The organism is Methylobacterium sp. Leaf112, assembly GCF_001423295.1.
GTDB lineage: Bacteria > Pseudomonadota > Alphaproteobacteria > Rhizobiales > Beijerinckiaceae > Methylobacterium.
Map to the genome: position 1 here is coordinate 55,420 of NZ_LMNG01000012.1, position 114,311 is coordinate 169,730.

Annotated in this window: 102 protein-coding genes (1 of these 102 running past the window's edge); 59 read left to right on the forward strand and 43 right to left on the reverse strand. The window is 70.1% G+C overall.

Features of this window, described 5'->3' with window-relative positions; all coding sequences use genetic code 11:
- The 4 genes from ptsP to ASF52_RS07050 all read left to right on the forward strand — a co-directional run.
- Positions 1–2,120, forward strand: the 3' portion of a protein-coding gene (gene ptsP, locus ASF52_RS07035; protein ID WP_056169793.1) for a phosphoenolpyruvate--protein phosphotransferase. 142 nt of this gene lie to the left of the window's left edge; the window shows 2,120 of its 2,262 coding nt (coding positions 143–2,262); its start codon lies beyond the left edge, outside the window; its stop codon occupies positions 2,118–2,120.
- An 81-nt stretch (positions 2,121–2,201) separates the two neighbouring features.
- A complete protein-coding gene (gene prfA, locus ASF52_RS07040; RefSeq protein WP_056169796.1) occupies positions 2,202–3,287 on the forward strand; it encodes a peptide chain release factor 1 in 1,086 nt (361 codons plus the stop codon).
- A gap of 25 nt (positions 3,288–3,312) precedes the next feature.
- On the forward strand, positions 3,313–4,179 hold the full coding sequence (prmC, locus tag ASF52_RS07045; protein ID WP_156629997.1) for a peptide chain release factor N(5)-glutamine methyltransferase: 867 nt from the start codon (positions 3,313–3,315) through the stop codon (positions 4,177–4,179).
- Positions 4,180–4,667: 488 nt separating this feature from the next.
- Complete coding sequence (locus ASF52_RS07050) at positions 4,668–5,954, forward strand: DUF4167 domain-containing protein (RefSeq protein WP_056169801.1); 1,287 nt, start codon at positions 4,668–4,670, stop codon at positions 5,952–5,954.
- A 51-nt stretch (positions 5,955–6,005) separates the two neighbouring features.
- Here the strand turns inward: ASF52_RS07050 and ASF52_RS07055 are convergent, their stop codons facing one another.
- Together ASF52_RS07055 and ASF52_RS07060 are read right to left on the reverse strand one after the other, a co-directional pair.
- A complete protein-coding gene (locus ASF52_RS07055) occupies positions 6,006–6,752 on the reverse strand; it encodes a hypothetical protein (RefSeq protein ID WP_056169802.1) in 747 nt (248 codons plus the stop codon).
- Between the two features lie 43 nt (positions 6,753–6,795).
- Entirely contained in the window at positions 6,796–7,734 is a 939-nt protein-coding gene (locus ASF52_RS07060) for a DUF2336 domain-containing protein (protein WP_056169805.1), read from the reverse strand.
- 134 nt (positions 7,735–7,868) lie between these two features.
- On the opposite strand from ASF52_RS07060, the gene ASF52_RS23155 reads away from it, so the two are divergent.
- From ASF52_RS23155 to ASF52_RS07070, 3 genes are all read left to right on the forward strand, one after another.
- Positions 7,869–8,033: a YqaE/Pmp3 family membrane protein gene (locus tag ASF52_RS23155; protein WP_244472960.1), complete on the forward strand. Its 165-nt coding sequence runs from the start codon at positions 7,869–7,871 to the stop codon at positions 8,031–8,033.
- Positions 8,034–8,109: 76 nt separating this feature from the next.
- Positions 8,110–8,715, forward strand: coding sequence for a sulfite oxidase-like oxidoreductase (locus ASF52_RS07065; protein ID WP_056169809.1), 606 nt, complete (start codon positions 8,110–8,112; stop codon positions 8,713–8,715).
- Between the two features lies 1 nt (position 8,716).
- Entirely contained in the window at positions 8,717–9,424 is a 708-nt protein-coding gene (locus ASF52_RS07070) for an FAD-binding oxidoreductase (protein WP_056169812.1), read from the forward strand.
- A gap of 10 nt (positions 9,425–9,434) precedes the next feature.
- On the opposite strand, the gene ASF52_RS07075 is transcribed toward ASF52_RS07070, so the two are convergent.
- Complete coding sequence (locus ASF52_RS07075) at positions 9,435–10,523, reverse strand: NAD(P)/FAD-dependent oxidoreductase (protein WP_056169815.1); 1,089 nt, start codon at positions 10,521–10,523, stop codon at positions 9,435–9,437.
- 13 nt (positions 10,524–10,536) lie between these two features.
- Positions 10,537–11,658 carry a calcium:proton antiporter gene (locus ASF52_RS07080; RefSeq protein WP_056169819.1) on the reverse strand — a complete coding sequence of 374 codons (1,122 nt, stop codon included), beginning with the start codon at positions 11,656–11,658 and terminating at the stop codon, positions 10,537–10,539.
- 282 nt (positions 11,659–11,940) lie between these two features.
- Between ASF52_RS07080 and ASF52_RS07085 the strand changes: the two genes are divergently transcribed.
- Positions 11,941–13,656 carry a DEAD/DEAH box helicase gene (locus ASF52_RS07085; RefSeq protein ID WP_056169822.1) on the forward strand — a complete coding sequence of 572 codons (1,716 nt, stop codon included), beginning with the start codon at positions 11,941–11,943 and terminating at the stop codon, positions 13,654–13,656.
- Between the two features lie 272 nt (positions 13,657–13,928).
- On the opposite strand, the gene ASF52_RS07090 is transcribed toward ASF52_RS07085, so the two are convergent.
- A complete protein-coding gene (locus ASF52_RS07090) occupies positions 13,929–14,819 on the reverse strand; it encodes a hypothetical protein (RefSeq protein ID WP_056169825.1) in 891 nt (296 codons plus the stop codon).
- Between the two features lie 246 nt (positions 14,820–15,065).
- Positions 15,066–16,025, reverse strand: coding sequence for a DUF6925 family protein (locus ASF52_RS07095; protein WP_443136661.1), 960 nt, complete (start codon positions 16,023–16,025; stop codon positions 15,066–15,068).
- Between the two features lie 21 nt (positions 16,026–16,046).
- Here ASF52_RS07095 and ASF52_RS07100 point away from each other — a divergent pair, with 21 nt between their 5' ends.
- Positions 16,047–17,483: an ATP-binding protein gene (locus tag ASF52_RS07100; RefSeq protein WP_056169831.1), complete on the forward strand. Its 1,437-nt coding sequence runs from the start codon at positions 16,047–16,049 to the stop codon at positions 17,481–17,483.
- Positions 17,480–18,142 (forward strand): response regulator, encoded by a 663-nt coding sequence (locus tag ASF52_RS07105; protein WP_056169834.1) that lies wholly within the window; start codon positions 17,480–17,482, stop codon positions 18,140–18,142. The genes ASF52_RS07100 and ASF52_RS07105 overlap by 4 nt, the downstream gene beginning before the upstream one ends.
- Before the next feature lie 9 nt (positions 18,143–18,151).
- Here ASF52_RS07105 and ASF52_RS07110 read toward each other — a convergent pair whose 3' ends face one another.
- The 4 genes from ASF52_RS07110 to tsaD are packed head-to-tail and all read right to left on the reverse strand — an operon-like array spanning position 18,152 to position 21,128.
- Complete coding sequence (locus tag ASF52_RS07110) at positions 18,152–18,568, reverse strand: EVE domain-containing protein (RefSeq protein WP_056169837.1); 417 nt, start codon at positions 18,566–18,568, stop codon at positions 18,152–18,154.
- Between the two features lie 50 nt (positions 18,569–18,618).
- The gene (locus tag ASF52_RS07115) at positions 18,619–19,083 is read right to left on the reverse strand and encodes an opioid growth factor receptor-related protein (protein ID WP_056169839.1); all 465 of its coding nucleotides are present in this window, start codon (positions 19,081–19,083) and stop codon (positions 18,619–18,621) included.
- Positions 19,080–20,072: an NAD(P)H-dependent glycerol-3-phosphate dehydrogenase gene (locus tag ASF52_RS07120; RefSeq protein ID WP_056169844.1), complete on the reverse strand. Its 993-nt coding sequence runs from the start codon at positions 20,070–20,072 to the stop codon at positions 19,080–19,082. Before ASF52_RS07120 ends, ASF52_RS07115 begins: the two co-directional genes overlap by 4 nt.
- Before the next feature lie 12 nt (positions 20,073–20,084).
- A complete protein-coding gene (tsaD, locus tag ASF52_RS07125) occupies positions 20,085–21,128 on the reverse strand; it encodes a tRNA (adenosine(37)-N6)-threonylcarbamoyltransferase complex transferase subunit TsaD (RefSeq protein ID WP_056169847.1) in 1,044 nt (347 codons plus the stop codon).
- A 185-nt stretch (positions 21,129–21,313) separates the two neighbouring features.
- Here tsaD and ASF52_RS07130 point away from each other — a divergent pair, with 185 nt between their 5' ends.
- From ASF52_RS07130 to ASF52_RS07145, 4 genes are all read left to right on the forward strand, one after another.
- The gene (locus ASF52_RS07130; RefSeq protein WP_056169850.1) at positions 21,314–22,030 is read left to right on the forward strand and encodes a uroporphyrinogen-III synthase; all 717 of its coding nucleotides are present in this window, start codon (positions 21,314–21,316) and stop codon (positions 22,028–22,030) included.
- Between the two features lie 133 nt (positions 22,031–22,163).
- On the forward strand, positions 22,164–24,368 hold the full coding sequence (locus ASF52_RS07135) for a COG4223 family protein (protein ID WP_056169853.1): 2,205 nt from the start codon (positions 22,164–22,166) through the stop codon (positions 24,366–24,368).
- Positions 24,369–24,502: 134 nt separating this feature from the next.
- Positions 24,503–26,101: a heme biosynthesis protein HemY gene (locus ASF52_RS07140; RefSeq protein ID WP_056169856.1), complete on the forward strand. Its 1,599-nt coding sequence runs from the start codon at positions 24,503–24,505 to the stop codon at positions 26,099–26,101.
- A 156-nt stretch (positions 26,102–26,257) separates the two neighbouring features.
- Positions 26,258–27,385, forward strand: coding sequence for a DUF2336 domain-containing protein (locus ASF52_RS07145; RefSeq protein ID WP_056169859.1), 1,128 nt, complete (start codon positions 26,258–26,260; stop codon positions 27,383–27,385).
- Between the two features lie 25 nt (positions 27,386–27,410).
- On the opposite strand, the gene ASF52_RS07150 is transcribed toward ASF52_RS07145, so the two are convergent.
- From ASF52_RS07150 to ASF52_RS07160, 3 genes are all read right to left on the reverse strand, one after another.
- On the reverse strand, positions 27,411–27,752 hold the full coding sequence (locus tag ASF52_RS07150) for a DUF1491 family protein (RefSeq protein WP_056169862.1): 342 nt from the start codon (positions 27,750–27,752) through the stop codon (positions 27,411–27,413).
- Between the two features lie 34 nt (positions 27,753–27,786).
- Positions 27,787–28,557 (reverse strand): peptidoglycan-binding domain-containing protein, encoded by a 771-nt coding sequence (locus ASF52_RS07155; protein ID WP_056169865.1) that lies wholly within the window; start codon positions 28,555–28,557, stop codon positions 27,787–27,789.
- A 103-nt stretch (positions 28,558–28,660) separates the two neighbouring features.
- Positions 28,661–30,601: a PAS domain-containing sensor histidine kinase gene (locus ASF52_RS07160; RefSeq protein ID WP_056169869.1), complete on the reverse strand. Its 1,941-nt coding sequence runs from the start codon at positions 30,599–30,601 to the stop codon at positions 28,661–28,663.
- 398 nt (positions 30,602–30,999) lie between these two features.
- Here ASF52_RS07160 and ASF52_RS07165 point away from each other — a divergent pair, with 398 nt between their 5' ends.
- The 4 genes from ASF52_RS07165 to ASF52_RS07175 all read left to right on the forward strand — a co-directional run bounded on the left by ASF52_RS07165 (position 31,000) and on the right by ASF52_RS07175 (position 34,302).
- Positions 31,000–31,287, forward strand: coding sequence for a hypothetical protein (locus ASF52_RS07165; protein WP_056169872.1), 288 nt, complete (start codon positions 31,000–31,002; stop codon positions 31,285–31,287).
- A gap of 83 nt (positions 31,288–31,370) precedes the next feature.
- Positions 31,371–32,417 carry a cytochrome d ubiquinol oxidase subunit II gene (gene cydB, locus ASF52_RS07170; protein ID WP_056169875.1) on the forward strand — a complete coding sequence of 349 codons (1,047 nt, stop codon included), beginning with the start codon at positions 31,371–31,373 and terminating at the stop codon, positions 32,415–32,417.
- Positions 32,414–32,587: a hypothetical protein gene (locus ASF52_RS22485; RefSeq protein WP_156368925.1), complete on the forward strand. Its 174-nt coding sequence runs from the start codon at positions 32,414–32,416 to the stop codon at positions 32,585–32,587. Before cydB ends, ASF52_RS22485 begins: the two co-directional genes overlap by 4 nt.
- 179 nt (positions 32,588–32,766) lie before the next feature.
- Positions 32,767–34,302, forward strand: a complete 1,536-nt coding sequence (locus tag ASF52_RS07175; RefSeq protein WP_244473736.1) for a sensor domain-containing diguanylate cyclase — start codon at positions 32,767–32,769, stop codon at positions 34,300–34,302.
- Between the two features lie 31 nt (positions 34,303–34,333).
- Here the strand turns inward: ASF52_RS07175 and dgcA are convergent, their stop codons facing one another.
- The gene (dgcA, locus tag ASF52_RS07180; RefSeq protein ID WP_056169878.1) at positions 34,334–35,320 is read right to left on the reverse strand and encodes an N-acetyl-D-Glu racemase DgcA; all 987 of its coding nucleotides are present in this window, start codon (positions 35,318–35,320) and stop codon (positions 34,334–34,336) included.
- Positions 35,317–36,339, reverse strand: coding sequence for an N-acetyltransferase DgcN (gene dgcN / locus ASF52_RS07185; protein ID WP_056169881.1), 1,023 nt, complete (start codon positions 36,337–36,339; stop codon positions 35,317–35,319). Before dgcN ends, dgcA begins: the two co-directional genes overlap by 4 nt.
- Before the next feature lie 200 nt (positions 36,340–36,539).
- Here dgcN and maiA point away from each other — a divergent pair, with 200 nt between their 5' ends.
- The 3 genes from maiA to ASF52_RS07200 all read left to right on the forward strand — a co-directional run bounded on the left by maiA (position 36,540) and on the right by ASF52_RS07200 (position 39,159).
- Positions 36,540–37,184, forward strand: a complete 645-nt coding sequence (gene maiA / locus ASF52_RS07190; protein WP_056170658.1) for a maleylacetoacetate isomerase — start codon at positions 36,540–36,542, stop codon at positions 37,182–37,184.
- 139 nt (positions 37,185–37,323) lie between these two features.
- Positions 37,324–38,655, forward strand: coding sequence for an NAD(P)/FAD-dependent oxidoreductase (locus ASF52_RS07195; protein WP_056169883.1), 1,332 nt, complete (start codon positions 37,324–37,326; stop codon positions 38,653–38,655).
- 186 nt (positions 38,656–38,841) lie between these two features.
- Complete coding sequence (locus tag ASF52_RS07200) at positions 38,842–39,159, forward strand: hypothetical protein (protein WP_056170661.1); 318 nt, start codon at positions 38,842–38,844, stop codon at positions 39,157–39,159.
- Between the two features lie 9 nt (positions 39,160–39,168).
- Here the strand turns inward: ASF52_RS07200 and thiL are convergent, their stop codons facing one another.
- The 7 genes from thiL to glyA form a co-directional block, all read right to left on the reverse strand.
- Positions 39,169–40,164 (reverse strand): thiamine-phosphate kinase, encoded by a 996-nt coding sequence (gene thiL, locus ASF52_RS07205; RefSeq protein WP_056169886.1) that lies wholly within the window; start codon positions 40,162–40,164, stop codon positions 39,169–39,171.
- Positions 40,161–40,655: a transcription antitermination factor NusB gene (nusB, locus tag ASF52_RS07210; RefSeq protein ID WP_056169889.1), complete on the reverse strand. Its 495-nt coding sequence runs from the start codon at positions 40,653–40,655 to the stop codon at positions 40,161–40,163. Before nusB ends, thiL begins: the two co-directional genes overlap by 4 nt.
- A 5-nt stretch (positions 40,656–40,660) precedes the next feature.
- Positions 40,661–41,167 (reverse strand): 6,7-dimethyl-8-ribityllumazine synthase, encoded by a 507-nt coding sequence (gene ribH, locus ASF52_RS07215; protein ID WP_056169891.1) that lies wholly within the window; start codon positions 41,165–41,167, stop codon positions 40,661–40,663.
- Positions 41,168–41,349: 182 nt separating this feature from the next.
- Positions 41,350–41,994 (reverse strand): riboflavin synthase, encoded by a 645-nt coding sequence (locus ASF52_RS07220; protein WP_056169894.1) that lies wholly within the window; start codon positions 41,992–41,994, stop codon positions 41,350–41,352.
- Positions 41,995–43,095: a bifunctional diaminohydroxyphosphoribosylaminopyrimidine deaminase/5-amino-6-(5-phosphoribosylamino)uracil reductase RibD gene (ribD, locus tag ASF52_RS07225; protein ID WP_056169897.1), complete on the reverse strand. Its 1,101-nt coding sequence runs from the start codon at positions 43,093–43,095 to the stop codon at positions 41,995–41,997. It abuts the gene before it with no gap.
- Positions 43,092–43,613, reverse strand: coding sequence for a transcriptional regulator NrdR (nrdR, locus tag ASF52_RS07230; protein WP_056169900.1), 522 nt, complete (start codon positions 43,611–43,613; stop codon positions 43,092–43,094). Before nrdR ends, ribD begins: the two co-directional genes overlap by 4 nt.
- A gap of 119 nt (positions 43,614–43,732) precedes the next feature.
- On the reverse strand, positions 43,733–45,037 hold the full coding sequence (gene glyA, locus ASF52_RS07235) for a serine hydroxymethyltransferase (protein ID WP_056169904.1): 1,305 nt from the start codon (positions 45,035–45,037) through the stop codon (positions 43,733–43,735).
- Positions 45,038–45,338: 301 nt separating this feature from the next.
- Here glyA and ASF52_RS07240 point away from each other — a divergent pair, with 301 nt between their 5' ends.
- Complete coding sequence (locus ASF52_RS07240) at positions 45,339–45,992, forward strand: hypothetical protein (RefSeq protein WP_156630000.1); 654 nt, start codon at positions 45,339–45,341, stop codon at positions 45,990–45,992.
- A gap of 2 nt (positions 45,993–45,994) precedes the next feature.
- Positions 45,995–46,426, forward strand: coding sequence for a hypothetical protein (locus ASF52_RS07245; RefSeq protein WP_056169911.1), 432 nt, complete (start codon positions 45,995–45,997; stop codon positions 46,424–46,426).
- A gap of 179 nt (positions 46,427–46,605) precedes the next feature.
- On the opposite strand, the gene ASF52_RS07250 is transcribed toward ASF52_RS07245, so the two are convergent.
- On the reverse strand, positions 46,606–47,922 hold the full coding sequence (locus ASF52_RS07250) for a L,D-transpeptidase family protein (protein ID WP_056169914.1): 1,317 nt from the start codon (positions 47,920–47,922) through the stop codon (positions 46,606–46,608).
- Between the two features lie 517 nt (positions 47,923–48,439).
- Between ASF52_RS07250 and ASF52_RS07255 the strand changes: the two genes are divergently transcribed.
- Both ASF52_RS07255 and ASF52_RS07260 read left to right on the forward strand, forming a co-directional pair.
- Positions 48,440–48,958 (forward strand): copper chaperone PCu(A)C, encoded by a 519-nt coding sequence (locus tag ASF52_RS07255; protein ID WP_056169917.1) that lies wholly within the window; start codon positions 48,440–48,442, stop codon positions 48,956–48,958.
- 131 nt (positions 48,959–49,089) lie between these two features.
- Positions 49,090–50,061 carry an alginate O-acetyltransferase AlgX-related protein gene (locus ASF52_RS07260; protein ID WP_056169920.1) on the forward strand — a complete coding sequence of 324 codons (972 nt, stop codon included), beginning with the start codon at positions 49,090–49,092 and terminating at the stop codon, positions 50,059–50,061.
- A gap of 70 nt (positions 50,062–50,131) precedes the next feature.
- Here ASF52_RS07260 and ASF52_RS07265 read toward each other — a convergent pair whose 3' ends face one another.
- Together ASF52_RS07265 and ASF52_RS07270 are read right to left on the reverse strand one after the other, a co-directional pair.
- Positions 50,132–52,561, reverse strand: a complete 2,430-nt coding sequence (locus ASF52_RS07265; protein ID WP_056169923.1) for a penicillin-binding protein 1A — start codon at positions 52,559–52,561, stop codon at positions 50,132–50,134.
- A 176-nt stretch (positions 52,562–52,737) separates the two neighbouring features.
- Positions 52,738–54,009, reverse strand: coding sequence for an N-acetylmuramoyl-L-alanine amidase (locus ASF52_RS07270; protein ID WP_056169925.1), 1,272 nt, complete (start codon positions 54,007–54,009; stop codon positions 52,738–52,740).
- A 940-nt stretch (positions 54,010–54,949) separates the two neighbouring features.
- On the opposite strand from ASF52_RS07270, the gene ASF52_RS07280 reads away from it, so the two are divergent.
- Positions 54,950–58,006: an Rne/Rng family ribonuclease gene (locus ASF52_RS07280; RefSeq protein ID WP_056169931.1), complete on the forward strand. Its 3,057-nt coding sequence runs from the start codon at positions 54,950–54,952 to the stop codon at positions 58,004–58,006.
- A gap of 95 nt (positions 58,007–58,101) precedes the next feature.
- Here the strand turns inward: ASF52_RS07280 and ASF52_RS07285 are convergent, their stop codons facing one another.
- From ASF52_RS07285 to ASF52_RS07305, 5 genes are all read right to left on the reverse strand, one after another.
- On the reverse strand, positions 58,102–58,524 hold the full coding sequence (locus tag ASF52_RS07285; RefSeq protein ID WP_056169934.1) for an FKBP-type peptidyl-prolyl cis-trans isomerase: 423 nt from the start codon (positions 58,522–58,524) through the stop codon (positions 58,102–58,104).
- A gap of 58 nt (positions 58,525–58,582) precedes the next feature.
- A complete protein-coding gene (locus ASF52_RS07290) occupies positions 58,583–59,767 on the reverse strand; it encodes a GNAT family N-acetyltransferase (RefSeq protein ID WP_056169939.1) in 1,185 nt (394 codons plus the stop codon).
- Entirely contained in the window at positions 59,764–61,125 is a 1,362-nt protein-coding gene (locus ASF52_RS07295) for a lipopolysaccharide biosynthesis protein (RefSeq protein WP_056170664.1), read from the reverse strand. Before ASF52_RS07295 ends, ASF52_RS07290 begins: the two co-directional genes overlap by 4 nt.
- A gap of 199 nt (positions 61,126–61,324) precedes the next feature.
- Positions 61,325–62,302 (reverse strand): SGNH/GDSL hydrolase family protein, encoded by a 978-nt coding sequence (locus ASF52_RS07300; protein WP_056169941.1) that lies wholly within the window; start codon positions 62,300–62,302, stop codon positions 61,325–61,327.
- Entirely contained in the window at positions 62,260–63,360 is a 1,101-nt protein-coding gene (locus ASF52_RS07305) for an OpgC family protein (protein WP_056169944.1), read from the reverse strand. Before ASF52_RS07305 ends, ASF52_RS07300 begins: the two co-directional genes overlap by 43 nt.
- Before the next feature lie 347 nt (positions 63,361–63,707).
- Between ASF52_RS07305 and ASF52_RS07310 the strand changes: the two genes are divergently transcribed.
- Positions 63,708–65,261, forward strand: a complete 1,554-nt coding sequence (locus ASF52_RS07310; RefSeq protein WP_056169946.1) for an ATPase domain-containing protein — start codon at positions 63,708–63,710, stop codon at positions 65,259–65,261.
- On the forward strand, positions 65,248–66,288 hold the full coding sequence (locus ASF52_RS07315) for a sensor histidine kinase (protein ID WP_056169949.1): 1,041 nt from the start codon (positions 65,248–65,250) through the stop codon (positions 66,286–66,288). Before ASF52_RS07310 ends, ASF52_RS07315 begins: the two co-directional genes overlap by 14 nt.
- Before the next feature lie 9 nt (positions 66,289–66,297).
- Here the strand turns inward: ASF52_RS07315 and ASF52_RS07320 are convergent, their stop codons facing one another.
- The 6 genes from ASF52_RS07320 to tpiA form a co-directional block, all read right to left on the reverse strand.
- Positions 66,298–66,684 (reverse strand): hypothetical protein, encoded by a 387-nt coding sequence (locus tag ASF52_RS07320; protein ID WP_056170667.1) that lies wholly within the window; start codon positions 66,682–66,684, stop codon positions 66,298–66,300.
- Positions 66,684–68,255 carry a S10 family peptidase gene (locus ASF52_RS07325; RefSeq protein WP_200937385.1) on the reverse strand — a complete coding sequence of 524 codons (1,572 nt, stop codon included), beginning with the start codon at positions 68,253–68,255 and terminating at the stop codon, positions 66,684–66,686. The genes ASF52_RS07320 and ASF52_RS07325 overlap by 1 nt, the downstream gene beginning before the upstream one ends.
- Positions 68,256–68,278: 23 nt before the next feature.
- Positions 68,279–68,731, reverse strand: coding sequence for a DNA polymerase III subunit chi (locus tag ASF52_RS07330; RefSeq protein ID WP_056169957.1), 453 nt, complete (start codon positions 68,729–68,731; stop codon positions 68,279–68,281).
- A gap of 142 nt (positions 68,732–68,873) precedes the next feature.
- Positions 68,874–70,502: a CTP synthase gene (locus ASF52_RS07335; RefSeq protein WP_056169960.1), complete on the reverse strand. Its 1,629-nt coding sequence runs from the start codon at positions 70,500–70,502 to the stop codon at positions 68,874–68,876.
- A 196-nt stretch (positions 70,503–70,698) separates the two neighbouring features.
- Positions 70,699–71,139, reverse strand: a complete 441-nt coding sequence (gene secG, locus ASF52_RS07340) for a preprotein translocase subunit SecG (RefSeq protein ID WP_056169963.1) — start codon at positions 71,137–71,139, stop codon at positions 70,699–70,701.
- Between the two features lie 132 nt (positions 71,140–71,271).
- Positions 71,272–72,036, reverse strand: coding sequence for a triose-phosphate isomerase (gene tpiA, locus ASF52_RS07345; RefSeq protein WP_056169966.1), 765 nt, complete (start codon positions 72,034–72,036; stop codon positions 71,272–71,274).
- Positions 72,037–72,246: 210 nt separating this feature from the next.
- On the opposite strand from tpiA, the gene ASF52_RS07350 reads away from it, so the two are divergent.
- The 11 genes from ASF52_RS07350 (at position 72,247) to ASF52_RS07400 (ending at position 83,810) form a co-directional block, all read left to right on the forward strand.
- The gene (locus ASF52_RS07350; protein WP_056169968.1) at positions 72,247–74,151 is read left to right on the forward strand and encodes a SurA N-terminal domain-containing protein; all 1,905 of its coding nucleotides are present in this window, start codon (positions 72,247–72,249) and stop codon (positions 74,149–74,151) included.
- Positions 74,152–74,158: 7 nt separating this feature from the next.
- On the forward strand, positions 74,159–75,682 hold the full coding sequence (gene trpE / locus ASF52_RS07355; RefSeq protein WP_056169971.1) for an anthranilate synthase component I: 1,524 nt from the start codon (positions 74,159–74,161) through the stop codon (positions 75,680–75,682).
- Between the two features lie 63 nt (positions 75,683–75,745).
- The gene (locus ASF52_RS07360) at positions 75,746–76,360 is read left to right on the forward strand and encodes an anthranilate synthase component II (protein WP_056169973.1); all 615 of its coding nucleotides are present in this window, start codon (positions 75,746–75,748) and stop codon (positions 76,358–76,360) included.
- A 54-nt stretch (positions 76,361–76,414) separates the two neighbouring features.
- Positions 76,415–77,428 (forward strand): anthranilate phosphoribosyltransferase, encoded by a 1,014-nt coding sequence (gene trpD, locus ASF52_RS07365; RefSeq protein ID WP_056170670.1) that lies wholly within the window; start codon positions 76,415–76,417, stop codon positions 77,426–77,428.
- An 11-nt stretch (positions 77,429–77,439) separates the two neighbouring features.
- The gene (trpC, locus tag ASF52_RS07370; protein WP_056169976.1) at positions 77,440–78,291 is read left to right on the forward strand and encodes an indole-3-glycerol phosphate synthase TrpC; all 852 of its coding nucleotides are present in this window, start codon (positions 77,440–77,442) and stop codon (positions 78,289–78,291) included.
- Positions 78,292–78,301: 10 nt separating this feature from the next.
- Positions 78,302–78,787 carry a cyclic pyranopterin monophosphate synthase MoaC gene (moaC, locus tag ASF52_RS07375; protein ID WP_056169978.1) on the forward strand — a complete coding sequence of 162 codons (486 nt, stop codon included), beginning with the start codon at positions 78,302–78,304 and terminating at the stop codon, positions 78,785–78,787.
- Positions 78,784–80,013 (forward strand): molybdopterin molybdotransferase MoeA, encoded by a 1,230-nt coding sequence (locus ASF52_RS07380; RefSeq protein ID WP_056169981.1) that lies wholly within the window; start codon positions 78,784–78,786, stop codon positions 80,011–80,013. Before moaC ends, ASF52_RS07380 begins: the two co-directional genes overlap by 4 nt.
- An 87-nt stretch (positions 80,014–80,100) precedes the next feature.
- Positions 80,101–80,442 (forward strand): hypothetical protein, encoded by a 342-nt coding sequence (locus ASF52_RS07385; protein ID WP_056169984.1) that lies wholly within the window; start codon positions 80,101–80,103, stop codon positions 80,440–80,442.
- Between the two features lie 25 nt (positions 80,443–80,467).
- Positions 80,468–81,313 carry a DUF1206 domain-containing protein gene (locus ASF52_RS07390; RefSeq protein ID WP_056169987.1) on the forward strand — a complete coding sequence of 282 codons (846 nt, stop codon included), beginning with the start codon at positions 80,468–80,470 and terminating at the stop codon, positions 81,311–81,313.
- A 73-nt stretch (positions 81,314–81,386) separates the two neighbouring features.
- Positions 81,387–83,399 (forward strand): SDR family NAD(P)-dependent oxidoreductase, encoded by a 2,013-nt coding sequence (locus tag ASF52_RS07395; RefSeq protein WP_056169990.1) that lies wholly within the window; start codon positions 81,387–81,389, stop codon positions 83,397–83,399.
- A gap of 75 nt (positions 83,400–83,474) precedes the next feature.
- Complete coding sequence (locus ASF52_RS07400; RefSeq protein ID WP_156398843.1) at positions 83,475–83,810, forward strand: PepSY domain-containing protein; 336 nt, start codon at positions 83,475–83,477, stop codon at positions 83,808–83,810.
- Positions 83,811–83,862: 52 nt separating this feature from the next.
- Here ASF52_RS07400 and ASF52_RS07405 read toward each other — a convergent pair whose 3' ends face one another.
- The 3 genes from ASF52_RS07405 to ASF52_RS07415 form a co-directional block, all read right to left on the reverse strand.
- A complete protein-coding gene (locus ASF52_RS07405) occupies positions 83,863–84,789 on the reverse strand; it encodes an NAD-dependent epimerase/dehydratase family protein (RefSeq protein WP_056169995.1) in 927 nt (308 codons plus the stop codon).
- A 14-nt stretch (positions 84,790–84,803) separates the two neighbouring features.
- On the reverse strand, positions 84,804–85,808 hold the full coding sequence (locus ASF52_RS07410) for a glycosyl transferase (RefSeq protein WP_056169998.1): 1,005 nt from the start codon (positions 85,806–85,808) through the stop codon (positions 84,804–84,806).
- 303 nt (positions 85,809–86,111) lie between these two features.
- A complete protein-coding gene (locus tag ASF52_RS07415) occupies positions 86,112–88,157 on the reverse strand; it encodes a protein meaA (protein WP_056169999.1) in 2,046 nt (681 codons plus the stop codon).
- A gap of 395 nt (positions 88,158–88,552) precedes the next feature.
- On the opposite strand from ASF52_RS07415, the gene ccrA reads away from it, so the two are divergent.
- Positions 88,553–89,833, forward strand: coding sequence for a crotonyl-CoA carboxylase/reductase (ccrA, locus tag ASF52_RS07420; protein ID WP_056170002.1), 1,281 nt, complete (start codon positions 88,553–88,555; stop codon positions 89,831–89,833).
- Positions 89,834–89,896: 63 nt separating this feature from the next.
- On the opposite strand, the gene ASF52_RS22930 is transcribed toward ccrA, so the two are convergent.
- Entirely contained in the window at positions 89,897–90,064 is a 168-nt protein-coding gene (locus tag ASF52_RS22930; protein ID WP_187272997.1) for a hypothetical protein, read from the reverse strand.
- Between the two features lie 142 nt (positions 90,065–90,206).
- On the opposite strand from ASF52_RS22930, the gene leuD reads away from it, so the two are divergent.
- Together leuD and ASF52_RS07430 are read left to right on the forward strand one after the other, a co-directional pair.
- The gene (leuD, locus tag ASF52_RS07425; RefSeq protein ID WP_056170005.1) at positions 90,207–90,809 is read left to right on the forward strand and encodes a 3-isopropylmalate dehydratase small subunit; all 603 of its coding nucleotides are present in this window, start codon (positions 90,207–90,209) and stop codon (positions 90,807–90,809) included.
- Between the two features lie 82 nt (positions 90,810–90,891).
- Positions 90,892–92,082 carry a lytic murein transglycosylase gene (locus ASF52_RS07430; RefSeq protein ID WP_056170008.1) on the forward strand — a complete coding sequence of 397 codons (1,191 nt, stop codon included), beginning with the start codon at positions 90,892–90,894 and terminating at the stop codon, positions 92,080–92,082.
- Positions 92,083–92,311: 229 nt separating this feature from the next.
- Here the strand turns inward: ASF52_RS07430 and rplS are convergent, their stop codons facing one another.
- A complete protein-coding gene (gene rplS, locus ASF52_RS07435; protein ID WP_056170012.1) occupies positions 92,312–92,770 on the reverse strand; it encodes a 50S ribosomal protein L19 in 459 nt (152 codons plus the stop codon).
- 308 nt (positions 92,771–93,078) lie between these two features.
- Between rplS and ASF52_RS07440 the strand changes: the two genes are divergently transcribed.
- From ASF52_RS07440 to ASF52_RS07485, 10 genes are all read left to right on the forward strand, one after another.
- A complete protein-coding gene (locus tag ASF52_RS07440; protein ID WP_056170015.1) occupies positions 93,079–93,645 on the forward strand; it encodes a NifU family protein in 567 nt (188 codons plus the stop codon).
- Positions 93,646–93,807: 162 nt separating this feature from the next.
- Complete coding sequence (gene tsaB, locus ASF52_RS07445; RefSeq protein ID WP_056170673.1) at positions 93,808–94,485, forward strand: tRNA (adenosine(37)-N6)-threonylcarbamoyltransferase complex dimerization subunit type 1 TsaB; 678 nt, start codon at positions 93,808–93,810, stop codon at positions 94,483–94,485.
- Positions 94,482–95,003: a GNAT family N-acetyltransferase gene (locus tag ASF52_RS07450; RefSeq protein WP_056170018.1), complete on the forward strand. Its 522-nt coding sequence runs from the start codon at positions 94,482–94,484 to the stop codon at positions 95,001–95,003. The genes tsaB and ASF52_RS07450 overlap by 4 nt, the downstream gene beginning before the upstream one ends.
- A gap of 16 nt (positions 95,004–95,019) precedes the next feature.
- Complete coding sequence (locus ASF52_RS07455; protein ID WP_056170022.1) at positions 95,020–95,901, forward strand: lysophospholipid acyltransferase family protein; 882 nt, start codon at positions 95,020–95,022, stop codon at positions 95,899–95,901.
- 74 nt (positions 95,902–95,975) lie between these two features.
- Positions 95,976–97,316 (forward strand): tRNA (N6-isopentenyl adenosine(37)-C2)-methylthiotransferase MiaB, encoded by a 1,341-nt coding sequence (gene miaB, locus ASF52_RS07460; RefSeq protein ID WP_056170025.1) that lies wholly within the window; start codon positions 95,976–95,978, stop codon positions 97,314–97,316.
- An 81-nt stretch (positions 97,317–97,397) separates the two neighbouring features.
- Positions 97,398–98,468 carry a PhoH family protein gene (locus tag ASF52_RS07465; RefSeq protein WP_244473750.1) on the forward strand — a complete coding sequence of 357 codons (1,071 nt, stop codon included), beginning with the start codon at positions 97,398–97,400 and terminating at the stop codon, positions 98,466–98,468.
- Entirely contained in the window at positions 98,465–98,950 is a 486-nt protein-coding gene (gene ybeY / locus ASF52_RS07470; RefSeq protein WP_056170028.1) for an rRNA maturation RNase YbeY, read from the forward strand. Before ASF52_RS07465 ends, ybeY begins: the two co-directional genes overlap by 4 nt.
- A gap of 36 nt (positions 98,951–98,986) precedes the next feature.
- The gene (locus tag ASF52_RS07475; protein WP_056170031.1) at positions 98,987–100,111 is read left to right on the forward strand and encodes a CBS domain-containing protein; all 1,125 of its coding nucleotides are present in this window, start codon (positions 98,987–98,989) and stop codon (positions 100,109–100,111) included.
- Between the two features lie 16 nt (positions 100,112–100,127).
- Positions 100,128–101,792, forward strand: coding sequence for an apolipoprotein N-acyltransferase (gene lnt, locus ASF52_RS07480; protein WP_056170034.1), 1,665 nt, complete (start codon positions 100,128–100,130; stop codon positions 101,790–101,792).
- On the forward strand, positions 101,789–102,976 hold the full coding sequence (locus ASF52_RS07485; protein WP_056170037.1) for a CynX/NimT family MFS transporter: 1,188 nt from the start codon (positions 101,789–101,791) through the stop codon (positions 102,974–102,976). Before lnt ends, ASF52_RS07485 begins: the two co-directional genes overlap by 4 nt.
- A gap of 220 nt (positions 102,977–103,196) precedes the next feature.
- Here the strand turns inward: ASF52_RS07485 and ASF52_RS07490 are convergent, their stop codons facing one another.
- Positions 103,197–104,786 (reverse strand): catalase, encoded by a 1,590-nt coding sequence (locus ASF52_RS07490; protein WP_056170041.1) that lies wholly within the window; start codon positions 104,784–104,786, stop codon positions 103,197–103,199.
- A 161-nt stretch (positions 104,787–104,947) separates the two neighbouring features.
- Here ASF52_RS07490 and ASF52_RS07495 point away from each other — a divergent pair, with 161 nt between their 5' ends.
- The 5 genes from ASF52_RS07495 (at position 104,948) to ASF52_RS07515 (ending at position 111,488) form a co-directional block, all read left to right on the forward strand.
- Entirely contained in the window at positions 104,948–105,922 is a 975-nt protein-coding gene (locus ASF52_RS07495) for a LysR substrate-binding domain-containing protein (RefSeq protein ID WP_056170043.1), read from the forward strand.
- Between the two features lie 57 nt (positions 105,923–105,979).
- Positions 105,980–107,035: an AbrB family transcriptional regulator gene (locus tag ASF52_RS07500; protein WP_056170047.1), complete on the forward strand. Its 1,056-nt coding sequence runs from the start codon at positions 105,980–105,982 to the stop codon at positions 107,033–107,035.
- 2 nt (positions 107,036–107,037) lie between these two features.
- On the forward strand, positions 107,038–107,385 hold the full coding sequence (locus ASF52_RS07505; RefSeq protein ID WP_056170050.1) for a diacylglycerol kinase: 348 nt from the start codon (positions 107,038–107,040) through the stop codon (positions 107,383–107,385).
- Between the two features lie 26 nt (positions 107,386–107,411).
- The gene (gene ilvA / locus ASF52_RS07510; protein WP_274533784.1) at positions 107,412–109,034 is read left to right on the forward strand and encodes a threonine ammonia-lyase, biosynthetic; all 1,623 of its coding nucleotides are present in this window, start codon (positions 107,412–107,414) and stop codon (positions 109,032–109,034) included.
- A gap of 246 nt (positions 109,035–109,280) precedes the next feature.
- Positions 109,281–111,488, forward strand: coding sequence for a methyl-accepting chemotaxis protein (locus ASF52_RS07515; RefSeq protein ID WP_056170057.1), 2,208 nt, complete (start codon positions 109,281–109,283; stop codon positions 111,486–111,488).
- A gap of 61 nt (positions 111,489–111,549) precedes the next feature.
- On the opposite strand, the gene ASF52_RS07520 is transcribed toward ASF52_RS07515, so the two are convergent.
- Positions 111,550–113,118: a GMC oxidoreductase gene (locus ASF52_RS07520; RefSeq protein ID WP_056170060.1), complete on the reverse strand. Its 1,569-nt coding sequence runs from the start codon at positions 113,116–113,118 to the stop codon at positions 111,550–111,552.
- 242 nt (positions 113,119–113,360) lie between these two features.
- On the opposite strand from ASF52_RS07520, the gene ASF52_RS07525 reads away from it, so the two are divergent.
- Positions 113,361–113,843: a DoxX family protein gene (locus ASF52_RS07525; protein ID WP_056170065.1), complete on the forward strand. Its 483-nt coding sequence runs from the start codon at positions 113,361–113,363 to the stop codon at positions 113,841–113,843.
- Between the two features lie 15 nt (positions 113,844–113,858).
- Entirely contained in the window at positions 113,859–114,305 is a 447-nt protein-coding gene (locus ASF52_RS07530) for a cupin domain-containing protein (protein WP_056170068.1), read from the forward strand.
- Positions 114,306–114,311 lie beyond the last annotated feature (6 nt).

The following is a 114,311-nucleotide window of genomic DNA, read 5'->3' on the forward strand; positions in this document are numbered from 1 at the left end:
ACGTGCTGAGCGACGACAACACCCTCGAGTTGTTCGCCACCGAGGGCCTGAACCGCGAAGCGGTCCATCTCACCCGCATGCGCGCGGACGAGGGCCTCGTCGGCCTCATCGCGCAGACGGCCGAGCCGCTCTCCCTGTCCGACGCCCAGTCGCACCCGTCCTTCTCCTATCGCCCTGAGACGGGCGAGGAGGCGTATCACGCCTTCCTGGGTGTGCCGCTCCTGCGCGCGGGCAACACGCTCGGCGTGCTCGTGGTGCAGAACAAGACCTACCGGGTCTATTCGGAGGAGGAGATCGAGGCGCTCCAGACCACCGCCATGGTGCTGTCGGAGATGATCGCCTCGGGCGAACTCCAGGCGCTGGCCCCCGGGGCCGGCTCGGCGGCCCGACGGGCCGTGAGCCAGCGCGGCGTGGCGCTCGCCGACGGCATCGGCCTCGGGCACGTGGTGCTGCACGAGCCGCGCATCGTCGTGAAGCGGCTCATCGCCGAAAACCTCGACCGCGAGGTCGAGCGCCTCGAACAGGCCATCGGCGAAGTCCGCTCCGCCATCGACGACCTCGTGGAACGCGGCGACAGCATCGGCACCGGCGAATCGCGCGAGGTCCTCGAGACCGTGCGGATGTTCGCCCACGACAAGGGCTGGCTGCGCCGGATGCGCGAGGCCGTGCAGTCGGGCCTGACGGCAGAGGCCGCCGTCGAGCGGGTCCAGTCGGACAACCGCGCCCGGATGATGCGCCAGAGCGATCCGTATCTGCGCGACCGCCTGCACGACCTTGACGACCTCGCCAACCGGCTCCTGCGCACCCTCATCGGCCACGAGGGCAACGGCGACCGGGTGCTGCCCGAGAACGCGATCCTCGTCGCCCGCTCCATGGGGCCTGCGGCCCTGCTCGACTACGACCGCACGGCCCTGCGCGGCGTCGTCCTGGAGGAAGGCGGCCCGACGAGCCACATCGCCATCGTCGCGCGGGCGCTCGGCATCCCGGCGGTGGGCGAGATCGCCAACGCCACGGCGCTCTGCGACGCCGGAGACGCCATCATCGTCGACGGCGCAACGGGCGAGATCCAGGTCCGGCCCGGTCCCGAGATCGAGGCGGCCTACGGCGAGATGGTGCGGGTCCGCGCCAAGCGTCAGGAGCAGTACCGGGCCCTGCGCGACCTGCCGGCGGTGACCCGCGACGGGGTCGCCATCGGCCTGCAGCTCAATGCCGGTCTGCTCATCGACCTCACCCATCTGGCCGAGACGGGCGCGGACGGCATCGGCCTGTTCCGCACCGAACTCCAGTTCATGGTCGCCCAGCGCATGCCGTCGGCGGCCGAGCAGCAGACCCTGTACGAGGCGGTGTTCACCGCCACCGGCGACCTGCCGGTGACGATCCGCACCCTCGACATCGGCGGCGACAAGATCCTGCCGTACATGCCGGCCCTCGAGGAGGAGAACCCGGCGCTCGGCTGGCGGGCGATCCGCATCGGCCTCGACCGGCCGGCTTTGCTGCGGGTGCAGTTGCGGGCGCTGCTCCGCGCGGCCGGGGGCCGACCCCTCAAGATCATGTTCCCCATGGTGGCGACGGTGGACGAGTTCACCCGCGCCAAGGCCATCGTCGAGCGCGAGAAGGCGCACCTGCGCCGCCACGGCCACCCGCTGCCGAGCGATTGCAAGCTCGGCGTGATGGTCGAGGTGCCCTCGCTCCTGTTCCAGATCGACGAGATCGCGCGGGCCGCCGACTTCCTGTCGGTGGGGTCCAACGACCTCATGCAGTTCCTCTTCGCCGTCGACCGCGAGAACCGGCGGGTGGCGGGCCGGTTCGACACCCTGAGCGTGCCGGCCCTGCGCGCCTTCCGGCTCATCGCCGAGCGGGCGGCGGCGGCCGGCTGCCCGGCCACGGTCTGCGGCGAGATCGGCGGCAAGCCCCTCGAGGCCATGGCCCTCATCGGCCTCGGCTTCCGGCACCTCTCCATGTCACCGGCCGCCATCGGCCCGGTGAAGGCCATGGTGCTCGCCCTCGACGCCGCCGCCATCGCGGCCGTCATCGACGCCGAGATGGCCCGCGCCGGCGACGGCGCAACCCTCCGGCCGGCGCTCAGCGCCTTCGCCAAGGCGCACGGCGTTCCTATCTAGCGGGCCTTCAGAGTTTCCGACCCTGGCCCCTCCGGACCGACCGCGCCGACCCGAAACACTGGTGAGAGTACCCCACGGGCGATGACCCCCATTCCTTCCGACCGTCTCGACGCCATCCTGACGCGCCACGACATCGTCACCGCGACCCTCAGCGCGGGCTCGGCGGATTCCGACACCTTCGTCCAGCTGTCCCGCGAATTGTCGGAGCTGGAGGGCGTCGTCGCGGCGATCCACGCCTACCGGGCCGCCGCCTCCAACCTCGCCGACATCCAGGCGCTGATGGACGAGCCGGGCAGCGATTCCGAGATGCGGGCGCTGGCGGCCGACGAGAAGCCCGAGGCGGAAGCCGGGTTGGAGGCGGCGCACCGCGCCCTGCAGCTCATCCTGCTGCCGAAGGACTCCGCCGACGAGAAATCCGCCATCCTGGAAATCCGCGCCGGCACCGGCGGCGACGAGGCCGCGCTCTTCGCCGGCGACCTGTTCCGGATGTACGGCCGCTACGCCGACGCCAAGGGCTGGAAGGTCGAGGTGATCTCCGAGAGCGAGGGCACCGTCGGCGGCTACCGCGAGGTCATCGCCGAGGTGAAGGGCAAGGGCGTGTTCGCCCGCCTGAAGTTCGAGAGCGGCGCCCACCGGGTGCAGCGCGTGCCCGACACCGAGACGCAGGGGCGCATCCACACGTCCGCCGCCACCGTGGCGGTGCTGCCCGAGGCCGAGGAGGTCGATATCGTCATCAACGATGCCGACCTGAAGATCGACACCATGCGCTCGCAGGGCGCCGGCGGCCAGCACGTCAACAAGACGGAATCGGCCATCCGCATCACCCACCTGCCCTCCGGGATCGTGATCTTCGTCCAGGAGGAGCGCTCGCAGCACAAGAACCGGGCCCGGGCGATGCAGCTCCTGCGCTCGAAGCTCTACGATGCCGAGCGCACGGCCAAGGACGCGGTGCGCGCCGCCGACCGCAAGTCCCAGGTCGGCTCCGGCGACCGCTCGGAGCGCATCCGCACCTACAACTTTCCCCAGGCGCGGGTGACCGACCACCGCATCAACCTCACTCTCTACAAGCTGGAGGAGGTTCTGGCGGGCGTCGCCCTCGACGAACTCATCGACGCGCTGGTGACGGAGCATCAGGCCGAGCTGCTCGCCGCGGAGGGCATGGCCTGAGCCGGCCATGTCTCCGGTCACGACCATGTCTCTGATCGCGGGCACGACTCGTCAGGAAGCCCTGCGGCACGCGACCCGATGCCTCGCCGAGGGCGGCATCGCCGACAGCGACGCCCGCTTCCTCGTCCTCGACGTCCTCCGCCTCAGCGGGACGGAGCTCATCCTCGGTGGCTTCGAACCCATCGGGCCGGCGGGCGCGGCAGCCCTATCGGAAGCCCTCGCCCGGCGCCTCGCGGGCGAACCCGTGGCCCGGATCGTCGGCGCCTGGGAATTCTGGGGCCTCCCGTTCGGACTGGCGCCCGAGACCCTGGTGCCCCGCGCCGACACCGAGACCCTGGTGGAAGCGGCCCTCGGACGCCATCCCGACCGCACAAGCCCCTTGCGCATCCTCGACCTCGGAACCGGCTCGGGCTGCATCCTCGTGGCCCTGCTGTCCGAGCGCGCCAACGCCTTCGGCATCGGCCTCGACCGCTCGGAAGGCGCCCTGATCCAGGCCCGCACCAACGCCACGGCCAATGGGGTCGGCGACCGGGCCGCCTTCGTGCGTGCCGACTGGTGCGCGGGCCTGATGGCCGCGTTCGACCTCATCGTCTCGAATCCGCCCTACATCCCGCTCGGCGTCATCGCGACCCTGGCCGATGAAGTCCGCCTCCACGATCCGGCAGCGGCCCTCGATGGCGGCGTCGACGGGCTCGATGCCTACCGGCGCATCCTGGATGACGTGGCGCGGGGGCCGGTGCGGCTGGCGACGGGCGGAAGCCTGCTGTTCGAGGTCGGCCACGACCAGGCGGAGGCCGTGCTGACCCTCGGCCGCGAGCGTGGCTTCGTGGCGGCCGGCATCACCCACGACCTGGCTGGACATGCCCGCGTGGTCGCGTTCGCGTCGAAGTGATGGCGATGTCGGGGACGGGATGCGCCGCTCGGACGAGAATCGTCGTGAACAACCGGGGGTGGCGCGAAAAAATGCTTGTTGCCGTCGCGGCGACCGGCTAGGCTCTCAGTCAGATCGAAAAACGATCCGTCGAGACGGGTCGTGGCAGGAATGGTGCCGGCTCGTAGTCCGCGACGCTCCTCAGCGATCTCCCCACGATCAGGTTGGCGCGCTGTGAGACGACGCGCAGAAACTTGGTCACTTCGAGCCTGAAAACCGAAGAGCGCCTGAACGCTAGCGCGAGCCTCGGTGGACCGGGACACACGGCAAGCACGGCGCATTCCGATTCCGATCGCGGACCTGACAAACCGGATCACACGGTCCCCCTCCCGGGGTCACCATGGCCGGGCCGGATTTCGGCTCAAGGCCGCCGGGTCCCGGACCGCGTCACCAGCTCCCGTACGAACGAGGGTCAATCGAGACCGATGAGACCAAACCAGAACAGACGGGTGCGCGGTCGCAACCGCCCCAAGGGTCCCAACCCGCTGACCCGGTCCTACGAATCGAACGGTCCGGACGTCAAGATTCGCGGCACCGCCCAGCACATCGCCGATAAATACGCTCAGCTCGCGCGTGACGCGCAGGCGAGCGGCGATCCCGTGGCGGCGGAGAATTATTTCCAGCACGGCGAGCATTATTTTCGCATCATCTCGGGCGCGCAGGAGCAGAACCGTCAGCAGGCCGCCGGCGGCTACGCCCGCAACGGCTTCGACGACGATGGCGACGAGGATGGTGGCGACGACCAGAGCGCACCGCTCGGCTACGCCGCCCATTCCTACAACGACGACTACACCGATCCCGGCCAGCAGCCCCAGCCGGCGTATCAGCCGCCGGCCTACGAGGGACGGCAAGAGTCCCAGAGACAAGAGTCCCAGAGACAGGATTCGCCGCGTCAGGAGTATCCGCGTCAGGACGGTGGCCAGAACCGGAACGACCGCAACGACCGGCGCGACCGCTTCAACAACCGCAACGACCGTCCGCAGCGCTTCGACAACCAGCGCCCCGACGGGTCCCGGCAGGACGGCCAGCGGCAGGACTACAATCGGCCGGATTCTTCGCGACAGGACAACCAGCGACCGGATTACGGTCGGCAGGACCAGCCGCGCCAGGACCAGCAGCGCCAGGACCAGCAGCGCCAGGACCAGCAGCGCCAGGACCAGCAGCGCCAGGATCGGGATCGGCAGGATCAGCCCCGCAACGAGCAGCCGCGCCAGGAATATGGCCGTCGCAACAACGGCGCGCGGTTCGAATCCAATCGAAACGCCGAGGCCCCGCAGGATGGCGGGCGCGACGAGGCCCCGCGTCAGGACTTCGTCCGGCAGGAGACCGCCCGTCAGGAACCGGTGCGACCGGACTTCGTCCGCCCCGAACCCGTGCGGCAGGAGCCTGTCCGTCCGGAGTCCGCGCGGCCGGATTTCCAGCCGACCGAGCCGCGCCGGGTGGCGGATGCACCGCCCCGGCGGAGCCGCCGTCGCGACGAGGCCGAGCGTGCGCCGGCCGAGGACGTGTCCGGCCTGCCGGCCTTCCTGATGACGCCGCCGCGTCCCGTTCCCGCCGAACGGCCCGTCGAGTCCCGCACGGCGGAGGAATCCGCTCCGCAGGGAACCCCGTCCGCCCCCGACGAAACGCCGACGGCTCCGAAGCCACGCCGTCGCCGCCGGGCCCGCTTCGAGGGGACCGATGGGGCCGAGCCCGGCTCCGCCGGTACCGACGATGTGACGCCGATCACCGAATAAGTTTGCCGCGATCGCTCTGGAAAGCCGCCCCCGTTGGGCGGCTTTTCGCGTTCAGGGCCGGTCTGGGCCGCCGAGTGCGGCATGCCAGTCCGCGTAGCCGTGGACGCGGTGGACGAGGCGGCGGTCCCGCGCGGCCTCGCCGAATGGCGCCAGATCCCAGGTCCAGGCCGCGTCGGGTGTCGGAAGCGGAACGCCGTGGAGGAGGTCGAGGCGGTCGGTCACACGGCCGTCGCGGTCCTCTTCGGTCTGCAGGACGTCGGTGACGAGGCAGACCCGCGCCGCGAGGCGGGATAGGCCGTCGAGATGAGCTCGGACGATCCGCCCACCGAGCTGCGGATCCGCCCCTCCGGAGCCGTCGACGGGCAGGATCGGCAGTTGCGAAAGCAGGTTGGCGGAGATCACGAGATCGATCTCCGGCCCGCCCCCGTGATCGGGAACCGCCCCTGGCCGGGTGAGATCGGCCGTGACCAGGGTGACGTCGGGACGGTGGCGCACCGTCCATCGGGTCGGCCACGGATGCACGGCATCGACGAGGCGGATGCGGGTGAAGCGGCGGGCGAGGTGGTCCAGGGGTACGTCGTCGAGGAGGCCCGAGCCGAGAACGACGACGGTGCGATATCGAGGGAGACCTTCGCAGGCCCGCATGATCACGGCACGGGCCCGTGTGAGATGCGGCTCCCAGGCCGTCCGGCACCGGCGCGAGCGGGACAGGAGCAGGACACTCTCGCGCAGGTAGCCCCGCCGGCGATGCGACCAGGGGGCGGGGGTCGTCAGGTAGTGGAACAGGTCGACCAGCACGGCGCCTCCTGAGACCAGGGGTGGCAGCCCGTGCGCCGCGGCGTCAAGCGGCCTTGGTCCGGCCCTTGGACGCGGTGAAGCGGACCGAACGGCGGGCCGTGGCCACCGACAGGGCCTGGAACGCCTCGAAGGTCCCCCGCATGTCCTCCGGCGATAGGCGACGGCCGGACCGGGCCTGGATCAGGTGCTTGAGGGTCCCCCACCCGAGATCGGACGCCCGTAGGAGAAAGAGAAGCGGATCGAGATCCGGATTACGGTGGGCCTGAGACGCCATCTCGGTCGGCACCCCGGCGATGCGGGCGATGGCGGCCAGGGCATCGTCCACCCGTCCCTGTACCACGAGGGCGACGATCGCCTTCTCCTCGAGATCGACGCCCCCGGGGGAAGCCGGCGAGAGCGGCGGGGCTTCGATCCGGCGGAGTTCGGGGATGGATCGGCGCAGATCGAGCACCGCCCGCAGAACCGGATCCTTCCCCGCCAAGTCCACCAAGGTCCCGAATCCCGTCGACGACAGGTGCGCGGTCTCGTTCCCGGCGATCCGGCGCACGGCTTGGGTCGCCGCCCGCGTGACGAGGATGTCGGTGATCCGCTCGCTCAGGGTCCGTCGCCGCGAAACCGCATCGAGATGCAATGGGCCGGCTTCCCTGACGATCCGAAGCAGGTCGTCCTCGTCGAGCCGCACGGATCGGGCGAGGACCGGCCCCGCGACGGTGATCTGCGGATCGAAGGCGAGGTCGCGCACGACGCGGCGCGGGGCATTGGCGATATCGGCGATCTCCTCGGCGAGGGCTGAACGGGCCGCGGCCTCGACGTTGCGGGCGAGGTGAAGGATGATCGCATCGAAGGGTTCGATCCCGCTCTCGCCCAGGGCGACGGCGTGATCGGTAAACAGAGCCGTGATTCGGCGAAGCATCGCCGCACGCTGATCGGGTGTTCCGATAGTGACGGCGTGTTCCATTTCGTGGATGAGCGTCTTGATCATAGCCTATCGGGGTGTGCCGCGCCGTTCGTCAAAATCGCACGCAGATGTTTAAAAACAGCCACCGGGAACCATCGTCGGAACGGCAATGTTGCTATCGCGCCCTTGCGCGGGCACCATCACGTCCCGGAGACATCGTGTCGAATCTCGTTCGCATCCTGCTCGCCATCTTCCTGCCGCCCCTGGCCGTCCTGATGACGGCAGGCATCGGATTGCAGTTCCTTCTCAATATCCTGCTGACGGTCCTGGGCATCGTTCCGGGCATGGTGCACGCCCTGTGGATCGTCATGCGCGACCGCTGATCCGGCGCCGCGACGCGCCCTCCCCGCCGATGCACGGGGAAGGAAGCGCGGTTTCGAAAGCCCGAACGAGGGTGACATGAGCACACGCGGCTTCACCGGACGACGCCCGCCCGAGGCGACGCGCGAGCGCCTGCCGCCGGGCCAATATCTCACGGCGGATTTCCCGGTTCTACAGATCGGGCCGAATCCGCGGATCGATCTCGACGCGTGGCGCTTCACCCTCCGGGCTGGATCGCGACCGTTGAAGATTTGGACTTGGGACGAATTCAACGCCCTGCCGCGCACGCGCTGGGGCGGCGACATCCACTGCGTCACGAAGTGGTCGAAGTTCGACACGGCGTGGGAGGGCGTCGGAATCGACGATCTCCTGGCGGATGCGGGCGTCGCGGCGCCGACGGCGTTCGCCCTGGCGGAGGGATACGACGATTACACCACCAACGTGCCGTTCGCCGACCTGACCGGGGACCGGGCCATGGTGGCGACCCATTACGACGGCGCGCCGATCGAGCCGGATCACGGCGGCCCGGCGCGCCTCCTCGTGCCGCACCTTTACTTCTGGAAGAGCGCCAAGTGGCTCAAGGGTCTGCGCTTCACACAGAAGGATGAGGGTGGCTTCTGGGAGATGCGGGGCTATCATATGTACGGAGACCCGTGGCGCGAGCAGCGCTTCACCGGTGACTGAGATGAAGCCTCTGCCCTGGCTGGATGCCACCATCGTGGGCATCGGTCAGGTGATCCCGCGGGTGAAGTGCTTCCGGCTGGCCGTGACGCTCGACCGCCCGGCTCTCGCGGGGCAGCACGTCGATATCCGGCTGACCGCACCCGACGGCTACCAGGCTCAGCGCAGCTACTCCATCGCCTCCGCGCCGAGCCCGGACGGGATCGTCGAACTCATGGTCGAGGGCCTGCCGGAGGGCGAGGTCTCGGGGTTCTTCGACGGGGTGGCGGAAGTCGGCGACACCGTGGCGTTGCGCGGTCCCATCGGGGGCGCCTTCGTGTGGCGACCGGAGGATGGCGGCCCCCTGCTCCTCATTGGCGGCGGCTCGGGCGTGGTGCCGCTCCTGGCGATGCTGCGCCATCGGGCCATCGCGGCGCCCGACGTTCCGGTCCTTCTGGTCTATTCGGTCCGCGAAGCGGCAGAGGCGATCGCCCGGGACGAACTCGACCGGAGGCGCCGCGACGAGCCCGGCTTCGATTGGATCCTGAACCTGACGGGCGAGGGCGGCCGGCGCATCGATGCCGCCCTCATCGGACAGGCGCTCGAACGCCTCGGGCGCCCGCGCCACACCTTCATCTGCGGCGCGAATCCGTTCGTGAACACGGCCGCCGACCTCCTCGTCGATGCCGGTCTTGCGCCCGGCACCATTCGGACGGAACGCTTCGGCGGCTGACGTCGATCTCCTACGCCAACAACCGATCGGCGACCTCTTCGGCGAGGGACAGGCTCGCGGTGAGGCCCGGGCTCTCGATGCCGAACAGGTGGACGAGGCGGTCCAGCCCATGCTGCGCCGGCCCGTCGATGATGAAATCCGCCGCGGGCTCGCCCGGGCCGGTGATCTTTGGACGGATGCCGGCATAATCGGGGGTCAGCACCCCTTCGGGCAAACCGGGCCAATACCGGCGGATCGCACGGGCGAAGGCTTGCGCGCGATCGGGATCGACGGCGTAATCCTCGGTTTCCACCCACTCGACATCGGGACCGAAGCGCATGCGCCCGGCAAGATCGAGGGTGAGATGAATGCCCAGCCCGCCCTCGACGGGGGCCGGATAGATCAACCGCGCGAAAGCCGGGCGGCCAAGGCAGCCGAAATAGCTCCCCTTGGCGAGGATCTTTCTCGGGATGCGGTCGGGTGGGAACCCGTCGATTGCTTTCGCGATAGCCTGTGCTCCGAGACCGGCGGCATTGACGACGGCGTCGAACGGCAGCGCATCCCCGTTCACCGTCGCGACCCAGGCGCCGTCCGCCCATGACAGGCGCGCGACCGGGCTGTGGAACGCGATGGCGCCACCGCGATCCTCGATGTCGCCCTGCAGGGCGAGCATGAGGGCGTGGCTGTCGACGATGCCGGTTCTGGGGGCGTGGAGGGCGGAGACGCAGGCGAGATTGGGTTCCAGGGCGCGGGCCTCGGCCCCGTCGACGAGCGCCAGACCCTCGACGCCGTTGGCGATCCCGCGCGCATGGATCGCCGCGATGGCGGCGCCCTCGGCCGCATCGGTGGCGACGATGAGCTTGCCGCAGGCGCGGTGCGGTACGCCGTGGCTGGCGCAGAACCCGTAGAGCCTCCGGGCGCCGTCGACGCAGTGCCGTGCCCGGAGCGAGCCCTCGGGATAGTACATCCCGCCATGGATCACTTCGGAGTTGCGCGCGGACACGCCCGTGCCGATGCCGCCCTCGGCCTCCGCCACCACCACGGCATGGCCCCGCAGGGCGAGCGCCCGACCGACGGCGAGTCCGACCACGCCGGCGCCGATGACGAGGATGTCGCTCATGATGTCCGCCGAATCACGGGCTGAAGATCAGAACCAGATAGACGAAGAACACCACGAGGTGCACGGCCCCCTCCAGCACCGTGGTGCGCAGCCCCGAGAACGTCAGGGTGCTGAGGATCAGGGTTACGACGAGCAGCGTCATCTCCGTCGGCGCGAGGCCGAGGACCACGGTCTGGCCCGTCAGCAGGCCTACGGCCAGGACCGCCGGCACCGTGAGGCCGACGGTGGAGGTCGCGGCGCCGAGGCAGAGGTTGATCGCCCGCTGCAGCTCGTTGCGCGCCACCGCCTTCAGGGCGCTGATGCCCTCCGGGGTGAACACGATGGCTGCGATGAGGACGCCGCCGAGGGCCGAAGGCGCACCGAGCGCCGCGATGCCGTGGTCCAGGATCGCCGCGAGGCTCTTCGACAGCAGGACGATGGGCAGGATGTTGGCGACGAGGAGACCGACGTGCTTCAAGATCGCGGCCGTCTGCCGGTCCGCCTCGGGCGCCTCGGCTTCGGGCACAACGGTGCCGGGGTTCGATTTCGCGATCCGCCCGCCGTCGTGGATGAAGAAGCTGCTGTGCCGTCCGGTCTGGATCAGCAGGAAGATCCCGTAGAGCGACACGGTGAACAGCGAGAACGAGATCGCCTGCACGGGCGTCAGGGTGCCGCCGCTCGTCGAGGTGGTGAAGTTCGGGATGATCAGCGCGATGGTGGTGAGCGGGATGATCACCGACAGGAAGGCCGACGTGCCCTGCAGGTTGTAGGATTGCTGGTGATGGCGCAGGCCGCCGATGAGCAGGCCGAGGCCGACGATGCCGTTGAGGACGATCATCAGCACGGCGAACATCGTGTCGCGTCCGAGCGTCGGCACCGCCTTCGAGGACAGCATCACGGCGGACACCAGGACCACCTCGATCACCACGATGGAGAGGGTGAGGACGAGGGTGCCGTAGGGCTCGCCGAGGCGATGGGCGAGTTCCTCGGCCTCGTGGACCACGCCGAACGCCGCCCACAGGATCACGAGGAACAGCCACAGGAACAGGCCCGTGGCCCAGAGCGGCGATCCGAGGTCGGCGAGCCAGGCGGGCCCGAACACGAAGAACGCGGCGACGCTCGCCCACGCCACGACCAGACGCAACACCGCCCCCATCTTTCCCCCTGTGGACGTCCGAATTCATGCCGCCATCGGAACGGACGGCACCGCCCGCAGGGCGGCTGGCTCACGGGGGCCACGGCCAAGCCCGAAAGACAAGCTTTAACTGTGCGGGAAACCACCCATGCGCGCGCAGACATGGCGCATGGCCGCGGTTCCGGCTACAAGCCACCGTATCCGTAACCGATCGAGGCCGGAATCACGCATCCGGGGGATCGATCCGCGCTTAGCGCGGCCATCCCCGGCGGGTTCCAGCCTGTTTGCCCGCAAGGCTCCTCAGTGCCCTTTCCGACCCTGCCGGCCCCGCTCTCCCGAGCTCTGGCCGCGCGTGACTACGCAGACCCTACCCCCGTCCAGAATGCGGTGATCGAAGCCGCCGCGCAGGGGCGCGATCTCCTCGTTTCGGCCCAGACCGGCTCGGGCAAGACCGTGGCCTACGGCCTCGCCTTCGCCGACACGCTGCTCGACGGTGCCGAGCGCTTCGGTCCGGCCGGCGCGCCGCTGGCCCTGGTCATCGCCCCCACCCGCGAACTCGCCCTCCAGGTCGAGCGTGAATTGACTTGGCTCTACGCCGAGACCGGCGCGCGGGTGATCTCCTGCGTCGGCGGCATGGACCCGCGCCGCGAGCGCGCCCAGCTCAACGACGGCGCCCACATCGTCGTCGGTACGCCCGGCCGCCTGCGCGACCACTTGGAGCGCCGCAACCTCGCCACCCAGGATCTGCGCGTCGCCGTCCTCGACGAGGCCGACGAGATGCTCGACCTCGGCTTCCGGGACGACCTCGAATTCATCCTGTCGGTGACCCCGAAGGAGCGGCGCACGCTGCTGTTCTCGGCGACCCTGCCCAAAGCCATTGCGACGCTGGCCGAGCGCTACCAGAACGACGCGCTGCGCATCGCCGTGAAGGGCCAGGAGCGCGGCCACGAAGACATCACCTATCGGGCCGTTCGGGTGATGCCGCGTGAGCTGGAGCACGTGGTGGTCAACACCCTGCGCTTCACCGATGCTCCGACCGCCATCGTGTTCTGCAACACCCGCAACGCCGTGCGCCACCTCCAGGCGGTGCTGACCGAGCGCGGCTTCTCCGCCGTGGCCCTGTCGGGCGAACTCGGCCAGGGCGAGCGCAACGCCGCCCTTCAGGCCCTTCGCGACGGGCGCGCCAAGGTGTGCGTCGCCACCGATGTCGCCGCCCGCGGCATCGATCTGCCCACCGTCAGCCTGGTGATCCACGCCGACCTGCCCCACGACGCCGAGGTGCTCCAGCATCGCTCCGGCCGCACGGGCCGCGCCGGACGGAAGGGCACCTCCGTCCTGCTGATCCCGGCCTCCAAGCGTCGCCGCGCCGAGCAGATGCTGATGATCGCCAAGGTCAACGCCGAGTGGGCCGGCCCGCCCACCGCCGAGGAGATCCGCGCCCTCGACGGCGAGCGCATGTGGCAGGACCCACTGTTCACCGATGCCCCGGCCGAGGAGGATGTCGCCATGGGCGAGGCGCTGCTGGCCCGTCGCACGCCGCAGGAGCTCGCCGCGGCGCTGGCCCGAATCTACCGGGCGCGCCTGCCCGAGCCCGAGGATGTCACCGATCCGGGCGCCGGCCCCGAGCGCAAGGCCCGGCCGGTCTACGACCCCGCCGACACCGCCCGCATCGACGCGGAAGGTCCGTCTGTCTGGTTCCGCCTCAACCTCGGCCGGCGCGACAACGCCGACCCGCGCCGCCTGCTGCCGATGCTGACCCGACGCGGTAGCATCGGGCGCCAGGAGATCGGGGCCATCCGGATCTTCGATCGGGAGACCAAGTTCGAGGTGCGCGGCGGCGCAGCGTCCCGCTTCGCCCAGACCTTTGCCAAGAACGGCTCGCCCGAAATCCAGGTGGAAGCGCTCTTGGACGGTCCCGGCAGCGATCAGGAGGCCAGCGGCCCCAAGGGCTTCAAGAGCCCGCGCGGCGCCCGTCACGAGCGCGAGATCGGCAAGAAGCCGCGCGCCCGGACGAAGTAGCCCGAGGCCCTCCGGCTCCTCTTCGGTGAGCGACCGTCACCTCGCGAGCACGTCCCGACACCGGGTCGTGCTCGTTCGATCCCCTCTGGATCTGAACCGCAGGACCCGCGCGGAGGCCTCGAAGCCGGCCTTCGAACCGGCCGAAGCTCCACGGCGAACGCCTTCAACTTCGATGCGCGGGGGTTCGGGCCGACGCGGACGATATTGATTGCAGTGGCCCGGTGCCTGAACTCATCGTACCCGATGACAGCAGGCCTGTGCCGACGTCGTTCTCAGAACTGTTCGGGGAAGCGCTTGACCGCGTTTCCGAGGGCCTCGACGCCTTCGACGAGCTTGCGTCCGACGGGGGCCAGGGACGGCACTTTCATGCCGAACATCTCGGTCTCCTCGGCTTCCGGCTCTGCGGCCTGGGCCGGTTGCGCGGCTGCGACCTTTTCGGAGGCACCCGGTACCGTTTTGCCGGCGGGCTTGGTCCGTGCCACGACCGGGGCGGGCTTCGCTTTCGGCCCGGCTTCGGCCGACGCCGGGGGAAGGGCCGCGAAGGTGCCGCCGGTCGTGGCACGGGCGCGGGTGGTCTCGACGGGAGTCGGGGCGACGAGGGGGGCCGTGCGGGCTTTCTCCACGAGGGCGACGGCGGGCGCGGACGGCACCGTCGCGGCATTCTCGATGGGGGGCAGGCGCGCGGGCTTCGAAGGCGACGCGATGTTGGCGACCTGAACGGGCTTGGTGTCGACAGCCTTCACGTCCGCAGGCTTGGTTGGGAAAACCTTGACTTCGACCGCTTTCGTCTCGGGCGCCTTGGCTTCGAGGATTTTGGCTTCCTGGGCCTTGGCCTCGACCGGCGCGACGACGGCTCGAACCGGGAGCGGATCGGCCTCCGCCGGCACCGGACCCGAGGGCCGGTGGGACGACGCCAGGGCAGGAACGCCGTCGCGCAAATCCGGCCAATCTGCCGAGATTCGCCCGATCCGGACCTTGGACGGCGGCGGGCCGGCGAGACCCGAGAGCATCGAATACGCCCCGGCGGACAGGCCGACGAGGCCGACACCGCCTAGAACCGCGATCAGCGCGGCGCGCATGACGCGCGATGGCGCCTTGGGCTCGGCGGGCGCGCGCCCTTCGGCGGCGATGCGCCGCTCGGTCGGATCGATGGCAATCGACATCAGCGTGGACTCATCCCGAACACACCCGGCGGTCGCGTCCGGTCGATGACGCGGTGCCGTGTCCGTGAACTGATCCCGACAATGGGGCATGAAGATGTCCGGCACCGTATCGACAGTCGAAGCCCGAGATTACCCGGATTAGATCTGTGTTAGTCCGGAGGCTTTAAGGAGTGGTATCGCGGTTCGTCTTCGTCACGTCCCGGGACGACGCAGGCACCATCTTGCAGAGGTGCGTCGCGCCCCCGGCTAGGACGCTCGCTCGATGAAGTCGGCCTGCGCCGCCACCACCCGGGCAACGCCGCGGTCCGCGCGGTCGGAGCCCTTCGGCAAGGCCTCGCCCGCCAGGAGCCGGGCCTTGAGGGCGACCCGGCCCGGATCGCCCCAGCACGTCAGCAGCGCCTGGAACGCGTCATGGTGCGCGCGGTCGAACGCGATCGGTCGCCCGTTCGCGTCGCGGCACGGGTGTGGCGGATGGAGATGGGCGCACGGAACCAGACCGGAGGGGATCGGCGCGGTCGCCGCATGGGTCCGGCGCGCCCGTACGACCTCCGGGGCGACGTAGGCGCGCGGCGCGGCCGCGCCGGAGCCGACGGGACCGCCGAAGACCTCGATCCGCCCGAGACGGGTCGTCATCACCAAGTCGAGCCGGCGTTCCACGAGGAGCCCCGGCACCGGACTGCCGGGCGCGAAGGCCACCCCACCGCAAGCTCCCCACAGATTGTCGAGAATCCGTGGATCGCGGGTCCGCAGGCAGGCCGACCCCTGAGGCAGCCCGAGGCCGAGGTCGAACAGGAACGCCTCGCGATCCGTGGGCCGGGCAGCCGCGAGGTCGGGCCCGAGCGGCGTGACCACCTCCGGCCCGGGGACCAGAGCCGTCCCCACGGGCAGGCACAGGGCGACCGCATGGCTCCAGCCGCCACGGAACCCGGTTTCGTAGGCCACCGGCACGAGGTCGTCGGCGGGCGCGAGCATCAGGGCGCCGCGGCATGTCAGCCGGCCGAAACGCCCCATAGTCGCGGCGGCCTCGCCGGGCGCACGACCGAACTCGGCCCCGGCACCGAATCCGCCGAGACTCCACCGGGTGGCCGGATCGTCGAGGAATGCGGCGAGCCGGTCCCGGATCCCCGCGGATTCATCGGGACGGGACGGCGCAGGGCTACACGTTCCATCCCGCCCGGACTCGGCTACAAGTGGAACGTCCCTCATCCGCTTCCCGGCACCCCCACCATGACGACGGCCCCCGCATCGAGCCCGCCCGGTTGGGCGGCCCGCCCCACCCTGTGGGCACGCTGGCCGACCCGCACGCGGATGATCGTCCTCGTCATCGCCATCGATCTCCTGGCGGCCCTGCTCTCGTGCGGGGTCATCGTGCTGAACGCGCGCTCCGCCGTCGAGGTCGAGATGAAGGCGGCCCTGTCCAATGTCGAGCTTCTCGTCTCCGACACCATCGATCTGGCGCAGGCCGCCTCGCCCGACACCCTGCTGCAGACCCTGCGCCTGCGTGTGCAGGGCCTGCGCCACGTGCGCGTCACCGTCCTCGACGCGGCGGGCGCCGTCGTCCCGGCACCGTCGCATCGCCAGCGCCGGGACGCCTACGACGCACCGCACTGGTTCGTCGCCCTCATCGCCCCCGAGCCGCGCCAGCACGAATTGCCCATCGTGGTCCAGGGCCAGCGCCTCGGCACCGCTCGCATCACCACCCAGCCGCGGGACGAGATCGACGAGGTCTGGGGCTACGCCGTCTCCCTGTCGCTGGCGAGCCTCATCGTCAGCCTCGGCCTCCTCGCCGCCCTTTACGTCGCCTTCGGCCGGGTGCTGGCGCCCTTGACGCAGGTCGCCGATGGCCTGACCCAGCTCGAACGGCAGGATTACACCGCACGCCTCGCGCCGCCGGCCTCGCGCGAACTCGCGGTCATCGCCGCCCGCTTCAACAGCGTGGCCCAGGCCCTGTCGGAAACCCGTGCCGCCAACGGGCGCCTCAACCGCCAGCTCCTCTCCGCCCAGGACGACGAGCGGCGGGCGACGGCCCTCGAGCTCCACGACGAATTCGGCCCCTGCCTGTTCGCCCTCGAAGCCAACGCCGCCTCGGTGATCCGCATGGCCGCCGCCGAGGCGGCGCCGGACCGGGGGAAGCTGACCCAGCGCGCCGAGGAGATCAGCGCCATCGTGGGTCAGGTCCAGACCCTCAACCGCGACCTCCTCAACCGCCTGCGCCCGCATGCCCTGGGTCAGGTGCCCCTGCCCGATTGCCTCGTCCTGCTCCTGCGCGACTTCACCCGCCGGCACTCTGGGACAGCCTTCACGGGCACGTTCGATCGCCTCGGGGCCGGCTACGGCGACGTCACCGATCTCACGGTCTTCCGCTGCATCCAAGAGAGCATGACCAATGCCGTTCGGCATGGCGGGGCCGCGCGCGTCACCGTGGAGGCGGGCGAAGTTCAGGACGGTTCCGGATCGCACCTCGCCATCGAAGTGCATGACGATGGCCGCGGAATCACGCCCGACCACCGGGTCGGGCTGGGTTTGTCGGGGATGCGCGAGCGCGTCGAGGCCTTGGGCGGCACATTGGCGCTTGACAATGGCCGGCCCGGGACGGTTGTCCGGATCATGATTCCGTTCGAGTCCGAACGGTCCGAGGACTCGAGCGCGATCCCCGCCGCATGAACGCGATCCACACCACTTCCCTCCGGGCCCCGGTCCTGGTCGTCGACGATCACCCCATCGTGCTCCAGGGCTGCCGCCGCGTGCTGGAGGATGCCGGCATCGAGCGCATCGCCGAGGCCACCACGGTGGTGGCGGCCTATCGGGCCTTCCACCGCCTGAAGCCGTCCATGGTGATCTGCGACCTGACCTTCCAGGGCAGCGGGCTCGCCGGCCTGGCGCTGATCCGCCGGATGCGCGGCGTCGATCCGCAGGTTCGGATCCTGGTGTTCAGCATGCACAACGATCCGGTCATCGTCGCCCGCGCGCTGGAGGCGGGGGCGCTCGGCTACGTCCTGAAGGACCACGCCTCGGGCGAGCTGTTCGAGGCGTTCGACCGGGTCCGTGCCGGACAGGTCTACCTCGACCGGCGCCTCGCCACGGAGGTCGCCATGCTGCGCACGGACCCGCGCCGCACGCCCGAGGCCCAGCTGACGCCGCGAGAGCAGCAGATCCTGGCGCGTCTGGCTCAGGGCAAGTCCTACGGCGCCATCGCGAGCGACCTGTCGGTGAGCTACAAGACCGTCACCAATGCGTGCTCGCAGATGCGCCAGAAGCTCGGCGTCCGGACGCTCGCCGAACTCATCCACGTGGCGGTGACGCAGGCCCAGCGGCAAGGGTGAGGTCAGGCATCAGCCGAGCCCGCCCATCGCCCGCACGATCGCCCACTCTTCCTCCGTCACCGGCTGCACCGACAGGCGGGAGTTGTTGGCGAGCACCATGGCGGCGAGGCGCGGCTCGGCCTTGATCGCCTCCAGGGTGACCGGCCGGGGGAACGCTTCCACCGCGCGCAGATCCACCATCCCGAACCGGCCCGTGGCGTCGGAATCGTCGGGGTAGTACGGGCGGATCACCTCCACCACGCCGACCACCGCCTTGCCCTCGTTAGAATGGTAGAAGAACCCCAGCTCGCCGACTTCCATGGCCTGCAGGTTCTTCTTGGCCACATGGTTGCGCACGCCGTTCCAGTGGGTGCCGGCGGCCCCGGCCGCGACTTGGCTGTCCCAGGACCACGTGGCGGGTTCGGACTTGTAGAGCCAGTGGGCCATGCGGATCTCCGGGGAACGGCGGGTGCCATACCATCCGGGAAGCGTGGCCGTCAGTCCCCCGCGAGCGCGTTCGCCCAGTAGCGCAGGCTGTCCGGGTTGATCGGCGCGCCGGCCTCGGCATTGCGTGCGGTCACGAAGGCGTGAAACGCTTGCGCCTCCCGTGATCCCAACAGATTGCGAAGAGCCCGAAGGATGCGGGTGATGCGCAGGTGGTTGTGATCGTGGGCGCGCAGCCAGCCGTTGGTGTCCCCATAGAAGCGCATCATGCGATCACGCGCCGCCCGAAGACCCGAGAGCGCCGCCGGGTCGGCTCGGATCGCCTCGGCCTCGGCGCGGGTCAGCACGGGAGCGCCCGGCACGGCGAGACTCGCCTCGCGCAGTGGAAAGCACCACTGGATGAAATCGTGCACGCCCTCGATCCGGGCGTCGCCGAACGCGACCACGTCGGCGAGATGGCGTCCTTCGCCGTCCGATCCCTCGCCGGCGAGGAAGGCATGGATCGGCCCCATCCTCATTCGGCCTCCCCGCGGAGCGGGCGCGCCAGGAGCGCGGCGATGACGGTCTCGACGCTGGCCTCGCCCGCCACGACGGCGGCGACGGCCTCGGCCACGGGCATCTCGACGGCCCGCGCCCGCGCCAGGGCGATTAGGGCCGCAGCGGTGTAGGCACCCTCCGCGAGCTTGCCGCCGGCGGCGTCCTGGGGCGAGGCGCCGGCCCCGAGGCGCTGACCGAAGGCGAAGTTGCGCGATTGCGGCGAGGAGGCGGTGAGCACGAGATCGCCGAGGCCCGACAGCCCCATGAGGGTCTCGGGGCGCCCGCCGTAGGCGCGGGCGAAGCGCATGAGCTCGGCGAACGCCCGCGCGATGAGGGCGGCCCGGGCCGATTCGCCTAAGCCCCGCCCGGCGACGATGCCGGAGGCGATGGCGAGCACGTTCTTGCCGGCGCCGCCGACCTCGACGCCGCGCACGTCGTCCGTGTGATAGACGCGCAGGTTCGGCCCCGACAGGGCGGTGGCGAGACGCGCGGCGTGCCCCGCGTCGGCGGCCGCCAGGGTCACGGCAGTGGGCAGGCCACGGGCGACGTCCGCCGCGAAGCTCGGGCCCGACAGGACCGCCACGGGGGCGTCCGGTCCGAGGATCTCGGCGGCGACGGCGCTCATGAAGCGGTCGCTGCCGCGCTCGATCCCCTTGGCGCAGAGGACGATCGCCGTCCCGGGGGCCCAGGACGGGGCGAGGTCGGCGAGCACCGTCCGCAGGGTCTGGGCCGGCGTCACCATGAGTACCGTGCCGGCGTCGCGCAAGGCGCATGCGTCGGCCGTGGCCCGGATGGAGGCGTGGAGGGGCACGCCGGGCAGGTAGCGTGCGTTCTCGCGGGTTGCTTGGAGGCGTGCGGCGGCCTCGGCGTCGCGCAGCCATAGGGTCACGGAATGTCCGGCGCCGGCGGCGGCGTTGGCGAGCGCCGTGCCCCAAGCGCCGCCGCCGATCACCGCGATGGGTTTGCTCATGCGGCGCTCCTGTCAGGCCGCGGCGACGGGCTCGGCGAACGGCCAGCGGGCACGGGCCGGCGCGGTGAGATCGTCGACGAGGCCGAGGCGCAGGCGCTCGATGCCCGCCCAGGCGATCATGGCGCCGTTGTCGCCGCAGAGCGCGACGGGTGGCGCCACGAAGGCGAGGCCGGCCTCGCCGGCCTGGGTGGTGAGGGCACGCCGGATGGCGCCGTTGGCCGCGACGCCGCCGGCGGCGACCAACGCCGTCGGATGCCCGGCGACGGCGGCGAAGTCGCGCATGGCGACCCGCAGACGATCCACGATCACGTCGACCACCGCCGCCTGGAAGCCGGCGCACAGGTCGGCGACGTCGGCGCTGGACAGCGGAGCGAGCTTCTCGGCCTCGATCCGCAGGGCGGTCTTGAGGCCGGACAGGGAGAAGTTAGCTTCGCGCCGGCCCAGCATGGGCCGCGGCAAGGCGAAGCGCTCGGGGTCGCCGGTCTCGGCCAGGCGCTCGACTTCCGGCCCGCCGGGGTAGCCGAGGCCCAGGAGCTTGGCGACCTTGTCGAACGCCTCGCCGATGGCGTCGTCGATGGTGGTGCCGAGCCGCACGTAATCGCCGACGCCCTTGACCGCGACCAGCTGAGTGTGGCCGCCCGACGCCAGGAGAAGGAGATAGGGGAAGCCGATCCCGTCCGTGAGGCGCGCCGTGAGCGCGTGGGCCTCGAGGTGATTGACAGCGATGAGGGGCTTTCGCGCCACCAGCGACAGGGTCTTGGCGGTAACGAGGCCGATGAGCACGCCGCCGATGAGGCCGGGGCCGGCCGCCACCGCGATGCCGTCGACTTCAGCCAGACGCAGGCCGGCGCCGTCGAGGGCGCGCAGGATGAGCCGGTCCAGGACCTCGACATGCGCGCGCGCGGCGATCTCCGGTACCACGCCGCCATAGGCCGCGTGTTCGGCGATCTGACTCAGGACCTCGTTGGAGAGGATGCGTCCGCGTCCGCCCTCGCCGGGGCAGACCACGGCGGCGGCGGTCTCGTCGCAGGTCGTTTCGATGCCGAGGACGTTCATGGGATCAGGACGGTCATGGAGCGGGTACGTTCCTGCGGCACGGGTGAAACCTACGGATGCCGCGTGAAGGCAGGCGAAAGCATCACCGGCTGCGGCGGCGAGCTGCTGCGTTGGATGCATCCTAGCCGGCCCGGCGCTATCAGGGCAACGAGGGGCAGGGCAACGACTGGACGAGGTTTCGTGGAATGCGGATCTGGGTGGCGCGGCCGGAGCCGGGGGCGACGCGGACGGGGCAGAGACTCCGGGCGCTCGGCCACGTGCCCCTTGTGGCACCCGTGCTGGCGATCCGCCCCACGGGCACGGTCCTGCCGGACGGCGCCTTCGCCGGCCTGCTGCTCACGAGTACCAATGCCGTCGCGGCCCTGACGGCGGCGGACCGGGCACGGTTCGCCACGCTGCCGGTGTTCGCCGTCGGCGCGCGGACGGCGGCCCTGGCGCGCCGGGCCGGGCTCGGCGCGGTTCGGGAAGCCGGGGGCGACGCCGCCGCCCTCTCCGCCCTCGTCCGCGCCACCCTGCCGGCTGGCAGCGCCCTCCTCCATGTCGCCGGCGCCGAAGGCAAGTCCGAGCCGGCCGCCTCCCTCAGGGCGGCGGGATATGCGGTCACCGCCGCCATCGCCTACGCAGCCGTGGCGGAGGCGACGCTTCCGCCGGCCGTGGCGGCGGCACTGGCGGCTCATCCGGCCGCCCTCGATGCGGTGCTGCACTACTCGCGCCGCAGCGCCGAGACCGCACAACTTCTGGCACGCCGCGCGGACCGAAGCGGAGCCTTCGGCGCGCTCAAGCATTACTGCTTGTCGAGTGACGTGGCCGCCGCCCTGGCCGCGGCGGGTCTCGACGCGCATTTCGTGGCGGCACGGCCGGACGAGGAGAGCCTTCTGGCGGGTTTGGTGGCGGGAACCTGACGGAAGGGCCTCGCTCAGGCGCGGGCCGTGATGCTAGGACGAATCTGAATAAGCTGGGCTGCGATCGCCGAACCCGGGGGCACCGAACCGGTGTCGGGTGACGACGGCAGCGTCGGGAAGGGAGCAACGAACCGTGAAACCACCCAACAGCGACGCCAACCGCCCGGGCAATGCGTCCGGCACGCGCCCGCCCGAGCCGGCAAAGCCGAACGCACCGACGTCGAACGCCCTTGGTGCCAAGCCGGATGCGTCGCCGAGCAAGCCCGATGCCCCGAAGACCGCCCCCCCCACGAGTGACACCAAGCCCGCCGTTGCGGGTGTCGGCCAGCCGGGTGCGCCGAAGCCGCCCGAAGCGTCCAAGGACGCCCAGCCCGTGGGCAAGGATGCCAAGCCGCTGGACGGCGTCAAATCCCCCGACGCCCCGAAAGCCGCTGCGTCCGGCGTGCTGGGTGGCGACAAGCCCGCGGACGTGAAGCCGCCGGAGCCGGCAAGGTCCGCCGACTTGTCGAAGGACGCGAAGCCGGAGATCGGCAAGAGCGAGGTGGGCAAGAGCGAGCCGCCGAAGCCGGACGCTTCCAGGGAACCCCCCAAGGATTCGCCGAGGACCGCGACCTTCCCGAGCGGCGCGCAGGGCGCGGCAAAGCCGTCCGGTGGGGCGACGGACGGTCCGATCATCGATCTGAAGGCCAAGCGACTGCCCGATCCGGCACCGGCCCAGAAAGCGTCGGCGACGGGCGCCGGCATCATGCCGGGTGTCGCCACCAAGCCGGCGGACGCCAAGCCCGGAGATGGTGCCAAGCCTGGAGATGGTGTCAAACCCGACGCCGGCACCAAGCCTTCGGATACCGGCAAGTTTGGCGAGACTCCCAAGGCGGCCGATCCGAAAGCCGGGTCCGGCGGAACCACGCCGAAGATCGCGCCGACGCCTCCGCTAACACCGGCGGCGCGTGGGCCGGGCTTCGGCTCCGTCGCCACCGCCGGCCTTCTCGGCGGCGTCATCGGAGCCGGTCTGCTGTTCGCCGTCGAACGCGCGGGCGTGCTGCCTCAGGCCGACGACGGACGCCTCGCCGCCCTCGATCAGCGCATCGCGGCGCTGGCGCCGAAGGACGAGGTCGCGCGCCTGTCCCAGCGCGTTGCCTCCAACGAGACCGCCCTCAAGGCGGTGCCGGAGGCCGTCTCCACGGCCCGCGAAGCCCTGCAGAAGGCCAGCGCCGCGCCGGTTCCCAGCGGCGACGGCACCGCGCCGCAGGCGACCGCGACCCTGCCGCCCGACGTCGCCGCGCGCCTCGACAGCCTCGACCAGCGTGTCTCGGCCCTCCAGGAGGAGCCAGGCCAGCAGGGCGGCGAGGCCCGCATGGCGGTGGCGCCCGCGAACAACGACACCGCGCAGGTGACGGCCCTCGCCGAGCGCCTGAAGGCGGTGGAGGCCCAGATCGCCGCCGTGCCGAAGCCCACGGAGCAGCCCGACCTGACCCCGAAGCTCGCGGCGCTTCAGACCGCCCTCGATGACCGGGCCAAGGCCAATGCCGAGGCGATCAAGACCAACGCCGAGGCGACGCGCACCCTCGGCCAGAAGCTCACGGACGCGCAACAGGCCCTCGACGCCAAGGTCCAGGCCGCCACCCAGGCGAGCCAGCAGGCGGCGGAAGCCGGCAAGACTCAAGCCGCGGAAGCCGCCAAGGGCATCGAGCGTCAGGTTCAGACCCAGCTTCAGGCACAGGGCGACAGGATCGCCGGCCTCGACAAGGCCCTGTCCGAGCGCGCCGAGGTCGCCACCGTTCAAGCCGCCCTGCGGGTGGTCTCGGCCGACCGGATCGTGACCGCCCTGAACGCCGGAACGCCCTACGCCGACGCCCTTTCCGCACTGCGCAACTACGAGCCGGGTGATCCGGCCCGGCTCACCGCCGTGGCGGTCTTCGCCGATCGCGGGGCCCCGACGGCCCGCACCCTCGCGGCCGAATTCCGCACCGTGTCCGAGAAGATCGCGGCGGCCCGCCGCTCCGCACAGGTGCGTTCGGTGGCCGAGACCGGCGATTTCAGCCAGAAGCTGATGAGCATGGCCGAATCCATCGTGCAGGTGCGCAAGGTCGATGGCGCGGCGCCGTCGGCGCAGGGCGCAGCGCCCGCGGCCGACCCGCTGCCGAAGGTGCAGGACGCCCTCGACCGGGGCGCCGTCGCGGAAGCCGCCCAGGCCTTCGCGGCCTTGCCGGAGGATGTCCGCGCCCAGGCCGGCGAGTTCGGGACCAAGCTGAAGTCCCGCGCAGCGGCCGGCGAGGCGGCGCAGGCTCTGCTCGCGGAGGCCTTCAAGGGCCTGCCCGCGGCGGGCCGGTCGCGGTAAGGCACGGTCCCGTCGCGGCGGTATCCCCGCCCGATGCCGCCAACGAATGAATCGACGGGAGCATCCGAAGCTCCCGTTCCCGGATTACGGCGCCGCCGGCTCGACCGGCCCCACGCCCAGGAGTTTCTGATCCCATGTGGCGCGCTCTCGCCTTCCTGGCCCTCCTCGCCGTCGCCGCCTACGGCGCGACCTGGGTCGCCGACCATCCCGGCTCCGTCACCATCGTGTGGAACGGCTACGAAGTCGCCACCAGCCTCGCCATCGCGCTGATCGGCGTCCTCATCGCCGCCATCGTGGTCGGCTTCATCTGGGCCATCGTGCGCGGTCTCATCACCCTGCCGGAGGCCCTGGTGCGCGGCTCGCGCGACCGGCGCCGGGCCAAGGGCTACTCGGCCCTGTCGCGCGGCATGGTCGCGGTGGGCTCCGGCGATCCCATGGCGGCGCGGCGCCACGCCAACGATGCCGAACGACTGCTCGGTGCCGAGCCCCTCGCCCTGCTGCTGAAGGCCCAGGCCGCACAGATTTCCGGCGACCGCGAGGCCGCCGAATCGGCGTTCCAGCGCATGGTCGACGATCCCGAGACCCGGGTGCTCGGCCTACGCGGCCTCTTCGTCGAGGCCCGTCGCCGCGAGGACGACGTGTCCGCCCGTGCCTACGCGGCCGAGGCCGCGCGCCTCGCTCCGAGCGTCACCTGGGCCAACGAGGCCGTTCTGGAAGCCCAATGCGCCGACGGCGATTGGAGCGGCGCGTCGGAAACCGTCGAGCGCCGGGCCTCCCTAGGCCTCATCGAGAAGGGTCTCGCCCGCCGTCAGCGCGCCGTGCTCCTCACCGCGGCCGCGCAGGAGCGCGAAGCCGGCGAGCCGGAAGCCGCCACCGAGCGGGTACTTCGGGCGGTCAAGCTCGCCCCCGACCTCGTACCGGCGGCGGCTCTGGCCGGGCGCCTGCTCGCGCGCCGCGGCGACCTGCGGAAGGCCGCCAAGATCATCGAGGCCGCGTGGCGCGCCGGTCCGCATCCGGATCTCGCCAAGGCCTACCTGACCCTGCGCACCGGCGATTCCGTGCGCGACCGCCTCGCCCGCGCCGAGACCCTGGCCCGGCTGTCGTCGTGGCATCCCGAGGCTCGCCTCGCCATGGCCCAGGCGGCCTACGAGGCGCGCGAGTTCACCCAGGCCCGCGAAGCCCTCGCACCGCTGCTGGCCGACCGGCCCTCGGTGCGGGCCTGCCTCGCCATGGCGCGCCTGGAGGAGGCCGAACACGGCGCCGGCACGGGCCGCTCGCGCGAGTGGCTCTCCCGTGCGGCCCATGCCCCGCGCGACCCCCTGTGGATCGCCGACGGCATCGCATCGGAGCGCTGGGCCCCCGTCTCTCCCGTCACCGGCCGCCTCGACGCCTTCGTGTGGAAGACCCCGACGGAGGTTCTGGCCGGCCCGTCGGAGAGCGGGACGGACGAGGCCGAGCCGCCGGAGGGGGCGATCTTGCCCATCGAAGTCGCAAAGCCCCTGGACGCCGCGAAGCCCACGGAACCGGCCCGACCGCCGGAGTCCGCCAAGCCACCGGTGCCGGCCCAGCCGCCGGTGCCTGCTGGATTGAACGGTACGACGCCCTCCCCCGCGGCGTCCGGCATTCCCGCCGCCTCTAACCCGATGCCGGCCGGCACGTCGACACCCGTGGTCCTTCCAATGCCCAAGGCCGTGGACAAGGCGGCCGACGGGAAGGATCGCCGCATCGTGTGAGACGTCTCGACCGCACGGCGGATCACGGGTCGATGGACACCCTGTGATCTGCGGGGATGACGCAGGACGACACGCGCCCACCCCCGGGGGTTTAAAGGCTGATTCACGCAAACACGCTAAGTCTCGGGACAGCGAGTTCTGCGTAATCGAAGTGCCATGCACCCATCTGTCGACGATGCGCCGGACCTCTCCGGCCTGATCGAACTGTCGCGCCTCGACACCCTCGATCTGAAACCCGTGATCCTGCGCGTGCAGACGGATCTGTTCCTGTCCGCACCGTTCCGCGACCGGAAGACCCTCGAAGCGTTCGAGGCCTTGGCCGGCGGCCTTATCCCCATCGTCGACGAGGAGACCGCCGAGATCGTTGCGCGCAAGCTCGCGGCCTTCCCGGAAACGCCGCCCGGCATCCTTGCGATCCTGGCCGCGCGCGGCGGGGCCGTCCGCGACGCCGTGATCGCGCAGGCGCCCACCCTCACCCCGACGGTGATCGAGGCTGCGCTCTCCGACGGCACGGATCTGGGCGGCGCCATCGCGGCGCGTCCCGACATCGACCGGAGCACCGTCAACGCCCTGTCGGCCCGTGCGGTCGGCGAAGTCGACCTGGCGCTCGCGGGCAACACGCACATCGTCCTCGGGGCCGAGACCCTGGCCCGCCTCGTCGGGCGCGGACGGCGGTCGGCCGACCTCGGCCGGGCGCTCCTGGCGCGCACGGACCTCGTCCCGGCGGACCTGTCGCCCCTGTTCCTCTACGCCGACGAAGCCCGGCGCGACGCCATTGGCGAGGCGGTGGCCGCGACCGCGGCCCTGCGCCCATGCCCGCCGCCGCCGCGCGAGGCCGGCGCGATCCTGACAGGCTTCTCGGGACGCGGCGACATCGCCGGCTTCATCGGAGCGCTCGCCGAGATGCTCGGCCTGCGCCGGGATTTCCTGGCCGCGACGCCGGACCCGCACCTGCGCTACGACCTGCTCACCCTCGCCCTGCGTGCCGCGGGCCTTCACGAGGAGGAGGCCGTCTACGTCTTCCTGACCCTCAACGAGACCGTGGCCCGCTCCGTCGACCGGGTGTTCGACCTGGTGAAGCTGTTCCGCAAGGTTCAGCGCCCCGCCGCGCGCAGCCTGCTCGCCGCCATTCTCGACACCGCCCTGCCCGAGCGCGCGGGCGATGCACGGGCGCACCAGCCCTACAACGCCCCCGACGCCGCGCGCCCGCGCGTCTCGCCGGCCGCCGCCGAGCGCGCGCCCCTTCGCCCCGCCCTCCCCGGTCGCCTGCGCCAGAGTTCCTGAGCGTTCCTCGACGGGCGGAGCGCGCCTACTCGGCCAGATCGAGGAGGTGCCGGCCGGCGCGATCGTCGATCTCGACGATCCAAAGATCGTGATCGAACCGCACCTCCTTGCCGATGCGGAGCTCGACATCGGCGGGCTCGGCCTCGCGCATCAGTGCGACGAAGCGCCGATCCATGTCGCCGTCCGTATCGACGAGGGATTGGGGCGCCGGCCCGTAGAGGTCGGCGCGGCCGTCGAGGCGGTCGACCTTTACGAAGATCGCCCCCGCTTCCGCCGCGCCGCGCCGCCGCTGGACGGCGGCGATGCCCTCGATGCCGAGACGGCGCAGATGGGCCGAGACCCAGAAATCCGAACGCAGACGAGCCATCGCCCGGCTATAGCGGGATTTCCCGCGAAAGCGATCAGCCCGGCGATGCGGCGGCGCGAGCCGCGAGTTCGCGCAGGGTGCGGCCGGCGGGCTGGCCCTTCACCGGAAGCTTGCGGTCGCGCTCGAACCGCTCGATGGCCGCCCGAGTGCCGGTGCCGAGGACGCCGTCCGCCTTGAGGGGTCCGTAGCCGAGCTTGACCAGGGCACGCTGCGCCTTCGCCACCGCCGGATCGGCCTTCGGCGTAACGGACGCCGTGGTCTCGCCCTCGCGGATGATCTCCCCGATGGTGTCGCGGGAGACCGGACGCGGCGCGGGCTGGATGAGGGCGATCCGCGCAGGTTCGGACTTCGGTGCATCCGGCTTCGACGGCTCGGCGCTGGCGGGGTCCGCCTTGGCGGATGTCTGTGGAACCGCCGCCTTCGGAACGGCCGCCCTCGCCGCTTCGCCGGCATCGGCCCGGTTCGCCTCGATCCGGCGGGCGGGCGGCTTCTCGGCGATCGGGCGCGGCGCGGACGCGATCGGGCGCGGCGCGGGCTTGGGGAAGATCGGGGCCGGATGACGGCCCATCTGATAACCCAGCGCATTCAAGGAGATGAATCCCGCGGCACCGACGACGACGACGAAGCCGAGAACATCGCCGGGTCGCGTCACGCACAGGCGACCGGCCCAACGCACGACAGCGCCGAGATCGGACCGCCATCCGCCCGGCCGTGCGCTCGCGCCGGCGCGCTGACGCCGGGTGGCGGCATCGGCCCGGGGTCCGCGCGGCTGGGGCGGGACGATGATCTCGCGCTGATCGCGCATGGCGGCTCCCTCAAACTGGGCCGCCCCACCCGCGCACGGGACGCGGATGGGGGGTCGGGGCAAGCGGCCGGGTCCGGCCGCTCTGGGTGACGATGGGCCGGTCCTATCCGGCACGCCGCAGGGGCGAACCTCCGTCGGGCACGTAGCTCTCGCGGACGGGCTCGGACGAGGCCTCGAACAGGCCGATGGGCCGACGGATCGGCGCCGGCGACCGCGCCGTGTCTGTGGCGCCGGGAACGCGTGAAGCCGTGCGGATCGGGGCCGGACCGGCGAGGTTGGCCTGCGTCCGGCAGGTCACCGGCAGGGTGACGATGACGCTCGTGCCCTGGCCCGGAACACTCTCGATGGCGATGGCGCCGCTGTGCAGGCCGACGAGCCCCTGGACCACGGAGAGACCGAGGCCCGTGCCCTCGTGCGAGCGGCGGGTGTCGCTCTGAGCCTGGAAGAAGGGGTCGCCGACCCGGGGCAGATCGTCGGCCGCGATGCCGATTCCGGTGTCGGTGACGATGAGATCGAGGTGATGGCCAGCCTGCCGGATGGCGACCTCCACCCGCCCGCCGGACGGCGTGAACTTCACGGCGTTCGACAGGAGGTTGATCATCATCTGCCGGCAGGCGCGCAGGTCGGCCGTGATGTGGATCGGTGCGGTATCGTCGGAGCGGACGAGGACCACGCCGGCCTTCACGGCCCTGAGCTGCATCAGGTCGCAGCAGGTCCGCACGAGGGCGTTGAGGTCGAAGGTCTCCGGCGCGTAATCGAAGTGGCCGCTTTGGATGCGGGACATGTCGAGGAGCGTGTTGACCACGTCGAGGAGGTGCTTGCCCGAATCACCGATGATCACGGCGTATTCCCGGCTCTGCTCCGGTCCGATGGTCATCGCGCCCTCGCCCGCCAGGACTTCCGAGAACCCGATGATGGCGTTGAGCGGCGTGCGCAGCTCGTGGCTCACGGTGGCGAGGAAGCGGCTCTTCACCTCGTCGGCGCGCTCGGCCTCGGCGCGGGCGCGCTCCAATTCCTCGGCGTGGCGGCGGTGCTCAGTGACGTCGCGGGTCACGGCGACGACGCTCGAGCCGGAAGCCAGGGCATTGGGCAGGCCTGTGCGGGCGGCGTCGATGCGGTGGGCCCGCATCTCGGCGAAGATCACGCGGGGGGCCCCCTCGGCCCGCACAGCGGCGGCGTCGAGTTGGAGACGGAACTGCACCGTGGCGGGCACGCCGTGAGCGGCGACGTCGCTGAGGGTCTGAAGCAGGGCCGGCCGGTCGCCGACATGAACGCGCTCCAGGAGGCCGTGACCGCGCAGGCGGCTTGCCTCGGCGCCGATGAAGCGGGCCGACGACGCGCTGGCCTCGATGACGCGTCCGTTGCAATCGTGCCAGGTCACGAGGTCGTCGATGGCCGACAGGAGCATGCGATCGCGCAGTTCGTTGTCGCGCAGCTTGGCGAGCCACCGGCCTTCGTGGCGGAAGTGCTCGATGGCCTGGGCGGTGATGTGGCCGATGGCCGTGATGGCGAAGACCGGCATGGCGAGGGTCCGGGACCATTCCATCAGGACGCCGCTGACGCCGAGCGGCGGCAGGAACGCGACGGCGAGCGCCCCGAGGGCCGCCACGATGGCGGCCGCGAGGGTTGCCCGGCGCGAGCCCGAGACCACGGCCTCGAGGGGAATCGCCACGAGCCAGATGGCGGCGGCGGAGTTGGCGCCGCCCGTCATCATCGCGAGGCAGACCACGAGGCCGGTGAGGCCGGCCGACGAGATCGCGTGCGCCACCCAGAGGATGCCGGTGCGCGACAGGAGGACGGCGGCGAAGACCGGGAGCAGCAGGCTGGCGATGGCGAGGGCCTCGATGCCGCTCGGCACGCCCCGCAGAAGCAGGTAGGGCGGCAGACCCAGCATCATCACCAAACCGGTGGCCAGGCGCGAGACGAGGAAGCGCTCATGACGAAACCGCACGGCGGCGTCGTCGATCACCGACTCATGGACGAGACCCGCCAAACGGGTATCGATGAGGGACGCCAGGGCACCGTAGATACGCAATACCGACACGCACAGCGCGGATGGAGGCCTTACCGGCCCGTCCGACGCCCCTTGGTTCGACTTGAACTCGGGCTCGACCTGAACTCGACTGACCGAACCGTCGCAGAGCCGACTTAAGCGAGTCTTGCGAGGGGGGTGCCGCACGTCTCCACATGCTTTCCGGAAAGTAACCGCATCGTCCGAGACGGATGGCTCTCGCGGCGGCACGCCCGAAAAATCCGGTGACGCCCGGCTCCAGATCGTATCGGCCCCACAAAGCCGACGACGCTTTCGATCTCAGACCCAATAAAACGCCGTTCACCATCGCGACGAGTCGTGTCGACCGGCTCATGTCTGCTTTACCACTCGCGTGCGTTCCTGGAGTTCACGCTGTTCGTCGCCGCCCCGTACGGACCCTGGACCGAGCCATGCTGTTCCTCATCCGTGCCGCCGTGGTGATCGGCGGCCTGTCCTACCTCGCGCTCCTGAGGGACCGCCCGGACGCCGTGCCGACCCTCCCGGCGGTGTCGCCGCAGGCGCCGGCCCACGCTCTCGCGGCCGCCTTCGACGCGATGCCGGCGGAAACGCGCGAACAACTGGTGCGCGAAGGGGTGGACGGCCTCGTCCGGCGCCTCGGCACGACCCGTCCGGCCTCCGCCGATACCTTGGCCGAGGCCGACCGGCAGCCGCCGTGGCGGGGCGTCGCGTCGCGGTAGCGCCCCGGCGGGGTCCGGTTGGCATTGCGGGGATCGTGCGGCTAAACCTGCTGTCGGGAGTATGACGACGGGGGCGCGGTCGGATGTTCGGATTCGGCATGGACTACGAAGGGCCGGCCTTCTGGCTGCCGCTGATCTGGTCGGGACTGCTCGCGCTCGCGGTCGCCATGTACGTGGTCATCGACGGGTTCGACCTCGGCGTAGGCATCCTCTTCACCGCCGCTCGGAAGGGGAATTGGCGCGACCGGATGATGCTCTCCGTGGCGCCGATCTGGGACGGCAACGAGACGTGGCTGGTGCTCGGCGGCGGCGGCCTGTTCGCGGTGTTCAGCGTCGCCTACGCGATCCTGCTGCCGGCCCTCTACCTGCCGTTGATCCTCATGCTCATCGCGCTGATCTTCCGGGGCGTCGCCTTCGAGTTCCGGTTCAAGGCGGAGCGTTCGCAGGCGCTGTGGGACTACGCCTTCCATTACGGCTCCCTGGTGGCGACCTTCGCGCAGGGACTGGTACTCGGTGCCTTCGTGCAGGGCTTCCTGACGGAGGGGCGCGGCTTCACCGGCGGGACCCTCGACTGGCTGACCCCGTTCAGCGTGATGACGGGGATCGGCCTCGTTTGCGGCTACGGGCTGCTCGGGGCCACCTGGTGCGTGATGAAGACCTCGGGCGAGCTCGAGATCTGGGCGCGCCGCAAGAGCCGGCAGTTTCTTCTCGCCACCGTCGCCTGCATGGCCATCGTCAGCGCCTGGGTGCCGTTCCTCGGCCTCGACATCCAGTGGCGTTGGGTGTCCTGGCCCAACATCCTCTACGTCGCGCCCGTGCCGGTGGTGACGGCCTTGGTGGCCTGGGGCATCCACCGCGCCCTCGCGGGAGGACGACATCTCGCGCCGTTCCTCCTCGCCATCGCGCTGTTCCTGCTCGGGTTCCTCGGCCTCGCCATCAGCCTGTTCCCCTACATCGTGCCGCCACGCATGACGATCTGGCAGGCCGCCAACGCCGTCAGCGCCCTGCAATTCGCCCTCGTCGGCTATGCCGTGGTCATGCCCTTGACCCTCGCCTACACGGCCTACGCCTACTGGGTGTTTCGCGGCAAAGTCGCCGAGGACATTCAGGCGGGGGGTTACGGACATTGAGGGACGCCGGACGCGGCGCCGACCCCGGCGGGAGCGGCTCGGAGGGTAACGAATCCTCGGGTGCGTCGGGGCGAAACCGGCGCATGCTGTGGTTCGTGGTGTTCTACGCGGTGAGTCTCATCTCGTTTACCGCCCTCGTCTATGCCCTGCGCTTCATCGTGCGCGGGTAGGTCCGATGGATACCTGGCGACGATCGCTTCGCGAAATGGACTTCGCTCGACACGATCGTACGCACCACTGAAACCTTCGCTTCATTCCCTCGTGCTACCCTTGGGTTGTGTGGATGCGGACACGGAGGTAGCGTGTGGTGGCTCGTCGGCGGCGCATCCTTTCGGCGATCGGCCTGCTCGTGCTTCGCTTGCCTACGCTCCGCCTGGGGCGCCTCGGGATCGCCCTCGGAATTCTCGCGCCGATCGGGATGCTTCTCGTGTCCGGGATCATGCTGCTCGACCTGCGCCGCGATGCCTGGAGCAAGGCCGAGCAGAATTCGAAGAACCTTCTCCAGGTTCTCGAACGCGACATTGCCCGCAACATCGAAATCATCGACCTGTCCCTCCAGGGCGTCATCGACAACCTGCGGGAACCCGGCGTCGCGCAGGCGACCCCGGAGATGCGGCAGCTCATCCTGTTCGACCGGGCCATCTCGGCGCGAGACATGGGCGTGATGCTCGTCCTCGACGAGCATGGCGAGAGCATCGTCGATTCCGGGGCCGTGCCGGCGCGCAAGCTCAACAATTCGGCGCGCGCCTACTTCCAGGCACACCGGGCGCGCGCCGATCTCGGCCTCGTGATCAGCGGCCCCATCGTGTCGCAGCTTCTCGGAACCCAAGTCCTCGTCCTCAGCCGCCGCATCGACAAGCCGGACGGCTCGTTCGGCGGTGTCGTTCTGGGCTCGCTGAAGCTGACGTACTTCAGCGGGTTGTTCGAGGATATCGGTCTCGGGCGCCTCGGCACCATCGCGCTGTATCTGCGCGACGGCACACGCATCATGCGTTATCCGTTCGACGGAGACACCATCGGCAAGAGCTTCGCCGAGGTCCCGAACTTCGTTCGCTTCGTCCGCGAAGGACGCGGCAGCTTCGTCAGCCGCACGTTCAGCGACGGGTTCGAACGGCATTACAGCTTCACGGGCATCGGCGATCATCCGATGCTCCTCAACGTCGCCCTGTCCCGCGACGAGGTCGAGGCCGAGTGGCGCGAGCACGCCCTCGTCCTCGGCCTCATCGTCCTCGTGCTGTGCGGCCTCACCGCCAGCCTCTCGCTGCTGTTCGGACGCGAGTTGCGCCGCCGCTCGGAGGCGCAGGCGGAGCTGGCCCGGCTGTCGCAGACGGATGCCCTCACGGGCCTGTCGAACCGGCGGCGCTTCGAGACGATGTTCGATCGCGCGTGGCGGAGTGCCGGGCACACCGGCGAACCGCTGTCCCTGCTCGTGGTCGATGCCGACCATTTCAAGCGCTACAACGACCGCTACGGCCATGCGGTCGGCGACGAGGTGCTGATCGGGCTGGCGCGCTGCCTCGCAGCCAGCGTTCACCGTCCCGAGGATCTCGTCTTTCGTGTCGGCGGGGAGGAGTTCGTCCTGCTCCTGCCGGAAACGGACTCGGCGGGTGCCCTACGGATCGCCGATCGCATCCACGCGGAGATGGCGACGCTGACGGTGGAGGCGGCGTCCCTGGGCGCGGGTTCGGTCACCGTGAGCATCGGCGCCGCGACCGTCGTGCCGACCCCCGGCGTCGGCAGCGCGACGGCCGATCTCTACAAACGCGCCGATATCGCGCTCTACGAGGCCAAGGCCGCCGGCCGCAACCAGACCCGCTGTGCTGCGCCTGACACGACGAGCCGGGCGCGTCGTTCGAGCCCGCTCCGGGTGGTCGGCGCGCCCTGAGGAGACCGGCGTGCGGGCAACGGCACCGAACCTACCCCCACAACTCCGGCGTCGGCGGGTGGATCAGGCTGCCGTCGAACACCAGGGCGGGGTCTCGGTCCCGGGCCAGAAGCAGCGGACCGTCGAGATCGACGAAATCGGCGTGGTGCGCCAGCAGCATGGCGGGCGCCATGGCGAGCGATGTTCCGACCATGCAGCCGATCATCAGGGAGAAGCCGCGGGCACGGGCCTCGTGGGCCAGCATCACCGCCTCGGTGAGGCCGCCGGCCTTGTCGAGCTTGATGTTGATGGCGTCGTAGCGGGTCGCCAGGGCGTCGAGGCCGGCGCGGTCGTGCAGGCTCTCGTCGGCGCAGATCGGGATCGGCCGCGGGATGGTGGCCAGGATCTCGTCCTCGCCCGCCGGCAGGGGCTGCTCGATGAGTTCGACTTGCGCCGCGACGCAAGCGGCGAGGTTCGCTTCCAGGGTCTCGGGCCGCCATGCCTCGTTGGCATCGACCACGAGGCGCGATCGGGGCGCCCCGCGGCGCACGGCGGCGATCCGGTCCGGGTCGCCCTCCCCCCCGAGCTTCACCTTGAGGAGCGGACGGGCGGTGGCCGCGCGGGCGGCGGCCTCCATGCTCTTCGGATCGCCGAGGCTGAGGGTGTAGGCGGTGGTGGCGACCTCGGGGGCACTGAGACCGGCGATCTCCCAGGCCGGGCGGCCGAGCTGCTTCGCCTCCAGGTCGAACAGGGCGCAATCGAGGGCGTTGCGGGCCGCGCCCGGCTTCATTGCGGTGAGCAGATCCGTCCGCGACGCCCCGGCCGCGATGGCATCGGCCTGCGCCAGGATGAGGTCACGCACGCTCTCCACGGTCTCGCCGTAGCGGGCGTACGGCACGCACTCGCCGCGTCCGACACGCCCCTCCGTATCCGTGATGGTGGCAAGGACCACGACGGCCTCCGTGCGGCTGCCGCGCGCGATGGTGAACGCCCCCGCGATGGGGAAGCGCTCGACGGCTGCGGTCAAGACCCGGCTCATGCGCTGGCCCCGGCCGGGAACTCGGCGACGAGGCGATCGACAATCTCGTCGACGCCGAAGCGCACGGGGTCGGTGGCCGGCAGGCCGTGCTCGCGGGCCAGATCGGCGAGCAGCGTCCGGGCGGCGCCCTCTTCCAGGCTCTGGGTGTTCACCGCGATCCCCACGGGGCGGATGTCGGGATTGGTGAGGCGTCCGAGTTGCACCGTGAGGTCGATGACCTCCCGGATCGTCGGCAGAGGATGCTGCACCCCCCGCATGGCGGTGCGGCTCGGCTCGTGGCAGACGATGAACGCGTCGGCCTGCGCTCCATGCAGCAGCCCGAGGCTGACGCCGGCGAAGGACGGGTGGAACAGGGAGCCCTGCCCTTCCAGAAGGTCCCAATGGTCGGGCGCGGCCGCCGGGGCGATCCACTCGACGGCGCCGGAGATGAAGTCCGCCACCACGGCGTCGATGGCGACGCCACGTCCCGAGATGAACACGCCGGTCTGGCCCGTAGCGCGGAAATCCGCGTCGAGGCCGCGATCCCGCATGCCGCGCTCGAGCGCCAGCACCGTGTACTTCTTGCCCACCGAGCAGTCGGTGCCGACGCTGAGCAGGCGCTTGCCGGGACGCTTCGTGCCCTTGCCCGTGGCGAAAGTCTCGGAGGTGTGGCGCACGTCGTGGAGCTGGCGCCCGTTGGCCTCGGCCGCCGCCGCGATGGCCGGCACGGCGCCGAGGCGGGCGTGCAGCCCGCTGGCGATATCGAGGCCGGCCTCCAGCGCCGCGACGATCTCCGAGACCCAGTGGTCGGGCAGGACGCCCCCCGCGTTAGCGACACCGATCACCATCGTGCGGCAGCCCTTCTCCACGGCTTGCGCGAGGGTGAGGTCGGGAATGCCGAGATCGGCGGCGCAGCCGGGCAGACGCATCTGGCCGACGCACCATTCGGGACGCCAATCCTTGATGCCGTAGGCGGTCTTGGCCGCCAGGGTGTCGGGTACGTCGCCGAGGAACATGAGGTAGGGCGTCTCGATCTGCATGCTCGTCCATCCCTGGGGCCGCGCGCCCGCGTCTTCAGCGTCGGTCCGCTATGCGCGAGGAATCCCGCGCTGCCAAATTCGCCTGCGACAAAGCAGGATCACGGCCACCGCATCGGTTTCATGACGGTCCCCGGCGGAGGGGGTTGCGGTCCGGAGCGATGTCGGGTGTGGTCGCGCATCGCCACGGAGAGACGACGCGCGTGAAGATGTACGGCAACTGGCGCTCGGCCGCCGCCTTCCGGGTGCGGATCGCCCTCAACCTCAAGGGCATCCCCTGCGAAGAGACCTTCATCGATCTCGATGCGGGCGACCAATTCAAGCCAGAGTTCCTGGCGATCAACCCGCAGGGCGCGGTGCCGGCCTTCTTCGACGGCGACGGGCCGCCCCTGACCCAGTCGCTCGCCATCCTCGACTATCTCGAGGACATCCACCCCGCCGTGCCGCTGCTGCCGGCCGATCCGCGCGCCCGTGCCCGCGCCCGCTCGCTCGCCCAGGTGGTGGCCTGCGACACCCACCCGCTCTATGTGCCCCGGGTGCGCAACTACCTCATGCAGGCCTACGACATCCCGAAGGACCGGATGATGGGCTTCGTGCGCCACTGGTTCGAGAGCGGGTTGAAGACCCTCGAGACTCGCCTGACCCAGGAGCCTGGGACCGGACGCTACGCGCAAGGCGACGCGGTGAGCCACGCCGACCTCTGCCTTGTCAGCCTCTGGGTCGGCACCGGCATCTTCGGAGTGGAGACCGCGCCCTACCCGACGGTCCGGCGCATCGCGGAGGATTGCCTGTCGCAGGAGGCCTTCGCGCGGGCGCACCCCCTGCGCCAGCCCGGCGCGCCTGCCTGACGCATAATTTTCTTTGACCCGAACGGGCTCACCCCAAATATAAGCGTTCTAAGAATGGGCGGTGCCCCCGGCGCCACACGGCGTTCACGCTGGCTCGACATCCGCCCCCTTCCTTGACGAGACGCAGGACGACAAACGCATGGTACCGGGCGAATCCGTGGAAAACCTGCATCGCATCGTGGTCGTCGGCGGCGGCGCGGCGGGCCTTCAGCTGGCGACGAAGCTCGGCGACGCGCTGGGCAAGTCCGGCAAGGCCCACGTCACCCTCGTCGACCGCGCGCGCACCCATATCTGGAAGCCGCTGCTGCACGAGGTCGCCGCCGGCAGCCTCGATGTCGGCCACCACGCGGTGGATTACCTCCACCACGCCCACCGCCACCATTTCCGCTACCGCATCGGCCAGATGACCGGTCTCGACCGGGCGACGCACACGATCCAGCTCGCCGCGAGCCACGACGCGGAGGGGCGCGAGGTCACGCCCGTGCGGTCCATCGGCTACGACACCCTGGTGCTCGCGGTCGGCTCCACCACCAACGATTTCGGCACGCCGGGGGTGAAGGAGAACGCCATCGCCCTCGACACGCAGGACCAGGCGGTGCGCTTCCACCAGCGCCTCGTCAACGGCATGCTGCGCGCCCACACCCAGGTCGGCCCCGTGCGTCCGGGCCAGCTCCACGTTACGGTGATCGGCGCCGGCGCGACGGGCACCGAGCTCGCGGCCGAGCTGCATCGGACCACCCGCGACGTGGCCTCCACGGGCCTCGACCGGATCGACCCGGACAAAGACCTCAAGATCACCCTGGTGGAGGCGGCCTCCCGCATCCTGCCGGCGGTGCCCGAGCGCCTGTCGCAGGACGTGGTGCGCCTGCTCGACAAGATCGGCGTCGAAGTGCGGATCAACGCCCGCGTCACCGAGGTCCGGGCCGACGGCGTGCAACTCGCCGACGGGGGCTTCATTCCGTCCGAACTCGTGGTCTGGGCCGCCGGCGTGAAGGCGCCGCCGTTCCTGCACGACATCGGCGGCCTCGAGACCACGCGCAACAACCAGCTCGTGGTGACGCCATCCCTGCAGACCACGCGCGACCCAGACATCTTCGCCATCGGCGACTGCGCCTACCTCGTGGAGAAGGGCTCGGATACGCCGATCCCGCCCCGCGCCCAGGCGGCGCATCAGCAGGCGAGCCATCTCATCAAGCTCATCCCCGCCAAGATCGCCGGCAAGCCGTTGAAGCCGTTCAAGTACCGCGACTTCGGCTCGCTGGTGTCCCTCGGCGAATACTCGACGGTGGGCAGCCTGATGGGCTTCGTGCGGGGCAAGAACATGTTCATCGCCGGGCTGTTCGCCCGGATGATGTACCGCTCGCTGTACAAGATGCACGAGCAGGCCCTGCACGGCACCGTGAAGACCGCCCTCGACGCCGTCGCCCGGGCCCTGACCCGCCGTACGGAATCGCGGGTGAAACTGCACTGAGGGTTTTTGGCTGATACGGTTTCCGGGTGATGACTTCGGTCGGTATTCACGCGACGTGCCCCCTCTCCTGGAAGGAGAGGGGGACCCGCGCGCCGGCACCCGAACGATCGAGCCGGAAACAGGATCAGCGAAGATATTCAACCGTAGGCCGCCGCCGGCTCGGGTCCGGTGCGCGACGAGGACACCATGATCGACATCATCCAGGCTCTTCAGCAGCGTAACCCGACGCTCGGCCCCTACGTGCTGGTGTTGCGGTCGGACTCCCGCGCTCGCGACGCCTCCGATCCGACCCGGCTCGCGCCGGAGGCCGAGGCCTGGATCGCCGAACACGCGCCCGGCGCGAAGTTCTCCCAGGAGAAGGTGCTGCTCGCCCCCTATCCGGGCGCGATGCCGGCCGACCGGGTGGTCGCCGTGATGGCGTTCGCCGACGCGCGCCAGCTCGCGGCCTTCGCCACCCAGTGGACCGCCGATCCGGAGCCGCCCGAGGACGACGAGGCCGCCTGATGCGCCGCGTCAGAAGTGGCTGAAGGAGGCCGCCGCGTAGGTCTTTCGCGCGCCATCCGCGGCTTCGAAGACGGGGGCCCCGTCCCCGGCCAAGACCGTACCGATGGGGTGGAGGGGGATGCCGACGGCTTCCGCCCCGGCGCGGATCGCCGCGAGGCTTTCGGGTGGAACCGCGCAGAGAATCTCGTAATCGTCTCCCCCGGTGACGATCGTATCCATCAGGTCCGGCGCGTGCGCTGCGGCGCTTGCAGCAGCTTGGGAGAGCGGAACGTCGGCGAGACGGACAAGGGCGCAGCGCCCCTCCCCCTTCAGCATCTTCGCGAGATCCCCCGCGAGCCCGTCCGAGATGTCCATGGCGGCGCGGGCGTGCCGCCGCAGGACCGGTGCGAGGCCGAGGCGCGGGCGCGGATGCCGGTAGCGGGCGACCAGGGCGGCGCGATCCGCCGCGCCGATGGCATCGCCCCAATCCGGCAGGGGTGAACGGCACAGGGGCAGGCCGAGGGCGGCGTCGCCGATGGTACCGCTGACGCAGAGCACGTCGCCGATCGCCGCCGTCATCCGCCGCACCATGGTGCCGGCGGGCACTTCGCCCAGCGCAGTGACGCCCACCGACAGGGGCCCGGCGGCCCGGACCGTGTCGCCGCCCAGCAGCGCGCCGCCGAACGCCGACAGGGCGTCGCCGAGGCCTGTGGCGAAGGCGGCGAGCCACGCCTCCGTCCAATCGTCGGGCAAGGCCAGGGTCAGGAGAATGCCGCGCGGAGCCGCCCCCTTGGCGGCCAAATCCGAAAAGTTCACCCCGACGGCCTTGCGGGCGATGGAGGACGGCGGATCGTCGGGGAAGAAGTGCACACCGGCCACGATGGCGTCGGCGGTCAGCACGAGGTCGTGGCCGGGGGTCGGCGTCAGGGTGGCGGCGTCGTCGCGCATCCCGTCTGCGCCGGGGCCGGCCAGCGGCGCGAAGTAACGCGCGATCAGCCCGTCCTCGGTGGGACGGTCGCGGCTCACGCCCGGCCCGAACCGGGCAGGCTGGAACCCGGCAGACCAGCAAATTCCTGGCCCCGGACCTCGCGGGCCACCTTGTCGAGGACGGCGTTGACCATGCCGGGCTCGTCGCCGCCATAGAAGCTGTGGGCGACATCGACGTATTCGGAGATGGCGGCACGGGCCGGCACGTCGCGGCGGTGCATGAGCTCATAGGCCCCGGCGCGCAGGATCGCGCGCAGGACCATCTCGATGCGCTTCAGGGGCCAGCCCTGCGACAGGGCGTTGTCGAGCATCGGATCGATGGCGCGCTGCTCCTCGACCACGCCGCGCAGGAGATCGCGGAAGAAGGCGATCTCGGCCGGCGGGTGCTCGACACCGTCGACGGTCTGGCCGATCCAGAAGGTCTCGAACTCGGCCACTGCCTCGATGACGCCCTTGCCGGAAATCTCCATCTCGTAGAGCGCCTGCACCACGGAGAGGCGCGCGCCGCTGCGCTCGATGACTTTGGCCATGGGGCTCAATCCTCTCCGACGGGCGCGGCCGCGGCGGCCCGCTTCAGGGCCAGCACCGCCAGCGCCGCCTCGGCGGCACCGCCGCCCTTGTTCAGTTCGGACACGCGGGCGCGGGCGAAGGCCTGCGCCTCCGTCTCCACCGTCAGGATGCCGTTGCCCAGCGGCAGCAACCGGGCGACGGAGAGGTCCATGAGGGCGCGCGCGCTCTCGTTCGCGACGATGTCGTAATGTCCGGTCTCGCCCCGGATGACGCAGCCCAGCGCCACGGCGGCGTCGTAGGGCTGGCCGGCGCGGGCGGCGGCCTCGACCAGGATGGCGATGGCGGCAGGGATTTCGAGGGCGCCCGGCACGGTCACCACCGTCGTCTCCGCCTCGGCCGCGTCGAGGGTGGCACGCGCGCCCGCCAGCATCGCATCGGCGAGTTCGTCGTAGTAGCGGGCCTCGACCACGAGGACGCGGGCGCCCCGGACGATGGCGGGCGACGGGCGGGGGACGTGCTGGGTCGAAACCATCGTGGGGCCTTGTGGATGCGCGGCGCGGGAGCGGACTTTTCGTGCGTCTCGACGTTGCCGCCCTGGATCGGCCGGGTTGTCCCGGCTCGCGCGTCGAGCCCGTGCCGTAGCCTGCCCGATCGGAAGGGCCGAGCGATAGACCGAAGGCGCCCGGCCGACAAGCGGCTCCCCGGCGGAGGGCTTCAGCGGGTCAGGGCGCCTTGCGCCTCCGTGAGGCGCGCGGCGTAGCGAGCGATGAGATCGACCTCGAGGTTGAGGGCATCGCCCTGGCGCCGCTGGCCCCACGTCGTCACCGCCAGGGTGTGGGGGATGAGGAGGACGGAGAAGAGATCGTCGGCAACCGTGTTGACCGTCAGCGAGGTGCCGTCGAGGCAGACCGAACCCTTCTGGGCGATGAAGCGCGACAGGCCGGCCGGAGCCCGCAGGGTGAAGCGGTCGCTCGGCGCCCATTGCGGATCGCCGGTACCCCCGGTGACGGAGTCGCGGGCGACGATCTCGGCACGGCCATCGACATGCCCGGTGACGAGGTGGCCGCCGAGTTCGTCGCCGATCTTCAGGGAGCGTTCGAGGTTGACCCGCGTGCCCGCGACCCAGGTGCCGACGGTGGTCAGCGCCAGGGTCTCGGCGGCGGCGTCGACGCTGAATTCGCATCCCCCCGCCACCGGGTCCACGGCGACCGCCGTCAGGCACGGGCCGGAGCAGGCGATGGAGGCGCCCAGCGCGATGGTGGCCGGATCGTAGGCGGAGCGGATGCGGATGCGGCGCAGGCGGTCGTCCCCCGATACGCCGACGACCTCTCCCACATCGGTGACGAGACCGGTGAACATCTAGACGCTCCGCTCATACGTGATCGCGCGATCGGGACCGAACGTGCGCGCTTCGACGGGCTTCAGATGGCCCTCCTCCAGGCTGGATGCGAGGTGCGACCCGATGGCCGGCAGGCCGCCCGTCCCGAGGGCCGTGGGTCCGGTGATCAGGGTGCAGACATCGATGAGGTCGGCGCGCGCCAGGGCATCGGCGAGGCGGGGGCCGCCCTCGCAGCATAGGCGGGTGAAGCCCCGCTCGGCCAAGGCTTCCAGGGCAGCGGGCAGATCGACCCGCCCGGCCGCATCGGCGGCGACGCCGATCACCTCGACGCCGAACGAAATAAGCATCCGCTTCACATGGGCGGGCGCGTTGCGGGTGGTGACCACGAGGGTGGGAATGTCGCGCGCGCCTCGAACGAGGTGGCTCGACGGCTGGAGCCGCAGGCTCGAATCGAGGACGACGCGCAGGGGCGAGCGCCCGGACAGGCCGGGCAGGCGCACGGTGAGCGACGGGTCGTCGGCCCGGGCCGTGCCGATGCCGACGAGGATCGCGTCGGCATGGGCCCGCCACAGGTGGACGGCGCCGTCGGCGATTGCGCCGGTGATGCGCAGGCGCTGGTCAGGCGCCCCGGCGGCGAAGCCGTCCCGGGTCCGGGCGAGCTTGAGGTGCAGGCTCGGCCGTCCGAGGGTCACGCGGGTGACGTGGCCGCGATGGTCGCGGGCCGCCTCCTCCCGCAGGACGTCCGTCGCGACGGCGATCCCGGCCTGGCGCAGGAGGGCGTGTCCCCGTCCGGCGACGCGCGGATCGGGGTCTTCGAGGGCAGTCACCACGCGGGCGATCCCGGACGCCACGATGACGTCGGTGCAGGGCGGAGTGCGGCCGTGATGCGAGCACGGCTCCAGGGTGACGTAGAGGGTGGCGCCGCGCGCGGCCGCGCCCGCCATGGCGAGGGCCTGAGGTTCGGCATGGGGCCGCCCGCCGGCCTCGGTCACGCCCTGTCCGACGATGCGCCCGTCCGCGACCATGACGGCGCCGACGGAGGGGTTGGGCCAGGTCCGCCCAAGATTGCGGTGGCCGAGGGCCAGGGCCAGCCGCATGTAGGCGGTGTCGCGCGCGCTCATGGTCGCGGACGGGGCTTGGCGCGCAGGGGCGTCACCGTGCTGTCGGACTCCTCGCCCTGAGCGGCCCCGGGTGGCGCCTCGGCCAAGGTACCCAGGAGCGCCTTGAAGTCGCTGGCCTCGCGGAAGTTCTTATAGACAGAGGCGAAGCGCACATACGCGACGTCGTCGAGCCCCTTCAGCCCCTCCATCACCAGTTCGCCGATGGATTCCGTGGTGATCTCGCCCTCGCCGCCGCTCTCGAGCTGCCGGGTGATGCCGCTGACGAGGCGCTCGACGCGTTCCGGGTCGACGGCGCGCTTGCGCAGGGCCACGCCGATGGAGCGCTCGAGCTTGTCCCGGTCGAACGGCACCCGCTTACCCGAGCGCTTGAGCACCGTGAGTTCGCGCAGTTGCACCCGCTCGAAGGTGGTGAAGCGGCCACCGCAATCCGGGCAGACCCGGCGCCGCCGGATGGCGTCGTCGGTGGGGCGCGAATCCTTCACCTGGGTGTCGGGGCCGCTGCAATAGGGACAGCGCATTGGGCGGACACCTGTGCGGGGAGCGGGGAAGAACGAGAAACGGCCGCGCACCCTCCGGTCCGCGGCCGTTTCCCTTAGCGTGTTGCGGTGCACGCGTTAAGCGCGAACACCGCCTGGTCTCAAGCGTAGATCGGGAACCGGTCGGTGAGGGCGTGAACCTTCTGCTTCACGGCCGCCTCGATCTCGGCATCACCCGCTTCGCCCTTGGCGACCAAGCCGTCGAGGACTTCCACGATGAAGCCGCCGATCTGCTTGAACTCGGCGACGCCGAAGCCGCGCGAGGTGCCGGCCGGGGTGCCCAGCCGAATGCCCGACGTGATGGTGGGCTTGGCCGGATCGAACGGGACGCCGTTCTTGTTGCAGGTGATGTCGGCGCGGCTGAGCGCCGCTTCCGCAGCCTTGCCCGTGAGACCCTTCTTCTGAAGATCGACGAGCATCAGGTGGTTGTCGGTGCCGCCGGACGTGATGTCGTAGCCGCCCGACATCAGGGTGTCGGCCAGCGCCTTGGCGTTCTCGATGACCTGACGGGCGTAGATCTTGAACTCGGGCTTGAGGGCCTCGCCGAAGGCGACCGCCTTGCCGGCGATGACGTGCATGAGCGGGCCGCCCTGGAGGCCGGGGAAGATCGCCGAGTTGAACTTCTTGGCGAGCGCTTCGTCGTTCGTCAGGATCATGCCGCCGCGTGGGCCGCGCAGGGTCTTGTGGGTCGTGGTGGTGGCGACGTGCGCGTGCGGGAACGGCGACGGGTGCGCCCCGGCGGCGACGAGGCCGGCGAAGTGGGCCATGTCGACGAAGAAGTACGCACCGACGGCATCGGCGATCTCACGGAACTTGGCGAAGTCCCAATGACGGGGATAGCCGGAACCACCCGCGATGATCACCTTGGGCTTGTGCTCGTGAGCGAGGGCCTCGACCTGCTCCATGTCGATGCGCTGGTCGTCGCGGCGCACGGTGTAGGAGACCGGCTTGAACCACTTGCCCGAGACGTTCGGAGGCGCGCCATGGGTGAGATGGCCGCCGGCGGCGAGGTCGAGGCCGAGGAAGGTGTCGCCCGGCTGCATGAGAGCCATGAATACGCCCTGGTTCGCCTGGGAGCCGGAATTCGGCTGCACGTTGGCGAAGCCACAATCGAACAGGCGCTTGGCGCGCTCGATGGCGAGGTTCTCGGCGATGTCGACGAACTGACAGCCGCCGTAATAGCGGCGACCCGGATAGCCCTCGGCGTACTTGTTGGTGAGGACCGACCCCTGAGCCTCGAGCACCGCCTTGGAGACGATGTTCTCGGAGGCGATCAGCTCGATCTCGTGCTGCTGACGACCGAGTTCCTGACCGACGGCGGCGGCCACTTCCGGATCGGCGTCGGCGAGCGACGCGTTGAAGAACGAATTCGAGAAGTGCTTGTCGGCAACGGTACCGGCGCTCATGGATGGCCTCGATTGTTGAACGGGCGAAGGCGTCCGTTATCCGCTGGCGTTACGGCGGGCGGACGCTCGATGCGCATTTTATTACACGGGCGGCGGGATCGGGCCAAGCGCAGCTAATTTGCGGTGTCCTACAAAAAAACTTTCACGCGCTCTCTGAAACGAAGGCACGAAGTCCTGGAACAAACCGTGCCGCCACTCCGGCGATGCCAAACCGGAACGATCGTCACGCGATAAAACACTCATAAGTTGTATTTTCCGAGATGGTATGGGAATAAGGACCTACATCGATTCGGAGGTACGCATGATGTCGCGGCAGTTCCAGATTGCTCTCCACCGATGCGAGGTCGCTGCCATCCGCTTGCGACTGGCTCTACTTCGAAGCGCCTACGATGCCGTGAAGGCCGGGTTCAACGCCAGCCAGTCTCGCGACGAGAGAGGGCGGTGGAATGGTGGAGGAGGCGGACCTGGCATCGTCGTCGTTCGACGCGACCGGACCGGTCATCCGAAGATCGATCTGACGTCCGATCGCCTCGTGGAGGTCATGAAGGAAGTCGTCGCCAATGTCGGGACCGGAAGGGGGCCTCTCTACGGAACGGCCATCCACACCGAGGCAGCAAAACTCATCAGAGAGTCCGATTTTCCTGGGATAGGCCGGCGCGGAGTCGAACAGAGTTTCAGTCTCGGCGACACCGTGCGGTATGGCCTCGATGGCAGCATCAGGACGGATATTGTTCTCCGCGACGGTCGAACGAATGCCGCGCCCATCTTGGCGGTATGGGATGTCAAGACCGGTGGCGCGAAGCTCACCCCGGAACGCGCGGCACAGATCCGACAGCATCTCGGCGTCGGCGACGACGTCCCTATCGTCGAGCTGCACATCTCGAAGGGACTCGACGCGAAAAGCTACATCTACGCGATGGTTAGTTCATTCTCAATCATAGGGCCGAACCCATGAGCATGGATCTTTACGTTTTCTATGACGGCCAGTTTCCGAACCTTATCGAATGGCAAAAAACCATCGACGGATTTGGGTTCGACTTGAAATTCTCCCGAGATCAGATCCTCATAGGGGAAGGGGGCCTGCTCAAAGCAAAATGGAAAACCCGTGATGCTTCGTTCGAATTTCGACCGTGCGATTTTGACAAACTCACGGAAACCTACGACGATATCGACTTTGGTCGGAGGTGGAGCACCGCTTATGCCTTCTATTGGTCCGGTTTACCCGAATGCGTTGCCGCCTATATCGCTGCCGTGACACTCGCCCAGATGCGTGACGGCGTCGTATTCGATCCCCAGGACAGTCTTATCCTCCGGGACCAAGAGGCGATACGCATGGCACGCGAGAACGAACTTCTGCTACCGAAGATCGAGGCTTCCCTACGCCATTGAGAACTGTTTTCGCGAAGTGACTTTGTGCTCGTCCCGGCCTTACACGAGCCAAATGTCCCGAATCGGCCGGGATCGACAAGCAAACACAACAGACAGGATGCCGTCATCCGGGACGGGGCCCTATGGCACCCGCCCCGGAAAAGATCAGGGACTCGAGAAGCCGATCCCCTTTCGCTGCCTTAGTTCTCCTCGTCGCCCGGCTCGAAGCTCGGCACCGGCTCGGCGCTAGCGACGGGGGTCGGGGCCGAGAGGGTGGAGGGCACGTTCACGCCGTCGCGCTTGTAGATGTCGTCGCGGAACTGCACCGAGCCGTCCGGGGTCGCCCAGGCGGTGATGTAGGTCCAGTAGACCGGCACGGGAGTGCTCAGGGTGGCGTCGACGCGCTTGCCGCTCTCGATGGCCTGCTCGACCTGGTCGCGGCCCCAGCCGGGCGTGTCCTTGAGGAGCCAGGTGATGTACTCGCGCACGTTCTGCACGCGCACGCAGCCCGACGAGATGAAGCGGAAGTCGTCACCGTAGACGCCCTTCGAATTGGTGTCGTGCATGAAAACCCCGTGCGGGTTCGGAATGTTGATCCGCACGATGCCCATGGAGTTGAAGTCGGCACCCGAATCCTGGCGATAGCGGTAGCGCGTGCCCTCGTCCGAATTCCAGTTCACCGAGGCCGGGGAGATCTCGGTCTCACCGGTGAAGATGCGGATCTTGTTGTCGGTGAGGTAGTTCGGATCCTTCTGCATCTTGGGGATGAGGTCCTTCTTCACGATGGAAGCCGGGACCGTCCAGAAGGGGTTGAAATTGATCTGCGTTGCCTTGGTGTTCATGATAGGCGACTGGCGGTCGATCTTGCCGACGCCGGCGGCGTGCAGGGTCACGACCTGGCCGTTCTCCACGGTCTGGACCAGGGCGGCGGGGATGTTGGTGATGACGAAGCGGTTGCCGAGGTTGCCCGCGTAGGAGCGCAGGCGCACCACGTTGATTTCGAGCTGGTGCAGGCGAATATCGGCCGGCACGTTCATGGCCTGCTGGGTCGCCATGCTCATGGCACCGGTCTGGCTGAGGCCGTGGCGGGCCTGGAAACGCTTCACGCCGGCCGACACGTAGGAATCGTAGACGCCCGAGCCGCCGGACGCCGAATCGAGGTCGCCGGAGATGATCAGGCGCTGACGCACGGCGCTCACGGCCGGGCCCTTGGAGCCGATGCGCAGGCGGTCGGCCCCCGAGACCGGCTTCCAGCCACCCCGGTTCACGATATCCCGGTAGCGCTCGATAGTCTGCTCCGAAGCGGCGATCGTCTGCGGCGACAGGATCGGCGTCGAGGAGCGCTGCACCTGCATGGTGGTCGGCGCGGCGTAGTCCTGCGCCCACTCGGCCTGGGCGTAGCCGCTGGGCTCGCGGGCGGAAGCGGACTGAGCCATGAAGGCCACGGACGCGGCGAGGGCGAGGCCAAGGGACCTGTGGAGGCCGGAAGACCTGGGATGGAGAGCCTGTTTCAGCATCGGGCGAACTCTGATCTGACGTAGGGTACGGCGTGTGGTGCCCGGCCGCCGGCGCATGACGCCGTGTCCGAAGCACCCCTTGCCGCGAACGTGTCGGGGTGCGGTTAAGAACTCATGGCGTCCGGGCTACAATATGGCGCTGCGGGACTTTGCGATGACTTCCGCGCGGGCGTATCGCCCCCGCCACAGGACGGTGCAGGCACGAATCGGGTCTACGGACCGCTCGGGCATCGCCGAAGCGCCGCATCAGGCCGGGTAGGATCGGAGGCGGTCAAGCCGCGCCACTCTCCGCAAGCCTCCGAGGCAGCTCGCTTTTTTCGAAGCACGCGATGGTTCCGGGGCGCCTTCGCGACGCCGCCGTCGTGGACCGGTCGCCCGGGGAATCACCGCAGGGTGTGGGCACGCCGAAGAAGTGCCCTTGCGCACGATCGATTTGCGCGCATGGTCGTCCCGCGTCGGCCGTCCCCGACCGGACCCCGCCATCTCGTCCTACCGCCCGACCCAACGGACCCCTGCGATGAATCAAACCGCCCGCACCGCCCTGCGCTTCGCTCTCGTAGCCTCCGCCCTCGGTCTCGTGCCGCAGGCGCGCGCCGCCGAGCCCATCACGGCCGGGACTTTGCGGATCGAGACACCGTGGATGCGGGCGACGCCGGGGGGCGCCAAGGTCGCGGGCGGCTACGTTCGCGTCACCAACACCGGTACGCAGGCCGACAGGCTCACGGGGGCGGCCATCACCACCGCGGGCCGGGGGGCGATCCATTCCATGACCATGGCGGGCAACGTCATGAAGATGGCGGCCGTGCCGGACGGGTTGCCCATCGCACCCGGCCAGACCCTGGAACTGAAGCCCGGCGGTCTTCACTTGATGTTCGAGGATCTCAAGTCCGCCCCGAAGGTCGGTGAGCCCGTCTCCGGCACCCTAACCTTCGAACGCGCCGGGACCGTCCCGGTCACCTTCTCGGTCGCGCCCATCGGCGCGACGAGCCCGAACGCGATCGCCCCCGGCGCCCCGGCCGCGCATCACCACCACTGAAACCGGCGACGTCTGGATTCCGATGGGCCACACCGGGGGCAACCTGGATATCGGCTTGGAAACCCGCGTCCGATCAAGGCACTAACCCGGGCGCGTTGGCACGCCGCCGCGAACCCGATTAGACCCCCCGAATGAGCCTTTCCGCAGCCATAGAGCCGCACACACAGACCGCGATCCATCCCGACATCCATGTCGGGCGCGACGGCTGGCTGTTCCTCACGGGGGGCAGCAACGCCGTCCAGGCGCAGTACGGCGTGCCCGGATTTCCCCGGGGGAAGCTGTGGCGCTGGCGTCGCCTCCTCGAGGCTCGGACCCGGCGCCTGGAGAAGATGGGGATTCGCTACGCCCACGTCGTCGCCCCCGAAAAGCTCGCCATCCACGGCCACGCCTTCGACGGCCTCGCCCTCGACCCCGACCGCGCGCCGGCCGTGCGCCTGGAACGCTGGTTGCGCCTGTCGCCGGCCCGTCGAACCTATGTCGATCTCGTGCCGCCGTTCCGGGTGCGGGCCCGGGACACGGCGCTCTATCGCCACACGGACACCCACTGGACCTTCGCGGGGGGCTGGCTCGCCTATGCGGAGATCTGCCGGAGCCTCGGGGTGCGTCCGCGCTACGACATCGCCCAGCGCCGCATCGGCACGCCCCAGGTCTATGGCGGCGATCTCGGTTCGAAGTTCACGCCGGTCCGCTGCGAAGTCGCCGAGCCGTGCCTGTTCGAGAGCGCGGCCCGGAGGGTCCACGCCAACGCGCTGATCACGGCGTTCGAGCAGGAGGGCCGGGGGCGCGACGCGCATATCGGCACCCACGCGATCTTCCGCAACGCGTCACCCGGGGCCGATCCACGCCGCCTCGTCCTGTTCGGGGATTCGTACGCGCATCATACGCCCAACGGCGCCACCGGCACCCTGACGCCGCTCTTCGCCGACACGTTCCGGGAGGTGCATGTGCTGTGGTCGACGAGCATCGACTGGAACACCATCGCGCGGGTCCGCCCCGATTTCGTCGTTTCGGAAATCGCCGAACGCTTCATGGTCGACGTGCCCCAGGCCGGCTTCGACATCGACAAGCTCGCGGCCCTGGCCCTGGCGCGCAAGGGCTTCTGACCAACGGGAATAGGGTTCCGGTGAACGAAAACGGCCGGGATCGGGTCCCGGCCGCTTCGAAGGCTGCGTCTCAGTACAGGCCGCCGGCCTGAGCGGCACGGTCCGCGTCCGGCGGAGCGCCGCCGCTGGGCGGGGCGTTGCTGGGCGCCGCGACGTAGGCATCGGGCGGCGCGGTACCGGGCTTGAACGCCTCGAGGATCGTGCCGGGGCCTTCGCCGGAGCCGGCACGCATGCCGGACGAAGCCGAAACGCGGATGAGCTTGATCCCGGGCGGGACGCGGAACGGCGTGGGCGGCTTGTCCTTGAGGGCCTGCTTCAGGAAGTCGAGGGCGATGGGGGCCGAGAGGCCGCCGCCCGTGGCGCGGTCGCCGAGCGAGCGCGGCTTGTCGAAGCCGATATAGACGCCGACGGCGAGATCCGGGGAGAAGCCGACGAACCACGCATCCTTGGCGTCGTTGGTGGTTCCGGTCTTGCCGGCGAGCGGCTTGCCGACCTGCTTCAGGATGGTGGCGGTGCCGCGCTGGACCACACCCTCCATGATCGAGACCATCTGGTAGGCGGTGAGCGGATCGAGGACCTGCTCGGAATCGTCCACGAGCTTCGGCTCGTCCTGGCCGGACCACTTCTCCGCGTCGCAGCCGAGGCACTTGCGGGCGTCGTGCTTGTAGATGGTCTCGCCGACCCGGTCCTGGATGCGGTCGATGAGGGTCGGACGGATACGCCGGCCGCCATTGGCGAGCATCGAGTAGGCGGTCACCATGCGCATGACCGTGGTCTCGCCGGCGCCGAGCGACATCGGCAACACCGGCAGCATGTCGTCGTAGACGCCGAAGCGGCGGGCGTACTCGGCGATGAGCGGCATGCCGACGTCCTTCGCCAGCCGCACGGTCATCAGGTTCTTCGAGTGCTCGATGCCGTAGCGGAGAGTGTGCGGGCCGCCGGACTTGCCGTCGTAGTTCGACGGGGTCCAGGCCTCCTGGCCGGGGCCGGCCTCGATGGTGATGGGCGAATCCTGGACGATCGAGGACGGCGTGTAGCCGTTGTCGAGGGCCGCCGAGTAGACGATCGGCTTGAACGACGAGCCCGGCTGGCGCATCGCCTGCGTCGCCCGGTTGAACTGGCTCTCGTCGTAGGAGAACCCGCCCACCATGGCGTGGACGCGGCCCGTGTAGGGGTCCATGGCCACGATGGCGCCGGAGACTTCCGGACGCTGGCGCAGGCGGTAGGCCCCGCGGCCGCCGTCGATCGCCTCGACGTAGATCACGTCGCCCGCACTGAGGGCGGCGGCGGGCGAGCGGCCGGTCCAGCGCGTCCCCTCGGCCGCGATGGTGCCGGTCTCCCGATCCTTCGAGACCTGGCCCGAAGCCTCGCGCCGGGGCTGGAGGCCGATCTGCGCGGCGCCCCCGGTGGTGCTCAGTACCACGGCGAGGCGCCAGGGCTGCACGTCGCCGAGACCCGGAACCTCGGCTACGGCCAAGCCCCAGTCGCGGCCGACGAGGTCGACCTTGGCCTGGGCCCCGCGCCAGCCATGGGACTGGTCGTAGCGGATCAGGCCGTCGACGAGGGATTTGCGGGCCCAGGCCTGCATCTTCGGGTCGAGGGTCGCCCGGACGGAGAGACCGCCCTCGTAGAGCTTCTTCTCGCCGTAGCGCTCGGCGATCTCGCGGCGGACCTCTTCGGTGAAGTAGTTGGCGTTGGCGGCGTTGGCGAAGGCGACGCGGGGGTTGACGCCGAGCGGCATCTTGCGGGCGGCGTCGCCCTCCTCCTTGGTGATGTACCCGTTCTGGGCCATCAGGCCGATGATCTCGTTGCGGCGGTCCAGCGCCTTCTGGGTCTGGCGATAGGGGTGGTAGTTGTTCGGCCCCTTCGGCAGGGCGGCGAGGTAGGCCGCCTCGTTGATCGTCAGTTCGTGGACGGACTTGCCGAAGTAGTCCAGCGCCGCCGCCGCGACGCCGTGCAGGTTGCGCCCGGGCACGATGGTGCCGAGGAAGATCTCGTTGAGGTAGAGTTCGAGGATCTTGTCCTTCGAGTAGGCGGCCTCGATCCGGAAGGCGATGAGCGCCTCCTTGGCCTTGCGCTCGAAGGTCTGCTCGGGGCTGAGCAGGAAGTTCTTCGCCACCTGCTGGGTGATGGTCGAGGCGCCCTGCTTCTTGCCGCTCTTGAAGTTGGTCAGCGCGGCGCGGACCAGCCCTTCCGGATCGACGCCGCCGTGCTTGTAGAAGTTCTTGTCCTCGGCCGAGAGGAAGGCCGCGACGACGATCTTCGGCATGGCCTGGATCGGCAGATAGAGACGGCGCTCGGTGGCGTACTCGGCGAGCAGCGAGCCGTCGGCGGCATGCACCCGGCTCATCACCGGCGGCTCGTAATTGGCGAGCGCCGCGTGGTCCGGCAGATCCTGGCTGTACTTCCAGTAGAAGAACGCCCCGGCGGCCGAGGCGACCACGAACAGCATCGCACCGATGCTGAACAGGAAGCCGAAGAAACGAAGGATGATGCGCATCCGGGTCCCGTTCGTCGCTGGATCTGCCACCGGTCCGGCCTGGACGCGGCTCGCCGCTCGCGGCAGCGGGCATGAGGAAGGGCGGCGTTCGCTCGGGGCTACCCGCGCGGCCGTTCCCGTCGAAGTCGCGACGTCGGTTGGACCGGGGCGCCGTGAGCCCCGGTTTCACTCTCATTCTATGGTGAAACTGGGGCGATTGCCGCCGAACGCCGGGGCGGGTTCGGCCGGGTCAGGGAGGTCCGGTTGCCGAAGAATGCGTCGATGGCCTTGGCCATTCCGCCGGTGACGTCGGCGCGCCAGGCCTCCGACTGGAGGAGATCGAGGTCGCGCTTGCTCGACAGGTAGCCGAGCTCCACCAGCACGGACGGCACGTCGGGCGAGCGCAGCACCATGAAGCCGGCCTCGCGGTGGGGCTTGGGGCTCATCTCCATGACGGGGCCGAGCTCGGCCATCAGGCCTTTGGCGAAGCCCGACGAGAAGGTGCGGGTCTCGCGCAGGGTGAGTTCCTGGAGGATGTCGGCGACGTGCCCCGGCCCCTCGTTCGACTCCGTGCCGGCGGCGGCGTCGGCCTTGTTCTCGCGCTCGGCGAGGCGGGCCGATTCGGCGTCCGTGGCCTTCTCCGAGCCGGTGTAGATGGTCGCACCCCGTACCTGCGGGGCGGACTGGATCGAATCGGCGTGGATCGAGACGAACAGGTCGGCCTTCGCGTCGCGGGCGATGCGCACCCGCTCGGAGAGCGGCACGAACACGTCGCGGTCGCGGGTCATCCGCACCCGGTAGCGTCCGCCCGATTCGAGGCGGGCGACGAGGGCCTGCGCGAAGCCGAACACGATGTCCTTCTCGAACACGCCCGTGGCGGCGATGGCGCCGGGATCGGTGCCGCCGTGGCCCGCATCGACCATGATGAGCGGGCGGGCATCCGTCGCCTCGGGCGGAGCCACGGCCTTGCGCGCCTGGGGTGCCGGATCGCTCGCCACCGCAGCGCGCTTGAAGCCTTCGCGGTCGCTGCGCTGGAACTCGACGGTCAGGAGCACGGCCCCGTCGCGGGCGCGGGTCACCGTCTCGATCTTTCCGACGGTGGCGGGCTGGGCGAGGTCGACGACGATGCGCGAGCGTCCGGGTGCGAACAGGCCGTAGCGGAACGAGGCGACCACACCCTCGCGCTTGCGCCCGGTCTCCGTGCCGAGCTGAAAGTTGACCTCCGCCAGATCGATCACGGCGCGGTCGGGCCGCTCCATCACGAAGGCGCGGGCCTCGATGGCCTTCGAAAGGGTCAGGGTGAGTTTGGTGATGCCGGGACCGCCGCTCGACAGGTCCGCCGCGATGGCGACCGCCGCCGACGCGCGGACGGACTTGTCGCCGTCCTGGGCCCGCGCGGAGGGACTGGCGGTCAGCGCGAGGCTCGCCGCGAGGACGATCGACCGAAGCAGGCGGTGGGATGCGAACATGGGTCCGGCGTTCCGGTTCCTGATGGCGTCCGGTTAAGCGATACGGCCGCGATGGTTAACTGTTCCTTGTGCCACGCCGTCGGTTGGCATGGGGTTGTGGCCGGCGCGCGACACTCGCGCGGGCCATGATCGGCACGAGCTCGCGCCTCACCGACGCGAACAGCGCTTCGGCGGCGTGGCGAGCGCGGCCCTGATCGTTCGCAAGTCGGAACGTCGCGTCGCCATCCATCGCTGCGTTCCCTTCCCGGACGCCGCATCGGGCCGGGCGCTGGACCGGTGAAGACGGTCGATGGAAAAACCCTCGCCGGCCGGGGGCACGTGGCCTCGGGGCCGGACGGGCGTCAAGGTCGCCATTGCCCCGTCGTGGAAGGGACTTATCGCGGGACGTGCGGCGTTTCCATCTTGCCAAATCCCTGCGGCGATCTGTAATGAAACTGTACCCTTCCCGGTGCCGTGCGGTATGCTCCGCGGCCCGCGGACGTTTCGAGTGATCGCTCGGGCGTCTTCGCCGTCGGTTCCCGCGCCATGCTCGCCGGTGCTCCAAAGAGCCGGGCAGGTGACGGTTCAAGCTGCGGCCGCTCGGCTCGCGGCCATTCTTCGAAATCCGTGGCCGGCGGTATCCGGCCCAAGAGTCTTCGCGAGGTCAGGGAGAGGATGGGAGGACACACAGCATCGGTTGCCGTTGCTCGTGTTCGACGCATGCGCGTTTCGCGTGGCGCCGCAGTCCCGTCGGCCCTGACCAGGATCAACCCCACGCGCGCCGATCACCGGCGCCCAAAGGCGGTTGACGGCAATCCCTTCCCCACAGTTCCCGCGATCCGCGTTTTCGGATCGTCGCGCGCGTTGACCGTCCGGCCCGATGGGCCGGGACGGGGCGGCACGCCACGGGAGCCGCTCGGTTCGAGGAGAACGACGTCGGCCGCCCTGTCGAAAGTTCGTCATGGCCAACAACAACAAGATGCTCATCGATGCGATGCACCCGGAGGAGACCCGGGTCGTCACGGTCCACGGGTCTAGGGTCGAGGAATTCGACTTCGAAGCCGCCAACCGGCGCCAGCTTCGGGGCAACATCTACCTCGCCAAGGTGACGCGGGTGGAGCCTTCGCTCCAGGCGGCCTTCATCGAGTACGGCGGCAACCGCCACGGCTTCCTCGCCTTCAGCGAGATCCACCCCGACTACTACCAGATCCCGCTCGCCGACCGGCAGGCCCTGCTCGAGGACGAGGCGCGCGACGCCGAGGAGCATCGCGAGCGTGAGGAGCGCAAGCCCCGCCGCCGCTCGCGCGGCCGACGCGCCGAGGCCGCCTCGGCCAAGACCGCCGAGACCGTGAGCGTCGCGGATCCGTCGGCCGACGCCGCCGAGATGGACGTCTCGGCCGTGAGCGTCGGTGAGCAGACCGTGTCCGGGTTCGACGACACGGCGGCGCATTCGGCCGAGACGGGCAGCGATGCGTCCGCCGAGCTGGCTCAGGCCGAGCACGCTGTGGAATCCACGGAGGAAGCCGTTGCCCAGGCGAATGCCGACGAGGCACCCGCGACGGACGCTTCCGCAACCGAGACTCAGGCGACTGGAGCGGCTCCCGAGCCGCACATCACCGCCGAGGCGCACGTCGCTTCGGCGCCTCATGTCGAGCCGGCCGCCGAGATCGCCCTCGAAGCCGCGCCCATGGGCGGGTCCGCCGAACCCGTCGCGGCCCCAGCCGAGACCTCCGAGGACGAATCCGACGAGGACGAGTCCGATGAGGAGGACGAGGACGAAGACGACGATTCGGATGAGGATTCCGACGAAGACGACGATTCGGACGAGGACGACGACGAGGACCACGAGGGCGAGGACGGCGAGCGCGAGCCCAAGATCGCCCAGGTCGGCGGCAACGGCGACGCCCTGGCCGAGATCCCCGAGCGCCCGCGCACCTATCGCCGCCACTACAAGATCCAGGAGGTGATCAAGCGCCGCCAGATCATCCTGGTGCAGGTCGTCAAGGAAGAGCGCGGCACCAAGGGCGCGGCGCTCACCACCTACCTGTCGCTCGCCGGCCGCTACTCGGTGCTGATGCCCAACACCGGCCGCGGTGGCGGCATCTCGCGCAAGATCACCAGCGCCGCCGATCGAAAGCGCCTCAAGGAGGTCGCGCAGGATCTGGAGGTGCCCGAGGGCATGGGCGTCATCCTGCGCACGGCCGGCGCGTCCCGCACCAAGCCGGAGATCAAGCGCGACTTCGAATACCTCATGCGCCTGTGGGAGAGCGTGCGCGAGCTGACGCTGTCCTCCTCGGCCCCGGCCCTCGTCTACGAGGAAGGCTCGCTCATCAAGCGCGCCATCCGCGACCTCTACAACAAGGACATCGACGACATTCTGGTGGCGGGCGACGCGGCCTACCGCGAGGCGCGCGACTTCATGCGCATGCTGATGCCCGGCCAGTCCAAGGTTGTGCAGCCCTACCGCGACCCGACGCCGATCTTCGCGCGCCACGGGGTCGAGCAGCAGCTCGACGCGATGTTCTCGACCCACGTCACCCTGAAGTCCGGCGGCTACCTCGTCATCAACCCGACGGAGGCCCTCGTCTCCATCGACGTGAACTCGGGCCGCTCGACCCGCGAGCACGACATCGAGGACACGGCGCTCCGCACCAACCTGGAGGCGGCCGAGGAGGTCGCCCGCCAGCTGCGCCTGCGCGATCTCGCCGGCCTCGTCGTCATCGACTTCATCGACATGGAGGAGAAGCGCAACAACCGCGCGGTCGAGAAGAAGCTCAACGAGTGCCTGAAGAACGACCGCGCCCGCATCCAGGTCGGCCGCATCTCGCCCTTCGGCCTGCTCGAGATGAGCCGTCAGCGCATCCGCACCGGCATGCTCGAGAGCTCGTCGCTCCCCTGCGTTCATTGCGGCGGCTCCGGCTTCGTGCGCGCCACGGCGTCGGTGGCCCTGCAGATCCTGCGCGCCATCGAGGAATCGCTCCTCAAGAGTGCCACGCACAACCTCGTGCTGCGCACCCGCACGGAAGCCGCGCTCTACATCCTCAACCAGAAGCGCGGCCACCTGCACGAGCTGGAGGTGCGCTTCGGCGTGACCGTGACCATCGCGGCCGACGAGCGCCTCGCCACCACGGCGGCGTTCCAGCTCGACCGCGGCGAGCCGGCCGTACGCGCCGAGGGCGCCATCACGGGCGTCCGCGCCATCGCCATCAACCCGGCGATGGAGACGGAGGACGACGAGGAGTTCGAGGACGAAGTGGTCGAGACCGCCGAGGCCGAAGCGGAAACCGAATCTCAGGCGTCCGACACCGAGGAGGCCCGCGAGGGAACCAACGAAGGCGGCGAAGGCCGCGGCGGCCGTCGCCGGCGTCGGCGCCGTCGTGGTGGACGTCAGGATAGCGGCGCTCAGGTGGGCGGCGAGGACGAAGGCCGGTCGGAGTCCGAAGAAGACGAGTCCGATGAGGCCGGATCGACGCTCCAGGCCGAGGAGACGGGCTCCGAGGTCAACGGCTCGACCGAGATCGTCACCACGGGCGAGGATGACGGCTCCGGCCGTCGCCGTCGCCGGGGCCGTCGCGGTGGCCGGGGGCGCGATCGGGACAGCCGTTCGCGCGACACTGCAAGCGAGTCGACGGACACGGACGCCGAGGCCTCGGAGTCCGAGACCGTGGCCGATGCCCCCACGGCCTTCGCGGGCGGCGAGGAGCCGGTGAGCGCGGAAGCCGTCATCGCGGCGACGCAGGCGAGCGCCGACCCCGTCAGCCAGGATCTGCCGGTTGGACAGGATCTGCCTGTCGCCGAGGATCTGCCCGTCGCCTCGGCGCCCGAGCCGGCCGCAGCGCAGGTCGACGAGCAGGCTTCCCGGGCGCCAGCGTCCGCCGAGGTCGAGCCGAGCGCGGAGCCTGCGGTTGCGGCTCCCACGCCCGAGCCCGTCGCCGTGGTCCTGACGCCGTTCGATCCCGACCGGCCCAAGCGCGCCGGCTGGTGGTCCCGCACCAAGGCCGCCCTCTCGGGCGAGTGAGGCGCAGCCCGATCGGGTTTGAGAAACGAAGAAAGGCCGGATCGGGGCAACCCGATCCGGCCTTTCGCGTGTTGAGCCAGCTTGAAGTGTTCGGCCTACTTGGCGCCGAGAAGCTCAACATCGAAGATCAGGGTGGCGTTGGGCGGGATCAGGCCACCGGCACCGCGTGCGCCATAACCCTGGTCGGACGGGATGATGAGGGTGCGCTTGCCGCCGGTCTTCATGGTGGCCACGCCCGTATCCCAGCCGGCGATGACCTGACCGGCGCCGAGCGTGAAGGTGAAGGGCGTGCCGCGATCCCGCGAGGAATCGAATTTCTTGCCCGGCTTGCCGTTGTCGTCGAGCCAGCCCGTGTAGTGGACGCTGACCTTCTGGCCGGCCTTCGGCTCGGGTCCGGTGCCGACGACCTCGTCGCGGTACTGGAGCCCGGAGGGCAGGGTCACGGTCTCGGCGGCGGAAGACGCTGTGGTCATGGCGAGGAACAAGGCTCCGGTGAGGGCGAGGGTCGGGCGAAACATACGGCGCTTCCTGTCTGGCGAACCGATGTGGGCCAGTCGCGAGGCACGATGTGGGGCGTCAGCCCCTGCCCATCAACCTCTGAGCCAACGCGCTCTCGGCGAGACGTCGCTTCGCTTGCGCCCGGGCGGCGTGCTCGAACCGGGCGAGACGAACCCGCCGCTCGACGGACACGAGCCCGCGCACGCCCTCGGGGGCAGCGATGATCTCCGCGACGGTCTCGCGATCCGGGTAGAGGCTTTCCAGAGCCGAGCCAGCGAGGGTCGCGGAGTCCAGGCGCTCGGCGAAGCCGGTCTCGTGAAGCGCGCGCACGATCTCGGCTTCGAGCACGAGGCCCGGCGCCCCGGCCCGCTCGGCTTCGTCGTAGGTGGTCTTCAGCAGGCAGGCGGTCCCGCCGGCAACGAGCGCGAGGCTGATGGCGAGGGGGCGCCCGTCGCGCATGAGGAGATCCGCCCGCGCGCCGACAGGCCCGCCCGCATCGGAAAAGAGCGCCCGCGCGAAGGCGGCATGCGAGGTGCGGCATGCCAAGGCGCTTCCGGCGGCGCCCTTCCATCCGGCCTGTTCCAGGGCCAGGAAAGCCGCTACGGCCGCGCGCAGGGGTTCACCTGCGGTGGCGGTCTCGAGGGTCAGGGCACCCCCCTCCGACAGCCTGCGCCGGCGCCGGCGCAGATCCTTGAGACGCGCCCGGTTGGGATGGTCGGCCTCGAAGGCAGCGAGAGTGGCGCGCCGATCGAGCACCGGCCGCCGGAAGGCGTCGACCTCGCCGAGCGCCCAGCCCGCCGCGTTCAAGGCGGCGGAGAGTGCCCGTCCGAGGTGGGTTCCGGTGGCGAGCAGCGGCCAGCGCCAGGGCCGCCCGCCGGATGCGGCGCGCAGGCCCGCCACGAGGGAAGCGAGGGTCGCCGACAGCTCCGGTCCGTCGGCGACGAGGGGCAGGGTCGCGGTGACGAACGGCGACAGGAACGGACGGGCGACGGGACGGCCGAGGCCGCACAGGTCGTAGGTGAGCCGGAACGGCAGAACGGCGTCGAGGCGGTCGCCGGACCGCACCGTGACGATCCGCAGATCGTCCGACACGAGGCCGGCACCGCGGTGCGCCTCCAGAACGTGGCGGCTGTAATGCGGGTGCGGATCGATGGCCCGCGCGAAGAGGCCGTCCCAGGCGGCCCCGTGCCGGGAGAGGTCGGTGAGAGCGACGACGGCGAAGGTCGGATCGGGTCCGGATATCCGGCGGGTCGGAGCGATCATCGGTCTCGTATCCGAAAGGAGCCGAGCCGGACCGGCGTGGCGAGGCCGTGGATCGCGTGGGCGGCGATCGCCATGGCGAGGCCCCGCACGGTGGTGGCGACCGCCATGGCGATCGCGGCGCCGATGACGCCGTAGGGCGGCACCAGCACCCAGCACAAACCGGCGGCGAGACAGAGCATCGCCAGGGTGACGGCCGCGCAGACGCCCTCGCCGCCCAGCATGGTCAGAAGGTCCTCGCCCGGCCCGAAGACGCTCGCGGCGACGCTGCCCGCCACTAGAATCGCGAGGATCGGCAGGCTGTCGCGGAATTCGGGGCCGAACAGACCGAGGAGCAGGGGCGCGGCCGCCAGCACGCCGGCCCCGACGAGAAGCGTCGCCGCCAGGGTCAGGGCGCCCTGCATCCGCACCAGGGCGGCGAGGCCGCCCCGGTCCCCGGCCGCATGGGCGGCGGTGAAGCGCTGCGCCGTGGCGGCGGAGGCGGCGAAATGCACGAAGGCGACGAATTGCTGGATGCGGGTGGCTGCAAAGTACAGGCCCACGGTGGCGGGCGGCATCAGGGCGCTGAGGATCACCACGTCAACGACGTTGAACCCGGCGCTGGCGAGATCCGTCAGGGCGATGGGCAGGCAGGCACGCAGCCAGGGGCGCCAGCGATAGGCGCGCGGCCCGGGCGGATGGACGGCACGCAGGCGGCGGATGAGACAGATAGCCTGGAGGGACGCCGCGAGCGCCGTGGCCAGGAGGGTGCAGGCGACGGCGACCCAGGCCTCGGCCGGAGCGCCGGACCACACCGCCCCCACCATCGCCGCCATGATGAGCCCCTGGCGCAGGAGGTAGGGCGGCGCGATGGCGAGCACCGCCCAATTCTGACTGCGGGCGACGCCCTCGCAGAAATCCTGCAGGGCGAACAGGGGGAGGATGGCGGCGGCGAGCAGGATCGGCGCACCGTAGGGGCCGGCGAGCAGCGTTCCCTCCGCCCGGAGGACGAGGAGCCCGGCGCCCGCCAGCAGGCCGGCGGCCAGCAGCGTGACCACGGCGCCGCCGAAGAGGAAGCCCCGCACCGCGTCGTCGCGGCCCACGGCTTGGTCCGCCGGCAGAAAGCGGCAAGCCCCCTGCGACAGGCCGAGGGTCGCCGAATGGCCGAGGATGCCGATCCAGACCCAGACGGCCGCGAAGATGCCGTACTCGGTGCCGCCCATGAGGCGGGCCATGAGAACCTGCGCGACGTAGGCGAAGCCGGCCGAAGCGATACGGATGGCAAACACGTCGAGTGCGGCCCGGGCCGGCCCGGAGCGGGCTCCGCGCAGACGCGCCGCGAGGGTGCCCCAAATCGATGCGCCGATGCGATCCGTCGCCATGCCCATTCGTGCGTCCCCGGCCCGACGATCGGGTCTAGCGCACCGGCCTTGCGAGGGGGTTAAGTGCGACGACCCGGAATCGGCGCGTCGGCTAGAGTTGCGCCCGACCACGTTGGGTCGGGACGTATCGCGAAACCTTTATTTTGCCGCGCTCTTTCCCCAGAACCAGCATTCACTTCGGCGGAGAGCGCTCTCGGCATCAATCGCCGGGGGCGACGAGGACGGACGGCGGTGGGGACGCCGCCTTGATCGCCGCATCGCGCGGCGGGACGATCACGGCCGTGGGCGTCTTCGTGGTTCCGGTGACGACGGTATCGGCCTGGAGAAGCGACAGGGTGATGGCACGAGTGACGTGTTCGGCCATGCAGCGCAGGCCGAGGTCGTTGAGGCGGAACTGGGAACCGAGCAGGTGCCCCTCCCCCTTCTGGCCCTGGCCCGACAGGTAGCGCATCGCCTCGTAGCGCTGCACCAGGGGCACGCCCTCGCGGACGGCCACCTCCTGAACCTTGCGCACTAGGCTGTTGTAATACTCGTCCGCCGCGAGGCTCGCCGTATAGACCGGGGTGACCAGCACCACGTCGATCTCGTGGCCTTTGATCCACTGCACGGTCTCGTCGAGGGCGTTGGCGAAATCCTCCGCGTCCACCCGCGCGAGGGCGTCGTGGGTGCCGACCTGCCAGATCACGAGGTCGGGCTCGATCTCGGCCACCATGTTGCGCAAGCGCTCGGCGGCGCCGGACGCGATCTCGCCCTGCATGCCCCGGCTCTCCACCACCACGTCGACATCGGGCAGGGAGCGCTCCAGGGCGGTCTCCAGCTTCACCGGGTAAGTCGCCGACGCGCCGGGGCCGGCCGACGACGAGCCCACGGTGAGCACCCGCACCGGCCGCTTCTCCGTCAAGGCGAGCTTCACCGCGCCGAGACGCGCCAGGGTGTACAGCTTCGAGCCGGGCACCCGGCATTCCGGCGACAGGGTGACGTCGAGGGCCTCAGCGCCGTCCGGCCCCGGCGCGGTCATCACCATGGTCTTCGGCGGCGAGACCACGGTGGCCGGGCCCGCGGTGGGCGCGGGCGCCGACGGCTCGGCGCGGACGGGGCGGCAGGTTGCGGCAAGTGTCAGGCCGACGGCGAGCGTCAGGCTGGCGGCGAGGAGGGCCGCGGCTTGCGGGAGCGCCATTCGACGAACCATGCGGTGAAACCCAGTGCGATCAGGCCCGATCCTACGACGGAAACGTCAACGAAGACACCGCCACCCGTCCAGAAGCGGACGAGTTGCGCGGCCAGACTCAGGAGCGATCCGATGGAGAACACGGCGAGGGAGTTGCGGCCGAGGCCGGCGAGGTAGCCCGCCACCGGGCCGAGGCGTGGTGCCAGCACGGCGTAGAGGGTCTGGAACGCGAGCAGCATCCCGAGGAAGTGGATCAGCCGGGCGGGGGTCAGGTAGGTCTTGTCGAAGGTGAAGAGCAGGCGCGGCTCCGGCACCAGCAGGGGATCGGGCCGGATCTCGAGGACCGACAGGACGATGCCCGTCAGCACGATGGCGATGCCGAGGGGCACGAGACGGACGGACCAGGTCCGCAGCCACGGGGAGCGCCGGTTCCAGTCCTCGGCGACGAACCCGAGGACGAGGAGAAGCTGCCAGCACAGGGGATCGAAGAACCAGTCGCCCTCCCCCGGCCAGGACGGCAGATTCAAGTCGAACACCAGGCTCGCGAAGTAGAGCCCGAACGACAGGGCCAGCGCGGCGACGCGGCTGACACGGGCCAGCAGCACGAAGATCGGCGCGATGCCGAGGAGCACCACGTAGAGCGGCAGGATGTTGAAGAAGCCGAGCTGATGGGTCAGCAGCGCGAAGCCGACCATGGTTTGGATCGGATCGGCGAAGAACCCGCCGGCATTGTGCCATTCGAGGAGAAGCGGATTGTCGAGAACCAGGGCGGTGCCGGCGATCATCGCCAGGGCGAGGGCCATGGTGGTGATCTGCGCCCGATAGACCTCGATGGTCCGCGACAGGAGTCGCAGCACGGATTTCAGGCGCGGTTCGGGGCGTCCGTCCCGTCCCCGCGTGGCGATGCCGATGGACCAGCCGGCGAGGAACACGAACAGCTCGGCCGCGTCCGAGATGCCGTACTGCGAATAGGTATAGCGCTCGAAGGTGTTGCCGGGGATATGGTTGACGAAGATCGTGACGAGGGCGAGCCCGCGCCAGAAATCGATCGCGTTCGGTTCGCGCATCGGACAGTCCGGGTTCCGTCGGCTCGAAAGGGCTTCGCGGGCGTGACCGACCCGGACGGACCGCTCCATGCGGTCAAGGCCGGTGGTGATACGGTGCCGGGGGCCTTCTGCAAAGGCTTGACTGATCCGCAAGAATGCTGCGGTGAAGCGTCGGCGGTCCGGTCGGGACGCGGTGAAGCTCTATGCCACGCAGGCCCGGTTGGAACCCCGCCCGCTCCCACCCGTTCAACGGCGCTGGGAACGAGAGAATGGCGTATCTTTTGCCCGTCGGTCGAAGACGCTTCGCCGGCTCGGCCCTAGGGTGCCCAAGGCCTTGATGACAAGGCCCCGATGAACAGAGTCGCCGAATGACCACCCCCGCCACCGCCGACGCCATGCCGATCCCCACGGGGGTACCGGGGCTCGATCACATTCTCAACGGCGGCTATGCGGCCCAGCGGGCCCACCTCATCGAAGGGCGCCCGGGCAGCGGCAAGACCACCCTCGGCCTGCAGTTCCTCATGGACGGCGTGAAGCTCGGTGAGCGTGCGCTCTACATCACCCTCTCGGAGAGCCGGCGCGAACTCCTGTCGGTGGCCGAACGCCACGGCTGGAGCCTCGACGGCATCGACATCTACGAGCTCGTCCCACCCGAACTCAGCCTCGACGCGAAGCTGCAGCAGAGTCTCGTTCATTCCTCCGACCTCGAACTCGGCGAGACCGTGCGGATGGCCCTGGCGGAGATCGAGCGGGTCAATCCGTCCAGGGTGGTGTTCGACAGCCTGTCGGAAATCCGCCTGCTCTCCCAGGGGTCCCTGCGCTACCGGCGCCAGGTGCTGGCGCTCAAGAGCTACTTCCTTCTCAACAACGCCACCGTGCTGATGCTCGACGACCTCAGCGCGGAGGAGAACGACCTCAATCTCCACTCCATCAGCCATGCGGTGATCCGCCTGGAGCAGGTGACGCCGGATTACGGCGCCGGGCGCCGTCGCCTGCATGTCATCAAGATGCGCGGCACGAAGTATCACGGCGGTTATCACGACTTCACCATCCGGAAGGGTGGCCTGCGCGCCTACCCCCGCCTCGTGGCCGCCGGGCATCACACGACCTTTCCGGAGGAGACCGTCTCCAGCGACGTGCCCGAACTCGACCGGGCGCTCGGTGGCGGCCTCGACCGGGGCACCACGACCCTGGTGATCGGCCCCTCGGGCGCCGGCAAATCGACCCTCGCGCTCAGCTATCTCGCCGCCGCCCTCCGACGGAAGGAGCGTGCGCTCATCCTGTCCTTCGACGAGACCATCGGCATCCTCCTGCGGCGTGCCGCCGGTGTCGGCATGGATCTCAGCGGTTTCGTCGCGGAGGGGCTCCTGCGCATCGAGCAGATCGATCCGGCCGATGTTTCGCCGGGTGATTTCGCCGGACGTATCCGCGACGCCGTCGAGAACGATGGCAGCCGGATCGTCGTCATCGACAGTCTCACCGGCTACATGAGCGCGATGACGGGCCAGCCCGCCCTCGTTCTTCAGATGCACGAGCTCGTGACCTACCTGAACCAGCAGGGCGTGGTGACCATCCTGATCCTCGCCCAACACGGCATGGTCGGGCGGATGGATTCACCCGTCGACCTCACCTACGTCAGCGACGCGGTGGTGATGCTGCGGTTCTTCGAGGCGTCGGGCCGGGTACGCCGTGCGCTCTCGGTGCTGAAGAAGCGCACGGGCATGCACGAGGACACGATCCGGGAATTCCGGATCGACACCCAGGGCCTGCGCGTGGGCGAAGCACTGACGGGCTTCCGCGGCGTTCTCACCGGCGTGCCGACCTACGAGGGCGACCGCCGCGATCTCCTCGACGACCGGGAAACGGGCAAGCCGACTCGCACCTCCGAGACCCAGGCCGGCGCCAGCCATGCCAAGCCGTGACGCCAACGTCCTGATCCTGGCGCCCGTCGGTCGGGACGGAGCCGTAGCCGCCGCGATCCTACGCCAGGTCGGGATTCCATCGCGGATCGAGACCAGCCTCGAGGATCTCGTCGCCGGTCTCGACGGCGCGGCCTGCGCGGTGGTCACCGAGGAAGCGCTTCTCAAGTCCGATCGCCGGGACATCGCCGGTTGGGTCGAGCGCCAGCCGCCCTGGTCGGACTTCCCCTTCGTGCTCCTGAATCACCGCGGGGCGACGCCCGACGAACGGCTGACCAGCCTCCTCGGCAACGTCACCGTCCTCGAGCGCCCGTTCCACCCCGCCGTCTTGGCCAGCGCCGTGCGCTCGGCGCTGCGCGCGCGGCGTCGGCAATGGGAAGTCGAGGCGCATCTCTTAGAACGTCAGAAGACCCACGAGCGTCAGGCGCTCCTGATTCGCGAACTGCATCACCGCGTGAAGAACACCCTTGCGACGGTGCAGGGCCTGCTCGGGGCGACGGCGCGCAGCACGAAGACCATCGAGGCGTTCTACAGCTCGTTCTCGGACCGCATCGTCTCCCTCGGCAAGACCCACACCCTGCTGACGGAGGATTACTGGCAGACGGCGCCCCTGCACGAGCTGCTGCAGAACGAACTCGGCCATTACAACGCGGCGGATGGCGGACGCATCGCCCTCGACGGACCGGCCATCGAGCTCGCCGCCGACCTCGCGGTTCCGGCCGGGATGGCGTTCCACGAGTTGACCACCAACGCGGCGAAGCACGGCGCCCTGTCGCAGCCGGGCGGCCGGATCACCGTGACGTGGTCGGTGGCACAGACGGAGAGCGGCCGGACGCTCAACCTCGATTGGACGGAATCCGGCGGCCCGCCCGTTTCCGTGCCGGAGCGCAAGGGCTTCGGCTCGACCCTGCTACAGCGGGTGCTGGCCCAGCAATGCAATGCCCTCGTGGCCATCGACTACGACCCGGCGGGCCTGCGCTTCCATCTCGAAGCGCCGATGCCGGAGGAGCGGCTGGTGCCGAGCTACTGAGGCGATGCGCTACTTCACGATCCGGTCGAGGCGGTTGTTGACGAAGAAGTACAGCTCCTTGGCGCCGGGCTCCGTATAGAGCACCTGCACCTCGCGGCCCGAGCGGCCCTCTCCGACGAGGACGTCGGTGGGCGGTTTGCCCTTCAGGCGCACGAGATCGCATTCGCCGATGCCGGGTTCGATGGCGGCCGCTCCGGTGGGAACCGGACCGGAACAACTTCCGTCCCCATTCAGCACCGGCCCCGAGAAAGTCGGGGCTGGAGCGGGCCTCGGGGCGGGCGTCGCCACCGGCACCGGCTCGGGCGCCCGCGTCTCCGTGCTTGTACAGGCGGAAAGCCCCCAGCCGGCGAGGACGAGGAGCCCGAGGGGCGACAACCGATGGGCGGGGCGTGGGATCACAATTTGTCCTTCGACATGGGCTTTTGCGGCTCCACCACCGTGCCGCGTGCCTTGAGCGCCTCTTCGAACAGCGCGGCGGCGTCCTTGTGGAAGGCGGCGCGGGAATCCGGACGGGAATAGAACATGTGTCCGCCGGGGTACACGGAGAGGCTCAAGCGCCCGCCGCCGAAGGCCGGCATCTGGTCGATCAACAGCTTCGAGGCGAAGTAGGGCGTCACCAGATCGGTGAAGCCGTGGGCGACCAGCACCCGCAAGTTGCCGTCGAGGGCGAGGGCGCCGCGCAGGGCACCGAGGGCTTCGGGCGCCATGCGTCCACTTCCCCAGGTCCAACTCCGGTTGACCGCGCCGTTGAGGAGTTCGTAGCGCAGATCCGGCACCTTCCAGTTCAAGCGCTCCGCGTAGAGGGCGATCATCGCGCTGGTGAGCGGTGCCTGGATGGCGGTGAGCAGCGGGTCCTCGAAGCCCGAGGACAGGGCCGACGGGTCCGGGTCCCAGCCTGTGACGCCGGTGTCGTAGGCGCTGGCGACACGTCCGGTGTCGCGACCGATCTCGCGCTGGACACCGCTCGACGAGAGCCGCCCGGCCTGACGCCGCACGAAGGCCGGATCGAGCCCGGCCAGGGCCCCGACCCGGTCGCCGAGGCGTGCGACGGCGGCCGCATCCGACGGTCCTTTCAGAAGGTCGGCGAGGTAGGGGCCGGTGGCGTAGGCCTCGGCCTCGGCCAGGGTCGCGCGGGTCGGCGTCCCGCCCGCCCGCTCGATGGCGGCGGCGGCGAAGGACGGCAGCTTCAGCATATGCCCCCACGGCGTGGTGCGGGGGGTCTGGAGCCAGGCGAAATCGAGGACGGGTGAAAGCAGGACGAGGCCGGACAGGCCGACGCCGATCTCCTCCTGGAGCTTGGCCGCGATGAGCGGCCCCCGGAACCCGCCATAGCTCTCGCCGACGAAGAACTTCGGCGCGGCCATGCGTTCGTTGGTGCGCAGCCAGCGGGCGATGGCCGAGGACAGGATCGAGGCATCGGCGTCGACGCTCCAGTACTTCTTGCCGTCGCCGTCCGCCGCGCGGCTGTACCCGGTACCGACGGGATCGATGAAGACGAGGTCGGTGAAGTCGAGCCAAGTGCCGTCGTTGGGCACCAGGCCGATGTGCGCCGACGGGCTGATGCTCGCGCCCTCGACGGGCAGGCGCCAGGGCCCGATGGCCCCGATGTTGAGGTAGGCCGAGGCCGCCCCCGGGCCGCCGTTGAGGGCGAAGGTGACGGGGCGCTGAGCGCCCGCCCTGCCCGGCATCGAGTAGGCGATGAAGGCGATCTCGGCCTGGAGCTTACCGGCCTCGTCCACCAGGGGAAGACTGCCGGCCCGGGCCGTGAACGCCAGCGTGCGCCCGTCCGGCAGGGCGACGCTGTGCTCGGTGACCGCGTCGGCCGGGAGCTTGCGCCCCTCCGGCCCCCGCGCCTCGGGGGGCTTTCGGGTTTCCTGAGTCGGTCGGTCGCCGTGGGGCGAGGGCTGGGCAGCGAGGGGATTTGTCAGGAGCAGCACGGCCGCGAAGCCGAGGGCGAAGCGTTGCATGGTCTGTCCTCGGGAAGCGCGCATCAGGCTTTCTTCTGCCAGCGGCCGTCTTCGTCCTGCTGCCAGTAGGCGATGGCGTGGCCGGCGGCCTTGGCCTCCTTCCACTGCTCGCGGGCGCGCAGGAGCGCGTCCTGGTCGGTGCCGTCGAACAGCACGCAGATACGGGCGTAATCGTCGGCATCCTCCGGCAAGGCTGCCCCCTCGACGAGGAAGCGGATGGCAGCACCGTTGGGGTTGGCGCCCTTCAGGGTCAGCACGACGGGATGGCCCGCATGATCCGGGTCGCGGTCGGTGCCATGGGGCAGGAAGCTGTCGTCGGTGTAGGTCCAGAGGCCGTCGTCGAGGGCCTGGAGCCGCTCTTCCGTCGCGACCTGGATCGCCGCGCGCCATTGCCGCTCCAAGGAGCGCTCGACGAGGCTCGGCAGCACCCGCTCCAGGGGCTGGTGCTGCAGGTGGTAGAACAGGATCTCGGTCACGCCCCCTCCTGGCCCGGTCGCGACGACACGGGGCGCGAGCGACCCGAGTCCTGTCGGCACCAGAGTTAGGCATGCCGGGGAGGATAAGGAAGCGCTCATGCGCCGCGCGGAAACGTTTCCCGGCGCGGCGCGTCGTCCCGGCTCAGACCAGCCGGCTCTGCACGATGGCGGCGCCGACGAAGCTCTGGAACAGCGGATGCGGCTCGAACGGTCGGGATTTCAGCTCCGGGTGGAACTGCACGCCGATGAACCACGGGTGGCCGACATGCTCCACGGTCTCCGGCAGCAGCCCGTCGGGCGACAGGCCGGAGAAGCGCAGACCCCGGGCCTCCAGGCGCTCGCGATAGGCCATGTTGACCTCGTAGCGATGGCGGTGACGCTCGGAGATGGCCGTGGTGCCGTAGATCTCGGCGATCTTCGTGTCGGCGTGGAGCGTCGCGTCGTAGGCGCCGAGCCGCATGGTGCCGCCGAGGTCGCCAGCGGCCGCGCGCTGCTCCAGTTCGTTGCCGCGCAGCCATTCCGTGAGGAGGCCGACCACGGGCTCCGTGGTCTCGCCGAACTCCGTCGAGTTCGCATCCGGCACGTCGGCCAGCGACCGAGCCGCCTCGATCACCGCCATCTGCATGCCGAAGCAGATGCCGAAATACGGAATCTTCCGCTCCCGGGCGTAACGTGCCGCCCGGATCTTGCCCTCCGCGCCGCGCTGGCCGAAGCCGCCGGGTACGAGGATGCCGTTGATGCCTTCGAGGAACGGCGCGGGGTCCTCGCGCTCGAACACCTCGGCCTCGATCCATTCGAGGTTGACCTTCACCCGGTGGGCGATGCCGCCATGGGTCAGGGCCTCGGTGAGCGACTTGTAGGCGTCCTTGAGGCCCGTGTACTTGCCCACGATGGCGATGGAGACCTCGCCCTCGGGGTTGCGCACGCGCTCGGAGATGGTCTGCCACTTGGTCAGGTCCGGCTCGCCCTTCGGTGTGATCCCGAAATGCGCCAGCACCTCGCGGTCGAGTCCGGCTTCGCGGTAGGACAGCGGCACGTCGTAGATGGAGGCGACGTCGCGCGCCTCGATGACGGCGGTCTCGCGCACGTTGCAGAACAGGGCGAGCTTGCGGCGCTCGTCCACGGGAATCGGCCGGTCGCAGCGGCACAGCAGCAAGTCGGGCTGGATGCCGATGGAGCGCAGCTCCTTCACCGAGTGCTGGGTCGGCTTGGTCTTCAACTCGCCGGCGGACGGGATGTAGGGCAGCAGGGTGAGGTGGACGAAGGCCGTGGCGCCGCGCGGCAGTTCCTGGCCGAGCTGGCGGATCGCCTCGAAGAACGGCAGGCCCTCGATGTCGCCCACCGTGCCGCCGATCTCGACGAGGACGAAGTCGAACGCCTCGTTGCCCTCGAGCACGAACGCCTTGATGGCGTTGGTGACATGCGGAATCACCTGGATGGTGGCGCCGAGATAGTCGCCGCGCCGCTCCTTGGTGATGATGTCGAGGTAGATCCGGCCGGTGGTGATGTTGTCGGCCCGCGTCGCCGGCAGACCGGTGAAGCGCTCGTAATGGCCGAGATCGAGGTCGGTCTCGGCGCCGTCGTCGGTGACGAACACCTCGCCGTGCTGCGTCGGGCTCATGGTGCCCGGATCGACGTTGAGGTAGGGGTCGAGCTTGCGCAGGCGGACCGTATGGCCGCGCGCCTGGAGCAGAGCCGCGAGGGCGGCCGATGCGAGACCCTTGCCGAGCGAGGAGACCACGCCGCCGGTGATGAAAACGTACCGCGTCATGGGCCTCGGTTCATAAACAAGGGTGGACGATTCGCCAAACCACAATAACGCTTATCCCCCGCGCAAGCCGGGCATGCACGGAATGTCGTCCGTTCGGGGGGCGTCGGTTCGGGTTTCCAGCCCGGATGGGCCGGTGCCGACCCGGCAGCGAAACGTCGGGCGGGCGTGGAAAGCGGCGGGTATCCGTCGACTGCGATCAGCGCGACTGCGGCGCCTCGGGGGCGACAGGCGCTGTCGGCGCGACCGGCGCAGGGGCGGCGCTCGGAGCCGGCGCGGCGGCGCCCGGAGCCGCCGGCGGCGTGCCGCCCTGCTGCTGCCGCAGGGTATCGAGGAGATTTCCGGCATTCGGCTGGCCGGCGGGCGTCGTGGTGCCGGCGCCGTCGAGGATCGAGCGTGGGGCGGCGCTGCGATGCGACAGCACGCCGAGGGTCATGCTCGTGGCAAAGAACAGCGCCGCCAGGATCGCCGTGGCCCGGGTCAGGGCATTGGCCTGTCCGCGCCCGGTCATGAAGCCCGAGACGCCACCGCCGCTACTGCCGCCGCCGAGCCCGAGGCCGCCCTCCGAGCGCTGGAGCAGCACCACGGCGATGAGGCCGAGCACGACGATGAGGTGGATCGAGATGAGGACGGTCTGCATCGGTTATCCAGGGGCGGCACCGCCGGGGGCGCACGCGGGAGGGATCGGGCGCGACGCACGCACCCCGCGCCGGCCGGTGATTTGAGCCGGCTGTTACACCAACCCGCGCCGGAACGCCAATGGGCCGCCGGGTCAGCGGGCGTAAGCGCCGACGATCCCCAGGAAGTCGTTCGCCACCAGGCTCGCACCGCCGACGAGTGCGCCGTCGACGTTCTCGACCGCCATGAGTTCGCGGGCGTTTCCGGGTTTGACCGAGCCACCGTATAGGATGCGGACCTTCGCGGCCTCCGGGCCGATGAGCTGTCCGAGCATCTCGCGCAGGGACGCGTGCACCTCGGCGATGTCGGACGGCGTCGGGGTCAGGCCGGTGCCGATGGCCCAGACCGGCTCGTAGGCGATGACCGTGTCGGCGCCCGTAGCGCCCTTCGGCACGCCGATGGCGAGCTGCGCCCGCACGATGTCGAGGGTGCGGCCCTCCTCGCGCTCGTCCTGGGTCTCGCCGACGCAGATGATGCCGCACAGGCCGGCGCGGCGCGCGCCCAAAGCCTTGGCGTGGACGCCGTCGTCGGTCTCGTGGTGATAGGCCCGGCGCTCGGAATGGCCGACGATGACGTAGGAGGCGCCGAGATCGGCGAGCATTTCGGCCGAGATGCTGCCCGTGAAGGCGCCGCTCGCCTTGGCGTGGAGATTCTGGCCGCCGATGGCGATGGGCGAACCGTAGACCGCCGCGACGCAGGAGGAGATCAGGGTCGAGGGTGGACAGATCAGGACGTCGACCTCGCAGAGCAGATCCGGACTCAGACCGTTGCGAACGGCCTCGACCACGGCGACGGAGCCGCGCAGGCCGTTCATCTTCCAGTTGCCCGCGACCAGTGGCCTGCGCCCCGCCTTCGTCATGGAATCTCCGCTCCGCGTCTCGACCCGTCCAGCTTCGCGCCGGCCCTACCAGATCAGCCGGGCCAGGCGCAAACCGGCGGAGCGCCGGAGCGGCGGTCTTTGCGCGGCGGTCTTTGCGATGGGGCGCGGATGGTCTATCGCGGGCGACCTTACAGAACGGGGCCGGTCTCGCCGCGCCCCGTTCCCGAAGACAAGAACCCGGACGCTTCGATGCTGACGAACATGCGCAAGGCGAGCCAGCACTGGCTCGGTAAGATCATCCTCTCCGTGGTGTTCGTCTTCCTCATCGCCGGTGTGGCGATCTTCGGCGTCGAGGAGTTCTTCCGTGCCGGCTCCACCAGCACCGTCGCGACCGTGGGCAAGACGCCGATCTCGGCCGAGGCCGTGCGCACGGCCTACCAGAACCAGCTTCAGCGCTACCAGAGCCAGACCCGCCGCACCCTGACGCCGGATCAGGCCCGGGCGCTCGGCCTCGACCGTCAGGTGCTGGCCCAGCTGGTGAGCGAGGCCTCCCTCGATCAGCAGACGGCGTCCCTCGGCCTCAGCATCCCCGATGCCGCGGTCCTGCGCGCCATCCGCGAGGAGAAGAGTTTCCAGGGCGCAGACGGCAAGTTCGATCCGTCGCTGTTCTTCCAGACCCTGCAGCGTGCCGGCCTCAACGAGGCGACCTTCGTGCGCGAGCAGCGCTCCGTCGCCGCCCGTCTCCAGCTCGCCGAGGCCGTGGCCTCCGACCTTCACGTGCCGGCGGCCCTGCGCGAGGCCGTGCACCGCTACACCACGGAGCGGCGCGCTGTGGCGCTGATGCTGCTGCCGCCCTCCCTCGTCGGCGAGATCCCGGCGCCCACGGACGACGCGATCAAGACCTTCTACGAGGAGAACAAGTTCGCGTTCCGGGCGCCCGAGACCCGCGCGGTGAACCTGCTGGTCCTCGATCCCCAGGCCATGGCGAAGCCCGAGGCGCTGAGCCCCGAGGACATCGCCAAGCGCTACGAGGCCGACCGGGCGAAGTACGGTACGCCCGAGCGCCGCACGATCCAGCAGATCGTGTTCCCCGACGAGGCGGCGGCGGAGGTGGCGCGCCGGAAGATCGAGGCCAACGTGGCGCCGTTCGAGGCCGTGGCCGCCGAGAGGGGCGCCGACGCCAAGAATCTGACGCTGGGCACCCTCACCAAGGCCGAGCTGTTCGACAAGCCCGTGGCCGACGCCGCGTTCGCGTTGCCCAAGGACGCCGTGAGCCAGCCCGTGAAGGGCCGGTTCGGCACGGTGTTGCTCCGGGTCACCGCCATCGAGCCCGAGACCCTGAAGCCGCTCGCCGACGTCCAGGCCGAGATAGCCAAGGCCATCGCGCTGGAGCGGGCGACGAGCGGGATCGAGACCGCCCACGACGCCATCGAGGATGCCCGCGCCAACACCAAGTCGCTCCCCGAGATCGCCAAGGATCGCGGTCTTCCCCTCGTGGCCGTGCCGGCCCTGAACGCGCAGGGCCTCGACGCGGAGGGCAATCCGGTGGCCGGCATCCCCGACCGCGAGACCACCGTGGCGGCCTTGTTCCGGTCAGAGATCGGTGGCGACAACGAACCCCTGCGCACGAAGTCGGGCGGCTATGTCTGGTACGACGTGACCAATATCGATCGCGCCCACGACAAGCCCCTGGACAGCGTCCGCGACGAGGTCGTGGCCCGCTGGCGCGCCGCCGAGAGCGCGCGCCTCCTCGCGGCCAAAGCCAAGGAGCTGTCCGACCGCCTCGACAAGGGCGAGACCGTCGAGGCAGTGGCGCAGGCCGCCGGCCTCAACGTCGAGACCGTGTCCGACATCGCCCGCAACCAGCCCCAGGGCGACCTCACCGCCGACGTGGTGAACCGCATCTTCGCAACCGCCGTCGGCAAGGCGGCCTCTGCGGAGGCCGGCGAGCGCCGGGCCCTGTTCAAGGTCACGGCCGCCACCATGCCGGCCTACGTCCCCGGCGCCCCGGCCGACGAGGCCATCGCCAAGCGCTTCCAGTCGACGCTCGCCGACGACGTGCTCGGCGAGTACATCGCCGAGGTGCAGAAATCGGTGGGCATCACCGTCAACCAGACGGCCTTCCGCCGCGCCGTCGGCGGCGGTGAGTATTGACCGGGCGATGACACAGGCATTGGACGACGCGGCCTTCGTGCAGGCCTACGAGGCGGGACGTCCGACCCTCCTCAACCTCACCCTGTTGGCCGACCTCGAAACCCCCGTCGCCGCGTTCCTGAAGCTGCGCGCCAGCCATTCGGGAGCGGCTTTCCTGCTCGAATCCGTCGAAGGCGGGGTCGTTCGCGGCCGCTACTCGATGATCGGGCTCGATCCCGACCTGGCTTGGCGCTGCCGCGACGGCCGACCGGAGATTGCCCGCGACCCCGGCCTGACCGACTTCGTACCGGACGCGGCGAGCCCGCTCGCGAGCTTGCGCGCCCTCATCGCCGAGAGCGCCATCGACCCCGACCCGGACGCCGACGCCCTGCCCCCCATGGCGGCGGGGCTGTTCGGCTATCTCGGCTACGACATGGTCCGCGCCATGGAAAAGCTGGGCGAGCCGAACCCCGATCCGCTGGGCGTGCCCGACGCGATCCTGGTACGCCCCCGCGTCATGGTGGTGTTCGATTCCGTGCGCGATGTGATCACCGTGGTCGGCCCCGTGCGGCCGGAGCCCGGAATCCCCGCGCGCGCCGCCTACGAGGCCGCCCTCGCCCGCCTCGAGCGGGTGGCCGATGCCCTGGAAGGCCCGCTCCCCATCGAGGCGCGCAGCGACCCGCGCGCCATGGCGGCCCCCGAGCCCGTCTCGAACACCACGCCGGACCAGTATCTCGGCATGGTGGCGCGGGCGAAGGAGTACATCGTCGCCGGCGACGTGTTCCAGGTGGTGCTGTCGCAGCGCTTCGAGGCGCCCTTCACCCTGCCGGCCATCGCGCTCTACCGCTCCCTGCGGCGCACGAACCCGGCCCCGTTCCTGTGCTACCTCGACTTCGAGGCGTTCCAGGTGGTGTGCTCGTCGCCCGAGATCCTCGTGCGGGTGCGTGACGCGCGCGTCACCATCCGGCCCATCGCCGGCACCCGGCGGCGCGGCGCCACGCCGGCCGAGGACAAGGCCCTGGCGGCCGAGCTCCTCGCCGACCCGAAGGAGCGCTCCGAGCACCTCATGCTGCTCGATCTCGGCCGCAACGACGTCGGCCGCGTCGCCAAGATCGGCTCGGTGACCGTCACCGGCTCGTTCTTCCTCGAATACTATAGCCAGGTGATGCACATCGTCTCCAACGTTGAGGGCGACCTCGATCCACGCCACGACACCCTCGACGCCCTGGCGGCGGGGTTTCCGGCCGGCACGGTCTCGGGCGCGCCCAAGGTGCGGGCCATGGAGATCATCGACGAGCTGGAGCGCGAGAAGCGCGGTCCCTACGGCGGGTGCATCGGCTATTTCGGCGCCCGCGGCGAGATGGACACCTGCATCGTACTGCGCACGGCCATCGTGAAGGACGGCCGCATGCACGTGCAGGCCGGCGCCGGCATCGTCTACGATTCCGACCCGGCCTCCGAGCAGCAGGAATGCGTCAACAAGGCCAAGGCCCTGTTCCGCGCGGCGGAGGACGCGGTGATGTATGCGAGCCAGGCGCGGCGGGGGCAGTAGGCCCCACGATTGACCGGACCGCCCTGCGCGGTCAAACCTCCGTGCATGGCCAGTGAGCGAACGATGTCCAACGTCCTCGTCATCGACAATTACGACTCGTTCACGTGGAACCTCGTCCACCTGATCGGCCCCCTGTGCGGGTGCATCGAGGTCGTGCGCAACGATCAGGTCACCCTGGCGGAGATCCGCGAACGGGGCCCCGATGCCGTGGTGCTGTCGCCGGGCCCGTGCTCGCCCAACGAGGCCGGCATCTGCCTCGAGGTGGTCAAGGACCTCTCGGCCGAGATCCCGATCTTCGGCGTCTGCCTCGGGCTCCAGGCCATCGGGCAGGCCTTCGGCGGCGACGTGGTCCGGGCGCCGGCACCCATGCACGGCAAGGTCTCGTCCATCGAGCACCGGGCGTCCGGCATTTTCCGCGGGCTCAACGGCCCGTTCGACGCGACGCGCTACCATTCCCTCGTGGTCGAGAGGACGAACTGCCCGGAGGCCCTGGCGGTGACGGCGGAAGCCGACGGACTGATCATGGGGCTGCAGCACACGCGCCTGCCGGTGCACGGGGTGCAGTTCCACCCCGAGAGCATCCTGTCGCATCACGGGTCGCAGATTCTGCGGAATTTCCTCGACATCGCGGCGGCCTGGAACGCGGCACGTGACAAGGGCCGGCCCGGCGTGCATTGAGCGATCGGTCAGCACTGATTGATCTCATTCCAGACGGCCGGTGGATTCGTTCAGGTGGATTCGTTCAAGCCGCTCCTCGCGAAAGTCGCCGCCGGCACGAGCCTCGACCGCGCCGAGGCGAGGCGCGCCTTCGACGATCTCCTGTCCGGTGAGGTGACGCCGGTCCAGGCCAGCGCCTTCCTCATCGCCCTCAAGGTACGCGGCGAGACAGCGGACGAGATCGTCGGCGCCGTCGAGGCCATGCGCGCGCGGATGCTGCCCGTCGCCGCCGTTCCGGGCGCCGTCGACGTGGTCGGCACCGGTGGGGATCATTCGGGGAGTTACAACGTCTCCACCCTCGCGGCCATCGTCACGGCGGCCTGCGGCGTGCCGGTGGCCAAGCACGGCAATCGCGCCGCCACCTCGCGCTCGGGCGCCGCCGACGTGCTTGCGGCTTTGGGCGTCCGCATCGGCCTCGATCCGGACGGCCTCGCCCGCTGCCTCGCCGAGGCCGGCCTGTGCTTCATGTTCGCCCAGACCCACCACGGCGCCATGCGTCACGTGGCGCCCGTGCGGGCCGAACTCCCCACCCGCACGATCTTCAACCTCCTCGGGCCGCTCGCCAACCCGGCCGGGGTCAAGTTCCAGCTCTTCGGCGTCTCGTCCCCCGCCTGGGCCGAGCCCCTGACCCGGGTGCTCTCCGAGCTCGGTAGCGAGCGGGTCTGGACCGTGCACGGCTCCGACGGCCTCGACGAGATCACCGTCACGGGCCCCACGGCCGTGGTCGCCCTGGACGGGGGCCACATCACCCACGCGACCCTCGACCCGCGCGAAGTCGGCTTGAGCCTCCACACCCTCGACGCCCTGCGCGGCGGCGACCCGGAGCACAACGCCGCCGCCCTGCACGGGGTGCTGGAAGGCGCCAGCAACGCCTACCGCGACATCGGCGTGATCAATGCCGGCGCCGCCCTGGTGGTGGCGGGTACCGCCGCGACCCTCCGCGAGGGCGTCGTGCGGGCGCAAGACGCCCTCGATTCCGGAGCGGCCCGCGCGACGCTGGCCGCCCTCGTCCACGTCTCGAACGCCTGAAGGCGGCCCCCATGTCCGATCCCGCGACGCCCGATCCCGCGACCGACGAGACGGCCTCCCCCGGGCGCCGCGACGTGCTCGCCCGCATCGAGGCCTACAAGCGCCGCGAGATCGCCGAGGCGAAGCTGCGGGTGCCGCAGACCAAGCTCGAGAAGCGCGTCGCCGGCATGGAGCCGACGCGCGGTTTCGCCGCCGCCATCGCGGCGCACATCGCGCAAGGGCGGCCGGCCCTCATCGCCGAGGTGAAGAAAGCCTCGCCGTCGAAGGGCCTGATCCGAGCCGATTTCGACCCCGCCGCCATCGCGAACGCCTACGAGACGGGCGGCGCCACCTGCCTCTCGGTGCTCACCGACACGCCTTCGTTCCAGGGCAAGCCGGAGTACCTCACCCAGGCGCGCGACGCCTGCGCCCTGCCGGTCCTGCGCAAGGACTTCCTGTTCGAGCCCTATCAGGTGTTCGAGGCGCGGGCCTGGGGTGCCGACTGCATCCTCGCCATCATGGCGTGCCTCGACGACGACGAGGCGCAGGCCCTCGTTGAAACTGCGCACGATCTCGGCATGGACGTGCTGGTGGAGGTCCACGACGACGCCGAACTCGCCCGCGCCATTCCGCTGGGCACGCGGCTCATCGGCATCAACAACCGCAACCTCAAGACCTTCGAGGTCTCGTTCGAGACGGCGATCCGCCTCGGCCACGGCGTGCCGGAAGACCGCATCGCGGTGGCCGAGAGCGGCATCTCGAATCACGCCGACGTGGTGCGGCTCGGGGAGAACGGCCTGCGTACAATCCTCGTCGGCGAGAGCCTGATGCGGCAGGACAACGTGGCGGAAGCGACCCGGCACCTGCTGTTCGGGGACAAATGAGGACGGACCGTTGGCCGAACTGACCCATCTCGACGCGGCGGGCGCGGCCAACATGGTCGACGTTTCCGACAAGGCCTCCACCACCCGCACGGCGCGGGCCGTCGGCACCGTGGTGATGCTGCCCGAGACCCTGGCACTCATCCGCGAGGGCGACGCCAAGAAGGGCGACGTCATCGGCACGGCGCGGCTCGCCGGCATCATGGCGTCCAAGCGCACCCACGAGCTCATCCCCCTGTGCCACCCGCTCCTGATCTCGAAGGTGCGGGTCGACTGCACCATCGACGAATCCCTGCCGGGCCTGCGGGTCGCCGCCGAGGTGAAGGTGCTGGGTCCCACCGGGGTCGAGATGGAGGCCCTTACCGCCGTCTCGGTGGCGTGCCTGACCATCTACGACATGGTGAAGGCCGCCGACCGGGGCATGCGGATCGAGGGTATCCGGCTGCTCGCCAAGGATGGCGGCCGCTCCGGCGCCTATCTGGCGGAGGATGCCGTTTGAGCGGGCCGATCCCCGTCGCGGAAGCGCTCGCTCGCATCCTCGCCGGCATTCCCGGCCCCGTCCCGGCCGAGACCGTCGCCATCGCGGAAGCCGCCGGTCGGACCCTGGCGGAGGATGTGCGGGCCACCCGCACCCAGCCCCCTTTCCCCGCTTCCGCCATGGACGGCTACGCCGTGCGCGCCGACGACGTCGCCACCTGCCCGGCCACCCTGCGGGTGATCGGCACCAGCGCGGCCGGCCACGGCTTTGCAGGTTCGATCGGGCCGGGCGAGGCCGTTCGCATCTTCACCGGTGCCCCGGTGCCCGAGGGCGCCGACGCCATCCTGATCCAGGAGAACGCCGAAGCCGGGGACGGCCGGGTCGTCGCCCGCGAGCCCGTGGCGGCCAGGCGCTTCGTGCGCCCGAGCGGCCTCGACTTTCACGAAGGCGACGTGCTCTTGCGGGCCGGCGAGAGCCTGGATGCCCGCCGCACGGCCCTCGCGGCGGCAGCGGGCCATGGCCGGATCGGCGTTCGCCGGCGCCCCCGGGTCGCCATCCTGGCAACCGGCGACGAACTCGTGGCGCCGGGCGAGCCGGCGCGCTGGGACCAGATCGTCGCCTCCAACGCCCTCGCGGTGGCGGCGCTGGCCCGCGAGGCCGGGGCGGAGACCCTCGACCTCGGCATCGTCGGCGACACCCTCGAGGCCCTGGAAGCCGCACTCCTCCGGGCCGTCGCGGCAAAGGCCGACCTCCTCGTCACTCTCGGGGGCGCGTCGGTAGGCGACCACGACCTCGTGCAGTCGGCCCTCACCCGCCAGGGGCTGGAACTCGGGTTCTGGCGCGTGGCCCTGCGTCCCGGCAAGCCGCTGATGCACGGGCGCCTCGGTCCCACCACGGTGATCGGGCTACCCGGCAACCCGGTCTCGTCCATCGTCTGCGGCCTGCTGTTCGTGGTGCCGGCGATCCGGGCGTTGCTGGGTGACCCACAAGCCGGCGCCGACCGCAGCGAGCCGGCGATCCTCGGCCACGCCATGCCGGCCAACGACGGGCGGCAAGACTACCTGCGCGCGCGCCTCGATACGGCGCCCGACCGCCTGCCGGTGGTCCACCCGGAGAACCGGCAGGATTCCTCGATGCTGTCCGTCCTCGGCCAGGCCGAAGCCTTGCTGATCCGGGCGCCCCACGCCCCGGCCGCCGAGAGCGGCGCGCCGTGTCGCATCCTGCGCCTCGATCGCCGCATCCTGTAGCGCCGTTCGGCCTCATGGCGACGCCTGGACGAAGCGGTCCGTTCGGTTCAGGATCGGAGCCGTCGCGCCCATCCGAGGTTTCGCCCTTTGCCGCACTTCGAAGATTTCTACGCCGACAAGCTCCGTGGCGCCCTCGGCGTCACCGACGCCGAATCCGTGCTCGACCTGCGCGGCACCAACCGCCCGACGGCGGAAGCGTCCCTCGCCGACATGCTGGAGCGCAGCCGCTTCGGAAAGAGCAAGACGGTGGCCATCCGCCTCGATCCGCCGCCGGAGGGCGGAGGCGAGACCCTGTTCCAGCCCACCGGGCGCCTGCTCCTCGACGCCAAGCGCAAGGGGCTCGTCGAACGCCTCCAGACCCTGCCGGCCGGCGACGGTCTCGGCTTCTACGTGGCACTCTCGGGCAAGGCCGCGCGTTCGGTGGAGTGATCGCAGCCCCACCCCCGGGATTTCCGTGAACCTCCTCGGCCGAAACGTCATCGAACGCCTCGCCCGGTTCGGCTACGGCGCGCGCGGCGTCGTCTACTGCATCGTCGGCGGTCTCGCGCTGCTGGCAGCCCTCGGACGTGGTGGCCGGGCCGACGACAGCGAGAGCGCGATCCGCTGGGTCCTCGCCGGTCCGTTCGGAAGCGTCCTCGTCGGGTTCATCGCCATCGGCCTCCTCGGCTTCGCCCTGTGGCGCTTCGTCGAGGGCCTGACCGACGCCGACCGTCGCGGCACCTCGCCGAAGGGTCTCGTCGTCCGCGCCGCCCATGTCGGCAGCGCGGTGATCTACACCGGTCTCGCCATCACCGCCGGCAGTCTCGCCCTCGGCCTCGGCCGCGCGCGGGGCGGCGACGGCATGCAGGACTGGACCGCCTGGCTCCTGTCGAAACCCTTCGGCCTCTGGCTCGTCGGGCTCATCGGCCTCGGGGTGATGGCGGGGGGCGTCGCCTTCCTCGTCAAGGCTGCCACCGGCAAGGTCACGGACCGCCTGAAGCTCGACGCCGGGCAGTGCCGCTGGGCCAAACCCGTGGGCCAGTTCGGCTACGCGGCCCGCGGCGTCGCCTTCCTCATCATCGGCGGGTTCTTCCTCGCGGCGGCGTGGTACCAAGCCTCCTCCGAGGTGAAGGGGCTGGCCGGGGCCTTCGCGGCCCTGCGGGCCCAGCCCTACGGCTGGGTGCTTCTCGCCATCGTGGCGGCCGGGCATTTCGCCTTCGGCGCCTTCGGCCTGATCCAGGCCCGTTTCCGCCACATCGACGCCCCCGATCTCGACGAGACCGACGACGCCGTGCTGAAGGCACTCCGCCCCGGCGGGTAAGCCCGCCGCGTTGACAGGAACGGGCGCGGCGCCGATACCGCGCCTCGGCCGGAGCCCGTATGGGCCGGAGTTCATGCAGCAGCGCACCTACAAGAACGCGGTGATGGTGGTCCACGATTGCGTGGCGACCGCTCTGGCCGTGATCCTCACCTTCGTGTTCCGCTTCAACGGCGATCTCCTCGCCGAGCGCCTGCACGCGCTTCCCCTGCTGCTGCCGCCCTTCGTGATGTTCGCGGGGCTCGTCTACGCGCGGTTCAAGCTCTACCGGACGAAGTGGCGCTTCGCCTCCCTGCCGGATCTCGCCGGGATCGTGCGGGCGGCGAGCGTACTCGCCCTGACCCTCCTCGTGCTCGACTACGTCCTCGTCTCCTCGACGATGTACGGGTTCTACTTCTTCGGCAAGATCGCCATAGGCCTGTACTGGGTCCTGCAGATCTTCCTCCTCGGCGGCCCGCGTCTCGCCTTCCGCTACCTGAAATATGCCCGCTCGCGGCAGAGCCACGCCCGCACCGCAACGACCCCGACCCTGCTGCTCGGGCGCGGCACCGACATCGAGATCCTGGTCCGGGCCATCGAATCCGGCTCGGTGCGGCGCCTCGCGCCCAAGGGCATCCTGTCGCCCCGCGCCGACGAGACCGGCCAGACCATGCGGGGCGTGCCCGTGCTGGGATCGTTCGCCGACCTCGAACGGGTGGTGGCCGATCTCGCCCGCGACGGCACCCCCGTGCGCCGCCTCGTCGCCGTGCCGAGCGCGCTCGCTCCGGAGGCCGCGCCCGACGACCTCATCGCCCGGGCCCGCCGCCTCGGCCTGCCCCTGTCGCGGGTGACGAGTCTTGGCGAGAACATGCGCGACGCCGGCCTCGCGCCCCTGGAGATCGAAGACCTGCTCCTGCGCCCCACCGTGGCCATCGACCGGCCGCGCCTGGATCGCCTGCTCACGGGCGCTCGGGTGATCGTGACCGGCGGCGGCGGCTCCATCGGCTCGGAGATCTGCGCCCGGGCCGTGGCGTTCGGCGCGGCCGCCGTGCTCGTAGTCGAGAGCTCGGAGCCGGCGCTCCACGGCATCCTGAGCCGGCCGGATATCGCCGGGGCGCACGTCACCGGCGTGCTGGCCGACATCCGCGACCGCGACCGCCTCGACGCCGTTTTCGCCGCGTTCCGGCCGGACTACGTGTTCCACGCCGCCGCCCTGAAGCAGGTGCCCTACCTCGAGCGCGACTGGACCGAGGGCATCAAGACCAACGTGTTCGGCTCCATCAATGTCGCGGAGGCCACCCTGGCGGTGGGTGCCCGGGCCCTGGTGATGATCTCCACCGACAAGGCCATCGAGCCGGTGTCGCAGCTCGGCGCCACCAAGCGCTTCGCCGAGATGGTGGCGCAGGCCCACGACGCCGCGCAGAGCTGCGCGGCCGGAACGGTCCCGACGCGGCTCATCGCCGTGCGATTCGGCAACGTGCTGGGCTCCGTCGGCTCCGTGGTGCCGGTGTTCAAGGCGCAGATCGCCCGGGGCGGCCCCGTCACCGTCACCGACCCCGAGATGGTGCGCTACTTCATGACCGTGCGGGAAGCCGCCGACCTCGTCCTCACCGCCGCCTCCCATGCCGACCGGGAGGCACGGGTCGCCACCTGCGCCAACGGAATCGACCAGCGCGCGGCGGTCTACGTGCTCAAGATGGGCCAGCCCGTGCGGATCGGGGATCTCGCCGAGCGGATGATCCGGCTCGCCGGCTTCGAACCGGGCGTCGACATCGACATCGTCCATACGGGCTCGCGGCCCGGCGAGCGCCTGAACGAGATCCTGTTCGCCCGTGAGGAGCCCCGAATCGCCCTCGACGGGATCGACGGCGTGATGGCTGCGCGGCCCGTCTTCGCCGACCGGACGGTCCTGGACGGCTGGGTCGTGCGCCTTCACGCGGCGGTGGCGGCCCAGGACCGGGCGGCGGCGGAAGCGGTGTTCGGCGAGGCGATCCCCGATTTCCGCAACCGTCCGGCGGCAGGCACCAGGACAATGGCGGAACCGCAGGGTCCGATCCCGGTTGATCCCTCGCGTAAATCGCGGGAACCAACGGTCGCGCTTCCGAATTGAGGCGCTGACCCGAACATCAGGGACCGGGCCGGCCGAACGACACCGGTGCCGGTCCGTCGATCCGAGGAGAAGATCTTGCAGCGTGTTTCGAAGCTTCTGGCAGGCAGCCTGTTCGCGACGGCCCTCGGCCTCGCCGGCGCGCCAGTCCTCGCGCAGGGCATCTCCATCGGACCCGGCGGCGTTCAGGTCGATCCCGGCTACCGCCGCGGCTACGACGACCGTGGCCCGCCGCGCAGCGAGCTGACCCGAGGCGAGGCGGCCCGAATTGCCCGTCGTGAAGGCCTCATCGATGTCGACGGTGTCGACCGGCGCGGCCCCCGGATGATCGTGCGCGGCTCGGATCGCCGCGGCGACGACATCTCCGTGGTGCTCGACAGCCGCTCGGGCGATGTCCTCGACGTCCGCCGCTGAGCCTTAGGGATCGAAGGGAAAAAAGGTCCGGCGTGCTGCGCCGGGCCTTTTTTCATGCGGTCTCGGCTCGGGCGAAAGCGGCAAGGCCGTCGCCCGTCGTGTGCGAAGGGGCCCACCCTAGCGCCGACAGGCCGTCGGCCCGGGCGACGAGCCCCGTCGAGAGGCGGGCATAGGCCTCCTCCCGTCCCGCCAGACGGCAGGCGACCCCGATGAGGCCGGGCGGCACCGCGACGAGCTTCGGCGCCCGGCCGAGGCCGTGCCGCAAGGCCGCGATCATCTCGGGCAGGGTCAGGGGATCGGGCTCGGCGACCACGAGGGCACGGCCGAGGGGGGCCGGTGCAGCGAGCGCCGTGGCCACCGCCGCCGCGAGATTGTCCACCGACACGAGGGAGCGCCGTGCCGTGAAGCCCCCGAACGGCAGCGGATAGGACGTGCGCGCGAGGCGCAGCAGCGCCGCCATGTTGCCCTTCACCCCGGGACCGTAGACGAGGACCGGCCGCAGGGCGACCCAATCGAGGCCGATCTCGGCCAGGGCCGCCTCGGCGTCGCGCTTCGAGCGTCCGTAGGCGTCCGTGGGTTCGGGCGCATCGGTCTCGCGGACGGGTCCGGCGGCGCTCGGTCCGGTCTGGGCGCGGATCGAGGACAGGAACACGAAACGGCGGATTCCGACCCGCGCCGCGCTTTCGGCGAGGCGCCGCGTGGCCTGCGTGTTGGAGGTTCGGTAATCGTCCTCGGGGGTGCCCGACATGGCGTGGGCGAGGCCCGCCGAGTGGACGACGGCATCGACGCCGGCCAGAGCCGCAGCCATGTTCATGGGTCGGCTGAGGTCGCCAACCACGGCGCCGCTCGCCCCATCCGGTACGGCGACGGGCCGGCGCAGGAGCACACGGACCCGGTAGCCCCGGGCCGAGAGGGCGTGGAGGAGATGCCGGCCGATGAAGCCGGTGGAGCCCGTCAATGCGATGAGCTGTCCGCCCAAGATCGTCTCCTGCCTTAACCGGGCCTCCGGCGCCGCCCGAAGGCGTGCAGGAGGCTTGCCACCAGGGCGCCCCCCGCCCCCGAGGCCAGGACGGTGACGGGCCAGGACGGCCAAAGCAAGGTCGCGCTGGCTAGGGCCGCCAAAGCGAGGTTGAGGACGAACACACGGCCCACGACGGCGACCACCGGGAACCCGTTATCCGTGGCGCGCTGGTACCAGTGCGAGCGATGGGCCTGCCAGACCGGCTCCCGCCGCAGCAACCGGCGACCCAGGGTCAGGGTCGCGTCGGCGAGATAGTAGAGCGGCAGGAGGATCGCGGCGGCCAGCCCACCCTCCGCGGCGAGGCGGTAGAGCAGCCACGCCCCGAGGAGCCCGAGGGGCAGCGACCCGACATCGCCCAGGAAGAGCCGGGCCACGGGGCGGTTGAACGGCGCGAAGCCGAGCACCGCCCCGAGGAGCGCGGCGGCGACGAGCATGGGCAGGAACGGCAGCCCTCCGGACAGGCCGAGGAACACGAGGGCGCCCGTGAGGGGCACGAACTCGGCCACGCTCATCCAGTCGAGCCCATCCATGAAGTTGACGAGGTTCACGAACCAGAGTCCCGAGAGGATCGCGACGCCCCGTTCGACGGGCAGCGGCAAGCCCGGCATCAGGCGCCCACCCACCGCCAGCACCAGTCCGGCGACCACGAGGCCCTGTACGCCGAGGCGGAGGGAGGCCGGCAGGGGGCGGATGTCGTCGACGGCACCCAGGATCGCGAGCAGCAGGACGGCGTGGGCGAGGACGAGGGCCTCCAGGGCATCGAGTCCGGCACCGCGCAGGGCCAGCACCACGCCGACGGTGGCGAAGACTGCCAGCACGATGGCGATGCCGCCCCCCTGCGGCGTCGGCACCGTATGGCTGGACCGGGCATTGGACCGCGCCAGGGCATAGCGCCGGAGCAGCGGCTGCAGGGCAACGATGAGGGCCGCACTCAAGCCGGCGGCGAGCGGAACGGCGACGAGGGGCGCGAGGAGCATGGGCGGTCCGTGGGGCGGCCGGGGGGGAGCCGTTCCGTTCTTTTCGGCCTGGGAGGATTAGTGATCCGACGATCTTCGGCCGCGTTCGCTCAGGTACAGGACAGACCCGTAGCGGCGTGGGTCTCGGCCGGGTCCTCCCCTGCCAGACACAGGGCACTCGCATAGGGGCAGGGTGTCGTTCCGGGGCGTCGCAGGCGAACCCGGGTCCGCTGGGGGACCCGGGATGGCAAAGCGTGGCGGGACTTCCAGTACCCCCGAACGCCCGAGGCGATCGACCTCAGACTTTCCAACGGCTCGGTAGCGTCAGAAGACCTTCTCGGCATCCTTGCGGGAATTCACCCCGTCAGCCTTGTCGGCGGCCTGCTTGTCCAGCGCCCGATTCACCACCTTGGCCAGCCCGACCATGATGGTGTCGAGGATGTAGTCCTTCGGCGTGTAGACTGCCGTGACGCCCATATTCTTCAACACGAGTTCGTCGTCGGGCGAGATGATGCCGCCCACCACCACGGGGATGTGGTCGAGGCCGGCTTCGCGCATCTTCGCCTTCACGTCGCGCACCAGGGGCACGTGCGAGCCGGACAGGATCGACAGGCCGACGACGTGGGCGCCGGTCTCCTTGGCCTTGGCGACGATCTCGGCCGGGGTCTGGCGGATGCCGTCATAGGTCACGTCGAAGCCGACGTCGCGGGCGCGCAGGGCGATCTGCTCGGCGCCGTTGGAATGGCCGTCGAGGCCAGGCTTGCCGACCACGAGCTTCGGCGTTTCGCCGAGGCGCTCGCCCAGATCCGCGATGAGGAGCTTGGCTTCCTCGGCCGCGCCCGACGACACCGTGTCGAGGCCGACACCCGTGGGTGCGCGGTACTCGCCGAACACCTCGCGCAGGCGCGTGCCCCACTCGCCGGTGGTGACCCCGGCCTTCGCGGCGGCGATGGACACCGGCATGATGTTGGCGCCGGAACGCGCGGCGGCTTCGAGATCGGCGAGGGCCTTTTCCACGGCCTTGCCGTCGCGTTGCGACCGCCACGCCCGGATGCGCTGCTCGGCCTCCATCTCCACGGTCTCCGAGACGGTGAAGATGGCCCCCTCCCCGGCGGTGAGGGGCGAGGGCTCCCCGGCCTGGAACTTGTTGACGCCGACCACGACCTGATCGCCGGCCTCGATGGCCGAGATGCGCTTGGCGTTGGATTCCACGAGCGCCCGCTTGAGGGCGCCGGTCTCGACGGCGGCCACGGCCCCGCCGATGCCACCGATCTCCTCCAGGGCCTTGCGGGTCTCGGCTTTGAGGGATTCGACCTTGGCGTCGATCACCGTCGAGCCGTCGAAGATGTCGTCGTATTCGAGGAGATCCGTCTCGAAGGCGAGGATCTGCTGCATGCGCATGGACCATTGCTGGTCCCAGGGGCGCGGCAGGCCGAGCGCCTCGTTCCAGGCGGGAAGCTGCACGGCGCGGGCGCGGGCGCGCTTCGACAGGGTGACGGCCAGCATCTCGATGAGGATGCGGTGGACGTTGTTCTCGGGCTGCTGCTCCGTCAGTCCGAGGCTATTCACCTGAACGCCGTAGCGGAAGATACGCTTCTTCGGGTCGGTGATGCCGTAGCGCTCCTGGGCGATCTCGTCCCAAAGCTCCGAGAACGCCCGCATCTTGCAGATCTCGGTGACGAACCGCATGCCGGCATTCACGAAGAACGAGATCCGGCTGAACACGTCGGCGAAGCTCGCCTCGTCGAAATCGGGGTCGTCCCGCACGGTATCCAGCACCGCGATGGCGATGGCGAGGGCGTAGGACAGCTCCTGCACCGGCGTCGCCCCGGCCTCCTGCAGGTGGTAGGAGCACACGTTCATCGGGTTCCATTTCGGCACTTCCTTGGTCGTGAACAGGATCACGTCCTTGGTGAGCCGCAGGGAGGGGGCCGGCGGGAACACGTAGGTGCCGCGCGACAGGTATTCCTTGATGATGTCGTTCTGGGTCGTGCCCTGGAGGCCGCTGAGGGGCGCGCCCTGCTCCTCGGCCACGGCGAGGTAGAGCGACAACAGCCACGGCGCCGTGGCGTTGATGGTCATCGACGTGTTCATCTGCTGCAGCGGAATCTGGTCGAACAGGGTCCGCATGTCGCCGAGATGCGCGATCGAGACGCCGACCTTGCCGACCTCGCCGCGCGCCAGTTCGTGGTCGGGATCGTAGCCCGTCTGCGTCGGCAGATCGAAGGCCACGGACAGGCCGGTCTGCCCCTTGGCGAGGTTGCCCCGGTAGAGCGCGTTCGATTCCTTGGCGTTGGAATGCCCGGCATAGGTCCGGATGATCCAGGGCTTGTCGCGCTTGACCTCGGCGACGGTCGCGTTCGCGCTCATTCCACTCGACTCCGTTGGATGCTGTGCCGCGCTTGACCGCGCGTGATGGCCGGCACCCTAACCAAGCGCAGCGCGCGCGTCATCTGGCCGAAGGTTCGGCAGGCGGGCCGCGACACGCGAAGGCTTGGAAAAATTCTAGATGCACGGCGAAAGCGAATTGAACGGGGCAACACCAAAGTCGGATGCCGCGATGCACTTAAGCATCTGAAATACCGACAGGATACGCCGCGGCATCGCTCAGCAACGTCGCGAAAAATATTGTATACGAATACAGGCCGCCGCCCGGACAGCGAGTCGCCCACAAGCACCGGGCCTTCATGGCCTTTCTGGGGCCTTGGAGCGCTTCCGGTTCGCCGATATAGGGTCGCTCACAACAAGATAAGGGAGAGCCTGAGATGGCCGCGAGCGCTGCGTCGAGCACGACTGAGATCAAGGACTTGTACGAGATGGGCGAGGTCCCGCCCCTCGGTCACGTGCCGGCGAAGATGTACGCCTGGGCGATCCGGCGCGAGCGGCACGGGCCGCCGGAACAGTCCCACCTGCTCGAAGTCCTCCCCGTCTGGGAGATCGGCGACGACGAAGTGCTCGTTTACGTCATGGCCGCCGGCGTCAACTACAACGGCGTCTGGGCCGGCCTCGGCGAGCCGATCTCGCCCTTCGACGTGCACAAGGGCGAGTACCACATCGCGGGCTCGGACGCGTCGGGCATCGTCTGGAAGGTCGGCGCCAAGGTGAAGCGCTGGAAGGTCGGAGACGAAGTCATCATCCACTGCAACCAGGACGACGGCGACGACGAGGAGTGCAACGGCGGCGATCCGATGTTCTCGCCGTCCCAGCGCATCTGGGGTTACGAGACCGGGGACGGCTCCTTCGCCCAGTATTGCCGGGTGCAGTCGCGCCAGCTCATGGCCCGGCCGAAGCACCTCACCTGGGAAGAGGCGGCCTGCTACACGCTGACCCTCGCCACCGCCTACCGCATGCTGTTCGGCCACGCCCCCCACACCGTGCGGCCGGGCCAGAACGTCCTGATCTGGGGCGCCTCGGGCGGTCTCGGCGTGTTCGGCGTCCAGCTCTGCGCGGCGTCGGGCGCCAACGCCATCGCGGTGATCTCCGACGAGTCGAAGCGCGACTACGTCATGGGGCTTGGCGCCAAGGGCGTGATCAACCGCAAGGAGTTCGATTGCTGGGGCCAGCTGCCGAAGGTGAACAGCCCTGAGTACAACACCTGGCTCAAGGAAGCCCGCAAGTTCGGCAAGGCGATCTGGGATATCACCGGCAAGGGCAACGACGTCGACATCGTGTTCGAGCACCCGGGCGAGTCGACCTTCCCGGTCTCGACCCTGGTGGCCAAGCGCGGCGGCATGATCGTGTTCTGCGCCGGCACCACCGGCTTCAACATCACCTTCGACGCCCGCTACGTCTGGATGCGTCAGAAGCGCATCCAGGGCTCGCACTTCGCCCACCTCAAGCAGGCCTCGGCCGCCAACCAGTTCGTCATGGATCAGCGCATCGATCCGTGCATGAGCGAGGTGTTCCCGTGGGAGAAGATCCCCCAGGCCCACACCAAGATGTGGAAGAACCAGCACCCACCCGGCAACATGGCCTGCCTCGTCAACGCCCCGCGCGCCGGCCTGCGCACGGTGGAAGACGTGATCGAGGCCGGCAAGAACAAGTAAGCTTGAGCCTCAGGGTCTGAGGCTCTCACGCTCGACCGCCCGAACGATCACCTTCCCTAACGATCACCTGCCCTTTTCGGAGGGCAGGTGCTTCGCGTAATCCTCGCGTTCCTCTTTCTGCTTGATGAGGTCCGCATAGGCCTGCCGCATCTCCGGCGAGACGGAGACGGAGCGGGTCTTCTCCTTCTTGCGCTTGGGCGCCTTCTTGAATTGGTTGGCGGTCTCGGTCATCGGCTTGTTCCGGATGGGTCGCGTCGACGGAAGTATAGGCTAGCCCGGCGACGTTCGCGAGACGGGACGGACGGATGGTTCCGGTCGGCCCCGCGCGCTGGTAGAGACGGTCCGACACGTTTTCCGGACCGGACGAACCACAATGGAAAAATTCACCACCCTCGAGGGCGTCGCGGCGCCCATGCGGATCATCAACGTCGACACCGACCGGATCATCCCCAAGCAGTATCTCAAGACCATCAAGCGCACGGGGCTCGGCAAGGGCCTGTTCTCGGAGATGCGCTACCGCGACGACGGCTCGGAGAACCCCGACTTCGTCCTCAACAAGCCGGCCTATCGCAACACCAAGATCCTCGTGGTGGGCGACAATTTCGGCTGCGGCTCGTCGCGCGAGCACGCGCCCTGGGCGCTGACGGATTTCGGCATCCGCTGCGTGATCTCCACGAGCTTCGCCGACATCTTCTTCAACAACTGCGCCAAGAACGGCATCCTGGCGATCACGGTCTCGGCCGAGGATCTGGAAAAGCTGTTCGAGGATGCCGAGCGCGGCGCCAACGCCACCCTGTCCGTCGATCTCGAGGCCCAGACCATCAAGGGGCCGGACGGCGGCACCCTGCATTTCGACATCGATCCGGGCCGCAAGGAGAGCCTCCTCAACGGCCTCGACGAGATCGGCCTGACCCTGAAGCGGGCCCCGGCCATCGACGCCTACGAGGCGAAGATCGCCGCGCGCGGCTGGGCCTGAGACCGGACGTGCTCATGGTTCGTTTACCATGGGCACGCCTTAACGGTGGGCAGACCCGAACATCCGCTCCGGAGACCGCCCCATGACGCCGCGCGCGACGCTCACCGCCCTCCTCTGCCTCGCGGGTGCGACGGCAGCCCCCGAGGCCCGGGCCGACTTCCAGGATTGCCTCGCCGGGCTCCAGGCCCAGGCCGCCGCGCAGGGCATCTCGGCCCAGACCTTCCGCGCCGCGACGAATGGCATCGCCCACGACCCCAAGGTCCTCGAACTCGCCGGCGCCCAGCCCGAGTTCAAGACACCGATCTGGGACTACATGGCGGCTCTCGTCGACGACGAGCGCGTCGACGACGGCAAGGCGGCCATGAAGCAGCACGCCCAGGCGCTCGCCAACGCGGAATCGCGCTACAGCGTCGACCGCTACACCATTGCGGCGGTCTGGGGCGTCGAATCGAACTTCGGCAAGAACCTCGGCAAGATGCCGCTGGTCCAGTCCTTCGCCACCCTGATCTGCGCCAACCACCGCCGGAAGGACTTCTTCAAGGGCGAGCTGATGGCCACCCTCAAGATCATCGAGCGCGGCGACATCGATCCCTCCCGCCTCAACGGCTCCTGGGCCGGCGCCTTCGGCCAGACCCAGTTCATGCCCACCACCTACCAGCGGCTGGCGGTCGACGGCGACGGCGACGGGCGCCGCGACCTCGTCGATTCGGTCCCCGATGCCGTCGCCTCCACGGCGAACTTTTTGCGCGTGGCGAAATGGCAGAACGGCCAGCCCTGGGGCTACGAGGTGCGCCTGCCGCGCGGCTTCAATGCCAGCGGTGCCGGCCGCAAGAACCGCCACGCCGTCTCCCACTGGGCCGCCATGGGCGTGACCCGGATCGACGGGCGTCCGCTCTCCGGCGACGCGCCCATCGGCATCCTGATCCCCGCCGGGGTAAACGGCCCCGCCTTCGCCGTCACCAAGAACTTTGACGCCCTGTATTCCTACAACGCCGCCGAATCCTACGGCCTCGCCATCGCGGTCCTGTCCGACCGCCTGCGGGGCCGGGCCGGCATCCAAGCCGAGTGGCCCACCGACGATCCGCCCCTGTCGCGCGCCGAGCGCCGCGACCTCCAGACCCGGCTCGCCGCCCGCGGCTACGACGTCGGCGAACCGGACGGCAAGGTCGGGTCCAAGACCCGCGACGCCATCAAGGAGATCGAGCGCAGCCTCGGCATGCCGGCGACGGGTCGTCCGGGCGCGAAGGTGCTGGAGGCCCTGCGGCGGGGATGAGCGGGTGACGGTTTCCCATACCGTTCCTCCCACCGATCACCTCATGCTGAGGTGCCGCGCCAGCGGCCTCGAAGGAGGGCTCCATTCCCAATGCGATCCTTGGAGCCCTCCTTCGAGGGTTCCGCTTCGCTCCACCACCTCAGGATGAGGAAGCGGATCGGCACGATGGACAAACGAAAAAGGCCGGGCAATCGCCCGGCCTTTTCCATGGATGGATATCCGAAAAAACTTACTCCGCGGCGGCGGTCTTCGCGGCGGACTTGGCGGCCTTCTCGGCCTTGCGGGCGTCCTTGTTCGCCTTCGACGCGTCGGCCTTGGCGGCCTTCTCGGCGGGACGGTCGGCGCGCTCGACGATACGGGCGGACTTACCGCGACGGTCGCGCAGGTAGTACAGCTTGGCGCGACGCACCTTGCCGCGACGCACGACGACGATGGAATCGATGAGCGGCGCGTAGAGCGGGAACACGCGCTCGACGCCCTCGCCGTAGGAGATCTTGCGGACGGTGAAGCTCTCGTTGAGGCTGCCGCCGGAGCGGGCGATCACCACGCCCTCGTAGGCCTGCACGCGGGTGCGCTCGCCTTCCTTCACCTTGACGTTCACGATGACCGTGTCGCCGGGCTGGAAGTCGGGGATGGTCTTGTTGAGCGAAGCGATCTGCTCCTGCTCGAGCTGCTGGATGATATTCATCGGTCACGTCCTGCCGGTGCGCGCCCGGGATCCCCGGATGGGATCGTGGGCGTCAGGATTTCGGCATCCTGTTTTGAGTTGAGCCGGGCCTTACACGAGGCGTGTATTTTTGTCTACGCGGCGTCGATTGTTTCGGGCCGCGCGCTCTCCGAGAAGCACCGATCCTTCCCCAGGCGGCCATGGCTCCGAGTTCCCCCCGGGAGTTGAGAAAATCGCCCACGGGGTCCACATGGATATCCATGCCGGGCGATCCCGGCATGATTCCCGGCCGGCCTTGAACCGGCGCCGCGGACGAGGATTTCGTACCCATGTTCATCCAGACCGAAGCCACCCCGAACCCCGCCACCCTGAAGTTCCTGCCCGGCCGCGTCGTTCTCGACACCGGCACCTTCGAGGCGCGCGACGCCGAGGCCGCCGCCCGTTCGCCCCTGGCGCAGCGCCTGTTCGACGTACCCGGCGTCGCCGGGGTCTATTTCGGCCACGACTTCATCTCCGTCACCAAGGCGGAGGACGAGAACCTGTGGCCGCAGGTGAAGCCCGCCATCCTCGGCGCGATCATGGAGCACTTCCAGTCCGGCGCCCCGGTGCTCGCCGAGGGCACCAGCTCCGAGGACGACGAGGCGGAGGAGTTCTTCGATCCGGCCGACGCCGAAACCGTGGTCACCATCAAGGATCTCCTCGAGACCCGCGTGCGCCCGGCGGTCGCCGGCGACGGCGGCGACATCACCTTCCGAGGCTACAAGGAAGGCGTCGTCTACCTCGAGATGAAGGGCGCCTGCTCGGGCTGCCCCTCCTCCACCGCCACCCTGCGGCACGGCGTACAGAACCTGTTCCGCCACTTTCTGCCCGAGATCCGCGAAGTTCAGGCCATCTGAGACCGACCGCGCCGACTTGCGGCGCAAAGCGGCAACACTGCACCGTGAATTCATCGAAAACGGCCGCCTCGCTCTCACGGGGCGGCCGTTTTTGTCCTACCATCGAGCTCCCGGCGGGCGCGTGATCGGCTCACGCGGGGCCGGGGCACATCGGGAGTGACGTTGCGTATCCTGGCCATCGACACGGCGCTCGACGCCTGCTCCGTCTGCATCGCGACGGACGAATCCGACGATCTCCTCGCCCACGAGTCGATGATCCTCGGGCGCGGCCATGCCGAGGCCCTGCTGCCCATGGTGGAGCGCGTGGTCGCCCGCGTGGAGGGCGGCTTCGAGGCCCTCGACCGCGTCGCCGTCACCGTCGGCCCCGGCAGCTACACCGGCCTGCGCGTCGGCCTCTCGGCGGCCCGCGCCATCGGGCTCGCCACCGGCATTCCCGTGGTCGGCGTCACCACCCTGTCGGCGCTCCTCGCTCCGCTCCTCGCCCTCAACGGTGCAGGCCTCATCGTCGCCGCCATCGATGCCCGCCACGGCGCCGTTTACGTCCAGGCCATGAGCATGGGCGACGGAATCGTCATCCCCCCGAGTCTTCTCCCCCTGGAGGAAGCCGCCGCCATGCTCGACGGCACCGTGACCCTCGTCGGCTCCGGCGCGCCGGCGCTGGCCGCCCTTCTCAAGGGGCGCGGCCTCGACGTACAGCTCGCCGGAACCGGCGCCGCCGACATCGCCTGGACCGCCTCCCTCGGCATGCTGGCCGACCCCGCCCAGGCACTCGCCCGCCCGCTCTACCTGCGCGGCCCCGAAGCGCAGCCCCAGGATCACGCGAGGCTCGCCCGCCGATGACGCGACCCGTCACTCCGTTCTGGCCCTTCGAGATGTGGTCCGCGTGGTGGGACGCCTGGGGCGGTGCGCCCTACGTCGCCATCCTGCGCGATTCCGGTCAGGCCCGCGCCCTCGCTCGCCTCCACGCCACCGCCTTCGCCCGCCCGTGGGACGCCCACGAGTTCGAGCGCATGCTGTGCGAGCGCTCCACCGAGGCCCACGCCCTGTGGAAGGGCGGCACCATCCAGGGCTTCGTCCTTTCGCGCAAAGCCGCCGACGAGGCCGAGATCCTCACCGTCGTGCTGGCGCCGGGCGCGCGCGGCAACGGCTTGAGCCGCCGGCTCGTCGGCGACCATCTCGCCCATCTCGCCGTCAACGGCGTACGGCGGGTCCACCTCGAGGTCGACGAGGGCAATGCACCGGCCCTCAAGCTCTACGCCCGGCACGGCTTCCGGCAGGTCGGCGCGCGTACGGGCTATTACCACCGCGCCGACGGCAGCCGCGCCACCGCCCTCACCATGACCTCCGAGCTGGCGTGAGTCCGGCGGCGGCCCGATGACCCGCATCGGCACGCTCCTGCGCCTCGCGCTCTGCGCCCTCGCCTTCGGGCTGATGGTCGGTCCCCATCTGCTCAGCCTGCGCTATGGGCGCGGGCGCCTCGCCGGAGACCTGCCGACGCGCTTCCACCGGGTCTTCCTGCGCCTGTTCGACGTGCGCGTGACCCAGAGCGGCACCCCGCCGGACCCGGGCGAGGCGGCCCTGGTGCTCGCCAACCACATCTCCTGGCTCGACATACTGGTGCTCGGGTCCCTGCGCCCGCTCTCCTTCGTGGCGAAATCCGAGATCGCCGGCTGGCCGGTCATCGGCACCCTGGCGCGCCTGCAGCGGACGGTGTTCATCGACCGGGCGCGCCGCGCCGCCACCGCCGACGTCAACGCCACCGTGGCCAACCGCCTGGCGTCGGGCGACCTCATCGTGCTGTTCGCGGAGGGCACCACGGGGGACGGCACCCGCCTGCTGCCGTTCCGCTCCTCCCTCGTGGGTGCGGCCCGCGCCGCGATCGACGGAACCGCCGGCGGCCCCGACCGCATCCGTCTCCAGCCCCTCGCCATCACCTATCCGCGCCGCAACGGTCTGCCGATGGTCCGGTCCGAGCGGCCGGGCGTGGCGTGGTACGGCGACATGGAGCTCGCCCCTCACCTCTCCGACTTCTTCGCGAACGGCCCCATCGACGTGCACGTGGTCTGGGGCGCCCCCATCGCGTTCGAGGCCGGCACCGACCGCAAGCGCGCGACGGCCCTGGCCGAGGCCTCCGTGCGCGAGGCCCTTCAGCGCGCGGTCACCGGTCGCCCGCCCAAGGGCGCGGTCTGGGGCGGCGCGCGCCTCCTGCCCGACGCCGCCCCCAAGGACACAGCCTCCGGCGTGCCCGCCCTCTGATCCGGCTTCCGGGTCGCGACGTCGTGCCGGAACCGTGTTAAGGCCGTGGCGAACCACGGGTCGGGACCGGACTGTTGAAGAAAGCCTTCGTCAAATCCTACGGCTGCCAGATGAACGCCTACGATGCCACCCGGATGGCGGACGTGCTCGGCGCCGAGGGCTACACCGCCACCGACACGGTGGAGGAGGCGGATGTCGTCATCCTCAACACCTGTCACATCCGTGAGAAGGCGGCCGACAAGGTCTATTCGGAACTCGGACGCCTGCGCGTCCTCAAGACCGAGCGCGCCGCCGCCGGACACGACACCCGCATCGTGGTGGCGGGCTGCGTCGCCCAGGCCGAGGGGGCCGAGATCCTGTCCCGCGCGCCGAGCGTCGACGTGGTGGTCGGCCCGCAGAACTATCACCGCCTGCCCGATCTCCTCGCCCGCTCGCGCACGAAGCGCGTGGTCGATACGGAATTCCCCGTCGAGGACAAGTTCGACCACCTGCCGGCGCGGCGCACCCTCGGGGTCACGGCCTTCCTCACGGTGCAGGAGGGCTGCGACAAGTTCTGCGCCTTCTGCGTGGTGCCCTACACCCGCGGCGCCGAGGTCTCGCGCTCCGTGGCGGCGATCCGGGCCGAGGCGGAGCGGTTGCTCCAGGGCGGCGCCCGCGAGATCACCCTTATCGGCCAGAACGTGAACGCCTATCACGGCGTCGGCCTCGACGGCGGGTCGGCCACCCTGCCCGACCTCATGCGCGAGATCGCGTCGCTGCCCGGCATCTTACGCCTGCGCTACACCACCAGCCACCCCAACGACATGACGTCCGACCTCGTGGCGGCCCATGGCAGCCTGCCGGCCCTGATGCCGTTCCTGCACCTGCCGGTGCAGTCGGGCTCCGACCGGGTGCTGAAGGCCATGAACCGCAAGCACACGGCCGCGAGCTACCGCGACCGCATCGCGGAGATGCGGGCGGTGCGGCCCGACATCGCCCTGTCGTCGGATTTCATCGTCGGCTTCCCCGGCGAGACCGAGGCGGAGTTCGAGGAGACCCTGCGGCTCGTCGCCGACATCGGCTTCGCCAGCGCCTACTCGTTCAAGTACAGCCCGCGCCCCGGAACGCCCGCGGCGGAGTGGGACGACATGGTGCCGGAGGACGTGAAGACCCGCCGTCTGCACGCCCTGCAGACCCTTCTCGATGCGCAGCGCCACGCCTTCAACGCCTCGTATGTCGGCGCCGTGGTCGAGGTTCTCGTGGAGAAGGCCGGGCGCCACCCCGGTCAGGTGGCGGGCAAGACGCCTCACCTCCTACCCGTTCAGTTCGACGCGCCCACATCCACCATCGGCACCCTCGTGCCCGTGCGGATCGTCAGGGCCGGCTCCAACAGCCTGTTCGGCGAGACCGTCGCCGATGCGGCGGTCGCGGCGTGAGCGCGGCGGCCCCGTTCCGTGGCATCACCATCGAAGGACACCGGCGTGGCAGCATCTGACGGGATCGGACGGATCGGCCCCTTGCGCGGGCGCGGCCCGGCGGCGCGGGTGGGCGAGATCGTCGAATCCCTCGAGGCGTCCCTGACCTTCGACGACAACCGTCTCGCGAGCCTCGTCTTCGGCCAGTACGACCAGAACGTCGCCCATCTCGAGCGGCGCCTCGGCGTCACCGCCACGGCTTTGGGCAACCACCTCGTCATCAAGGGCTCGCCCGAGGCGGCGGAACTTGCCCGCAAGGTGTTCGAGCGCCTCTATGCCCGCGTCCGGGCCAGCGGCACCGCCCTGACGCTCGGCGACGTCGACGGCGCGATCCAGGAGACGACGCAGCAGGGCACCCTGTTCCCGGCGGCCGAGGTCAGCGCCGAGCCCGACCGGCCGGTCTTCGACCAGATCGCCACCCGCCGGCGCGGCGCCGTGCGCGCCCGCAACACGGCGCAGGACGCCTACATCAAGCTGCTGCGCACCCGCGAACTCGTGTTCGCCGAGGGCCCGGCCGGCACCGGCAAGACCTGGCTGGCCGTCGGCCACGCCGTCTCGCTGCTGGAGCAGGGTCACGTGGAGCGCATCATCCTGTCCCGCCCGGCCGTCGAGGCCGGCGAGCGCCTCGGCTTCCTGCCCGGCGACATGCGCGACAAGGTCGATCCGTACCTGCGCCCGATCTACGACGCGCTCTACGATTTCATGGAAGCCCGCCACGTCGACCGCGGCCTTCAGACCGGGATCATCGAAATCGCGCCGCTCGCCTTCATGCGCGGACGCACCCTCACCAATGCCGTGGTGCTCCTCGACGAGGCGCAGAACACCACCTCCATGCAGATGAAGATGTTCCTGACGCGCCTCGGCGAGAACTCCCGAATGATCATCACGGGTGATCCGAGCCAGGTCGATCTGCCGCCGGGCCAGCGCTCGGGCCTCGTCGAGGCGGTGAAGATCCTGGACGGCGTCGAGGGCATCGGTCGCGTCACCTTCCGCGACGTCGACGTGGTACGCCACGACCTCGTGCGCCGCATCGTCACCGCCTACGAATCGGCCGCCCACGGCGAGCACGAATCCGACCGCAACCCGAATCCGCGCCGCCGGCCCAATTCATGATCGAGACCGAAATCGACGTCGCCGTCGAGGACGCACGCTGGAACGACGTGGTGCCGGACCTCGAAGCGTTCGTGATCCGCGCCGTGGAGGCCGGGCTCGCCATCGCACCGGATTCCCCCAAGGAAGCGGTGGAGGTCAGCGTCCTGCTCACCACCGACGCTGCGGTGCAGGCCCTGAACCGGACTTGGCGCGGACAGGACAAGCCCACCAACGTCCTGTCGTTTCCTGCGCCCCCGCAGCCCCCCCATGCGGGAATGGCGCGGCCGCTCGGCGATGTCGTTCTTGCGTATGACACGATGCTGCGCGAGAGTGCCGAGCAATCGAAGCCGCTCAGTCACCACCTCGCGCACCTCCTTGTCCATGGCACCCTCCACCTCCTCGGTCAGGACCACGAGACGGGCGACGCGGACGCCGAGGCCATGGAGGCGCTCGAAATCGCGGCCCTCGCCACCCTCGGCATGCCCGATCCCTACGCCGATTGAGCGGCAGCAACGCCCGTCATCCCAGATCAGAGAGACATGACGAACGATCGAAGTCGCGGCGCGGCCCAGGCCGCGCCCAGCGCGAACGACGGTGAGGCTCACCCCCGCGAGCCCTGGTACGACCGTCTGCTGCACGTCTTCCACCTCCGGCCGCGCGATTCGTTGCGCGACGATATCGAGGACCGGCTGGCTGAGCCCGATTCGGGCGAGAACGCCTTCTCGCCCATCGAGCGCGCCATGCTCAAGAACGTGCTCGGCCTGCACAAGGTGCGGGTGGACGACGTGATGATCCCGCGCATCGACATCGTCGCCGTGTCCATGGACACGAGTCTGGGCGAATTGCTCAAGCTGTTCCGGACGGCCGGGCATTCGCGCCTGCCCGTCTACGGCGAGACCCTCGACGACCCGAAGGGCATGGTCCACATCCGCGACTTCGTCGAGCATATCGCCGCCCGCGCGGAGGTCGGCCATCGGCGGCCGGGCGCGACCCCCGTCGAGTCCTCCCTCGCCGAGCCTTCGGACGAAACACCGGTCCCGCGGCCCCGCCGGGGTGCCCGCGCATTGCGCACTCTCAACCTCGCCAGCGTCGATCTTTCGGCGACCCTCGCCTCCACCCGGATCCAGCGTCCGGTCCTGTTCGTGCCGCCCTCCATGCCGGCCATCGACCTCCTCGTGCGGATGCAGGCGACCCGCACCCACATGGCGCTGGTCATCGACGAGTACGGCGGCACGGACGGCCTCATCTCCATCGAGGATCTCGTCGAGATGGTGGTGGGCGACATCGAGGACGAGCACGACGTCGCTGAAGGCCGCCTCGTGCAGCGCGTCGAGGGCGAAGGCGACGTCTTCGTGGCCGACGCCCGTGCGGGCCTCGCCGAGGTGTCGGAGGCGAGCGGCGTCGACCTCGTCGCGGCGGTCGGCGAGATGGCGGAGGAGATCGACACCATCGGGGGCCTCATCGTGACCCTCGCCGGACGCGTGCCCTCGCGCGGCGAACTCATCGCCGGCCCGGGCGACCTCGAATTCGAGGTGCTCGACGCGGATCCACGGCGGGTGAAGCGCCTGCGTCTCAAGCGCAGCGATGCGCAGATCGCGTCGGTGGTGCCGCTGGCGCTGCCGCCGCCCGCACCCAATCCGAGCCTCGAAGCCCCCGCATCGTGACGGCGACGGTCGTTCGATGACTGTTGGCCGCGCCGACGCCATGCCGGCGCCCGGCCCCCTCGCCCTCCTCGCCCAATGGGTGATGCTGAGCGCGGGGTGGCGCCGGCTGCTCGTCGCCTATTGCGCCGGGGCGTTCGGGGCCCTGGCGATGCCGCCCTTCGGCGCCCTTCCGGCCCTCGCCGTCGCTCTGTCGGTGGCCGTCTGGCTCCTCGACGGCGCTCCCACGGGCCGCCGCGCCTGGCATACCCTGCGGACCGCCGGCCTCATCGGCTGGGCCTGGGGGTTCGGCTATCTCACGGCCGGCCTGTGGTGGCTTGGCTCGGCCTTCCTGGTGGAAGCGGAGGAATTCGCCTGGGCCCTGCCCCTCGGAGTGATCGGCCTGCCGGCGGTGCTGGGCGTGTTCTACGGGTTCGGGTTCGCCCTGGCCCGCCTCGTCTGGTCGCCGGGCGCGGGGCGCGTCCTCGCCCTCGCCTTCGGGCTCGCCGCCTGCGAGTGGCTGCGCGGCCACCTGTTCACGGGTTTCCCGTGGAACACCCTCGGGATGGCGCTCGGCCAGAACCTCTGGCTGATGCAGAGTGCGGCCGGAATCGGCCTCTACGGCCTCACCCTCCTGGCGGTCCTGATCGCCGCCGCTCCCGCGACCCTCGCGACGGGCGCGTCCCCGTCCGCCCGTTTGGTGCCGACCGTTCTGGCGGGCATCGTACTCGGGTCCATGGCGCTCCTCGGCGCGGCGCGCCTGCCGGCAGGGCCCGACGCCACCGTGGCGGGCATCCGGCTGCGCCTCGTCCAGCCGAACCTGAACCAGGACGCCAAGTTCCGCCCCGAGAACCGCGAAGACATCCTCGACCGCTACATCGAGCTCAGCGACCGTGCCGCCGCCCCGGACCGGTCGGGCCTGTCCGACGTCACCCACGTGATCTGGCCGGAATCGGCGTTTCCGTTCCTGATCCAGCGCGACCCGGCAGCCCTGGCCCGCATCGCCGCCGCCCTGCCGCCGGGCAAGCAGCTGATCACGGGCGCGGCCCGGGCCGACACGCCGCTCCCGGGCGAGCGCCCGCACTTCTTCAACGCGATCCTCACCCTCGCGGCCGGGCCGAAACTCGGTGAAGTCTACGACAAGGTTCACCTCGTCCCCTTCGGCGAGTATCTGCCGGGTCCCCTCGACGCATTCCTGCGGGCCCTGCACATCCGTCAGTTCGTGTCGATTCCCGGCGGGTTCACCGCCGGTGACCGAGCCCGTCAGCGCATCCTGTCGGTACCGGGATTACCGCCCATCGCCGCCACCATCTGCTACGAGGCGATCTTCCCCGGCGCCATCGTGCCGGAAGCGGGTCCGAGCGGGCCGCCGCCGGTGCCGGGCCTGATCCTCAACCTCACCAACGATGCCTGGTTCGGCGACACGCCCGGCCCGCGCCAGCACTTCGCCCAGGCGCGCCTGCGCGCCGTCGAGGAAGGCCTACCCCTGGTGCGCGACGCCAACACCGGCATCTCGGCCGTGGTCGACGCCCATGGCCGGATCGTCGCGAGCCTGCCCGTCGGGGTCGAGGGCGTCCTCGACGCCGATCTCCCCGTGCGGCTCGCCGATCGTACCCCCTACGCCCGCTTCGGCGACGCTCCCTTCGCGATTCTGCTCGGCCTCACCCTCATCCTGGCGCTCACGGCGCGACGGCGGTCGGCGTGAGCCGGCCGGTGTCGGCGGCGCGTCCCCTCCTCCTCGGCGCCGGCATCCTGCTCGTCGCGTTCAACATGCGCCCGGCCCTGACCACCGTCGGGCCGCTCATCGAGACGATCCAGGCGGCGACCGGGCTCGGGACCCGGGGTGCGGCCCTCCTCAACACCCTGCCGGTGCTGTGCATCGGCCTCGCCTGCGTGCTGGGCCCCCTCGTGATCCGCCGACTCGGCGCCGATCGCGGCGTCCTGCTCGCCGTCGCCATCGTCACCCTCGGTTCGGGGCTCCGGGGCTTTGGCGGATTGGGACCGCTCTTTGCCGGCGCCTGCCTCGCCGCCCTCGGGATCGGCCTGTCGGGCGTCCTGCTACCGGGGCTCGTGAAGCGCGAGTTCCCAACCCAGGTCGGCCGCGTCACCGGGCTCTACACCATGGTCCTGTGTCTCGGGGCCGCCGCCGGGGCGGGCTTCAGCGTGCCCCTGACGCAGGCCGCCGGAAACTGGTCCACGGCCCTCGGCCTCTGGAGCGTCCCGGCCCTGGTCGCCACCCTGGCGTGGCTCCCCTTCGCCCGCGCGCCCGACCCGGCCGAACGCGCCGTGCGGCGGCGCCCCCTGTGGCGGGACCGGCTCGCCTGGCAGGTGACCGGGTTCATGGGCCTGCAATCGTCGCTCGCCTACATCATGTTCGGCTGGCTGCCGGTGGTGCTGCACGACCGAGGCCTCAGCGCCATGGAGGCCGGCTACGTCGCGTCCCTCATGAGCATCGGGCAGGCGCCCTTCGCCCTCGTCGTGCCGTCCCTCGCCGCGCGGGCAAAGGACCAGCGCCTGTTCGCCATGGTGTTGCTGGGCCTCGCCGTGGTGACCATCCTGGGCCTGGTCTTCGGGCCCCTCGGTCTCGCTCTGCCGTTCGGTATGCTGCTGGGCGGCGCCCTCGGTGGCCTGTTCGGCCTCGGCCTCACCCTCATCGTCCTGCGTGCCCGCGACACGGCCGGCGCGGCGGATCTCGCCGCCATGTCCCAGAGCGTCGGCTACACCTTGGCGTCCCTCGGCCCCCTCGGCTTCGGCCTCGCCCACGACCTCACCGGCGGCTGGGGCGCCTCCGTCACCCTGTTCTGTCTCATCGCCGGGGGCGCACTGATCTGCAGCTTCTGGGCCGGGCAGAACCGGACCGTCGGCGTGCCGGACCCGCGCGGCGCCTGAGACTGACTCCGGATGATCCATTCGGAGACAGTCTCAGACAGCCCGCGCGGCGCTTGAGCGAAGCCCAAATCCGCATCGCGAAGCGATCAACCGGTATGAGACGGCGCCCCCTGCGGCGGGACAGCCGCCGACGATCCCTCGGTCCAACGAAAAACCCCGCACGGCCGGGGGGCCGTGCGGGGCTGGGGTTCCGGTGACGCCGGTCTACGGCGCCTGAGGCTTACTCGGCGGCGACGCGGTGGGCTTGGCTGCCGTCCGTATAGGTCTCGGCCTGGAGGCGCTTGCCCGGAGCCGCGCGGCCCGGAAGCGGCGGCAGGGCCAGGGCCTTCGCCAGATCGATGCCCGCCCCCTCGGCGACGCGGCGGCCGTAATCCGCATCCGCGTGAGAGAAGTGCCAGACCATCCGCAGCTGGATCGCCTCGGGGCACTGCTTCATGTCGCCGACGAGGTTGGCGATGAGGTCGTCGCGCTCCCAATCCTGGAACGAACGGTAGCGCACGCCGGCCTGCGTGTAGTCGTCCTCGGTGCGCGAGGTCTGGAAGCGGCCGAGCTGGCCCTCCACCGGCTGGTGGTAGTCCTTGGCGGGCTTGGGCGCTTCGGCGAGGCCCTCACCGATGGTCGAGGGCTCGTAGTTGATGTGGCGGTTCTGGCCATGGCCGTCGACCCCATAGGTCATCTGGCCGTCGCGCTGGTTCGAATAGACCTTCACGCCGGGCTGCGGCGCGTTGATCGGCAGCTGGAGGTAGTTGGCGCCGACGCGGTAACGCTGCGTGTCCGAGTAGGACAGCGTCCGGCCCTGGAGCATCTTGTCGTCCGAGAAATCGATACCGTCGACGAGCACGCCCGTGCCGAAGGCCGACTGCTCGACTTCCGCGAAGAAGTTGTCGGGCACGCGGTCGAGCACCATGCGGCCCACCGGCAGCAGCGGGAAGTCTTCCACCGGCCACAGCTTGGTGTCGTCCAGGGGATCGAACGACAGGTGGTCGTTCGGGCCGTCGGGCATGATCTGCACGCAGAATTCCCACTCGGGGAAGTTGCCCTTGGAAATGTTGTCGTAGAGGTCGCGGGTGGCGTGGCCGACATCCTTGGCCTGGATCTCGGAGGCTTGGGCCGAAGTCAGGTTGCGGATGCCCTGCTTGGGCTCCCAATGGAACTTGCACAGCACCGCTTCGCCCTGGTCGTTGACGAGCTTGTAGGTGTTGACGCCCGAGCCTTCCATCTCCCGATAGTTGGCCGGGATGCCCCATGGCGACTTCAGGTGGGTGACCATGTGGATGGCTTCGGGGTGCTGGGCCACGAAGTCGAAGAAGCGCCACGCCTCCTGGCGGTTCGTCACCGGGTCCGGCTTGAACGCGTGGATCATGTCGGGGAACTTGATCGCGTCGCGGATGAAGAAGACCTTGAGGTTGTTGCCGACGAGATCCCAATTGCCGTCGACGGTCTTGAACTTCACCGCGAAGCCGCGCGGGTCGCGCTCGGTCTCAGGCGACTCCTTGGCGCCCGCGACGGTGGAGAAGCGCACGAACATCGGCGTCTTCACGCCGGTCTCGTTGAGCACGCGGGCGCGGGTGTACTTGGAGGCCGGCTCGTTGCCGATCTTGCCGTAAGCCTCGAAGTAGCCGTGGGCGCCCGCACCGCGAGCGTGCACCACGCGCTCCGGAATGCGCTCGCGGTCGAAATGCGTGATCTTCTCGATGAACTGGTAGTTCTCGAGGGTCGCAGGACCGCGCTCGCCCACCGTGCGGGTGCTCTGGTTGTCGCGAACCGGGTGGCCCTGACGGGTGGTCAGAATCGGGCGCTGATCGCTCATGCGGTGCTCTCTCCAAATGGTTGAATCGGACCGGGGGATGGGTTCGGAGCACCGTGGCTCGTGAACGCCATCGACCCTGGAATTGTTCTGAGACCAGCTTATGGACCCCCGTGGATCGTTTGGCCAATGCATCGTGGCAAACGTTCTGATAGACGCAGCCTATGAACCTGTCTGGATTGTCCCTGCGCGACCTCGAGTATGTCGTGGCCGTCGCCGAGGAGACGCATTTCGGTCGCGCCGCCGAGCGCTGCAACGTCAGCCAGCCGACCCTGAGCGTGCAGGTGCGCAAGCTCGAGGAATCCCTGGGCCTCGTCCTGTTCGAACGCGGCAACCGCCGGGTGATGCTCACCCCCGCCGGCCAAGGCATCGTCCGGCAGGCCCGCACGGTGCTGGCCGAGGCGCAGCGCCTGCTGGTGCTGGCGAGCGAGGGACGCGGCGCGCCGCTCACCGGCCGCCTCGTGCTCGCGGCCATCCAGACGCTCGGCCCCTACCTTTTTCCCCTTGTCCTGCGCAGCCTGCGCCAGGAATTCCCGCTGCTGGCCCTGGCGCTGAGCGAAGCGCGCACGGCGGAAATTCTGGAAGGGTTGCGCGACGGGCGCATCGACGCCGCCCTGCTGTCCCTGCCGGTGCCGTCGTCAGGGCTGACGATCTCGCCGCTGTTCATCGAGCCGTTCCTGCTCGCCTGCCCGGCCGAGCATCCCCTGGCCCGCGGCGGCGCCCTGCGGGCCCGCGACATCGCCGGGCCGGACCTTCTTCTCCTCGATGAAGGCAATTGCCTGCGCGACCAGACCGTGGCGGCCTGCGGCGCCGGCAGTGCGGCCGGCCGCCACGCCACGAGTCTGGAGACCCTGCGCTCCATGGTGGCGGCGGGGGCCGGCTACACCCTGCTGCCGGCCCTCGCCGTGCCGGCGGCGCCCGATCCGAGCGGCCTTACCGTGACGCGGGGCTTCGACGTCGATGGTCCCGGCCGTACCGTCGCTCTCGCCTGGCGTGCCAGCGATCCGCGCGGCGCCGGCCTCGCGCACCTTGCCGCCTTCTTCCGCGCGCACGCACCGGCCGGTACCACCGCCTGCCGCGACGACGGGGCTTCGGCACCCGCATCGGCCCGTCGTGACAGCGTCTCCGATCCGGTGTAGCGCGCCAGATCTCCCCTACGGCCCTCCCTCCCCCGCTCTCGCCTCCCGGCTCCCGCTGTGCAGTTCTTCCGGTCCCTCGGCCTCTGGGTGGCGCTCGTCGCGTCCTCGGGCGCCCTCGCGTACGGCCTGACGCTGGGGCATTTTCCCGCCGCCCTCCTGCTCGGGCCGATGCTGGCCGCCATCGCGTTCGGCGTCGGCGGCGCCGGGCTCGGCGTTCCGAAGCCCGGCTTCCTCGCCGCACAGGCGATGATCGGTTGCCTCGTAGCAAAAGCCGTCACCGCCGAGATCGTCGCCACCATCACGGAAGACGGGTGGATCATCCTCGCCGTGGTCCTCGTCACCGTGGTGGCGGGCGCCGTCGTCGGCTGGACCCTGACGCGCCTGCACATCCTGCCCGGCACCACCGCCGCCTGGGGCTCCTCCCCAGGGGGAGCCGCCGCCATGGTGGCGATGTCGGAGGAGTACGGCGCTGATCCGCGCCTCGTCGCCTTCATGCAATATGTCCGGGTCGTCGTGGTGGTGCTGTCGGCCTCCGCGGTCGCACGCCTCCTCACCGATGTCGCAGCGCCGGCCGCACCGGCCGCCGGCACGACACCGCCGCTGACCGTCCTGGTGACCCTGACGGTGGCGGCCGTGGGCTTTGCCCTCGCACACCTCCTGCGCCTGCCGGCCGCCGCCCTGATCGGACCGATGCTCCTCGGATCCGCGCTCCACGCCGCCGGACTCGTCGGCATGGCGCTGCCGATCCCGCTCCTCGACCTCGCCTACGCGACCATCGGCTGGTACGTCGGCCTGCGCTTCCGCCGGGAGACCTTGCGTGAGACGGTGACGGCCCTGCCCGGAATCCTCATCGCCACCGTCGCGGTCATCGCGCTCTGCGCCGTCTGGGCCTACGGCCTCACCCAAATCCTGCCCATCGACTTCCTGACCGCCTACCTCGCCACGAGTCCCGGCGGCCTCGATTCGGTGGCGATCATCGCGGTGGGCTCGAAGGCGGACGTGTCGTTCGTGCTCGCGGTGCAGACCCTGCGGCTTTTCGTGGTGCTGATCACCGGACCGCTGCTCGCCAAGTGGATCGCCAAGGGTGCTCCGGCGGGCGCTCCAAAGGCCTGACCATGCGCGCGCTGCTCGTCGCCTTCCTCAATTCCTGGCGCGGCCTCGCCCACGGCGCCCGCACTGAGCGGGCGGTGCGCCTCGAACTCGCCCTGCTGCTCCTGGGTTTGCCACTGGCGTTCCTCGTCGGCGCCGGCCTCTGGGTCCGCGTCGCTCTCGTGGCGAGCCTCCTGCTCATGCTGGCGGCGGAGTTCCTCAACACCGCCATCGAAAAGCTCTGCGACCATCTCCACCCCGGCCATCACCCCAAGATCGGCATCGTCAAGGATCTGGCCTCCGCCGGGGCTTTCCTGGCCCAGGCCGTCGCGGCCCTCGTCTGGCTCGCCGCCCTGTTCGAGCGGGTCAGCTGAGCCGACGCGCAGCCGTAAGCCGCACGGTGGCCGGGGTCCGATCGGCGAAGCGGCCTCGCGTCTTTCGTGCGCCGGACCTATGTGCGGGTAACCGAACCGTCGCCCACCCGAATCGGACACCCGACTCCTTGACCGACTACATCCGAAAGATCCTCACCGCCCGCGTCTACGACGTCGCCGTCGAGAGCCCCCTCGACCCGATGCCGCGCATGTCCGCGCGCCTCGGGCGCCCGGTCCTCCTCAAGCGCGAGGACCTGCAGCCGGTGTTCTCGTTCAAGCTGCGCGGGGCCTACAACAAGATGTCGGGCCTCTCGGCCGAGGTGCTGGCGCGCGGCGTCGTCTGCGCGTCCGCCGGCAACCACGCGCAGGGTGTGGCGCTCGCCGCCGCGCGGCTGAACGTGCGGGCCGTCATCGTGATGCCGCGCACCACGCCGGCCATCAAGGTCGATGCCTGCCGGGCGCGCGGCGCCGAAGTGATCCTGTTCGGCGACGCCTTCGACGAAGCCCTCGGCCACGCCCGTGAACTGGAGGTGGCGCAAGGCCTGACCTTCCTGCACCCGTTCGACGATCCCGACGTGATCGCCGGCCAGGGCACCATCGGCATGGAGATCCTGACCCAGCATTCCGGGCCCATCGAGGCGATCTTCGTCCCCATCGGGGGCGGTGGATTGGCCGCCGGAATCGCCACCTTCGTGAAATACCTGCGGCCCGAGACCAAGGTGATCGGCGTCGAGCCGGACGACGCCGCCTGCATGGCGGCGGCGCTCGCGGCGAACGAACGCGTGATGCTGCCCACCGTCGGCCTATTCGCCGACGGCGTCGCCGTGCGCCAGGCCGGCGAGGAAACGTTCCGCCTCTGCCGCGAACACCTCGACGGCGTCATCACCGTCGACACCGATGCCATGTGCGCGGCGGTGAAGGACATCTTCGACGACACCCGTGCGATCTCCGAGCCGTCGGGCGCGCTCGCACTGGCCGGGGCCAAGGCCTACGCGGCGCGCGAGGGTGCCGGAACCGGCACCCTGGTGGCGATCTCAAGCGGTGCCAATCTCAACTTCGACCGCCTGCGCCACATCGCCGAGCGCGCCGAGATCGGCGAACAGCGCGAAGTCTTGCTCGGCGTGACGATTCCCGAGCGGCAGGGCGCTTACCGCGCCTTCATCGGAACCCTCGGTCCGCGCGCCATCACGGAGTTCAATTATCGCTATGCGCGCGGCAGCGAGGCGCAGATCTTCGTCGGCATCAACTTGCCTGGCGGCGCGGTCGAGAAGCGCGCGCTCATCGCGGAGCTCTCGGCGGCCGGCTACCGAGCCCTCGATATGAGCGACAACGAGATGGCCAAGGTCCATATCCGCTACATGGTCGGCGGCCGGGCGACCGGACTTTCCGACGAGCGGCTTTATCGCTTCCAGTTCCCCGAGCGCCCGGGCGCCCTGATGAAGTTTCTCGACGGTCTCGGCGAGGGCTTCGCCATCACCCTGTTCCACTACCGCAACCACGGTGCCGATTACGGCCGAGTACTCGCCGGGATCGATGTGCCGCCGACCGAACGGGCTCGCTTCGACGCGGCCATCGCGGCCCTAGGCTATCCATGCATCGACGAGACCGATAACCCCGCCTACCGGATGTTCCTCGACGACCACACATGAGCGGGTAGATGCCTCGTCCGGTTGCGGAGACGTTCAGGCTATCGAGCCATCGGGGTACGGTCCCACGTCGGACACCGACGAAATTCTATCGCAGATCAGTAGTGGGAAGCATTTTATCTCGCAGGGCAGATGTGATCGAGTTATGATTCGAACTCAATAGATTTTAGCTGCCGGCATAGGACGGGGATAAGTCTTCCTTAGAAATTGCCCGGTAAACCGAGGCGTTCTCGCCCCGGTGCCCCCCGAATGTCCGCCTATTCCAGCCTCAAGATCCGCCTGCCGGCCATCACGGTCGGGCTCGCCCTCGTCAGCGCCACGGCGATGGGCGGGCTGAGCTGGTACTTCGCTCGCTCCGGCCTCATGGAAGGGGCGCAGGACCGGCTCCAGCTCGCCGCGACGGCGCGCAAGATCGGGATCGAACTCGTCGCCGAGCGCGCGGCCGGCGATCTCGCCACCACGGCGGCCAATCCGCAGGTCGGCGGCAACTTCACGGATCTCGTCGAGGCCCTCGATCCGGCGAAGGCCGAGTTCGCCGCCGTCGTGCAGGCCTACACGTCCCCGACCAAGCTCGAGGATCGCCTGAATGCCGAAGCGGCGGGCACGATGTACGCGCGCCGGCACGCCAAGGTGCAGGAGGTGGCGCGCAAGCTCATCGAGCGGCGCGGCTACGCCGACCTGATCTTCGTCTCGGAGGACGGGCGCATCGTCTACACCACCACGAAGGGTGCCGACTTCGCCCATGCCCTGTCCGAAGCCGACCTCGCCAAGACCGGGCTCGCCCGCCTGATCGAACGCCTGAAGGGCGCGGATGCGACGGCGACGCTCTACGAGGATTTCGCCGCCTATCCGGCCGAAGCCGGACCGTCGGCGTTTCTCGGGCAATCCATCACGCGCCGGGCCAACGTCGCCATGGGCACGGGCCAGGCGGCGACCCGCATGGGCTTTGTGGTGATGCGCGTCACGCCTGCCCTGTTCGACCGGACCCTGTCCGACCGCGGCGGTCTCGGCGACACCGGAGAGGTCGTGGCGGTCGGCACCGACGGTCGCCTGCGCAGCAACCCGCCCCTGGGTATCGCCCAAGCGGGCGCCGGATCGGCCGGCAAGGTCTCGGCTGGCAAGATATCGGCTGGCAAGATATCGGCTGGAATGGAAGCGGCCGGTCTCGGCCTGAGCCCAGCGCTCCTCAACACCGACCGTCCCTTCACCTATGCCACCGCCGATGGTGACCGGATGGCGGCAACGGCACGGGTTTCGGTGATGGGCGCCCCCTGGACCCTGGTCGCGGCGCAATCCGACACCGAGATCCTCGGCGCCGTCGGCACCCTCACCCGCGCCCTCGCGCTGACCGCCCTCGGCGTCCTGGTGCTCACCGCCCTCCTCGGTCTCCTGTTCGCCCGGGGCATCGTCCGTCCCCTCGGCGCCCTCACCCGTGCCCTCGACGCCCTCGCCCGCCGCGAAACCCTGGCCGACGTGCCGGGCAGCGGACGCGCCGACGAGATCGGCGGCATCGCCCGGGCCGTCGTCACCATCCGCGACATCTCCCTGGAGGACGCCGCCCGCCAGCTCGAGACCACCGCCGCCGCGCGGATGCGGGAGGAGACCGATCGCCGCGCGCTGCTCGCCGAGCTCGCCGACGGCTTCGAGCGCTCCGTGGGACGGATCGTCGAGACGGTGTCGCAGGCGGCTTCCGGCCTCAATGCCGCGTCGGACAGCATGATCACCGCCGTGGCCGGAACCGCGCAGCGCTCCGTCACCGTCGCGGCGACCGCCAACGAGACGGCCGGGAACGTCAACGCCGTCGCGACGGCGGCGGAGGAGCTCGGTGCGACCGTCGGCGAGATCGGCCGCCAGGTCGAGCAGGCCGCCGACATGTCGCGCAAGGCCGTGGACGAGGCGGGCCGCACCGCCGACACCATGCGCCGGCTCTCGACGGCCGCCGCGCGCATCGGCGACGTCGTCGGGATGGTCTCCCAGATCGCCGGGCAGACCAACCTGCTGGCCCTGAACGCCACCATCGAGGCGGCACGCGCCGGCGAGGCCGGCCGCGGCTTCGCCGTGGTCGCCGCGGAGGTCAAGAATCTGGCGGAGCAGACCGCGCGCGCCACCACGGAGATCGGCCAGCAGGTGGAGGCGATCCAGGCTGCCACCGGGGAGGCCGCCGGCGCGATCCAGGGCATCGTCGGACGCATCGAGGGGATGAGCCAGGTCACGGGCAGCATCGCGGCGGCCGTCGAGGAACAGGGCGTGACCACCCAGGAGATCGTCCGCAACATGGGGCAGGCCTCGGCCGGCACGGGGGCGATGACGCAGGACATCGCCGCGGTGGCGACCTCCGCCGAGGAAGCGGGCGCCTCCGCCGCACAGGTCCAGCGCGCCTCCGCCGATCTATCGCGCCAGTCAGAGAGCCTGCGGGCCGAAGTGGACGGATTCCTCGCCACCGTCAGGGCCGCCTGAGCGCCCGGACCGGCTTACGACGCGGAGAAGCGCCCGGGGTTCGCCCCGGGCGCTTCCGCTTTCAGCCCAGACGTTCCTCAAGGTGCGCCGCCACCCGGAGCGCGTTCGCCACGATGGTGAGGGTCGGGTTCACCGCGCCGATGGACGGAAAGAAGCTCGCATCGGTGACGTAGAGATTGTCGACCTCGTGCGCCCGGCAATCGAGGTTCAGCACCGAGGTTTGGGGATCGGTGCCGAAGCGCAGGGTCCCGGCCTGATGGGCGGTGCCGCTCAGGGGAATGTTCTTGCCGAGGTAGAGCGAGCGCTCGAACAGGTAGGTGTAGGCACCGGCCGGTTGGAGCAGGCCCTCCAGGGTGTCGCGCAGGCGGTCGTGGGCTTCGCGGTTGGTCTCCGTCACGTCGAGGATCACCCGACCGTCCGCTCCGAGGCTCACCCGGTTGTCGGGGTGCGGCAGGTCCTCGCTCTGGAGCCAGAAGTCCATGGAATGGCGCGCCACCATGGCGAAGGGCGCCTCGGGCAGGAAGCCCGTCCATTTCGGGAATTCCTCGCCGCGGATCTGATCGGGATGCGTCTTGGCGCACATCTGGATCAGACCCATCGGATACTCCCAGGCCTTCGATTCGAAGTAGTAGTCCGACACCGCCAGCGTTTTCTGGAAGACCGTGTCGTTGGGCTCCTTCGACAGCGCCATCAGCACCGACATGTTGTGGCGCATGTAGTTGCGCCCGACCTGATCCGATCCGTTGGCGAGACCGTTCGGATGCGCGTCGGAATGCGAGCGCAGGAGCAGCAGGGCCGACGAAAGGGCTCCGCACGCCACCACGACGATGTCGGCGCTGTAGCGCTCCTCTTCGCCGCTTCGGGTGACGTGGACGGAGGTCACCCGGCGGCCCGACGCATCGGTTTCGAGACGCGACACGTAGGCGTTGGTGAGGAGGGTGACGTTCGGGTACGCGGCCAGCGTCGGATCGACGGTCATCACCTGAGCGTCGGCCTTGCCGTTGAGAAGGCAGGGGAACCCGTCGAAGGCGTCGCAGCGGATGCAGGTGCTCGTCGGGGTCGGCCGGCCGTTCCGCTCGTCGAGCTTGATGCCCAGCGGTAGGTGGAATGGGTGCAGGCCGTGCCGGGCCCAGTCGTCCGAAAGCCGCTGGATGCGCGGCTCGTGGGAGACGGCGGGGTGATCGTAGGGTGCGCTCGCCCAGGGCTCCCCCGGGTCCTCGCCCCGATTGCCATGGACGGCGAACAGGCGCTCGGCCCGGGTGTAGTACGGCTCGAACACGTCGTAGCCGAGCGGCCAGGCCGGTGAGACACCATCGACGTGGCGCACGGCCTCGAAATCGCGCTCGCGCATCCTGAGGAGGGCTGCGCCGTACACCTTCGAGTTGCCGCCCACGTAGTAGTGCAGTGCCGGACTGAAGGCCCGCCCATCGCCGCCGTACCACGTTTCCTTGGCCTGATAGGCACCGTCCACGAACACGGTCTTGGCGCTCCAGTTCGCCTGCGAGCGAGGCAGGTAGTCGCCGCGCTCGAGGAGGAGGATGCGTTTTCCCGTCGGCGCCAGGGCCGCCGTGAGGGAGCCGCCGCCGGGACCACTGCCGATGACGATGACGTCGTAACGATCCTGGGACATGGGTCGATCCTGGGCTGGGCAGCCGTGCCGAACGATCCGCCGGACGTTCGAGACGGCCAACGTGAACCCGTCCGCCCCGTTCCGCGCTGCGGTGCACACAATGACGCGCGTGGGCGCAACCGTACGGACGGAGTGGCGTTGGAAGCGGGTGGGACACGCTCGTGCCCTGCAACACCGCACGAGGCTCCGATGATCGCTGCGTTCGCTGTGAACCCTGCGTCCGACGCAGCGGATACCGGCCGATGACCTGGCTCGATCTCGTGGCGGTGCCGCTGCTCGCCAAGATCTGCCTCGTCTGCATGTTTCCCCTGAGCGCTTACGACAAGGTGGTTCACTGGGACGAGGCGTTGGCCCAGGCCGCCTCCGGCCCCCTGCCGTTTCCGGCGCTGCTCCTCATGCTTGGCATCCTCGTCGAGACGATGACGCCGGTGATGATCGTGATCGGCTGGTACGACCGGGCCGGCGCCTTTCTACTCGCCGGCTTCTGCGGCGTGACGGCCGTGCTGTTCCACCGCTTCTGGGAGTTCCCCGGCTTCTGGTCGCGGGACGGCGAAGGGCGCGCCCATTTCTGGGACTTCTTCAAGAATTTCGGCCTCGTCGGCGGTCTGCTGCTCGTGGTGATCGGCGGCGGCTACGCCCCGGCCTCGCAGGTCGCGCACCATCCCCTCTCGAGCGGCCCGCAAGCGGCGGAGATCCAAATGCCGGCCGCACCAGCCCGACCCTGAGACAGGAAACCCGCCATGACCGGAACGACGCCGACCATGCCCTATTGGCACGTCTTCACCGATCCGGAGGGGATCAGCCGCCAGGAGCGGTTCACCCTCTCGAACTTCCGGTTCCAGGGTGTCGGCCCGGATGTGGCGCCGCAATGGAACGACAAGCAGGACCCGACCAAGGCGGGCGTCACCTTCACGGTGCTCCCCGTCGGCTGGGTCGGCGAATGGCACGAGAACCCGAAGCCCCAGTGGATCGCCGTCCTGACGGGGCGCTGGTTCGTCGAGACCATGGACGGGCACCGGGTCGAGATGGGGCCGGGCGACCTCATGTTCGGCGAAGATCAGAACACCGTGGCGCATGACGGCCGCAAGGGACATCTCTCCGGCACCGTGGGCGACGAACCCTGCACCATGATGGTGGTCGGCCTCGACGTGTCCCCCACGGTGAACCAGCCCGGCCGCTTCACCTGAGGGGGT

Coding starts and splice junctions, on each gene's coding strand:
- prfA (WP_056169796.1), top strand. CDS start 2,202: ATGACCCCCATTCCTTCCGACCGTCTCGACGCCATCCTGACGCGCCAC.
- prmC (WP_156629997.1), top strand. CDS start 3,313: ATGTCTCTGATCGCGGGCACGACTCGTCAGGAAGCCCTGCGGCACGCG.
- ASF52_RS07060 (WP_056169805.1), bottom strand. CDS start 7,734: ATGATCAAGACGCTCATCCACGAAATGGAACACGCCGTCACTATCGGA.
- ASF52_RS07065 (WP_056169809.1), top strand. CDS start 8,110: ATGAGCACACGCGGCTTCACCGGACGACGCCCGCCCGAGGCGACGCGC.
- ASF52_RS07070 (WP_056169812.1), top strand. CDS start 8,717: ATGAAGCCTCTGCCCTGGCTGGATGCCACCATCGTGGGCATCGGTCAG.
- ASF52_RS07075 (WP_056169815.1), bottom strand. CDS start 10,523: ATGAGCGACATCCTCGTCATCGGCGCCGGCGTGGTCGGACTCGCCGTC.
- ASF52_RS07080 (WP_056169819.1), bottom strand. CDS start 11,658: ATGGGGGCGGTGTTGCGTCTGGTCGTGGCGTGGGCGAGCGTCGCCGCG.
- ASF52_RS07090 (WP_056169825.1), bottom strand. CDS start 14,819: ATGTCGATTGCCATCGATCCGACCGAGCGGCGCATCGCCGCCGAAGGG.
- ASF52_RS07095 (WP_443136661.1), bottom strand. CDS start 16,025: ATGAGGGACGTTCCACTTGTAGCCGAGTCCGGGCGGGATGGAACGTGT.
- ASF52_RS07100 (WP_056169831.1), top strand. CDS start 16,047: ATGACGACGGCCCCCGCATCGAGCCCGCCCGGTTGGGCGGCCCGCCCC.
- ASF52_RS07105 (WP_056169834.1), top strand. CDS start 17,480: ATGAACGCGATCCACACCACTTCCCTCCGGGCCCCGGTCCTGGTCGTC.
- ASF52_RS07110 (WP_056169837.1), bottom strand. CDS start 18,568: ATGGCCCACTGGCTCTACAAGTCCGAACCCGCCACGTGGTCCTGGGAC.
- ASF52_RS07115 (WP_056169839.1), bottom strand. CDS start 19,083: ATGAGGATGGGGCCGATCCATGCCTTCCTCGCCGGCGAGGGATCGGAC.
- ASF52_RS07120 (WP_056169844.1), bottom strand. CDS start 20,072: ATGAGCAAACCCATCGCGGTGATCGGCGGCGGCGCTTGGGGCACGGCG.
- tsaD (WP_056169847.1), bottom strand. CDS start 21,128: ATGAACGTCCTCGGCATCGAAACGACCTGCGACGAGACCGCCGCCGCC.
- ASF52_RS07130 (WP_056169850.1), top strand. CDS start 21,314: ATGCGGATCTGGGTGGCGCGGCCGGAGCCGGGGGCGACGCGGACGGGG.
- ASF52_RS07140 (WP_056169856.1), top strand. CDS start 24,503: ATGTGGCGCGCTCTCGCCTTCCTGGCCCTCCTCGCCGTCGCCGCCTAC.
- ASF52_RS07145 (WP_056169859.1), top strand. CDS start 26,258: ATGCACCCATCTGTCGACGATGCGCCGGACCTCTCCGGCCTGATCGAA.
- ASF52_RS07150 (WP_056169862.1), bottom strand. CDS start 27,752: ATGGCTCGTCTGCGTTCGGATTTCTGGGTCTCGGCCCATCTGCGCCGT.
- ASF52_RS07155 (WP_056169865.1), bottom strand. CDS start 28,557: ATGCGCGATCAGCGCGAGATCATCGTCCCGCCCCAGCCGCGCGGACCC.
- ASF52_RS07165 (WP_056169872.1), top strand. CDS start 31,000: ATGCTGTTCCTCATCCGTGCCGCCGTGGTGATCGGCGGCCTGTCCTAC.
- cydB (WP_056169875.1), top strand. CDS start 31,371: ATGTTCGGATTCGGCATGGACTACGAAGGGCCGGCCTTCTGGCTGCCG.
- dgcA (WP_056169878.1), bottom strand. CDS start 35,320: ATGAGCCGGGTCTTGACCGCAGCCGTCGAGCGCTTCCCCATCGCGGGG.
- dgcN (WP_056169881.1), bottom strand. CDS start 36,339: ATGCAGATCGAGACGCCCTACCTCATGTTCCTCGGCGACGTACCCGAC.
- ASF52_RS07195 (WP_056169883.1), top strand. CDS start 37,324: ATGGTACCGGGCGAATCCGTGGAAAACCTGCATCGCATCGTGGTCGTC.
- ASF52_RS07200 (WP_056170661.1), top strand. CDS start 38,842: ATGATCGACATCATCCAGGCTCTTCAGCAGCGTAACCCGACGCTCGGC.
- nusB (WP_056169889.1), bottom strand. CDS start 40,655: ATGGCCAAAGTCATCGAGCGCAGCGGCGCGCGCCTCTCCGTGGTGCAG.
- ribH (WP_056169891.1), bottom strand. CDS start 41,167: ATGGTTTCGACCCAGCACGTCCCCCGCCCGTCGCCCGCCATCGTCCGG.
- ASF52_RS07220 (WP_056169894.1), bottom strand. CDS start 41,994: ATGTTCACCGGTCTCGTCACCGATGTGGGAGAGGTCGTCGGCGTATCG.
- ribD (WP_056169897.1), bottom strand. CDS start 43,095: ATGAGCGCGCGCGACACCGCCTACATGCGGCTGGCCCTGGCCCTCGGC.
- nrdR (WP_056169900.1), bottom strand. CDS start 43,613: ATGCGCTGTCCCTATTGCAGCGGCCCCGACACCCAGGTGAAGGATTCG.
- glyA (WP_056169904.1), bottom strand. CDS start 45,037: ATGAGCGCCGGTACCGTTGCCGACAAGCACTTCTCGAATTCGTTCTTC.
- ASF52_RS07240 (WP_156630000.1), top strand. CDS start 45,339: ATGATGTCGCGGCAGTTCCAGATTGCTCTCCACCGATGCGAGGTCGCT.
- ASF52_RS07245 (WP_056169911.1), top strand. CDS start 45,995: ATGGATCTTTACGTTTTCTATGACGGCCAGTTTCCGAACCTTATCGAA.
- ASF52_RS07250 (WP_056169914.1), bottom strand. CDS start 47,922: ATGCTGAAACAGGCTCTCCATCCCAGGTCTTCCGGCCTCCACAGGTCC.
- ASF52_RS07255 (WP_056169917.1), top strand. CDS start 48,440: ATGAATCAAACCGCCCGCACCGCCCTGCGCTTCGCTCTCGTAGCCTCC.
- ASF52_RS07260 (WP_056169920.1), top strand. CDS start 49,090: ATGAGCCTTTCCGCAGCCATAGAGCCGCACACACAGACCGCGATCCAT.
- ASF52_RS07265 (WP_056169923.1), bottom strand. CDS start 52,561: ATGCGCATCATCCTTCGTTTCTTCGGCTTCCTGTTCAGCATCGGTGCG.
- ASF52_RS07270 (WP_056169925.1), bottom strand. CDS start 54,009: ATGTTCGCATCCCACCGCCTGCTTCGGTCGATCGTCCTCGCGGCGAGC.
- ASF52_RS07280 (WP_056169931.1), top strand. CDS start 54,950: ATGGCCAACAACAACAAGATGCTCATCGATGCGATGCACCCGGAGGAG.
- ASF52_RS07285 (WP_056169934.1), bottom strand. CDS start 58,524: ATGTTTCGCCCGACCCTCGCCCTCACCGGAGCCTTGTTCCTCGCCATG.
- ASF52_RS07290 (WP_056169939.1), bottom strand. CDS start 59,767: ATGATCGCTCCGACCCGCCGGATATCCGGACCCGATCCGACCTTCGCC.
- ASF52_RS07295 (WP_056170664.1), bottom strand. CDS start 61,125: ATGGCGACGGATCGCATCGGCGCATCGATTTGGGGCACCCTCGCGGCG.
- ASF52_RS07300 (WP_056169941.1), bottom strand. CDS start 62,302: ATGGCGCTCCCGCAAGCCGCGGCCCTCCTCGCCGCCAGCCTGACGCTC.
- ASF52_RS07305 (WP_056169944.1), bottom strand. CDS start 63,360: ATGCGCGAACCGAACGCGATCGATTTCTGGCGCGGGCTCGCCCTCGTC.
- ASF52_RS07310 (WP_056169946.1), top strand. CDS start 63,708: ATGACCACCCCCGCCACCGCCGACGCCATGCCGATCCCCACGGGGGTA.
- ASF52_RS07315 (WP_056169949.1), top strand. CDS start 65,248: ATGCCAAGCCGTGACGCCAACGTCCTGATCCTGGCGCCCGTCGGTCGG.
- ASF52_RS07325 (WP_200937385.1), bottom strand. CDS start 68,255: ATGCAACGCTTCGCCCTCGGCTTCGCGGCCGTGCTGCTCCTGACAAAT.
- ASF52_RS07335 (WP_056169960.1), bottom strand. CDS start 70,502: ATGACGCGGTACGTTTTCATCACCGGCGGCGTGGTCTCCTCGCTCGGC.
- secG (WP_056169963.1), bottom strand. CDS start 71,139: ATGCAGACCGTCCTCATCTCGATCCACCTCATCGTCGTGCTCGGCCTC.
- tpiA (WP_056169966.1), bottom strand. CDS start 72,036: ATGACGAAGGCGGGGCGCAGGCCACTGGTCGCGGGCAACTGGAAGATG.
- ASF52_RS07350 (WP_056169968.1), top strand. CDS start 72,247: ATGCTGACGAACATGCGCAAGGCGAGCCAGCACTGGCTCGGTAAGATC.
- trpE (WP_056169971.1), top strand. CDS start 74,159: ATGACACAGGCATTGGACGACGCGGCCTTCGTGCAGGCCTACGAGGCG.
- ASF52_RS07360 (WP_056169973.1), top strand. CDS start 75,746: ATGTCCAACGTCCTCGTCATCGACAATTACGACTCGTTCACGTGGAAC.
- trpC (WP_056169976.1), top strand. CDS start 77,440: ATGTCCGATCCCGCGACGCCCGATCCCGCGACCGACGAGACGGCCTCC.
- ASF52_RS07395 (WP_056169990.1), top strand. CDS start 81,387: ATGCAGCAGCGCACCTACAAGAACGCGGTGATGGTGGTCCACGATTGC.
- ASF52_RS07410 (WP_056169998.1), bottom strand. CDS start 85,808: ATGCTCCTCGCGCCCCTCGTCGCCGTTCCGCTCGCCGCCGGCTTGAGT.
- ASF52_RS07415 (WP_056169999.1), bottom strand. CDS start 88,157: ATGAGCGCGAACGCGACCGTCGCCGAGGTCAAGCGCGACAAGCCCTGG.
- ccrA (WP_056170002.1), top strand. CDS start 88,553: ATGGCCGCGAGCGCTGCGTCGAGCACGACTGAGATCAAGGACTTGTAC.
- ASF52_RS22930 (WP_187272997.1), bottom strand. CDS start 90,064: ATGACCGAGACCGCCAACCAATTCAAGAAGGCGCCCAAGCGCAAGAAG.
- leuD (WP_056170005.1), top strand. CDS start 90,207: ATGGAAAAATTCACCACCCTCGAGGGCGTCGCGGCGCCCATGCGGATC.
- ASF52_RS07430 (WP_056170008.1), top strand. CDS start 90,892: ATGACGCCGCGCGCGACGCTCACCGCCCTCCTCTGCCTCGCGGGTGCG.
- rplS (WP_056170012.1), bottom strand. CDS start 92,770: ATGAATATCATCCAGCAGCTCGAGCAGGAGCAGATCGCTTCGCTCAAC.
- ASF52_RS07440 (WP_056170015.1), top strand. CDS start 93,079: ATGTTCATCCAGACCGAAGCCACCCCGAACCCCGCCACCCTGAAGTTC.
- ASF52_RS07450 (WP_056170018.1), top strand. CDS start 94,482: ATGACGCGACCCGTCACTCCGTTCTGGCCCTTCGAGATGTGGTCCGCG.
- ASF52_RS07455 (WP_056170022.1), top strand. CDS start 95,020: ATGACCCGCATCGGCACGCTCCTGCGCCTCGCGCTCTGCGCCCTCGCC.
- ybeY (WP_056170028.1), top strand. CDS start 98,465: ATGATCGAGACCGAAATCGACGTCGCCGTCGAGGACGCACGCTGGAAC.
- ASF52_RS07475 (WP_056170031.1), top strand. CDS start 98,987: ATGACGAACGATCGAAGTCGCGGCGCGGCCCAGGCCGCGCCCAGCGCG.
- lnt (WP_056170034.1), top strand. CDS start 100,128: ATGACTGTTGGCCGCGCCGACGCCATGCCGGCGCCCGGCCCCCTCGCC.
- ASF52_RS07490 (WP_056170041.1), bottom strand. CDS start 104,786: ATGAGCGATCAGCGCCCGATTCTGACCACCCGTCAGGGCCACCCGGTT.
- ASF52_RS07495 (WP_056170043.1), top strand. CDS start 104,948: ATGAACCTGTCTGGATTGTCCCTGCGCGACCTCGAGTATGTCGTGGCC.
- ASF52_RS07505 (WP_056170050.1), top strand. CDS start 107,038: ATGCGCGCGCTGCTCGTCGCCTTCCTCAATTCCTGGCGCGGCCTCGCC.
- ASF52_RS07515 (WP_056170057.1), top strand. CDS start 109,281: ATGTCCGCCTATTCCAGCCTCAAGATCCGCCTGCCGGCCATCACGGTC.
- ASF52_RS07520 (WP_056170060.1), bottom strand. CDS start 113,118: ATGTCCCAGGATCGTTACGACGTCATCGTCATCGGCAGTGGTCCCGGC.
- ASF52_RS07525 (WP_056170065.1), top strand. CDS start 113,361: ATGACCTGGCTCGATCTCGTGGCGGTGCCGCTGCTCGCCAAGATCTGC.
- ASF52_RS07530 (WP_056170068.1), top strand. CDS start 113,859: ATGACCGGAACGACGCCGACCATGCCCTATTGGCACGTCTTCACCGAT.